Origin of the sequence: uncultured Thiohalocapsa sp., from assembly GCF_913063425.1 — a bacterium.
Classification (GTDB): Bacteria; Pseudomonadota; Gammaproteobacteria; order Chromatiales; family Chromatiaceae; genus Thiohalocapsa.
This window is the reverse complement of sequence record NZ_CAJXYK010000001.1, coordinates 1-114,236: the sequence shown is the minus strand read 5'-3', so window position 1 is coordinate 114,236 and position 114,236 is coordinate 1. Positions and strand designations below refer to the sequence as shown.

At 70.1% G+C, this 114,236-nt stretch carries 95 protein-coding genes (1 of these 95 running past the window's edge); 47 read left to right on the top strand and 48 right to left on the bottom strand.

Translation table 11 applies throughout. The annotated features are described in order from the left end of the window. The 3 genes from QZ607_RS00475 to QZ607_RS00465 all read right to left on the bottom strand — a co-directional run. On the bottom strand, positions 1 to 173 hold the start of the coding sequence (locus QZ607_RS00475) for a choice-of-anchor O protein (protein WP_295878399.1). 2,662 nt of this gene lie to the left of the window's left edge; the window shows 173 of its 2,835 coding nt (coding positions 1–173); it begins with the start codon at positions 171 to 173; its stop codon lies beyond the left edge, outside the window. Between the two features lie 755 nt (positions 174 to 928). Continuing rightward, entirely contained in the window at positions 929 to 2,383 is a 1,455-nt protein-coding gene (locus QZ607_RS00470) for a choice-of-anchor O protein (RefSeq protein WP_295878402.1), read from the bottom strand. Between the two features lie 12 nt (positions 2,384 to 2,395). Next, positions 2,396 to 5,230 (bottom strand): choice-of-anchor O protein, encoded by a 2,835-nt coding sequence (locus QZ607_RS00465; protein ID WP_295878399.1) that lies wholly within the window; start codon positions 5,228 to 5,230, stop codon positions 2,396 to 2,398. 945 nt (positions 5,231 to 6,175) lie between these two features. On the opposite strand from QZ607_RS00465, the gene QZ607_RS00460 reads away from it, so the two are divergent. From QZ607_RS00460 to QZ607_RS00445, 4 genes are all read left to right on the top strand, one after another. Continuing rightward, positions 6,176 to 8,662 (top strand): multicopper oxidase family protein, encoded by a 2,487-nt coding sequence (locus QZ607_RS00460; RefSeq protein ID WP_295878397.1) that lies wholly within the window; start codon positions 6,176 to 6,178, stop codon positions 8,660 to 8,662. A gap of 468 nt (positions 8,663 to 9,130) precedes the next feature. Next, on the top strand, positions 9,131 to 11,881 hold the full coding sequence (locus tag QZ607_RS00455; RefSeq protein WP_295878394.1) for a multicopper oxidase family protein: 2,751 nt from the start codon (positions 9,131 to 9,133) through the stop codon (positions 11,879 to 11,881). Positions 11,882 to 12,079: 198 nt separating this feature from the next. Beyond that, complete coding sequence (locus QZ607_RS00450) at positions 12,080 to 12,838, top strand: FKBP-type peptidyl-prolyl cis-trans isomerase (protein WP_295878393.1); 759 nt, start codon at positions 12,080 to 12,082, stop codon at positions 12,836 to 12,838. Positions 12,839 to 13,010: 172 nt separating this feature from the next. Continuing rightward, positions 13,011 to 14,249 carry an efflux RND transporter periplasmic adaptor subunit gene (locus QZ607_RS00445; RefSeq protein ID WP_295878390.1) on the top strand — a complete coding sequence of 413 codons (1,239 nt, stop codon included), beginning with the start codon at positions 13,011 to 13,013 and terminating at the stop codon, positions 14,247 to 14,249. A gap of 54 nt (positions 14,250 to 14,303) precedes the next feature. Here the strand turns inward: QZ607_RS00445 and QZ607_RS00440 are convergent, their stop codons facing one another. After that, positions 14,304 to 15,203, bottom strand: a complete 900-nt coding sequence (locus QZ607_RS00440) for a hypothetical protein (protein ID WP_295878387.1) — start codon at positions 15,201 to 15,203, stop codon at positions 14,304 to 14,306. A 154-nt stretch (positions 15,204 to 15,357) separates the two neighbouring features. Continuing rightward, the gene (locus tag QZ607_RS00435) at positions 15,358 to 16,305 is read right to left on the bottom strand and encodes a zinc metalloprotease HtpX (RefSeq protein WP_295878385.1); all 948 of its coding nucleotides are present in this window, start codon (positions 16,303 to 16,305) and stop codon (positions 15,358 to 15,360) included. Here QZ607_RS00435 and QZ607_RS00430 point away from each other — a divergent pair. From QZ607_RS00430 to QZ607_RS00415, 4 genes are all read left to right on the top strand, one after another. Beyond that, positions 16,304 to 16,852 (top strand): Mut7-C RNAse domain-containing protein, encoded by a 549-nt coding sequence (locus QZ607_RS00430; RefSeq protein ID WP_295878383.1) that lies wholly within the window; start codon positions 16,304 to 16,306, stop codon positions 16,850 to 16,852. The two genes, QZ607_RS00435 and QZ607_RS00430, sit on opposite strands and share 2 nt — an antisense overlap. Positions 16,853 to 17,130: 278 nt before the next feature. Beyond that, complete coding sequence (gene murF / locus QZ607_RS00425; RefSeq protein ID WP_295878380.1) at positions 17,131 to 18,489, top strand: UDP-N-acetylmuramoyl-tripeptide--D-alanyl-D-alanine ligase; 1,359 nt, start codon at positions 17,131 to 17,133, stop codon at positions 18,487 to 18,489. 18 nt (positions 18,490 to 18,507) lie between these two features. Next, positions 18,508 to 19,299 (top strand): IclR family transcriptional regulator, encoded by a 792-nt coding sequence (locus QZ607_RS00420; RefSeq protein WP_295878378.1) that lies wholly within the window; start codon positions 18,508 to 18,510, stop codon positions 19,297 to 19,299. 94 nt (positions 19,300 to 19,393) lie between these two features. Next, positions 19,394 to 19,885 carry a Uma2 family endonuclease gene (locus QZ607_RS00415; RefSeq protein WP_295878375.1) on the top strand — a complete coding sequence of 164 codons (492 nt, stop codon included), beginning with the start codon at positions 19,394 to 19,396 and terminating at the stop codon, positions 19,883 to 19,885. Between the two features lie 178 nt (positions 19,886 to 20,063). Here QZ607_RS00415 and pepN read toward each other — a convergent pair whose 3' ends face one another. Then, on the bottom strand, positions 20,064 to 22,730 hold the full coding sequence (gene pepN / locus QZ607_RS00410) for an aminopeptidase N (RefSeq protein WP_295878372.1): 2,667 nt from the start codon (positions 22,728 to 22,730) through the stop codon (positions 20,064 to 20,066). Between the two features lie 329 nt (positions 22,731 to 23,059). Here pepN and grxC point away from each other — a divergent pair, with 329 nt between their 5' ends. Together grxC and QZ607_RS00400 are read left to right on the top strand one after the other, a co-directional pair. Beyond that, a complete protein-coding gene (gene grxC, locus QZ607_RS00405; RefSeq protein WP_295878583.1) occupies positions 23,060 to 23,302 on the top strand; it encodes a glutaredoxin 3 in 243 nt (80 codons plus the stop codon). Positions 23,303 to 23,344: 42 nt separating this feature from the next. After that, positions 23,345 to 23,764, top strand: coding sequence for a S4 domain-containing protein (locus tag QZ607_RS00400; protein WP_295878369.1), 420 nt, complete (start codon positions 23,345 to 23,347; stop codon positions 23,762 to 23,764). Positions 23,765 to 23,903: 139 nt separating this feature from the next. Here the strand turns inward: QZ607_RS00400 and QZ607_RS00395 are convergent, their stop codons facing one another. After that, on the bottom strand, positions 23,904 to 25,715 hold the full coding sequence (locus tag QZ607_RS00395; protein ID WP_295878366.1) for a BCCT family transporter: 1,812 nt from the start codon (positions 25,713 to 25,715) through the stop codon (positions 23,904 to 23,906). Between the two features lie 755 nt (positions 25,716 to 26,470). Here QZ607_RS00395 and QZ607_RS00390 point away from each other — a divergent pair. The 8 genes from QZ607_RS00390 to QZ607_RS00355 all read left to right on the top strand — a co-directional run bounded on the left by QZ607_RS00390 (position 26,471) and on the right by QZ607_RS00355 (position 36,575). Beyond that, a complete protein-coding gene (locus QZ607_RS00390) occupies positions 26,471 to 28,948 on the top strand; it encodes a helix-turn-helix domain-containing protein (RefSeq protein ID WP_295878364.1) in 2,478 nt (825 codons plus the stop codon). Positions 28,949 to 29,187: 239 nt separating this feature from the next. Beyond that, entirely contained in the window at positions 29,188 to 29,433 is a 246-nt protein-coding gene (locus QZ607_RS00385) for a DUF6429 family protein (RefSeq protein WP_295878361.1), read from the top strand. Between the two features lie 281 nt (positions 29,434 to 29,714). After that, positions 29,715 to 30,395, top strand: coding sequence for a hydrogenase subunit MbhD domain-containing protein (locus tag QZ607_RS00380; RefSeq protein ID WP_295878358.1), 681 nt, complete (start codon positions 29,715 to 29,717; stop codon positions 30,393 to 30,395). Continuing rightward, complete coding sequence (locus QZ607_RS00375; protein ID WP_295878356.1) at positions 30,392 to 31,837, top strand: proton-conducting transporter membrane subunit; 1,446 nt, start codon at positions 30,392 to 30,394, stop codon at positions 31,835 to 31,837. Before QZ607_RS00380 ends, QZ607_RS00375 begins: the two co-directional genes overlap by 4 nt. Then, positions 31,834 to 33,339 carry a proton-conducting transporter membrane subunit gene (locus QZ607_RS00370; RefSeq protein ID WP_295878354.1) on the top strand — a complete coding sequence of 502 codons (1,506 nt, stop codon included), beginning with the start codon at positions 31,834 to 31,836 and terminating at the stop codon, positions 33,337 to 33,339. Before QZ607_RS00375 ends, QZ607_RS00370 begins: the two co-directional genes overlap by 4 nt. After that, positions 33,336 to 35,213 carry a complex I subunit 5 family protein gene (locus QZ607_RS00365; RefSeq protein WP_295878352.1) on the top strand — a complete coding sequence of 626 codons (1,878 nt, stop codon included), beginning with the start codon at positions 33,336 to 33,338 and terminating at the stop codon, positions 35,211 to 35,213. Before QZ607_RS00370 ends, QZ607_RS00365 begins: the two co-directional genes overlap by 4 nt. A gap of 145 nt (positions 35,214 to 35,358) precedes the next feature. After that, complete coding sequence (locus tag QZ607_RS00360; RefSeq protein ID WP_295878350.1) at positions 35,359 to 35,922, top strand: Uma2 family endonuclease; 564 nt, start codon at positions 35,359 to 35,361, stop codon at positions 35,920 to 35,922. Positions 35,923 to 36,065: 143 nt separating this feature from the next. Continuing rightward, positions 36,066 to 36,575, top strand: coding sequence for a hypothetical protein (locus QZ607_RS00355; protein WP_295878347.1), 510 nt, complete (start codon positions 36,066 to 36,068; stop codon positions 36,573 to 36,575). Between the two features lie 450 nt (positions 36,576 to 37,025). Here QZ607_RS00355 and QZ607_RS00350 read toward each other — a convergent pair whose 3' ends face one another. The 6 genes from QZ607_RS00350 to QZ607_RS00325 form a co-directional block, all read right to left on the bottom strand. Beyond that, entirely contained in the window at positions 37,026 to 37,286 is a 261-nt protein-coding gene (locus tag QZ607_RS00350; RefSeq protein WP_295878345.1) for a DUF1640 domain-containing protein, read from the bottom strand. Between the two features lie 66 nt (positions 37,287 to 37,352). Further along, positions 37,353 to 37,673, bottom strand: a complete 321-nt coding sequence (locus QZ607_RS00345) for a DUF2442 domain-containing protein (protein WP_295878344.1) — start codon at positions 37,671 to 37,673, stop codon at positions 37,353 to 37,355. Continuing rightward, positions 37,628 to 37,978, bottom strand: coding sequence for a DUF4160 domain-containing protein (locus QZ607_RS00340; protein ID WP_295878341.1), 351 nt, complete (start codon positions 37,976 to 37,978; stop codon positions 37,628 to 37,630). The genes QZ607_RS00345 and QZ607_RS00340 overlap by 46 nt, the downstream gene beginning before the upstream one ends. Further along, positions 37,975 to 38,199, bottom strand: a complete 225-nt coding sequence (locus tag QZ607_RS00335) for a hypothetical protein (RefSeq protein ID WP_295878338.1) — start codon at positions 38,197 to 38,199, stop codon at positions 37,975 to 37,977. The genes QZ607_RS00340 and QZ607_RS00335 overlap by 4 nt, the downstream gene beginning before the upstream one ends. A gap of 163 nt (positions 38,200 to 38,362) precedes the next feature. After that, a complete protein-coding gene (locus QZ607_RS00330; protein ID WP_295878336.1) occupies positions 38,363 to 41,710 on the bottom strand; it encodes an efflux RND transporter permease subunit in 3,348 nt (1,115 codons plus the stop codon). Then, positions 41,703 to 42,806, bottom strand: coding sequence for an efflux RND transporter periplasmic adaptor subunit (locus QZ607_RS00325; RefSeq protein WP_295878582.1), 1,104 nt, complete (start codon positions 42,804 to 42,806; stop codon positions 41,703 to 41,705). The genes QZ607_RS00330 and QZ607_RS00325 overlap by 8 nt, the downstream gene beginning before the upstream one ends. Before the next feature lie 386 nt (positions 42,807 to 43,192). Here QZ607_RS00325 and QZ607_RS00320 point away from each other — a divergent pair, with 386 nt between their 5' ends. The 5 genes from QZ607_RS00320 (at position 43,193) to QZ607_RS00300 (ending at position 47,563) form a co-directional block, all read left to right on the top strand. Continuing rightward, the gene (locus QZ607_RS00320) at positions 43,193 to 43,804 is read left to right on the top strand and encodes a hypothetical protein (RefSeq protein WP_295878333.1); all 612 of its coding nucleotides are present in this window, start codon (positions 43,193 to 43,195) and stop codon (positions 43,802 to 43,804) included. After that, the gene (locus QZ607_RS00315) at positions 43,798 to 44,271 is read left to right on the top strand and encodes an LEA type 2 family protein (RefSeq protein WP_295878332.1); all 474 of its coding nucleotides are present in this window, start codon (positions 43,798 to 43,800) and stop codon (positions 44,269 to 44,271) included. Before QZ607_RS00320 ends, QZ607_RS00315 begins: the two co-directional genes overlap by 7 nt. A gap of 221 nt (positions 44,272 to 44,492) precedes the next feature. Continuing rightward, positions 44,493 to 44,900 (top strand): hypothetical protein, encoded by a 408-nt coding sequence (locus QZ607_RS00310; protein ID WP_295878331.1) that lies wholly within the window; start codon positions 44,493 to 44,495, stop codon positions 44,898 to 44,900. Positions 44,901 to 44,971: 71 nt separating this feature from the next. Next, positions 44,972 to 46,210, top strand: coding sequence for a S1 RNA-binding domain-containing protein (locus QZ607_RS00305; RefSeq protein ID WP_295878329.1), 1,239 nt, complete (start codon positions 44,972 to 44,974; stop codon positions 46,208 to 46,210). Positions 46,211 to 46,564: 354 nt separating this feature from the next. Further along, positions 46,565 to 47,563: an aldolase catalytic domain-containing protein gene (locus QZ607_RS00300; RefSeq protein WP_295878327.1), complete on the top strand. Its 999-nt coding sequence runs from the start codon at positions 46,565 to 46,567 to the stop codon at positions 47,561 to 47,563. Positions 47,564 to 47,570: 7 nt separating this feature from the next. On the opposite strand, the gene QZ607_RS00295 is transcribed toward QZ607_RS00300, so the two are convergent. Next, the gene (locus QZ607_RS00295; RefSeq protein ID WP_295878325.1) at positions 47,571 to 48,629 is read right to left on the bottom strand and encodes a DUF2333 family protein; all 1,059 of its coding nucleotides are present in this window, start codon (positions 48,627 to 48,629) and stop codon (positions 47,571 to 47,573) included. 306 nt (positions 48,630 to 48,935) lie between these two features. Between QZ607_RS00295 and QZ607_RS00290 the strand changes: the two genes are divergently transcribed. Continuing rightward, positions 48,936 to 49,949: an SLAC1 anion channel family protein gene (locus QZ607_RS00290; RefSeq protein ID WP_295878322.1), complete on the top strand. Its 1,014-nt coding sequence runs from the start codon at positions 48,936 to 48,938 to the stop codon at positions 49,947 to 49,949. A gap of 65 nt (positions 49,950 to 50,014) precedes the next feature. Further along, entirely contained in the window at positions 50,015 to 50,875 is an 861-nt protein-coding gene (locus QZ607_RS00285; protein ID WP_295878319.1) for an OmpA family protein, read from the top strand. Positions 50,876 to 50,936: 61 nt separating this feature from the next. Here QZ607_RS00285 and QZ607_RS00280 read toward each other — a convergent pair whose 3' ends face one another. The 9 genes from QZ607_RS00280 to QZ607_RS00240 all read right to left on the bottom strand — a co-directional run bounded on the left by QZ607_RS00280 (position 50,937) and on the right by QZ607_RS00240 (position 60,763). Next, positions 50,937 to 51,524 (bottom strand): cyclin-dependent kinase inhibitor 3 family protein, encoded by a 588-nt coding sequence (locus QZ607_RS00280; RefSeq protein ID WP_295878318.1) that lies wholly within the window; start codon positions 51,522 to 51,524, stop codon positions 50,937 to 50,939. Between the two features lie 205 nt (positions 51,525 to 51,729). Beyond that, complete coding sequence (locus tag QZ607_RS00275; protein WP_295878316.1) at positions 51,730 to 52,527, bottom strand: alpha/beta hydrolase; 798 nt, start codon at positions 52,525 to 52,527, stop codon at positions 51,730 to 51,732. Positions 52,528 to 52,574: 47 nt separating this feature from the next. Beyond that, positions 52,575 to 53,957 carry a DEAD/DEAH box helicase gene (locus QZ607_RS00270; RefSeq protein WP_295878315.1) on the bottom strand — a complete coding sequence of 461 codons (1,383 nt, stop codon included), beginning with the start codon at positions 53,955 to 53,957 and terminating at the stop codon, positions 52,575 to 52,577. 89 nt (positions 53,958 to 54,046) lie between these two features. After that, positions 54,047 to 54,277 (bottom strand): zinc-finger domain-containing protein, encoded by a 231-nt coding sequence (locus tag QZ607_RS00265; RefSeq protein ID WP_295878310.1) that lies wholly within the window; start codon positions 54,275 to 54,277, stop codon positions 54,047 to 54,049. A gap of 287 nt (positions 54,278 to 54,564) precedes the next feature. After that, positions 54,565 to 55,485: a branched-chain amino acid transaminase gene (locus QZ607_RS00260; protein WP_295878307.1), complete on the bottom strand. Its 921-nt coding sequence runs from the start codon at positions 55,483 to 55,485 to the stop codon at positions 54,565 to 54,567. A 112-nt stretch (positions 55,486 to 55,597) separates the two neighbouring features. Beyond that, positions 55,598 to 58,534, bottom strand: coding sequence for a bifunctional [glutamate--ammonia ligase]-adenylyl-L-tyrosine phosphorylase/[glutamate--ammonia-ligase] adenylyltransferase (glnE, locus tag QZ607_RS00255; protein ID WP_295878304.1), 2,937 nt, complete (start codon positions 58,532 to 58,534; stop codon positions 55,598 to 55,600). After that, complete coding sequence (locus QZ607_RS00250) at positions 58,527 to 59,459, bottom strand: D-hexose-6-phosphate mutarotase (protein WP_295878302.1); 933 nt, start codon at positions 59,457 to 59,459, stop codon at positions 58,527 to 58,529. Before QZ607_RS00250 ends, glnE begins: the two co-directional genes overlap by 8 nt. Positions 59,460 to 59,738: 279 nt before the next feature. Further along, positions 59,739 to 60,005: a hypothetical protein gene (locus QZ607_RS00245; RefSeq protein ID WP_295878300.1), complete on the bottom strand. Its 267-nt coding sequence runs from the start codon at positions 60,003 to 60,005 to the stop codon at positions 59,739 to 59,741. A gap of 110 nt (positions 60,006 to 60,115) precedes the next feature. Next, entirely contained in the window at positions 60,116 to 60,763 is a 648-nt protein-coding gene (locus QZ607_RS00240; RefSeq protein ID WP_295878298.1) for an O-methyltransferase, read from the bottom strand. A 151-nt stretch (positions 60,764 to 60,914) separates the two neighbouring features. On the opposite strand from QZ607_RS00240, the gene QZ607_RS00235 reads away from it, so the two are divergent. Then, positions 60,915 to 61,523 (top strand): YqiA/YcfP family alpha/beta fold hydrolase, encoded by a 609-nt coding sequence (locus QZ607_RS00235; RefSeq protein ID WP_295878295.1) that lies wholly within the window; start codon positions 60,915 to 60,917, stop codon positions 61,521 to 61,523. 126 nt (positions 61,524 to 61,649) lie between these two features. Here the strand turns inward: QZ607_RS00235 and QZ607_RS00230 are convergent, their stop codons facing one another. Next, positions 61,650 to 62,819, bottom strand: a complete 1,170-nt coding sequence (locus QZ607_RS00230) for a TraB/GumN family protein (protein WP_295878581.1) — start codon at positions 62,817 to 62,819, stop codon at positions 61,650 to 61,652. Positions 62,820 to 63,129: 310 nt separating this feature from the next. Here QZ607_RS00230 and QZ607_RS00225 point away from each other — a divergent pair, with 310 nt between their 5' ends. From QZ607_RS00225 to QZ607_RS00215, 3 genes are read left to right on the top strand one after another with little or no spacing between them, the layout of a single operon-like run. Beyond that, positions 63,130 to 63,552, top strand: a complete 423-nt coding sequence (locus QZ607_RS00225; RefSeq protein ID WP_295878294.1) for a hypothetical protein — start codon at positions 63,130 to 63,132, stop codon at positions 63,550 to 63,552. A gap of 24 nt (positions 63,553 to 63,576) precedes the next feature. Then, positions 63,577 to 64,749: an AI-2E family transporter gene (locus QZ607_RS00220; protein WP_295878293.1), complete on the top strand. Its 1,173-nt coding sequence runs from the start codon at positions 63,577 to 63,579 to the stop codon at positions 64,747 to 64,749. Continuing rightward, positions 64,746 to 65,093 carry a DUF3301 domain-containing protein gene (locus QZ607_RS00215; RefSeq protein WP_295878292.1) on the top strand — a complete coding sequence of 116 codons (348 nt, stop codon included), beginning with the start codon at positions 64,746 to 64,748 and terminating at the stop codon, positions 65,091 to 65,093. The genes QZ607_RS00220 and QZ607_RS00215 overlap by 4 nt, the downstream gene beginning before the upstream one ends. 142 nt (positions 65,094 to 65,235) lie before the next feature. Here the strand turns inward: QZ607_RS00215 and QZ607_RS00210 are convergent, their stop codons facing one another. The 6 genes from QZ607_RS00210 to QZ607_RS00185 all read right to left on the bottom strand — a co-directional run bounded on the left by QZ607_RS00210 (position 65,236) and on the right by QZ607_RS00185 (position 70,434). Next, positions 65,236 to 65,646: a ClpXP protease specificity-enhancing factor gene (locus tag QZ607_RS00210; RefSeq protein WP_295878290.1), complete on the bottom strand. Its 411-nt coding sequence runs from the start codon at positions 65,644 to 65,646 to the stop codon at positions 65,236 to 65,238. Positions 65,647 to 65,702: 56 nt separating this feature from the next. Continuing rightward, the gene (locus QZ607_RS00205; protein WP_295878288.1) at positions 65,703 to 66,308 is read right to left on the bottom strand and encodes a glutathione S-transferase N-terminal domain-containing protein; all 606 of its coding nucleotides are present in this window, start codon (positions 66,306 to 66,308) and stop codon (positions 65,703 to 65,705) included. A gap of 475 nt (positions 66,309 to 66,783) precedes the next feature. Continuing rightward, entirely contained in the window at positions 66,784 to 67,521 is a 738-nt protein-coding gene (locus QZ607_RS00200; RefSeq protein WP_295878286.1) for a cytochrome c1, read from the bottom strand. Continuing rightward, a complete protein-coding gene (locus QZ607_RS00195; protein WP_295878284.1) occupies positions 67,518 to 68,789 on the bottom strand; it encodes a cytochrome b N-terminal domain-containing protein in 1,272 nt (423 codons plus the stop codon). Before QZ607_RS00195 ends, QZ607_RS00200 begins: the two co-directional genes overlap by 4 nt. Further along, entirely contained in the window at positions 68,789 to 69,382 is a 594-nt protein-coding gene (gene petA / locus QZ607_RS00190) for a ubiquinol-cytochrome c reductase iron-sulfur subunit (protein ID WP_295878282.1), read from the bottom strand. Before petA ends, QZ607_RS00195 begins: the two co-directional genes overlap by 1 nt. Positions 69,383 to 69,684: 302 nt before the next feature. Continuing rightward, positions 69,685 to 70,434, bottom strand: a complete 750-nt coding sequence (locus tag QZ607_RS00185) for a Nif3-like dinuclear metal center hexameric protein (protein ID WP_295878279.1) — start codon at positions 70,432 to 70,434, stop codon at positions 69,685 to 69,687. A 171-nt stretch (positions 70,435 to 70,605) separates the two neighbouring features. On the opposite strand from QZ607_RS00185, the gene QZ607_RS00180 reads away from it, so the two are divergent. Next, positions 70,606 to 71,757 carry a trypsin-like peptidase domain-containing protein gene (locus tag QZ607_RS00180; RefSeq protein ID WP_295878277.1) on the top strand — a complete coding sequence of 384 codons (1,152 nt, stop codon included), beginning with the start codon at positions 70,606 to 70,608 and terminating at the stop codon, positions 71,755 to 71,757. A gap of 27 nt (positions 71,758 to 71,784) precedes the next feature. Here QZ607_RS00180 and QZ607_RS00175 read toward each other — a convergent pair whose 3' ends face one another. The 6 genes from QZ607_RS00175 to QZ607_RS00150 form a co-directional block, all read right to left on the bottom strand. Beyond that, positions 71,785 to 73,674: a BatD family protein gene (locus tag QZ607_RS00175; protein ID WP_295878275.1), complete on the bottom strand. Its 1,890-nt coding sequence runs from the start codon at positions 73,672 to 73,674 to the stop codon at positions 71,785 to 71,787. Between the two features lie 34 nt (positions 73,675 to 73,708). After that, complete coding sequence (locus tag QZ607_RS00170; RefSeq protein WP_295878273.1) at positions 73,709 to 75,868, bottom strand: VWA domain-containing protein; 2,160 nt, start codon at positions 75,866 to 75,868, stop codon at positions 73,709 to 73,711. A 114-nt stretch (positions 75,869 to 75,982) separates the two neighbouring features. Next, positions 75,983 to 76,957: a VWA domain-containing protein gene (locus tag QZ607_RS00165; RefSeq protein WP_295878272.1), complete on the bottom strand. Its 975-nt coding sequence runs from the start codon at positions 76,955 to 76,957 to the stop codon at positions 75,983 to 75,985. A 5-nt stretch (positions 76,958 to 76,962) separates the two neighbouring features. Beyond that, entirely contained in the window at positions 76,963 to 77,493 is a 531-nt protein-coding gene (locus tag QZ607_RS00160; RefSeq protein ID WP_295878270.1) for a DUF4381 domain-containing protein, read from the bottom strand. Then, entirely contained in the window at positions 77,490 to 78,479 is a 990-nt protein-coding gene (locus QZ607_RS00155; protein ID WP_295878267.1) for a DUF58 domain-containing protein, read from the bottom strand. Before QZ607_RS00155 ends, QZ607_RS00160 begins: the two co-directional genes overlap by 4 nt. Before the next feature lie 95 nt (positions 78,480 to 78,574). After that, complete coding sequence (locus QZ607_RS00150) at positions 78,575 to 79,609, bottom strand: MoxR family ATPase (RefSeq protein ID WP_295878266.1); 1,035 nt, start codon at positions 79,607 to 79,609, stop codon at positions 78,575 to 78,577. Between the two features lie 494 nt (positions 79,610 to 80,103). On the opposite strand from QZ607_RS00150, the gene QZ607_RS00145 reads away from it, so the two are divergent. From QZ607_RS00145 to QZ607_RS00130, 4 genes are all read left to right on the top strand, one after another. Continuing rightward, positions 80,104 to 80,892: a biliverdin-producing heme oxygenase gene (locus QZ607_RS00145; RefSeq protein ID WP_295878265.1), complete on the top strand. Its 789-nt coding sequence runs from the start codon at positions 80,104 to 80,106 to the stop codon at positions 80,890 to 80,892. Between the two features lie 139 nt (positions 80,893 to 81,031). Then, positions 81,032 to 82,618 (top strand): GAF domain-containing protein, encoded by a 1,587-nt coding sequence (locus QZ607_RS00140; RefSeq protein WP_295878264.1) that lies wholly within the window; start codon positions 81,032 to 81,034, stop codon positions 82,616 to 82,618. Positions 82,619 to 82,713: 95 nt separating this feature from the next. Continuing rightward, positions 82,714 to 83,460: a monofunctional biosynthetic peptidoglycan transglycosylase gene (gene mtgA, locus QZ607_RS00135; RefSeq protein ID WP_295878263.1), complete on the top strand. Its 747-nt coding sequence runs from the start codon at positions 82,714 to 82,716 to the stop codon at positions 83,458 to 83,460. 32 nt (positions 83,461 to 83,492) lie between these two features. Next, positions 83,493 to 83,624 (top strand): hypothetical protein, encoded by a 132-nt coding sequence (locus tag QZ607_RS00130; protein ID WP_295878593.1) that lies wholly within the window; start codon positions 83,493 to 83,495, stop codon positions 83,622 to 83,624. 20 nt (positions 83,625 to 83,644) lie between these two features. On the opposite strand, the gene recG is transcribed toward QZ607_RS00130, so the two are convergent. Beyond that, the gene (recG, locus tag QZ607_RS00125; protein ID WP_295878262.1) at positions 83,645 to 85,789 is read right to left on the bottom strand and encodes an ATP-dependent DNA helicase RecG; all 2,145 of its coding nucleotides are present in this window, start codon (positions 85,787 to 85,789) and stop codon (positions 83,645 to 83,647) included. 88 nt (positions 85,790 to 85,877) lie between these two features. On the opposite strand from recG, the gene QZ607_RS00120 reads away from it, so the two are divergent. Next, a complete protein-coding gene (locus QZ607_RS00120) occupies positions 85,878 to 86,300 on the top strand; it encodes a secondary thiamine-phosphate synthase enzyme YjbQ (RefSeq protein WP_295878261.1) in 423 nt (140 codons plus the stop codon). Here the strand turns inward: QZ607_RS00120 and mltB are convergent. Continuing rightward, positions 86,278 to 87,504, bottom strand: coding sequence for a lytic murein transglycosylase B (gene mltB / locus QZ607_RS00115; RefSeq protein WP_295878259.1), 1,227 nt, complete (start codon positions 87,502 to 87,504; stop codon positions 86,278 to 86,280). The two genes, QZ607_RS00120 and mltB, sit on opposite strands and share 23 nt — an antisense overlap. A gap of 443 nt (positions 87,505 to 87,947) precedes the next feature. Here mltB and QZ607_RS00110 point away from each other — a divergent pair, with 443 nt between their 5' ends. Then, positions 87,948 to 88,745: a ComF family protein gene (locus QZ607_RS00110; protein WP_295878257.1), complete on the top strand. Its 798-nt coding sequence runs from the start codon at positions 87,948 to 87,950 to the stop codon at positions 88,743 to 88,745. Between the two features lie 94 nt (positions 88,746 to 88,839). Next, a complete protein-coding gene (locus tag QZ607_RS00105; protein ID WP_295878255.1) occupies positions 88,840 to 89,175 on the top strand; it encodes a hypothetical protein in 336 nt (111 codons plus the stop codon). A gap of 59 nt (positions 89,176 to 89,234) precedes the next feature. Here QZ607_RS00105 and QZ607_RS00100 read toward each other — a convergent pair whose 3' ends face one another. Further along, the gene (locus QZ607_RS00100; protein WP_295878252.1) at positions 89,235 to 89,633 is read right to left on the bottom strand and encodes a hypothetical protein; all 399 of its coding nucleotides are present in this window, start codon (positions 89,631 to 89,633) and stop codon (positions 89,235 to 89,237) included. 356 nt (positions 89,634 to 89,989) lie between these two features. Next, entirely contained in the window at positions 89,990 to 91,852 is a 1,863-nt protein-coding gene (locus QZ607_RS00095) for a phosphoenolpyruvate carboxykinase (GTP) (protein ID WP_295878250.1), read from the bottom strand. A gap of 498 nt (positions 91,853 to 92,350) precedes the next feature. Here QZ607_RS00095 and QZ607_RS00090 point away from each other — a divergent pair, with 498 nt between their 5' ends. After that, positions 92,351 to 93,961: a hypothetical protein gene (locus tag QZ607_RS00090; protein ID WP_295878246.1), complete on the top strand. Its 1,611-nt coding sequence runs from the start codon at positions 92,351 to 92,353 to the stop codon at positions 93,959 to 93,961. 83 nt (positions 93,962 to 94,044) lie between these two features. Here QZ607_RS00090 and rfbD read toward each other — a convergent pair whose 3' ends face one another. The 5 genes from rfbD to QZ607_RS00065 all read right to left on the bottom strand — a co-directional run bounded on the left by rfbD (position 94,045) and on the right by QZ607_RS00065 (position 98,446). Then, positions 94,045 to 94,959 carry a dTDP-4-dehydrorhamnose reductase gene (gene rfbD, locus QZ607_RS00085; protein WP_295878243.1) on the bottom strand — a complete coding sequence of 305 codons (915 nt, stop codon included), beginning with the start codon at positions 94,957 to 94,959 and terminating at the stop codon, positions 94,045 to 94,047. Positions 94,960 to 95,036: 77 nt separating this feature from the next. After that, positions 95,037 to 95,522 carry a single-stranded DNA-binding protein gene (ssb, locus tag QZ607_RS00080; RefSeq protein WP_295878240.1) on the bottom strand — a complete coding sequence of 162 codons (486 nt, stop codon included), beginning with the start codon at positions 95,520 to 95,522 and terminating at the stop codon, positions 95,037 to 95,039. 76 nt (positions 95,523 to 95,598) lie between these two features. Beyond that, positions 95,599 to 96,990 (bottom strand): MFS transporter, encoded by a 1,392-nt coding sequence (locus QZ607_RS00075; RefSeq protein ID WP_295878237.1) that lies wholly within the window; start codon positions 96,988 to 96,990, stop codon positions 95,599 to 95,601. A 150-nt stretch (positions 96,991 to 97,140) separates the two neighbouring features. After that, the gene (gene rnhA, locus QZ607_RS00070; RefSeq protein WP_295878235.1) at positions 97,141 to 97,578 is read right to left on the bottom strand and encodes a ribonuclease HI; all 438 of its coding nucleotides are present in this window, start codon (positions 97,576 to 97,578) and stop codon (positions 97,141 to 97,143) included. 91 nt (positions 97,579 to 97,669) lie between these two features. Continuing rightward, the gene (locus QZ607_RS00065; RefSeq protein ID WP_295878233.1) at positions 97,670 to 98,446 is read right to left on the bottom strand and encodes a methyltransferase domain-containing protein; all 777 of its coding nucleotides are present in this window, start codon (positions 98,444 to 98,446) and stop codon (positions 97,670 to 97,672) included. Positions 98,447 to 98,630: 184 nt separating this feature from the next. On the opposite strand from QZ607_RS00065, the gene QZ607_RS00060 reads away from it, so the two are divergent. Together QZ607_RS00060 and hrpB are read left to right on the top strand one after the other, a co-directional pair. Then, a complete protein-coding gene (locus QZ607_RS00060; protein WP_295878230.1) occupies positions 98,631 to 99,797 on the top strand; it encodes a transglycosylase SLT domain-containing protein in 1,167 nt (388 codons plus the stop codon). A gap of 77 nt (positions 99,798 to 99,874) precedes the next feature. Further along, entirely contained in the window at positions 99,875 to 102,427 is a 2,553-nt protein-coding gene (hrpB, locus tag QZ607_RS00055; protein ID WP_295878229.1) for an ATP-dependent helicase HrpB, read from the top strand. Between the two features lie 39 nt (positions 102,428 to 102,466). On the opposite strand, the gene QZ607_RS00050 is transcribed toward hrpB, so the two are convergent. Together QZ607_RS00050 and QZ607_RS00045 are read right to left on the bottom strand one after the other, a co-directional pair. Then, positions 102,467 to 103,714: a sensor domain-containing diguanylate cyclase gene (locus tag QZ607_RS00050; protein ID WP_295878227.1), complete on the bottom strand. Its 1,248-nt coding sequence runs from the start codon at positions 103,712 to 103,714 to the stop codon at positions 102,467 to 102,469. 133 nt (positions 103,715 to 103,847) lie between these two features. Next, positions 103,848 to 104,801 carry an ADP-ribosylglycohydrolase family protein gene (locus QZ607_RS00045; RefSeq protein WP_295878225.1) on the bottom strand — a complete coding sequence of 318 codons (954 nt, stop codon included), beginning with the start codon at positions 104,799 to 104,801 and terminating at the stop codon, positions 103,848 to 103,850. 149 nt (positions 104,802 to 104,950) lie between these two features. Between QZ607_RS00045 and QZ607_RS00040 the strand changes: the two genes are divergently transcribed. Beyond that, complete coding sequence (locus QZ607_RS00040) at positions 104,951 to 105,871, top strand: VOC family protein (protein WP_295878222.1); 921 nt, start codon at positions 104,951 to 104,953, stop codon at positions 105,869 to 105,871. Between the two features lie 16 nt (positions 105,872 to 105,887). Next, on the top strand, positions 105,888 to 106,106 hold the full coding sequence (locus QZ607_RS00035; RefSeq protein ID WP_295878219.1) for a hypothetical protein: 219 nt from the start codon (positions 105,888 to 105,890) through the stop codon (positions 106,104 to 106,106). Between the two features lie 30 nt (positions 106,107 to 106,136). Here QZ607_RS00035 and QZ607_RS00030 read toward each other — a convergent pair whose 3' ends face one another. Continuing rightward, a complete protein-coding gene (locus QZ607_RS00030; protein ID WP_295878217.1) occupies positions 106,137 to 106,850 on the bottom strand; it encodes an HAD hydrolase-like protein in 714 nt (237 codons plus the stop codon). Between QZ607_RS00030 and QZ607_RS00025 the strand changes: the two genes are divergently transcribed. The 5 genes from QZ607_RS00025 to QZ607_RS00005 all read left to right on the top strand — a co-directional run bounded on the left by QZ607_RS00025 (position 106,849) and on the right by QZ607_RS00005 (position 114,041). Beyond that, a complete protein-coding gene (locus QZ607_RS00025; protein ID WP_295878214.1) occupies positions 106,849 to 107,652 on the top strand; it encodes a TSUP family transporter in 804 nt (267 codons plus the stop codon). The genes QZ607_RS00030 and QZ607_RS00025 overlap by 2 nt on opposite strands. 173 nt (positions 107,653 to 107,825) lie before the next feature. Next, the gene (locus QZ607_RS00020) at positions 107,826 to 108,260 is read left to right on the top strand and encodes a hypothetical protein (RefSeq protein WP_295878213.1); all 435 of its coding nucleotides are present in this window, start codon (positions 107,826 to 107,828) and stop codon (positions 108,258 to 108,260) included. Between the two features lie 89 nt (positions 108,261 to 108,349). Beyond that, on the top strand, positions 108,350 to 109,666 hold the full coding sequence (locus QZ607_RS00015) for an efflux RND transporter periplasmic adaptor subunit (protein ID WP_295878212.1): 1,317 nt from the start codon (positions 108,350 to 108,352) through the stop codon (positions 109,664 to 109,666). Between the two features lie 388 nt (positions 109,667 to 110,054). After that, positions 110,055 to 113,510 carry an efflux RND transporter permease subunit gene (locus QZ607_RS00010; RefSeq protein WP_295878210.1) on the top strand — a complete coding sequence of 1,152 codons (3,456 nt, stop codon included), beginning with the start codon at positions 110,055 to 110,057 and terminating at the stop codon, positions 113,508 to 113,510. 303 nt (positions 113,511 to 113,813) lie between these two features. After that, positions 113,814 to 114,041, top strand: a complete 228-nt coding sequence (locus QZ607_RS00005) for a hypothetical protein (RefSeq protein ID WP_295878208.1) — start codon at positions 113,814 to 113,816, stop codon at positions 114,039 to 114,041. Positions 114,042 to 114,236: the final 195 nt, after the last annotated feature.

Genomic DNA, 114,236 nt, shown 5'->3' with positions numbered 1-114,236 from the left:
AAGCCCATCAGCTTGACGAAGGCGTGCTCGCCTTCCGGCTCCGGATCCTCGGTGATGCCCGGGGGGCTGGAGATTTGGCGACGCAGAATCTGGCTGTCATCGGCGAATGCCGATGCAACCATCGCCGCCGATAGCGTCGCCGATACAGCGAGCGCTAGTGCTCTGGTTGACATGGACTCCTCCTAAGGGAAGTGCAGTTTGAGGCGAACGACTCCACCACGGAGCCGCCACTCACGTTGCGTAACCAGCCGGTTTTATTGGTTGTTTCCCATGGGATCAGCACTCGCCGGGAGTCTCCGTCCGCGCTGATCCGCGCGCTCCTGGGCCATCTTCAGACGCACAACTGCCGCGCAACAGCGACGGCGCTCGCCACGTCCTGCCAAGGGCCTGCGGTCGAGGAGAAGGCGTCCTGTTGTCGATGTCTTGGCCCACCGACCTTTCGCCCTCGCCGCCCCTGAATCCCGGTGGCGCGCATGGTTCCCTTGCGTGGGTCGCGGCGGAATCGGGCGATTCCCCGTGGAGTCGCGTGGGAGATTTCCGCCGGAACCCAACGAGCGGCGTTCGGGTTTTCAAGGGGTCGCATCAGGACCACTGGTTGCTTCCCTGAGACATGGCAGGCATTGAAACCATCCTGGCGCAGAGCAGCGCAGATCAAAAAAGCGATTCTGAATCAGCCTCCTATGGTTGAGCGGATCGCTCGGGCATGGTGAGTGTGGACAACCTGCCCTCTGGGGGTTGCCCGACCCCCGCTGCCTCCCCTCACCCGGCAAAAACCGCAGGCGGGGTCAGGCATTGCCGAAGCAAGAATCAAGGTCCCTGAAGTGTGAAGTCCGGAGCACGGGTTCAGAGAAGTCGTCGGGCCGCCGCAGGGCGGCGACCCGACATTCCATTGGTTGCGGCGCCTCCCTGCGCCAGGGGTCAGGTCGTCCTAGGGGTTTTGGCCCTCCGAGCCGCCGACGTTGTCGTACGCGTCAGGTGCGATGTACTCATCCAGCCACCACACCCGGCGGAACAGCACGTCGGCGTCGACGAGCTCGCCGGTATCGTCCACGTTGAACTGCCCCCACACGCCGTAGAGGAAGTCGCCATAGGCGCTCGCCGTCACGCTCGCCTCCTCCGACAGGGCAAGCGGGAAGCCCTCCAACGAGTCGAACTCGTTGCAGAAGCCGGTCCCTTCGGCAAAGGCAACAGCGGTGTCACCGTAGGTGTTGCTCGGATAGCAGTCGGCGACGGGGTCGCTGACGCCGGTATCAATCTCACTCCACACCGTGTAGTGATCACCGAACACCTCACCCCGGCCGTAGTCGAGGTTCAGCGGCTCCGCCTCGCCGACCGCCACCGTGGTGTTGTCGCCGGTCTCGAAGACCACGAAGTTGCGCGACGGGTCACGGAGGTCGGTCGGGTCGATGGGCTCGAACACCGTCCAGCCGTCGTAGTCCAGCGGCGGCTCACCCACGCTGCCCGTGGTCGGCGAGTAGCGCGGATCGAGCGTCGTGATGCGCATGGACTTGTGCTGGGTCACATTGCGCGACTGCTCCGCATCACCTGCGCCGTAGGCGGTGCAGACATGGGAGTCCGTGGTGGAGTCCGCTCCGTCACGCCAGGTCTCGCAGGTGGTGGTGCCGCTGCCGCTGTAGCTCACCTCGTTGCTGGCCACGAAGCTGTCCGGCGTCGTGGTCCAGGTGATGCCGCCGTCGAAGGAGCGCCGCGTGTAGAGCTCGTAACGGTCGCGACCGACCGCGTTGAGCTTGAAGTTCGGCGACCAGGCGTACAGCAGGAACACGAAGTCCCCGTCCAGGAAGCCGCGGTGGGCCTTGGAGATGTCGATGGGCATGTACCAGGACCGGTCGTCCAGATTCGGACCCAGCAACGCGCTGTCGGGCTCAATGTAGCACCCGCCCGGGATGTCGCTGGGGGCCAGCACGCCGTTCTCGATTACGCCCGTCCACCCGGGGCACTCGTACCAGGTCAGCAGCTTGTCCAGCAGCTGGTTGTCCTCCGGGTCCGTCAAGGACGAGCAGAGCTGACCGAACGCCTCGTCATCCACACAGGTCATGTCCGCCGCACCCGGGCACAGCCCATCGCTGCCGCCCGACGCCTCACAGGTGTAAGGCGTGCGCGCCGACAGGTTGATGGTCGGCGCCGTGCACAGTCCCTTCGGGTAGTAGGGGTTGGTGCCGTCGGCATACAGCACTTCGCCTTCGAACACACCCCCCTCGCCGTCGTACCACTCGCACTTCATGTTCGAGACGTCGTACGGGTTGCTGGTGGCTTCACTGCCGGTCCAGTTGCTCTCGCCGATGGAGCCCGTGATCGCCAGCGCCGCCGGCGCAGCAGCGAGCAGGCCCACGGCGGCATACGCACGTAGTGATGTCGTCTTCATGGGTTTACCTCCTTACTCGCACGCAGGCGGGATGGGGCCGGTGCATTGCAGGTCAGGCAGGACCGAGGTATCCACCTCCGTCCAGGGCCCGAACGCCGCCGCCGGCACGTCCCAATCGGCCACCTGGATGGCACAAGGGATTTCTTGCCAGGTATCGGCGTTGATGTTGTACGTCACAGACGTACCACTCTCGTCCACATCCCGCGGGAAGCCGTAGAGGTCCGTGGTCACCGCGTTGCGCAGTTGCAGGCGGGTCCCCGTGCGGGTCTCCGGATCCCACTGGATGCCGTCGAAGCCGCTGACCGTCACCTGCAGCCGCCAGCCGCCGGTGGAGATCACACGCAGCGTGGCGCGCTCGACCACGGGCTGGTCTGCATCCACGTTGTCATCGATCGGGCACTCTTCAGGCGGGGTGCCACCATTCGCTGGGATGGAGACACGACGCGCCATGATGTCAGCCGGGCCACCCTGGTTGATGATGCCCTCCTTGAACAGCGGCATCGCCATCAGCGCCTCATCCTTGCTGGTCTGGAGCGCAGTGCTCAGCGGCTGCGACATCAGGCTCGCCCGACGCGCGATCTCCGTATTGATGATCCCGAAGTTGAGGTCACCGAAGTCCCACATCTGCTCGGTGCTCATCGGCGGGTACAGCGTACCGGTCCGCCAGTTCACCTCAGGCGCGTTGTACTGGGCCTGTTGGTCGACCAGGTTGTTGACCAGCGCGAAGTTGAAGTCCGCAGCGGGTTGCAACGATCCGCCGGATTCCACCTGCGAGGTCGCAGGCGAGCCCTGCGCGAAGCTGATGTAGAACTGGTTCTTGCCGATGTCGGCGCGATCGCAGTTGTCCGTCTGGTCTGCATCGGGGTCCTCGCAGCCCGAAGCCGGCACGTCTTCACCGGCCCACATCTCATCGTTGAGGAAGCCGAAGCGGCCGAGGCCCTTGTCCTCTTCGTGGATGACGATGACCCAGGCATCATCAGTGACGCCGTCGCCGTCGCTGTCACGCGGGCGCAGGTTCAGGCGCGGCCGGCTCGCGGCGGTGTTGGCCACGTTCGGCAGGTCACCCGCATCCAGTGCGCCGCTGTCGTTGGCGTCCACGACGCAGATGGGCTGCAGGTTGCCCTGCGGACCCAGCGGGATCTCAACCGTACCCACGCACTGGTCCTTGATGCCGTACGCGCCGGCCACATCCTCGAGGCAGTAGGCGGGGCTGTCCGGGCCCAACGGGAAGCTGCAGCGCGCGTTGTTCGTGAGCCGCATCGGCACCGCCATGGGCACGTAGGGCTGCGGACGACCGGTGGTGAGGATGTTGTCCGCCAGCGGCACCGGCGCGCTCAGCCCGCTCGTGGTCGGGTCGACGATGTCGAAGTCCTCCCAGTCGATGAAGCTGTACCAGATGTCGGTCTGGTTGTTGGTGGTGGCGCCGGCCCAGCCGGTGCCCGCACCCTCGCCCTCACCGGGACGCAGGCCTTCGGGGTCTTCCTGCCAGGTGATGCCGCAGCCGCCGCCGGCGACACAGGACACCTCGACACGGTTCACGTCACGCCGACCGGAGGTCAGACGCTCGGCCTGGAACCACACCATCTCGGTGGCATTCTCAGTCTCGCTGCCCTCGGGGTTCGGCCGCAGGATGCCGCGCGCCGCCCACAGGCAGTTGTAGGGCACTTCACCGACGCCGTCGTACTCGCTCGGATTGGTCGGCTCCGCCTGCTCGCGGTAGTCCACGGACGCCTGCGAGCCCGCCACACCGAACAGGTCTTCCAGGTACATGTCCGTGGTACGGTCGATGCCGAGATAGCCCGCAATGCTGTCCGCATCGCTGCTGGCACCACCGGTGTAGCCCGGGAAGCCGGAGGAGCAGAACCTGCTCTGCCAGGCCACCAGCACGCGGTTGCCCGCCACGCCGTGGAAGATGTTGATCACATCACCAGGGTACTCCGCCAGCAGCGTGCACTCGCCGTCACCGCCGGTGCCGTCGTCGCAGTTCTCCGGTGCGTCTTCGACCGGCACGGCCTCGCTCTCGTCGTCGCCGACGACGGCTGCAACGGTGCACGGAACCGCGTCGTCAGCCAGCTCGACCTCGCACTCGAACTCACCATCGCGATCGCTGCGGGTGGTGCAGACCTCTGCGCCGGTGGCAGCGTTGATGATGGTCACCTCGACACGGCCACGACGGCCGGTCTCGCCCTCGACCTCGAGCTCACCGGTGCCGTCGTCTTCAGGCTCCCACTTGGCCTCTTCGATCACGAGGCCCGCGTCGTCGGCATCGTCGTCGTCGTCGTCATCATCGTCATCGTCATCACGACTGGCGAGCAGCGCCGTCACTGGGCTGGTGGCCGCAGTCCCTTCCGCCGGCGCATGGTGGCAGTCCGGGTCCGCCGGGTCCGGAACCAGGAAGTCCGTGGTCAGCGTGAAGGAGCTCTGGTCAGCCGAATTGGACAGGTTGGTCACCTGCCAGGTCTCGCCGTCGTCCAGGCTCACGGCGCCGTAGGCCTCGCGCTTGCCATGGCCTGGGAAGCCGGATTGCGAGAAGTCATCGAAGCCGATGACCGGGCCGAAGACATAGACGCTGATCAGCGGCTTGGCGCTGACCTCCGTCTTCACCAGCACATCTTCGATGTTGTAGTACTCGACGGGCTCTACCGTGCCGTTGGCGCGCTGGGTGGGCACGAGGAAGCCCATCAGCTTGACGAAGGCGTGCTCGCCTTCCGGCTCCGGATCCTCGGTGATGCCCGGGGGGCTGGAGATTTGGCGACGCAGAATCTGGCTGTCATCGGCGAATGCCGATGCAACCATCGCCGCCGATAGCGTCGCCGATACAGCGAGCGCTAGTGCTCTGGTTGACATGGACTCCTCCTAACGAGAGTGCTCATTGATGTGTGCGGCCCCACCGCGGAGCCGACACTCGCGTTGCGTAACCATCCAGTTTTGTAAGTTTTTCCCGCTGGATCAGGCCCCGCCGGGAGGCTCCCTCCGACCTGATCCATATCACTCCAGAGCCGTTCGAACGGGCGCAGCACTGCCTCTTGACGCGTCGCTGCACCGTCCTGCCAAGGGCCTACGGGGAGGGGAAGACGCCCTGTCGTCGGTGTCCTGGCTCACCGACCTTCGCCCTCGCCGCAACACAATTCCCGGTGCGGCGCATGGTTCCCTGTGCGTGGCTGTCGATGAATCCGGCTGTTCCCGCTCAGGCGATCGGGGAATTTACGCGCAAAGCCCGTAAGCGCGTGGCGGATTACCACGAGACAGGCACTGGCTTTTGGTCTTGCCCCATCAGTCGCAACAGGGCTGTAACAGGCTCGATTGCTGGGTCAGCGCCCAGCATCATCAGTTTTAGATCAGACACTTATGGTCGACACACCGTTGGAGTCAGACAGCGGTTGGTCAGTACCTGGCACTGCCAACTGCGCCGGCACCGATCGGCAATCACCGCAAGGGGGGTGGCGGAATCGTGCAAACGCCGCTCCTGATGGACACAGGGGCGGAGTTCGTAGGACACCTTAAGAAAACCTTAAGGTGTCGGCCGATTACCGCGGCCGCACGCATGCCTTAGCGTTCTGCTCAGGTTTACGGGAATCGAAACAAGTAGCAGCGGGCGTCAGGGACAGCGCCGGCGGACGAGCCGCCGCGGCGCCGCTCGCAAGGACCGGGCGCACAGCGCGCCCACCACCTTCTGCTGTCTCCGGGTGGTGGACACCGCAGCTGCACCGTCGCCGCCATGCGCGCGGTGACGGTTCAGACGAAATTGGGCGTAATCCGACGCCCTCGAAGGGCGGAACCTGGAGGAGAACGATGCCGAGCCAACGCAAAGCCGGGGCCCTTGCGGCACCGGCGCTGACCGTGCTCCCGCTGTGCCTGGCCTGCACGAGTGTGCTGGCGCAGGCGCTGCCGGGCGGCACCCTGGACCCGACTGTCATCCCGAAATACGTGATGCCGCTGGTGATCCCGCCGGTGCTCTACGACGACGAGGGCGGCAAGGAGCCCCTGGAAGTCGAAGTGGCCCAGCGCGAGATCACCCAGCGCATGCTGCCGGAACAGGACCTGACCGGCCGCAGCCTGCCGGAGACCCCACTCTGGGCCTATGGGGACCCGGAGGAGCCCTCGACCTTCAACCATCCGGCGTACACCATCGAGGTCACCAAAGACACCACGGCCAAGGTCAAGTGGATCAACGAGCTGGTGGACCCGCGCAGTAAGCGCTACCTGGAGCACATCCTCAAGGACGTGGACGGCAACCCGCTGATCGACCAGACGCTGCACTGGGCAGCGCCGAACCAGGACTGCCTGGACGGCGTGCCGCGCACCGACTGCCGCGGCGCGTCGGCAGCGCCCTACACCGGCCCCATCCCGATGGTGATCCATGTGCACGGTGCCCATGTGGGCCCCGGCAGTGACGGCTATCCGGAGGCCTGGTGGCTGCCGGATGCGCGGAACATCGACTGCATCAACGTCGGGGGCTATCCCAGGACCGGCACCACCCGAGACGACTTCGACTGCAACGGCACCTTCTTCGAGAGCGGCGAAGGGGATGACACGGAGGACGCCCTGGGCGAGGGCTACGCGCTCGACATCTACCCCAACGACCAGCCCTCCACGACGCTGTGGTACCACGACCACACCCTCGGCATCACGCGGCTCAACGTCTATGCCGCCGGCGCCGGCTTCTGGCTGATCCGCGAGGAAGACGACGGCGAGACGGGGCTCATCAGCGGCACCCTGCCGGGCCCGGCGCCGCAGCTCGGCGAGGACCCGAACTGCATCGCCGGCATGGACGATGACGACTACGACGACGACGATCGCGACCGGGGTAAGAAGGGCGACAAGGGCAAGAAGGGCGACAAGGGCAAGAAGGGAGACAAGGAGCCGCCCAAGGGCAAGTGCGTGCGGGACAGGATCCGCGAGATTCCCATCGCGCTCCAGGACAAGTCCTTCAACGAGGACGGCACGCTGTTCTACCCCGCCGACCGCGCCTTCTTCGAGGGCCTGGGCACCGGTGACCTGTACGCCGACAACACGGACGTGAACATCCCCTTCCTGCCGGATTCCGCCTCCGACATCGCGCCCGTGTGGAACCCGGAGGCCTTCTTCAACACCATGGTGGTGAACGGCTCCGTCTGGCCGCAGCTGGAGGCGGCACCGGAGCGCTATCGCCTGCGGCTGCTCAATGCCACCAACTCGCGCTTCCTGAACCTGGCGCTGTTCATCGTGCTGGATGACGGTGCCGACGGCATCCCGGGCACCGCGGACGACACCCTGGGCGATGAGCTGGCGTTCTATCAGATCGGCGCCGAGCAGAGCCTGCTGCCCAAGGTCACCAAGGTCTGGACCGGCTGCAAGACCTGGCTGGGTCAGGGCCAGGATGCCTTCGACATCAACAATCCGCCGGCGCCGCCCGCGAGCACCGACCAGGGCTGTCCGGTGACCACCTTTGGCAACTGGGACGCGGATGACCCCGCGGAGGCCCTGCTGATCGGTCCCGCCGAGCGCGCCGACGTCATTGTGGACCTCAGCGGCCTGCCCGACGGCACCGTGGTGCGCATGGTCAACACCGCGCCGGATGCGCCCTTCGGCGGCTTCCCGGACATGGCCGCCGACCCGGGCACCACGGGGCAGGTGATGCAGTTCGTCATCGACTCGGCCCTGGCCACCCCGGGCGGTGATCCGAGCACCCCGCCCGCCGACCTGCGCCTGTCGCGCCCGGACGATGCCAAGTGGCTCGAAGTGGCGCAGGAGGCGGTGCAGACCCGCGACCTGGCGCTGCTGGAGGAGGAGTCGGCCCTGCTCTGCGTCACCATCGATGCCGTGACCGGTGCCATCGAGCTGGATCCCAACTCCCTGCCGCCGGACTGCGACCCGGACCTCGGCTCCGTGCCCTTCGGGCCCAAGGCGGCGGTGCTCGGCATCGACGGCCGCGCCGGCGGCACCGTGCAGCTGTGGGACGACCCCATCGAGCAGACCGTGGCGCTGAACACCTCGGAGAAGTGGCAGCTGTGGAACTGGTCGGCGGACGCCCACCCCATCCACATGCACCTGGTGAAGTTCCGCGTCATGAGCCGCCAGACCATCGGCGGCGACTTCGAGGGGGCGGAGCTCACGGAGTCCGGCTGGAAGGACACGGTCATCGCCTATCCGGGCGAAGTCACCACGGTGGCGGCCAAGTTCGACATCACCGGCCTCTACGTCTGGCACTGCCATATCCTGGAGCACGAGGACAACGAGATGATGGTGCCATTCTGCGTCGGCGAGCCCGGCGTGGACTGCCCCATCGAGCTGTTCTGACCCCAAGGGCCATCACCGGCCCACTGACAAGGCCGCCCTCGGGCGGCCTTTTTCTTGGCGGTGACAGCGGCTCAGCGTAGCCCTCTGCAATAGCCACCGACGCGCGAAAACCCCAGGTGCATTGGTTGTAACACCCAATAACGACTCATGTTTTGAACCGTGGCAAGTCCACGGGACAGCTTAAAACTGTCTTAAGGCATTAGCTGATTACGGCAGCCCCGGGCATGCCTTAGCGTTTCAGTCGCCTTTGTGGGGGAGCCAAGAACACCAGCGGAGCGGGGGCAAGCGGCCAGGCCCGCGCCTGACCGATCAGCTTCACGTGTGCGAGGCACACAGCGTGCTGACACTGATCGCCGTGCTTCGGCCCGCGCCGCCGATGACGACCGAGCAACAGCGGTCGGCGACAGCATCGGCACCGAGAACCGCCCGCAACCCTAGCCCGATACGGATGATACCTGGAGAAAACCTATGACGAGCCAACGCATTGCCGGGCCCCTGGGCGCACCGGCGCTGACAATGCTCCCGCTGTGTCTGGCCTGCACCAGTGTGCTTGGCGAGACGCTGCCGGGGGGCAGCCTGGACCCGAATCTGATTCCGAAGTACGTGATGCCGCTGGTGATCCCGCCGGTGCTCTACGACGACAAGGGCGGCGGCAAGCCATTGGACGTCGAAGTAGCCCAACGTCAGATCCGTCAGCGCATGCTGCCGGTCCGGGACCTGAACGGCAGACGCCTGCGCCAGACGCCGCTATGGGCCTACGGCAACCCGGACGACCCCGCGACCTTCAACCATCCGAGCTACACCATCGAGGTCACCAAGGACACCACGACCAAGGTCAAGTGGATCAACGATCTCGTTCGAGAGAACGGGCGCTACCTGCCTCACATCCTCAAGGACGCAGACGGCAACCCGCTGATCGACCAGACCCTGCACTGGGCGGCGCCGAATCAGGACTGCCTGGACGGCGTGCCGCGCACCGACTGCCGCGGTGCCTCGGCGGCGCCTTACTCCGGCCCCATCCCCATGGTGGTCCACGTGCACGGCGCCCATGTGGGGCCGGGCAGCGACGGCTACCCAGAGGCCTGGTGGCTGCCGAACGCGACGAACATCGACTGTATCAATGTCGAGGGCTATCCCAGAACACGCCGCACATCGGATGACTTTGACTGCAACGGCACCTTCTTCGAGAGCGGCGAGGGCGCCGACACCGAGCTTGCCCTCGGCGAGGGCTACGCGCTCGACATCTACCCCAACGACCAGCCCTCCACCACGCTCTGGTACCACGACCACACCCTTGGCATCACGCGGCTCAACGTCTATGCCGCCGGCGCCGGCTTCTGGCTGATCCGGGAGGAAGACGACGGCGAGACCGGGCTCCTCAGCGGCACGCTGCCGGGTCCCGCACCACAGCTTGGGGAGGACCCCAACTGCATCGGCGGCGGTGACGACAACGTGGATGCCGACAGCCCGGTGGTGGAGTCCGCGACGCTGAATCAGATCTCCACCGGCGGCCTGCGACTCAGCGTGACGGTGAGCGGGTATGACGGCATCGAGTGGGTGCAGGGCGAGAGAACCGGGACACGCCTGCAGCTGCGCAATGCAATCACCACGGACCTATACGGCTATCCGCGTGGACTGGACGAAAGCGGGACATCGGTGACCTACAATGTCAACGCAGACACCTGGCCCGAGGTGCCCTGCGCCATTCAGGCCGCGGACTGGGACGTCGAGAATCCAGCCTTCGGCCCCTGGGTGGAGGTCGATACCTCAGGCGTGCCCGGCTTCCAGTGCACCGGCCCCATTCCGCCGGAGGCCCGTTGCGTGCGCGAGAAGATCCGCGAGATTCCCATCGCGCTCCAGGACAAGTCCTTCAACGAGGACGGCACGCTGTTCTACCCCGCCGACCGCGCCTTCTTCGAGGGCCTGGGCACCGGTGACCTGTACGCCGACAACACGGACGTGAACATCCCCTTCCTGCCGGATTCCGCCTCCGACATCGCGCCCGTGTGGAACCCGGAGGCCTTCTTCAACACCATGGTGGTGAACGGCTCCGTCTGGCCGCAGCTGGAGGCGGCACCGGAGCGCTATCGCCTGCGGCTGCTCAATGCCACCAACTCGCGCTTCCTGAACCTGGCGCTGTTCATCGTGCTGGATGACGGTGCCGACGGCATCCCGGGCACCGCGGACGACACCCTGGGCGATGAGCTGGCGTTCTATCAGATCGGCGCCGAGCAGAGCCTGCTGCCCAAGGTCACCAAGGTCTGGACCGGCTGCAAGACCTGGCTGGGTCAGGGCCAGGATGCCTTCGACATCAACAATCCGCCGGCGCCGCCCGCGAGCACCGACCAGGGCTGTCCGGTGACCACCTTTGGCAACTGGGACGCGGATGACCCCGCGGAGGCCCTGCTGATCGGTCCCGCCGAGCGCGCCGACGTCATTGTGGACCTCAGCGGCCTGCCCGACGGCACCGTGGTGCGCATGGTCAACACCGCGCCGGATGCGCCCTTCGGCGGCTTCCCGGACATGGCCGCCGACCCGGGCACCACGGGGCAGGTGATGCAGTTCGTCATCGACTCGGCCCTGGCCACCCCGGGCGGTGATCCGAGCACCCCGCCCGCCGACCTGCGCCTGTCGCGCCCGGACGATGCCAAGTGGCTCGAAGTGGCGCAGGAGGCGGTGCAGACCCGCGACCTGGCGCTGCTGGAGGAGGAGTCGGCCCTGCTCTGCGTCACCATCGATGCCGTGACCGGTGCCATCGAGCTGGATCCCAACTCCCTGCCGCCGGACTGCGACCCGGACCTCGGCTCCGTGCCCTTCGGGCCCAAGGCGGCGGTGCTCGGCATCGACGGCCGCGCCGGCGGCACCGTGCAGCTGTGGGACGACCCCATCGAGCAGACCGTGGCGCTGAACACCTCGGAGAAGTGGCAGCTGTGGAACTGGTCGGCGGACGCCCACCCCATCCACATGCACCTGGTGAAGTTCCGCGTCATGAGCCGCCAGACCATCGGCGGCGACTTCGAGGGGGCGGAGCTCACGGAGTCCGGCTGGAAGGACACGGTCATCGCCTATCCGGGCGAAGTCACCACGGTGGCGGCCAAGTTCGACATCACCGGCCTCTACGTCTGGCACTGCCATATCCTGGAGCACGAGGACAACGAGATGATGGTGCCATTCTGCGTCGGCGAGCCCGGCGTGGACTGCCCCATCGAGCTGTTCTGACCCCAAGGGCCATCACCGGCCCACTGACAAGGCCGCCCTCGGGCGGCCTTTTCGGTGCTGAGGGCGAGTCGCGCGTTGCAGCCCGCACCCGTGCCGCCGCAAGGCACCAACACGCCGGACGGCCGGGGTCCGCCCCGGACCGCCGACTCCGATCATTGTTCAACAAGCCCTGCTGCCAGCAGCAACGCCATACGAGCCATGCAACTGCCACTGACCCCCATCGCCGCCGGCCTTGCCCTCGCCTGCGCCGGCGCTCTGTTCGCAGCCGCGGCCATCGCCACCGAAGAGACAGCGCCCGCCGCCGCGGACCTGAACTTCGACGACCAGACCGTCCGCATCAACTACAGCCTGGGCTACCAGATCGGCGGCGACTTCAAGCGCCAGAACGTGGAGATGGACGCCGCCGCCGTGGTCCAGGGCATCCGCGACGCCCTGGCCGATGCCGAGCCGAAAATGTCGGAAGACGCCATGCGCCAGACCCTGGTGGAGCTGAAGCAGCAGGTGGTCGCCGACCAGCGCAAGCGCGCCGTGGAGCGCGAGCTGACGCTGCTGGCGGAGGGCGAGGCCTTCCTGGAAGAGCACGCCAAGCAGCCGGGCGTGCAGATCACCGACAGCGGCCTCCAGTACGAGATCCTGGAGCCCGGCAGCGGCGCCCAGCCGGGGCCGCAAGACCAGGTGACGGTGCACTACCGCGGCACCCTCATCGACGGCCGCGAGTTCGACAGCTCCCACAAGCGCGATGCGCCGGCGACCTTCCAGCTGAACCGCGTCATCAAGGGCTGGGCCGAGGGCCTGCAGCTGATGCGCGAGGGCGGCAAGGCGAAGTTCGTGATCCCGCCCAAGATCGGCTACGGCGACCGCGGGCCGCTGGCGCACCGGGTGCTCATCTTCGAGGTGGACCTGCTCTCCGTGGACCCCGCCCCGGCCAGCACGCCGGAGGGCCTGCCCGGTGACTGAGCACAGGCGGTGGGTCGCCGCGGGGACGCCGCTCCCACAGCGCCCGCCGGTGGGAGCGGCTTTCCAGCCGCGACAGCACGCCAGCGCCGGGGCCGATGCCGTCGCGGCGGGGACGCCGCTCCCACAGTGGCTGAAGTCCTCAGCCTTGCGCCCGCGCCGGTGGGTCCCGGCCGTGCTTGCCACGGCGCTGGCCCTGACGCTGCTGACGGCCTGCGACCGGGACACACCGCAGCTCGGCAATCGCGCGGAGGCCAGCACCGTCCCGCAGGCCGCAGCCGTGGCCCCGCCGCGGCGCACCTTCGTCTGCCCCATGCACCCGCACATCGTCCAGCACGGCGAGGGCAGCTGCCCCATCTGCGGCATGGACCTGGTGGAGAAGGACCTGGACGACACGCCGGAAGAGCGCCCGGTGGTGTCCCTAACCCCAACGGTGATGCAGAACATGGGCGTGCGCACGGCGCCCGTGGTGCGGGACACCTTCTGGAAGTTCATCGAGACCCAGGGCACCGTTGTGGCGGACGACGACCGGCTCGTCCACGTGCACCCGCGCACCCCCGGCTGGATCGAGACCCTTTATGTGCGCACCGACGGCGAGCGGGTGGAGCGCAAGGACGACCTCGCCGACTACTTCTCGCCGGATGTGCTCTGGGCCCAGCGCGAGTACATCGACACCCTGGCGGTGGACGAGCTCGGCTCCTTCGGCGCCCTCGACGACCGTGGCGGCACCGACTTCCGCCGCCGCGCCAGTGTCGACATGCTCCGCTACTTCCGGGTGCCGAACATGGACATCATGGGGCTGGAGCGCAGCATGGAGCCGCGCTCCATCGTACCCATCCGCGCGCCCCAGGGCGGCGTCGTGGTGGCGCACAACGTACGCGAGGGCAGCTTCGTGACGCCGGCGACGCCGCTCTTCACCATCGTGGACATGAGCGAGGTCTGGGTCATGGTGGACCTCTACGAGCACCATCTGGCCTGGGTGGAGCCGGGGCTTGCGGCGGAGATCAGCACCCCCGCCTACCCCGGGCGCACCTGGGAGGGACGGGTGGAATTCGTCTACCCGAGCGTGCACCCGGTGACCCGCACCCTGCGGGCGCGGCTCGAGTTCCCGAATCCGGGCGAGGCGCTCAAGCTCAATATGTTCGTGGAGGTGAAGATCTACGGCGGCCCGCAGCAGGACACCCTGCTCCTGCCCCGGGATGCGGTGATCCAGACCGGCGAGCGCAGCGTGGCGGTGAAGGCGCTCGGCGACGGACGCTTCCAGCCGGTGGAGGTCACCACCGGCATGTGGCGCGCGGGCAAGGTGGAGATCCTGTCCGGCCTGGACGAGGGGGACGAGGTGGTGGTTTCCGGCCAGTTCCTGATCGACTCGGAGTCCAATCTTCAGGCGAGCCTGCGCCGGCTGGAGCACTGACCGCAGGCATCAGGTGCCGCCGGCCCCGCGGGCCTCAGTCAGCCGCGGACGGCGTCACTCCACCGCCGCGTCGTCGTCCGCCTCCGCGGCGCCCGGCGGTGGCGGCGAGGCTTCCGAGGCGGATGCCGTTGCCGGCACCTCCCGGTAGTCCCGGGTCACCCGCAGGTGGCCCTTGGGCAGCGGGTCCGTGGACACGGCCACCAGCGTCAGGCGGGTGCCCCCGTCCAGGGCGCGGCTGCGCACGGAGATGAACGCCTCGTCCGCAGTGGCGGTGGCGAGCCAGCCGAAGTCGCGCTCCCGCGCCATCTCGAAGGTGCGGGCCAGGGTGCGCAGCTCGCGCTCGGTGATGCCGAGCGCCGCCTTGCCGGCCATGCAGTGCTCGATGACGGGCGCGCCGTCGCGCAGCTCGTTGACCACGCGGCAGCGCACGCCGGCCACCGTGTCGGACTCTCCGGTGAGCGCGAACTCGGGAGCGGATGCGGCGGTCCCCCCGTCCGCCGCGGGGGTGCTGGCCTCGGCAGCGGCGGCGGCGGTTGCCGTGTCGTCCACCGCAGCGCTCGCCGGGGACTGGTCGGCTTCGGGCGTCCCGGGCTCGGCCGCGGCCGCAGCCGCGGCGTCGGCGGCGTCCTCGGCAGGGCCGCCGGTCGCCGCCGCCGGCCTGGCTGAGCGGCTGACGGGCCCGAGCCGGGGCGTCACCTCCGGCGTGAGGCGGGTCCAGGTGCGCTCGGCCTCGTTGACGCGATAGAGCGGGAAGAACTTACCCGCCTCGTACAGCCACCAGCCGTCCGGCGCGGCCGACGCCTCCACCCGCGCGAAGAAACGGGCGACGGCGATGCGCAGCGTCTGCTCTGCCGCACCGTCGCCGCCCGCGAGCCGGAAGTCCAGCGTCGCATCGGCCCGCGCCCCGGCGGCGGTCGCCAGAATCAGCATCCCGACAGCAAACGGCACTCGCATGATCGCCCCCTATCTGGTGGTGGAGCGGGACCCGCGGCCCCGGAACAATCCATCATGCCGGGCTGTGTGCACGTTGCCATCGGTGCTACCACCATTGTGCGGCTGTGTCAGCCGCCGGGCGCACGCGCCGTGACCGCGGGCGGCAGGCGGCAGTTCAGTACCAGAGTCCGGGCGGGCGCCAGCGCGGGTGCAGCGGCGGCGAGGCATAGGCCCCGGGGCGCGCATCCCCGCTCAGGGCCAGCGGGCTGCGCCGCGCCGGCACCAGCGCCAGCAGCCGGGCAATGCGGTCCTGCGTGTCCGGATGGGTGCGCAGCAGGGAGGGCTCGGGGACGCCGCGGCCCGGCATGAGAATCTGCTCCCAGTAGCGGCCCTGATAACGCTCCAGCTTGTCCAGCGCGGCGGCGAGCCCCGCCGGGTCGCCGGTGAGCTCGGCGGCGGCGAGGTCCGCCTCGTACTCGCGGTTGCGCGACAGGGCCAGCTGCACCAGGGCGCTCACCGTGGGCGCCGCGAGCAGAATGAGGAGGGCGAGCCAGGGCATGTCCGCCCCGGTCACCAGCGCCGTGGGCAGGCTCACCAGAAACAGGATTTGCCCGAACAGCCCGAAGGCGCCGGCGATGCGGCTCACCATGTCCGCGAAGGCCATGACAGCGAGGTCGCCATTGGCGACGTGGCTCACCTCGTGCGCCAGCACCCCCGCCTGCTCGCGCAGGTCCAGGCGGCGCAGCAGACCGTCGGAGACGGCGATCAGGGCATCGTCACGGCCACCGGTGGCAAAGGCGTTCATGACGCGCGACGGGATGTAATAGAGTCGGGGCACCCGGGGCAGACCGGCGCGGCGGGCGAGCTCCGCCAGAAGCGCGAACTGGCGCGGTGCTTCCGCCGGATGCAGCAGCCGGCCCGGGTAGAGCAGGGTCACCAGCCGCGGCGAGGCGGCGGGGTTGGCGAAATACAGCCCGGTCACCAACGCCAGCGCGAACACCGCCAGCGGGCCATCGCCGACGATCCAGGCGAGCAGGCCCAGGAGCGCGGCCAGGGTCGCCACCAGCAACGCGGACTGCAGCCCGTTGGCCCATTTGTGTGACTTTAAGCGTGCCTGATCCATGACCGAAGAATTGGGGGCGGCCCGCGGCGGGAACAGCGCCGCCGCCCCGACGCCGCAGCACAGGCCCAGGTTCCTGTGCGACACCCACCTCGGCAAGCTCGGCCGGCGGCTGCGGCTGCTCGGCTTCGACACCGTGCTGGCCCAGGACATCACCGGCGGACACCCGGGCGGCGCAGACGCGGGCGACGACGCCCTGGTGCGTCTGGCGCGGGTGGAGCAGCGCATCCTGCTCACCCGTGATCGCGCGCTGCTCGCCCGCCCGGACCTGTCCCAGGCCCTGGAGGTGCCCCAGGCGCCGGTGGACACCCAGCTGCGGGGGCTCCTGGAGCGCCTCGGGCTCCGGCACCTGGCCTCGCCCTTCACCCGCTGCACCTGCTGCAACACCCTCATCGAGCCCATCGACCCCGCACGCCTGCCCGACCTGCCGCCCGGCGTGCTGGCGCGCCAGGACCGCTTCTGGCGCTGCCCCGGCTGTGGGCGCAGCTATTGGGAAGGCAGCCATCACCGGCGGCTGCAGGCGCTGGTGGCGCGGCTGCTCCACCCGTAGCGCACCAATGCGCACACAACGAGACCGCCCAGGTGTACCCCGACTCCAGTCGCCCCGCGGGGACGGCGCGTCTCAGTTCGCCGCAGGCAAGCGGTGGCTCGGCCCCAAGCCTTCCGTCAACATGCCCGGCCGGCCGCGCGGTTGCGTCGCGGCGGGGACGCCGCTCCCACAGCCCGCAGCCGTCACCGAGCGGCCTTCGGCGAGAAGGCCGCCCATGCTGCTGCTATGCTCCGGAGTTGTCCGCGGTGCCCGATCCGCAGCCAGACCCCTGTGAGCCCATGACCGACCCCGCACGCTTCTGGACCCCCGCCGCCTTCGCCGAGATCACCCGAGGCCACTGGCTGGTGCCGCCCGGGGATGCCAATGCCGCCGTCACCGGCCTCGGCATCGACAGCCGCGCCCTGCACTCGGGCGAGGCCTTCGTCGCCATTGCCGGGGAGCGCTTCGACGGCCATGACTTTTTGGATCAGGTACGGGCGTCCGGGGCACGCCTGGCCATCGTGGAGCGGGATGTGACGCCGCCGGATGCCGCGGGCACGGCCGCGCTCGCGCTGCTGCGGGTGGACTCGACGATCGCCGCGCTGCAGGCTCTGGCCGTCGCCTGGCGGGATGTGCTGCGTGGGGCGGGCTGCCGTGTCGTGAGCGTCTGCGGCAGCAACGGCAAAACCACCACGCGGCACCTGATCCACCATGTGCTGAGCCACGCGGGGCTCACGGGCACCCAGAGCCCCAAGAGCTTCAACAACCACCTGGGCGTGCCGCTGACGCTGCTCGGCGCCCGGGCAGCGCATGACTTTCTGGTGGCCGAGATCGGCACCAACCACCCGGGGGAGATCGCCGAGCTCGCGGCCATCGTGCGCCCGGACATCGCCGTCCTCACCAGCATCGGCGAGGAGCACCTGGAGTTCTTCCGCGACCTCACCGGCGTGGCGCGGGAGGAATCCGCCGTGCTGGAGCACGTCGCCGACGGCGGCACGGCCATCCTGCTGACGGTCGAGCGCCTGCCGGTGGCGCTGACCCTGCCGCAGGCGCCGGCCTTCGCCATCGAGCGCTTCGACCTCGACCCGGTCACCGCCGACCTGCCCCTGCCCGGCGAGCACAACCGGCTCAACGCCTCGGCGGCCTCCGCGGTCGCCCGTCGCTTCGGCATCGCGGAGGACATCATCCGCGGCGCCTGGCCCGCCGCCGGCCATGCCCCCATGCGCGGCGAGGTGCTCCATGCCGAAGACACCAGCCGGCCCACGGTCATCAACGACGCCTACAACGCCAACCCCACCTCCATGCGCGCGGCGCTGGCGGTACTTGGTGCGTCGCCGGCGCCCCGGGTGGCGGTGCTGGGCGACATGCTGGAGCTGGGTGCCGTGACCCCTTCCGCCCACCGCGACATCGCGGCACTGGCGGCGGACACCGCCGAGCGCTGCGTGCTCATCGGCCCGCACTTTGCGGCGGCCGCAGCGCAGCTCATGCTGGACGGGCGCGCCGTCAGCGCCCACCCGGAGTGGTCCGATGCGCTGGCGGCGGAGATCGCCGCCGGGCTCGCGGCGGACGCCACCCTGCTCATCAAGGGCTCCCGCGGCATGGCGCTGGAGCGCCTGCTGCCGGCGCTGGATGCACGCTTCGGCGCCGCGGGCGCCTGACGGAAGCAGCGGACCGGCATGGCCACGGGCAGCGACGCCGGGCGCACCGGCAACCGCATCCAGGTCATCGACCGCGCCGCGGCGCTGCTGGACGCCATTGCGCGCTACTCGGAGCCGGTGAGCCTCAAGGTGCTCGGAGCCGAGACGGGCCTGCATCCGTCCACCGCCCACCGCATCCTGGCCTCACTGCTGGACAACGGCTTCGTGGAGCGTGACGCCGCCGGCCGCTATCGGCTGGGGCTGCGATTGTTGCAGCTCGGCGTGCGCCTGCACGGCGACGTGGACATGCGCGCGCTGGCCCGCCCGGTGATGGAGTCCCTGCGCGACCGCCTCGGCGAGACCATCAACCTCACCATCCGCGAGGGCGACCAGGTGGTCTACATCGATAAGGCCACCCCGAACCGCAGCATCCATGTGCAGCAGCTCATCGGCTCCCGCGCGCCGCTGCACGTGACCGCCGTGGGCAAGCTGATGCTCGCGGCGGGCGGCGAGGCGGCCATCCGTGCCTATGCCGAGCGCACCAACCTGCCCGCCTACACCCGCAACAGCCTCACCCAGGTGGAGCGCCTCATCGCCGAGTGCGTCCAGGCGCTGGAGCGGGGCTACGCGCTGGACAACCAGGAGGCCGAGATGGACGTGGGCTGCATCGGCGTGCTGCTCAAGGACGCCACCGGCCGCGTGGCGGGCGGGCTGTCGGTGTCCGCCCCCATCGAGCGCCGGCAGATGGACTGGATCCAGCCGCTGATGGACGCGGGGCGGGAGATCTCCGCGCAATTGGGGGCTGCGCCGCAGCGCCGGCAGCGGCCTTGACTGAGGCTGGTCAGCGGAGGTCGAAAGGGCGCCAGGTCCTCGATAATTCCATATACCGTCCCCGAATATCTGGTCTGCGTATTGAGGTGATCCCATGTCCATCGACAGCAAGTTTCTGCGCGCCGACGAGCTCGGCATTCGGTTGGAGATCGTCAACGGGCTTGCCATCTGGGAAGCGCAGCCGCTCTACCGGCACCAGAAGCACGTGGAGCGCATCGCGCAGACCATCGAGCCGGCCGAAGGCAACGGCGGCTGCGGCTGCGTGCACGCGCTGGATGTCTATATCCAGTTCCCGAACGGCCTGAAGCGCCCGGACATCTCGATCTTCTGTCGCGAGCCCACCGACGAGGAGCAGGACAGCGCGCTGACACTGATCCCGGAGGCGGTGGTGGAAGTGGTGAGCCCCAACTACGAAGCCAAGGACTTGGAGGTCGGCCCCCCCTTCTATCTGTCCCAGGGCGTCAAGGACGTGCTTGTCTTCGACCCGCGCACCCTCCTGGTGCTGCATGTGCGCCAGGGCAGCGCGACCCGCAGTGTCGCCCCCCAGCAGATCACCCTCGCCTGCGGCTGCCGCCTGTCCATCTAGCCCCCCAATTCCGGGGACAAAATTCCGGGGACAAATTCCGGGGACGGTAACCTTAACTGACCCAATCACAATTACTTACGTTTTCGGGGACAGTAAACTCAACTCTCGCAACCCATCCGTGCCGCGACCGATCGACCGTCACCGGGCCGCCGCCATGCCTGCGGCCCGGCGGAGCGGCTCAGTCCTGCTCCTGCCCGAGGCTCTTGGAGACGACCTCGTAGACGTCGTTGGAGAGGCCTTCCACCTCCAGGATGCGCTCCAGCTGGGCGCGCATGAGTGCCTGGCGGATCTCGTCGTAGCGACGCCAGCGGGTCATGGGATAGAGCAGGCGCGAGGCGATCTGCGGATTGAGCGGGTCCAGCTCCAGGATGCGGTCGGCGAGGAAGCGGTATCCGGCGCCGTCCGCGGCGTGGAAGCGCAACGGGTTGCCGACGGCGAAGGCGCCGATGACGGCCCGCACGCGGTTGGGGTTGGTGAGGGAGAACTTGGGATGCTCCAGCAGCCCCTCCACCCGTGCCAGGGTGTCCGGGCGGCTGCTCTGGGCCTGCAGCGCGAACCACTTGTCCAGCACCAGCGGGTCTTCGGACCAGCGCGCGAAGAAGGCGGTGAGGGCCTCCTCGCCGGCGGCGCCCACGTGCTCGGGCGCCGCGTCCACCAGGCAGCGCAGCGCGGCGATGACATCGGTCATGTTGTGCCCGGCGTCGAACTGCGCCCGGCAGCGCTCGACGAGCGCCGGCGTCGGCGCCCGCATGAGATAACCCAGCACGCAGTTGCGCAGCGCCCGGCGACCCATGGCGGCGGGTGCGAGGTCGTACTCGGCGGGCTCCTGGTTGCGCTCGAATACCGCGAGCAGGTCCTCGCGCAGCTCGGCGCCGATGGCGGCGGCGAGCCGCTCCCGGGCGCGGTGGATGCCGTCCACGTCCACCACGGTCATCTGGTCGCCCAGGTAGCTCTCGGACGGCAGGGTCAGCACCTCCGCCAGCAGGGCGCGGTCGGCGTCGGGACCGTCCTGCGCCAGCGCGCGGCGGACGGCGGCGAGGTAATCCTCCGGCACGGCCTTCTCGGGGTCGGCGATGAGGTCCAGCAGCAGGCGCACGCTCAGGCTCTGCGCCGCGTCCCAGCGGTTGAAGCCGTCGCTGTCATGGGCCATCAGGAAGGTGAGCTGCTGCTCGGTGTAGGGGTAGCGCACCATCACCGGCGCCGAGAAGCCGCGCAGCAGGGACGGCACCGGCTCGGCGTCGAGACCCACGAGCTCGAAGCGCTCCACGGACTCGCGCAGGGCGAGCATGCGGGTGCCGGGCGGGGGCGGCTCCGCCTCCCCGGCCAGCTGCACCGGCAGGTCGCGGCCGTCGGCGTCCAGCAGCCCGAGGGCGAAGGGGATCTGCAGCGGCAGCTTGGTGGACTGCCCGGGTGTGGCCGGCGTGTGCTGGCGGACCTCCAGCCGGTAGGTGCCGGTGCGCTCGTCGAAGCTGTCCGCACACTCCAGCACCGGCGTGCCGGCCTGGGAGTACCAGCGGCGGAACTGACTCAGGTCCACGTCGCCCGCCTCCTCCATGCAGGCCACGAAGTCCTCGGTGGTCACCGCCTGGCCATCGAAGCGCTCGAAATAGAGGTCCGTGCCCTTGCGGAAGCGCTCAGGCCCGAGCAGGTTGGCCTGCATGCGCACCACTTCGGCGCCCTTTTCGTACACGGTGGCGGTGTAGAAGTTGTTGATCTCGATGTAGGAGTCGGGACGCACCGGGTGTGCCATGGGCCCCGCGTCCTCCGGGAACTGGCGCGCGCGCAGCATGCGCACGTCCTCAATGCGCTTGACGCCACGGGAATTCATGTCGGCACTGAACTCCTGGTCCCGGTAGACGGTGAAGCCCTCCTTGAGGCTCAGCTGGAACCAGTCGCGGCAGGTGATGCGGTTGCCGGTCCAGTTATGGAAGTATTCGTGGGCGACGACCCCCTCGATGCCGGCGAAGTCCGCGTCCGTGGCCGTGTCCGGGCGGGCCAGGATGTACTTGGCGTTGAAGACGTTGAGGCCCTTGTTCTCCATGGCGCCCATGTTGAAGTGGCTGACCGCGACAATGTTGAACACGTTGAGATCATACTCGCGCCCGTAGCGCTCCTCGTCCCAGCGCATGGCGGCCTTGAGGGAGCGCATGGCGTGGTCGCACTTGTCGGTGTTTTCTGGCTCCACGTAGATGTTGAGCGGTACCTCCCGGCCGGAGCGGGTGGTGAAGCTGTCCGAGACGGCGGCGAGGTCCCCCGCCACCACGGCGAACAGATAGCTCGGCTTCGGGAAGGGGTCGTCCCAGTGCGCGAGCCTGCGGCCGTCGGGCAGCGTCTCTTCCCCCACCGGATTGCCGTTGGACAGCAGCACCGGAAAGCGCTCGGCGTCCGCGGCCAGCGCCACGCGGAAGCGGGCCATGACGTCCGGGCGGTCGATGAAATAGGTGATGCGCCGAAAGCCCTCCGCCTCGCACTGGGTGCAGAGCATGTCGCCGGAGACGTAGAGCCCCTCCAGCGCGGTGTTCTCCGCGGGGCGAATCAGAACCCGGGTGCGCAGCCGAAAGCGGTCCGGCACCCGGTGCACCACCAGCGCGTCCTCGCGCACGGCGTACTCCGCCGGCGGCAGGCTGCGGTCGTCGAGTGCCACCTCCAGCAGCTCCAGGTGCTCGCCGTCCAGGTGCAGGTCGCCGTCGCCGCGCTTGGCCGCCGGGTTGCGGCGGATGTCGAGCTCCGCATGCACTGCGGTCTCTTCGATGCCGAGGTCGAAGCGCAAAGCCACCTGGTCGATGAGGAACTCCGGTGGGCGATAGTCTTTGAGGTGGATGACCGGTGGCGTGGTTCGATACATGTGGGTGATGCTCTCGGCGGTTGTCGTACTGTGTCTCGCGCGGCGTGTCCGGCTGGCCTGCCGTCGGCGGCGGACCGGTGCCGGTGCGCGGGGCAAGTCTGGCGCAGCCGGCCCCCTTATGTCAGTCTTTTGGCTTGTCCGGCCGCGGCGGCGGCTTTTCAAGCGCAGGCGGTGGCCGGGCGGGCACGACAACAGCTCAGCACCAAGACACCGACGAAGCCACGAGGAGCCAGATGTACCCGAGCAGCACCCGTCCGAGCCGCCAGCAGACCGAGCAGGAAGGTGCGTCCGCCCAGGCGGACGCCCCCGCGTCCCATGCACCGGTGCGCATGTACGCCACCGCCTTCTGCCCCTATTGCGTGCGGGCACGCCGCCTGCTGGAGCGCAAGGGGGTGACCTGGGAGGAGGTCTCCGTGGACGGCGACCGCGAGCGCTTTCAGGAGATGACGCTCCGCGCCAACCGCACCACGGTGCCGCAGATCTTCATCGGCGACACCCACGTGGGCGGCTACGACGACATGGCCGCGCTGGACCGCGCCGGCAAGCTGGACCCCCTGCTCGGCCTCGACTGAGCTGCGGCATCGGCCGAGCCGGCCAGCGACTGGGGCACGACCATGGGCAATGCCACCGCGCAGACCGCCGCCGAGACGGCCGGCCAGCGTCTGGACAAGTGGCTCTGGGCCGCGCGCTTCTTCAAGACCCGCCCGCTGGCGGTGGAGGCCATCAACGGCGGCAAGGTGCAGGTGGACGGCCAGCGCGTAAAGCCCGGCCGCAGCATCCGCCCCGGCACCCGGCTGACCATCCACAAGGGCGAGCTGGAATGGCGCATCGAGGTGCAGGCCCTCTCCAAGCAGCGCCGCCCGGCCGCCGAGGCCGCCCTTCTTTACATCGAAGACGAAGCGAGCCGCGTCAAGCGCCAGGAGCAGGTGCGCGAGCGCCGGGAGGCGGGCCATGCGCCGGCACCGGAGCGGGGTCGTCCCACCAAGCGCGACCGTCGCCGCATCGGCGAATTCACCGGACGCGGGCGCGGCTGAGGCGGGTTTGGACTGAACGCCCACTGCGCCCTTGGGAGACGGGCGCACGGATCATCGCTGCTGACAAAAAAAACAACGCCCACAGGCCCGACGCGGCGTCGGGCCTGTGGGCGCTGGTGGGCAGCTGGCGGGTAGCGCGTCAGCCGGAGGGGGCAGGCTCCGTGGCCGCATCACTGGTGGTGCTCTGCACCACCGTCTCGACGGCCTCGTGGAGCTTGTGCTCGTCCTCGGCGTCAGTGACCGCCTTCTGCACGGCCGTCTCGACATAGAGCTCCTGGTTGAGCCCGATGTAGAGGGCATAGACACCCACCAGCAGCACCAGCGCGAACGGCAGGCCAGTGCTGACGGCAGCCGTCTGCAGGGTCGCGAGGCCACCGCCGATGAGCAGCACAGCCGCGACGACGCCCTCCATCACGGCCCAGAACACGCGCTGGGTCGTGGGCGAGTCGAGCTTGCCGCCGGAGGTGAGGTGGTCCACCACCAGGGAGCCCGAGTCCGAGGAGGTGACGAAGAAGATGGTCACCAGGATGATGGCGATGCCGGAGAGCACCTCCGCCACCGGGAAGTTGTCGAGCATCGCGAACATGGCCTTGGCCACATCGTCATTGACCGCCGCGGCGATGTCGGCGATGCCGCTCGCCTGCAGGTTGAGCGCCGTGCCGCCGAAGACGGACATCCAGACGAAGGACAGCAGCGTCGGAATCAGGATGACGCCGAAGATGAACTCCCGCACCGTACGGCCCTTGGAGATGCGGGCGATGAACATGCCGACGAAGGGCGACCAGGAGATCCACCAGGCCCAGTAGAACACCGTCCAGGAGCCCTGCCAGTTGCTGGCGCGGAAGGTCTCGGTCCAGAGACTCATCTCCGGCAGGATGGTCAGGTAGAAGCCGAGATTCTGCGTGAAGCCGCTCAGGATGTATACGGTCGGCCCCACCACCAGCAGGAACAGCATGAAGACGGCGGCCGTGATCATGTTGGCCTGGCTCAGGCGCTTGACGCCGGCATCCAGCCCGGCAAACACCGAGAGCGTCGCGAACCCGGTGATGACGGCGATGAGGATCACCTGCGCCTCGGTGCTGATGCCGATCCCAAACAGGTGATCGAGGCCGGCATTCACCTGCTGCACGCCGAGCCCGAGCGATGTCGCCAGGCCCACCAGGGTCGCCAGCACCGACAGGATGTCGATGAGGTTGCCCCAGAAGCCATAGATCTTGTCACCCAGCAGCGGGTAGAAGACGGAGCGGATGGTGAGCGGCAGACCGCGATTGAAGGCGAAAAACGCGAGTCCCAGCGCGACGATGGCGTAGATGGCCCAGGGGTGGATGCCCCAATGGAAGTAGGTCACGCCCATGGCGGCCTGCGCGGCCTCGGGCGTCCCCGCCTCGATGCCGTTGAACATCGGTGATGGCGTCTGGTAGTGGTACATGGGCTCGCCAACGCTCCAGAACATGAGCCCGATGCCCATACCGGCGCTCAAGAGCATGGCGTACCAGCCGAGGGTCGAGAATTCCGGCTTGGCGTCGACGCCGCCGATGCGGATGTGGCCGAACTTGCTGACTGCAAAGTAGATAGCGGCAAGGATGAAGATGTTCGATACGAGAATCAGGAACCAGCCCATGGTGCCGGTGATGAGTGACATGGCGCCGTCGAAGAAGGCACCCGCCTCGTCCTTGAACATCAGCGTCAGCAGGATGAACACGATGAGCACGAAGCTCGAGACGAAGGTGACATGTGGGTGGAGATCGAAGCCGAATCCGCTCCAGTTGTTGTCGCCGGGCTCCCGGCGCGGGGCGTCGTCCTCGTAGGAGGCCGTGGGCCTGATTTGGAGGCCGACGAACTTGTCGCGTTCCCGAATCGCCTTCTGGCGGGCTTTGCGCTCAACCTCCTTGAGCTTCTTCGCCAGCGCGCGTTTCTCCTTGGCCGTGCGCTCGTCTGTGTAATGGGTCATGGTTGTTCTCGCTGGTTATCGATGAGCTCGCAGCCCACGCCGACACGGCCTGGCGCTGCCGGCGTGGACTCCCAGGGGGGAATACCATGCCACGGAAATTGCTTCGAACCCAAACGATTGCAACCCCAGCCGCCCGGCGCCTCGGCGCTGATCGTGCACGTTCGCCCCGTCTCGACAACCGTTCCATGATGTTTCGTTCCGTAAACACCCGCCGTCACAATCGCCGGCCGCCGCCCGTCGGCAGAGCCAACAACCGCGGACCAATAACGGGGACGGCATACTTAATATCTGGTCAAGCCCTTGGGCGCGGAAGCGGTGACGGTATACGTAATATCGCGACTTGCTGGACAAGGCTGGACAAGGCTGGACGGGGAAGCCTACTCCCGGCCTGCGCGCCGCCGTCTTGACGGCTCAGCACACTGTCACCAAAAGTTGCCGCCGGCCCTTCAAGTTGAGTATACCGTCCCCGTTTCTTGCGGGATGCGAGTACCGTTGCTCGGCGTGCACGCCAGATTCAATAGACTGTCACCGTTTTTCAGTCACCGTGTTCAGAATTCAGTAAACCGTCCCCAAACGCGCGCCCCCAAACGCACGGATGTTAAGTATACTGTCACCGTTTTTTTAGTCCCTATCTCGACTCAGTGTGGGGCAATGGCCCCGACGACGGCCGCAGGCATGGTCGAGCGGACCCGAAACGTGGACAATGACGGCCGGATCGGGCCTTGAGACAGCGCACAACCGTCATGGAGGGCACCATGACTAATCCACAGATGCAGCTCGCGCGGGAGTTCGTCTGCGCCACCAACCGCAGCGTCTTTCTGACAGGCAAGGCCGGCACCGGCAAGACGACCTTTCTGCACAACCTGAAGGGCGACCTGCCCAAGCACATGATCGTCACGGCCCCCACCGGCGTGGCGGCCATCAACGCCGGCGGCGTCACCCTGCACTCCTTCTTCCAGCTCCCGTTCGGACCCTACGTGCCCGGCGGCGAGGCGGAGCGGCAGGCGGCGGCGCATCGGCTGAAGCGCGAGAAGCGCGACATCATCCGCAGCCTGGATCTGCTCGTCATCGACGAGATCAGCATGGTCCGCTGCGACCTGCTCGACGCCGTGGACTTCGTGCTGCGCCGCCACCGCGGCTCCGACCTGCCCTTCGGCGGCGTGCAGCTGCTGATGATCGGCGACCTGCACCAGCTCGCGCCCGTGGTGCCGGACAAGGACTGGGCCATTCTGCGGGATGTCTATGACTCCGGCTATTTCTTCAGCAGCCGGGCACTCGCGGCCTCCGACGTGGTGCCCATTGCGCTTCAGCACGTCTACCGGCAGTCCGACGCGGACTTCATCGCACTCCTGAACCGCGTGCGCGACAACCAGCTGGACGACGCCGCCATCGCCCAGCTCAATTCCCGCCATGTGCCGGGCTTCTCGCCCGATGCGTCTGAGGGCTGGATCACGCTCACCACCCACAATCGCAGCGCCGAGCGCATCAACGAGGCGCGGCTCGATGCCCTCGACGCCAAGCCGTTTCGGTTCACGGCCAAGCTCGACGGGGACTATCCGGCGCACAGCTATCCCACCGCCGAGACCCTGACCCTCAAGGTGGGCGCGCAGGTGATGTTCGTGCGCAACGACAGCTCGGCGGACAAGCGCTGGTTCAACGGCAAGATCGGCACCGTCACGCAGCTGTCGCGGGAGCGCATCGTCGTGCACTGCCCCGCCACCGCGAGCGAGCCGGAGGCGGAGCTCGACGTGGAGCCGGTCACCTGGGAGAACATCCAGTACAGCATCGACCAGGACACAAAAGAGATCAGCGAGGAGGTCATCGGCACCTTCACCCAGTATCCGCTGCGCCTTGCCTGGGCCATCACCATCCACAAGAGTCAGGGGCTGACCTTCGAGCGCGCCATCATCGACGCCGGCGCCGCCTTCTCCCACGGCCAGGTCTACGTGGCACTCAGCCGCTGCAAGACCTTCGAGGGCATGGTGCTGAGCAGCCCCATCCCTCGCCATGTGATCAAGACCGACCGTGCTGTGTCCCAGTACGTTGGTGCTGCGACGCGCAACCCACCGACCCGGCAACAGCTCGATGCGGCCCGCATCGCCTACCAGCAGCGCCTGCTCCGGGAATGCTGGGACTTCGACGACATCGGCAACCGGCTGCGCAGGCTCATCGGCACCCTGCGCAGCAACCACAAGGTCCTGGACCTTCACGGCGGCGACGGCATGGAGGATTTGGAGCGACACACGCTCGCCGCAGTGGTGGAAGTGGGCAGAAAGTTTCGGCGGGAGCTGGAATCCCTGTTCCGGCAAGACCAAGTCCCCGAGGAGGACGCCCATCTGCAAGCGCGCGTGCGCAAGGCGTCCGCCTATTTCGGGCGGGAGCTTCAGCAGGGACTCGGCCCCTGGCTCGACGCCTTCAGCTTCGACACCGACAACAAGACCCTGCGCAAGACCCTCAACGACGCGCTGACGGAGCTGCGCAAGGCGCTGGCCGTCAAGACCGCCGGCATCGAGCGCTGTCGGGAAGGCTTCGCCACCAACGCCTACCTCAACGCGCTCGCCAAGGCCCGCATCGACCTCGAAGCCCGCCCCCGACGGGGCAGCCCCGGCAACCGGGCACAGGCGCAGGACAACGCCGCCGATGACGCCGCCCATAACGCCGGGGGCACCGGCGTGCTGGCCGCGCTGCAACAATGGCGCAAGGCGAAGGCGGACGAGGAAGAGCGCGAGGGCATCGCCCGCTGTCGCATCCTCACCCGAGCGGTGCTGCGGCAGATCGCCGATCAGCTGCCGGACAGCCCGGAGGCCCTGGCCGCCATCAGCGGCATCGGCAAGCACAGCGTGCAGCGCTACGGCCAGGATATCCTCGACATCGTCGCCGAGCACCAGGCGGCGGCAGGAGCCAGGCAGCAGCGCAGGGCGAAGGCGCAGGAGCCGGCGGAAGACACCAAGCATGTCAGCTACCGGCTCCATCGAGACGGCCTGAGCATCCAGCAGATCGCCGAGCAGCGCGCCCTCAAGCCCACCACCATCGAGGGCCACCTCGCCCACTTCATCGGCACCGGCGAGCTCGCCGTCACCGACTTCATCGACGCCGGGAAGCTCGCCCGGATCACGGCGGCGCTGAAGGAGAACGGGACTGACACCTTCGGAGCAGCGAAGGCCGCCCTCGGCGACGACTGCTCCTACGGTGAGCTCAAGATGGTGCGGGCGCATCTGGCCCGGAAAGCGTGACGGCCGCGCCGCGTCGGCGCCGCCTCCGGCTTCTGGACCAGCTGGGCCTGCACCTTTTGGGGACCCTCTTTTTTGGGGACGGTGTATGTATCTTCCGGTCCCGACGTTGCGCAAGCCATTGTCCAGCGTACCGCCCCGCTCCGGGGCTTCAGTGTCGCAGTATCAGCCGGAGGCTACAGCGTCTCATGCCGCCACCCAGCGTACCCAATGAACTGTCGCCTTGATTCGCGCCCACGCTCATGGAATACGATCAAGACAAAGTCGATCAAGCCATTCTCGCACTGCTTTACCTGACGCTTCACGACGGGCGAAGGGCCTGGAAGACCTTCGATTGGGACGCCATGAACCGGCTTCACGAGAAGGGCTACATCACCAATCCTGTCGGCAAAGCCAAATCGGTTGTGCTCACCGACGCCGGCCTTAAGGAATCGGAAAGACGCTTCCTAGCGCTCTTCGGTCGGCAGGATGCGAAAGACCAAACCTGAGCCACACACACCCGCCGCGATCCGAGGATCTGACGTCGGCGGGGTGCACCGCCGGCTGCGAGCTCGACGGCAGCCCCCAGGTTGCCTGTGACCGCGCTGACAGGTGGCGGCCGGCTTGGCGCACCGGTAACCTCGCTCGCGCTGGCTGGCCGGGCCGGATTCCTGCGCAATCCCGGTTGCGGAGATCCGCCTGACACAGGCGGGGCAGCACCGCCGCCGACGGTGAAATGCCCCCACTTTCCCGCGCGTCCCCCAATTCTTGACTGGGAGCCCCGTTGATCATGGCCCCGATCGAAGCCTGGAGCCTGGCAGGGCTCCTGCTCCTGACGGCCGGTGTCTGCCTGTTGCACCGGCACCTGTGGCGCGCCTGCCAAGGCTTCGCGGCCTTTGCGCTGCTGATGGCACTGGCCTGGCTGCTGCTCGGGGCGCCCTGGCTGGCCCTGGCCGAAGCGCTGCTCGGGGCGCTGCTCACCGGTGGCACGCTGCTCTGGACGCTGCGCGGTCGCGGCGCGCTGCCGCGCCTGGCGCCGCTGGATGCGACACCGCGGCGAGCGCGCGCGACAGCCCCCCTGCGCTGGCTGCTGAGCCTGATCTGGCTCGGCCTGACCGGCCTCGCCGTCCTCTGGCTGCTCGGCGACAGCGCAGCGCTGCTGGCGCCGGTGTCCGTCACCACGCTGTTCTCCGGCACCGGCCTGCTGATCATGGGCTTGGGCCTCTGGTCCTTCACCACGCAGCGCCACCTGCTGCGCCGGCTGTTGGCCTTCAACCTGCTGGGCTCCGGCGTTTTCCTGCTCTTGGCCGGCCTCGCCGGGCCCGCGGCCGAGGTCCGCGGACTGATCCTGACGGGCCTGGTGGTGGCGCTGCTCGGCTCGGTCCTCGGTGCCGCCCTGTTGCTGCGCCTCCACGCCCAGGCCGGTCGCGTCACCCTGAGTATCGGCACAGACTCAGGCCCGCGTCCGTGAGCCCGGCGCCGTTCCACCTGCTCTGGCTGTTGCTCGCGCCGCCGGCCCTCGGCCTGCTGGCGGGGGTGCGCCCGCCGCGCCACGCCTTCCTGGTGCTGCTTGTTGGCCTGCCGTTGCCGCTGCTGGCGCTGTGGCTGCTGATGGGCGTCGATGCGGCGCCGCTGTCGGGCCTGCTGACGCTCGGGCCGCTGGCGCTGCACTGGCGCCTGGATGCCCTGGCTGCCCTGCTGTGGCTGTTGACGCAGCTGCTGCTGCTGGCGAGCGCGCTCTATGCCCCCGGTTATGCGCGCGCCACCCCACTCGGCGCGCGCGCCTACGCTTGGCTCTGGCCGCTGCTCGGCGGCCTGGCGCTGGGGCTCGGGCTGATCTGGATCGCGGCCGATCTCCTGCTGCTGTATGTCGGCCTGGAGCTGATGGGGCTCTGCGCCATCGGCATGATGCTGCTCCCGGGCAGCGCCGAGGCGCTCACCGCGGGCCTGCGCTATCTGCTGTTCGCGCTCGTGGGCTCGCTCACCTGGCTGCTCGGCATCGCCCTGCTGCTCGGCGCCTGGGGCCGGCTCGACCTGGCGGGGCTGGGGGCCGTCGCCCAGCCCGAGCCGGTGACCCAGATCGCCGTGGCACTGCTGGCGAGCGGGCTGCTGCTGAAGGCGGCCATCGTGCCGCTGCACAGCTGGCTCGCGCCGGTGCACGGCAGCGCCTGGACGCCGGTGAGTGCCATCCACGGTGCGCTGGTGGTCAAGGCATCCTTTTTCATTCTGCTGCTGCTGTGGCGGCTGCTGCTGCCGGAGGCCATCGCCGGCGCCTGGGCGCTCGGCATCCTCGGCAGTCTGGCGGTGCTCTGGGGTGGTGTGCAGGCCTGGCGCGCCGCCGGGCTCAAGCAGCTGGTGGCCTGGTCCACCATCGGCCAGTTGGGCTACCTGATGCTGGCCTTCCCGCTGCTGGCCGGGACCACCGCAGGCGTCGCCGGCATGGCCTGGCAGGCCACCTGGCTGCAGCTCGGCGGCCATGCGCTCGCCAAGGCCGCGATGTTTATGGCCGCGGGTAATCTGGTGCTGTCCGTCGGCGACGACCGGCTGGCGGCACTCACCGGCACCAGCCGGCTTCAGCCGCTCTCGTTGATGACCTTCGCGCTGGCGGCGGTGACCCTGATGGGCCTGCCGCCGAGCGCCGGCTTCACCGCCAAGTGGCTGTGGCTGCAGGCAGCGCTGGCCGCGGGCCAGTGGCCCTGGGTGGTGGTGCTCGTGCTGGGCACGCTGCTCACCGCCACCTATGTCTTCCGGGTGCTGCGCTGCGCCTTCGTCGAGGGCGTGCCCGAGCCGCTGCTGCACAGGCTGCCGGTGGCCATGGAGCTGATCGCACTGATACTGGCTCTCGCGGCCCTGGCGCTGGGGCTGGCGGCCGCCTGGCCGCTCGCGTTGCTGGCACCGGCGGGCGTGCCATGAGCGCCCTCGTGCCGCTGGCGACCCTGGCCAGCTCGCTGCTCACCGCGGCCGTGATCTTCGTGCTGCCGGAGGCGGCCGTGCGCACCCGCACCGTGCTCAATCTCGCCGCCGCGCTGGTCAAGCTGGTGCTGGTGATCTGGATGGCGCGGGGGTTGACCGCCGGTGCGGTCTACGCGGTCGAATTTCCCGTCGTCGAGGGCCTGCGCTTCGTGCTGCGGGTGGACGCGCTCGGGCTCACCTTCGCCGCGCTCTCCTCCCTGCTGTGGCTGTTTACAACGATCTATGCCATCGGCTACCTGGAGGACTCGCCCAATCGCCGGCGCTTCTTCGGCTTCTTCAGCCTGTGCGTCGCCAGCACCATCGGCATCAGCCTCGCCGGCAACCTGTTCACCCTGCTGGTTTTCTACGAGCTGCTGACGCTCTCCACCTATCCCATGGTGGCGCATCGCGGCACGCCCCAGGCGCTCGCCGCGGCCACCGTCTATCTGCGCTACACGCTGAGCGCAGGGCTGGTGCTGATGATCGGTATGGTTGCACTGCACGCGCTGGCCGGCGACCAGGGCTTCGGTCAGCACGAGCGCCTGGCCGCTCTCGACCCCAGCCATCACGGCCTGCTGATCGGCCTGTTCTGGGTGCTGATCCTGGGCTTCGGCGTGAAAGCGGCGCTGGTGCCGCTGCATGGCTGGCTGCCCCGGGCGATGGTGGCGCCGGCGCCGGTGAGTGCGCTGCTGCATGCGGTGGCGGTGGTCAAGGCCGGCGCCTTCGGCATCGTGCGGCTGGTCTACGATGTCTACGGCATCGGCTTCAGCGCGGCCCTGGGGGTGCTCGATGGACTGGTGGTGATCGCCGCCGTGACCATCGTCTACGGCTCCCTGCGCGCGCTGACCCAGCAGGAGCTGAAGCCCCGGCTCGCCTTCTCCACCGTCAGCCAGGTGTCCTACATCGTCCTCGGGATCGGTCTGTTCGGACCCTTGGGGACCATCGCTGCGCTCGCCCATTTGCTGCATCAGGGGCTGATGAAAGTCACCTTGTTCTTCTGCGCCGGCAATTACGCCGAAGAGCTGGGCATTCACCGCATCGACGAGCTGGACGGCGTCGGTCGGCGCATGCCGTTGAGCAGCCTGGCGTTCACCGTCGGCGCACTCGGCATGATCGGCATGCCGCCGCTGGTGGGCTTCATCACCAAGTGGACACTGGGCATGGGTGCGGTGCAGGCCGACATGCCCTGGGTCATCGCCGTGCTGGTGGCGAGCACCCTGCTCAACGCGGCCTATTTCCTGCCCATCGTCAATCGCCTCTGGTTCCGCCGTGGACCGGCCCATGGTGTCGGCAGCTGGCCGGCCGAGCGGGCGCCGAGCCGGCTGGAGACCAGCGCCTGGCTGCTGCTGCCGGCCCTGGCGACGGCGCTGCTGAGTCTGGTGGCCGGGATGCTGGCGGGCCTGCCCTTCAGCCCCTTGCAGTGGGCGACCCGGGTGGCGAATCAGAGCTACCTCGCACCATGACCGCGCCGAGCCTCCCGTCCCTGCTGTGGGCGCCCCTGCTCTTCGCCGCGTTGCTGTGGCCGCTGTTGTTGGCGCTTCGGCCACTGCTGCAGGCACTGATTGCCCCCGACCAGCCAAGGGCGCATCTGGACTGGCTTTGGATCAGCGCGCCGGCACCGGCGCTGGCGCTCGCCGTGCTGGGCCTGGACGGCCGCCTCTGGCTCGAGGCCTGGCTCTTCGGCGGGCGCTGGGAGCTGGACGGGCAGCGCCGCCTGCTGCTGACCTTCACGGCACTGCTGTGGGGGCTCGCGGGCTGGTATGCCCGCGGCTACCTCGCCGCCGAGCAGCGCCAGGCGCTGACCGGCGACCCCGACAGCCGCTCGCGCCTGCTGCGGTTTGCGCTGTTCTGGCCGCTGACCCTCTGCGGCAATCTGCTGCTGCTGGTAGCCGAGGACATCGCCAGCTTCTACCTCGGCTTCGCGCTGATGACCTTCGCGGCCTACCCTCTGGTGATCCACACTCGCAGCCGCGCGGCACGCACCGGCGGCTTGGCCTATCTGGTCATGGCCGTACTCGGCGAAGGCGTGCTCCTGGCCGGGCTGCTGTGGGCCGCCGGCACGGGCTCGGCATTCACGCTGACGGAGCTGCGCGCGACCCTGGCGACGGCCGACGCGGGCGTGTGGATGGGACTCTTGCTCTGGCTCGGCTTCGGCGTCAAGGCCGGGGTGATCGGCCTGCACCTGTGGCTGCCGTTGGCGCATCCGGTGGCGCCGACGCCCGCCAGCGCCGTGCTGAGCGGCGTCATGATCAAGGCCGGACTGGTGGGCTGGCTCAGCGCGCTGCCGCTGGGGATGCCCGGTCTCGACGGGGCCTTTCGCGGACTCGGGCTCACGATGCTCTGGGTGGGTCTGCTCGGCGCCTTCGCGGCGGCGTTGTGGGGCGTCGCGCAACGTCAGCCGAAGGCGGTGCTGGCCTATTCGAGCGTCAGCCAGATGGGCATGATCACGGCGCTGGTGGCCGTGGGGCTGTTGCAGCCGGACAGCTGGCCCGCGGTCGGCGCCCTGGTGGTGCTGTTCGCCGCCCATCATGGCCTGAGCAAGGGCGCGTTGTTTCTCGGTGTCGGCATCAGCGAGCGGGCGCCGCCCTGGCCCGCCTGGCTGCTGTGGTCGCTGCTGACGCTGCCGGCGCTGTCGCTGAGCGGCGCGCTGGGCTCCGGGCTGCTCACCAAGTGGGGCATCAAGACGACGCTGGACGGGGCCGGCGAGAAGACCATCGCGTTGTGGCTGAGCCTGGCCACCGTGGGCACCACGGCGCTGATGGTGCGGGCGCTGTGGCGCCAGTGGCTTGAGCGCGCGCCCGCCGGCGCCGCTGCTCGGCGCTCGCTTGCGCCGATGCCGATGGCCTGGGTGCTGAGCGTGCTCGCTGCCCTCGGCCTGCCGTTCTGGGCCGGCACGCTCGCGGGCACGCACACCGGCGGCCCGGGCTGGCCGCCGCTGGGCGCCCTTCCCACCCTGCTCTGGCCACTGGGGCTCGGGCTGTTGCTGTCCCTCGTCCTCGGCTGGAGCCTGCGGCGAATCGCGCCCTGGCTCAACGCGCGCCTGCCCGCCGGCGACCTCTGGTGGCCCTTGGCCGCCGCCGGGCGCGGGCTGTGGCGCCTAACCCGGCGCATGCTGCGCAGACTCGCGGCCTGGCAGGCGGCCTGGGTCGCCTGGTGGGTCGCGCGCGAGCGCGACGGCCTGGCCGGCTTGGATACGCTGACCCGCGCCGAGGGCTGGCTGCGCCGCCAGCTCGCGGTGCTGCTGCTGGCGGTGGCCGCGGGCTTGGCCGCGGTGCTGTTGCTCAGCGCCGAAAGCACGCCGCTCTGGCCCTGGCCAGGGGACTGGCCTCCGCGGTGATGTCAGGACAGCTGATGCGAGGACCGCGCCTGGGGCACCCCGGAACCCAGTGTTCCACGTAACATTGACGCGACCCGGGTTAGTTTGACGCAAGCCCGGCAGCGCGCCAGCATTGTCCATACAACCACTACTGCGAAGCACTGCGATGCACGCACGGGTACGCCCATCGCTCTACGCGCAGCTCGAAGCCCTGCCGGACGGCCTCATCGGCGAGATCCTAAACGGCCAGCTCCACACCCAACCGCGGCCGACGGGTCCGCACGCCTACGCGGCATCCATGCTCGGTGCAGATCTCGTGCAGCCCTTCGACAAGGGACGCGGCGGTCCGGGCGGCTGGTGGATCATCGACGAGCCGGAGCTGCACTTCCTGGTGGACGTCGAGGTGGACGTGCCGGACATCGCCGGCTGGCGTCGCGAGCGCATGCCCAGGCTGCCCGACGGGCACCGTTTCACCGTGGTACCGGACTGGGTCTGCGAGGTCCTCTCGCCGTCCACCGAGAGCAAGGACCGCGACATCAAGATGCCCGTCTACGCCCGCTACGGCGTCGCCCATGCCTGGCTCGTGGACCCGCGCAAACGGCAACTGGAAACCTATGAACTCGTCGACGGTATATGGCGGGAAAGCGGCCGCTTCAGCGACGCCGATGGGGTCCGCGCGGCGCCCTTCGATGCCGTGGCCCTGCCCCTCGACGATCTCTGGGTGAGCTGACAACGCCGGGTCGGCGCTGCCACCCCCCGCGCACGTCCAGCTTTTCCGGCACATTGTTCAGGGGCAACTTTTTTGGGGACAGTGTATGACCCCGCTGCCTGCATGTCCCACCGACGGCGCCGCCGCCGGGAACCGAGCCTTCGATGAGCCAGCACCAGGACTTCAAGAACCTCGTCGTCGTCAACCCGCGTGGCACCTACCGTAGCTTCCTGGACGAAGCCCTGACGGCAGCGGCGGCGGGCGACAAGCAGGGCGTCTCGCATGAGTACCTGTTAGCCGTGTTCGAGCTGCTGGTCGGCAGCCTGCCGAGCACCGGGGCCAAGCTCTGTAAGCGCCTGGGGCATCAGGGGATGCAGATCATCCCCCACACCCGCGGCGGCAGCTCCGAGCGCGGCTTCGGTGTCCGCCGGCAAGCGGAGCCGGGGCATAGCGACGCATGGCGGGCGCTGCTGGAAGCGAAGGCGCAGCGGGGGTTCACGCAAAGGCCATCGCCCGATGAGCCGCCGGCCATGCGTCGTCCACTGGCGACCAGCGAGCCGGAGGATGCGCCCAAAGCCGCGGCTCAGCCCCGCCCGACCCTCCCGGCCCGTGGCTGGGGTCTTGCCGGAGCGCTGCCGGAGTCAGTCCGAAGCCGGAGCTGTTCCCGGTCTTAAGCGGACGATGGCGGCAGCGCTTGGGTAATTTTGGTCTCCGTTCGCGTGCATCCAGCCTGGGTGGGTGCAGCAGAGAAGGGGGGTGATTGGTTCTGGTAGGTCCCGTCTGGGGGACAGGGACCCCACCACCCGCAACAGTGGGTTCCCGCAAACATCGGGCACACGTCTTCTGCCCAAAAGGTGGCCGACAATCGTCCCCGATGCCAAGTGCCCAAATGCTGATCCGCCCCTTAAGACCCCTTGATGTTGCAATGCAAGACCTGACCCTACCGGGCTTTGACCCTACCGGGCTTGACCCCGCCGGGCTGCTGACCCCGCCGGCTGCTCGCGCTCGCTGCGCAGCGCTTGCGGATTAGATGTTTGGTCCCGGCTTTGCCGATTTGGAGTCCTTAAACGCAGCGCGCTTACCGCAACGCGTCAGTGAACGCAATGCGCTTTTCTGATCCGGCCTTAGAGCAGCTTAACCAGCGCGGCGACCACGGCGGCTTGCGCGATCAGCAGGCCGGCCATCCACTTGACGATATCGGCCTTGGCTGCCTCGATACGGGTCTCGACGTCGGCGATGCGTGCATTCAAGTAGTCGCGCGTGACCAGCTCGTCGCTGGTGGCGTCGCGGAAGGCGTCAGCGAATGCCTCCGCTTGCTCGTCTGGAACGCCGGCGTTCTTAAGGGCCCGGGCAAACTTGAGGGTATCGAATGTGATCGCGCTCATGGTCGGGATCTCCTGAAAGGGCCTGCTCAGGGGGGCAGATCTTGACTGTCAGCGTTAAAGGGAGCGTTAAAGGGGGACAGACCACGTTTTCGGCGCTTCCAATTCCTCGTACATCCACGCAGGGTCCAGGTCCGCACCATTCGGCCACGTTACGACGCCGAGCTCTACCTTGGCCTGGGCAAAGACATCGGGATCCTTCAGCGCCGCATATATTCCGGGGGTCGCAGATGTGCGGACCGCCGACATATCGACGACACCTCGGCGGCCATCGTTGAAGGTCACGGCCAGGCAGTAGTTCGGCAGGATCGTTATGGCCTTAACGCGCCAGGGTGCGGCTGGCGCTACTCCAACGGCGCGATCTGTTTCGGCGGCTGCTTCGATTGACATAGGTCCCAATTCTCCATCAGTTCTTGCCGATGTTCGATGGCCCATTCGATGGTAAGCGTGAGGGCGCATTTCGGAAGATGTCCGCCGATCGGCTCCAGCGTGCGGATGTCGATGAGGGCTTCGTGCTCGCCGTACAGTGCGTGAAAGTGTGGTGGGGCGTGCTCGCGCCAACCGCTCTTCGGCAGATCGTGCGGAAGCAGTTGTCGCGCGAGGGCTTGTCCGGCTGCGGGATTGTCCTGGGCGATATAGTCTCGAATGGCGCGCAGCTTGGACCGCGCTTCCGGAGTCCAGGAAACGCGCGTCATGTAGAGGCGCCGAGCTCTGCGTCGATCTCATCTTGACTGATAAGCTGGGCAGCATCGGCCTCGCCCAGACCTTGCTGGATCGAGGCGCGCAGTGCGGCGACGTAGGCGAGCTCGCGCCAAGACGCATCTTCGGGCGAGGTGTCGATGAGCGCATGAGCGGCTTGCTTGAAGGTTTCGGCCTGCATCGTCAGTGTGGTCGTCGGGCTGGTGGTCCCGATCATTTTGAGAGTCGCACAGCGAGAATCAAGCCGGCGGGCCACGCGCACCGGCTCGCCGCTGATCTCAAGGGGAAGCGCCCGGTCTCCCGTGGGCGCCACCCCGGCTCAGCCAAGACTCCCGCGGGTGCCGGCCGGATCCCGGCACCACCCCGGGCTCAATCGAGCCTCACCCCGTCGCCGTCCTGATCCACTCCACCCGCTTGCGCATCACCCCGTAGTAGACCACCGGGATGACCACCAGCGTCAGCACGGTGGAGACGAACAGGCCGAACAGCAGGGAGACGGCCAGCCCGGAGAAGATCGGGTCGTCGAGGATGAACACCGCCCCGGCCATGGCGGCGATCGCGGTGAGCATGATGGGCTTGGCGCGGACGATGGCGGACTCGATGACCGCCTGCTCCAATGTACTGCCTTCTCGCACCTGCTGGTTGATGAAGTCCACCAGCAGGATGGAGTTGCGCACGATGATGCCGGCGAGCGCGATCATGCCGATCATGCTGGTGGCGGTGAACTGCGCGCCGAGCAGGGCGTGGCCGGGCATGATGCCGATGATGGTGAGCGGGATGGGCGCCATGATCACCAGCGGCACCAGGTAGCTGCGGAATTGGGCCACCACCAGCAGGTAGATCAGCAGCAGCCCGACGCCGTAGGCGAGCCCCATGTCGCGGAAGGTCTCATAGGTGATCTGCCATTCGCCGTCCCATTTGACGCTGAATTCGTAGGGGTTGTCCGGCTGCTGCATGTACCACTGCGGCAGGCCCAGATCGTCGGTGAGCCGGCCGGCGATGTCGAACAGGCCGTACAGCGGGCTGTCGATGGGGCCGGCCATGTCGCCGGTGACATAGACCACGGGCAGCAGGTCCTTGTGGTAGATGCTGTGGGCGCGGGTGGTCTCCACCACGTCGACGATCTCCGACAGGGGCACCAGCTGCCCGCCCCTGGAGCGGACTCTGAGGGCGAGCACCTGCTCCAGGTCGGCCTTGTCGGCGGCGTCGTATTCCACCCGGATGGGCACGGCATACTTCACATTGGCCCCGTGCAGGAAGCTCATGTCCTCGCCGTCCAGCACGGTGGCGAGCGCCTGGGCGACGCTGGCCTGCTCGACGCCCAGGCGGGCCGCCTTGGCGCGGTCCACCACCACGAGGACCTTCTCGGAGGGATATTCCACCGAGTCGTCGATGTCGACGATGTCCGTGGTCCCGGCGAAGACCTCGCGCACCTCCTTGGCAATGGCGATCTGGCCGTCGTAGTCGATGCCGTAGACCTCGGCCACCAGGGGCGAGAGCACCGGCGGGCCGGGCGGGATCTCGACGATCTTGGCGTTGCCGTCGTATTGCCGGGCGATGGCCTGGAGCGGCTCGCGCAGCCGCAGTGCGATCTTGTGGCTCTTGTCGTCACGGTGGTGCTTGTCCACCAGGTTGACCTGGATGTCGCCCAAGTGCGCGGCATCGCGCAGGTAGTATTGGCGCACCAGGCCATTGAAGTTGATGGGCGCGGCGGTGCCGGCATAGACCTGGTAGTTGGCCACCTCGGGCACGGTGCTCAGGTATTCGCCCATCTCCCCGAGCACCCGGGCGGTCTGCTCCAGGCTGGTGCCCTCAGGCATGTCGAGGACGACCTGGAATTCGCTCTTGTTGTCGAAGGGCAGCATTTTCATGATCACCACCCGGTTCACGGCGAGCAGCAGCGAGCCCGCAATGAGCAGCAGCACACCGGCGAGCAGCAGCCAGCGGTTCAGCTTGCCGCGACCGCCCACCAGGAAGGGGCCGATGAGGGTGTGGAACAGGCGCTTCAGCACATCGCTGCCGCCTTCGTCGTGATGATGGTCATGCTCGCCGCCGCCGGCCGCCGCGGCATCGTGGCGCCTGCCGAGCATGAAGTTGCTCATCCAGGGCGTGAACATAAAGGCCACCACCAGGGAGATGAGCATGCCCATGGAGGCGTTGATGGGAATGGGGCTCATGTACGGCCCCATCAGCCCGGTGACGAATGCCATGGGCAGCAGGGCTGCAATGACGGTGAAGGTGGCCAGGATGGTCGGGCTGCCCACCTCGTCCACGGCGCCCGGCATGAGCTCAAGCAGCTTCTTGCGCGGCCACAACGCCATGTGCCGGTGGATGTTCTCCACTACGACGATGGCGTCGTCCACCAGGATGCCGATGGAGAAAATCAGCGCGAACAGCGACACGCGGTTCAGCGTGAAGCCGTAGGCCCAGCTCGCAAACAGTGTCAGCGCCAGGGTGACGATGACCGCGGCGCCGACGATGACGGACTCCCGCCAGCCGATGACCAGGAGCACCAGCGCAACGACGCTGAGGGTGGCGAAGGCGAGCTTGGTGATGAGCTTCTTGGCCTTGGTGTCGGCGGTCTCGCCGTAGTTGCGCGTGATGCTGACCTCCACGCCCTCGGGGATGAAGATGCCCTGGAGCTGGTCGAAGCGCTCGACGACGCGCTCGGCGATGTCCACCGCGTTCTCGCCCTCTTTCTTGGCCACCGCGATGGTCACCCCGGGCGTCGCGCAGCCCATGGCGAGCGCGCAGTCCTTGCCCTCCTGCATGCGCGCCTGGCGCTCCGGTGCGCCCGGCCCCATGCCCATCCAGACGTAGCTCTCGGGCTCCTCCGGACCGCGCTCGATGCTGGCCACATCGCGCAGGTAGACGGGCCGCCCGCCGTGCAGGCCCACCACCAGCGCGCCGATGTCCTCGGGGTCCGTCAGGAAGGTGCCGGCCTGCACCAGCACCTCGGTGTTGTCCGCCACCACGCCGATGTCGTCGCGGATGGTGTTGCTGGCCTGAAGCGAGCGACGCAGGTCCGTGAGGTCGATGCCGTAGGCCGCCAGCGCCTGCGGGTCCAGGATGACGCGCACCACCTGCTCGGGCACGCCGACGGTGTAGACGTCACGGGTGCCCTCCACGCGCTTGATCTCCTGCTCGATGGCATGGGCCACCTTGCCGAGCTCGTAGGCACCCACGCTCTGGTCCTTCGACCAGAGCGTGGCGGTGAGGATGGGCACGTCGTCGATGCCCTTGGGCTTGATGATGGGCGGTGCCACGCCGAGGTTCGGCGGCAGCCAGTCCTCGTTGGACATGACCTTGCTGTGCAGGCGCACGATGGCATCGGTGCGGTCCTCGCCGACGCGAAACTGCACCGTCACCACGGCCATGCCGGGGCGCGAGACCGAGTAGATGTGCTTGACGCCCTTGATCTCGGAGAGCACCTGCTCGGCGGGACCGGCAATGAGATGCTCCACCTCAGTCGCCGACGCCCCGGGGAACGGGATGAACACGTCGGCAAAGGTGACGTTGATCTGCGGCTCTTCCTCCCGCGGCGTGATGAGGATGGCGAAGAGCCCGAGCAGCAGGCCGACGAGGGCCAGCAGCGGGGTGATCTCGGTGCTCTGGAATTGTGCGGCGATGCGCCCGGAGAGGCCGAGGGCGCCATGGCTCCCGCCAGTTCCTGCCACGCTGCCGCCGGCGGCCGGCGCACCGGCATCCGTGGTGCCGGACTCAGCCATCGTCATCGCTCCCCATGCCGGCCTTCGCCTTTGCCTGCGCCTTCAGCGCGACGCCCGCGGCGATGGGGTCCAGCGCCACCGTCTCCCCCGCCGTGAGCCCGGAGAGCACCACCAGCGCGCCGCCATGGTCGCGACCGACCCGGATCTGGCGGAAGTGCACGCCGCGGTCCGGGTCCAGCACATAGACACCGGTGACCTCCGAGCGGTAGACCACGGCCGCCTTGGGCACCGTCAGCTCCTCCTTCTTGCCGGTGACGATGCCCGTCTTGACGAACATGCCGGGAAAGAGGTTCTCAAGGCCCTCGGGCAGGTCGAGGCGCACCTTGAAGGTGTTGGAGCCCATGTCCGCGAAGGGGAAGACCGTGATCCGCTCCGGCTGCACCACCTCGGCCTCATCGCCGCCGTTCGGCAGGTAGACGTTCACCTCGCCCAGCTCGCGCACCGCCGGGATGACGCTCTGCGGCACGTCCACGGTCACCCGCAGCTCTTCCAGCGAGATGCCGGACATCACCGGCTGGCCCGGACTCGCGATCTCCCCGAGCTCCACGTGGCGGTTGGTGACGATGCCCGAGTACGGCGCACGGATGCGCGTGTACGCGAGCTGCTCCTGTGCCTGCTCCAGCGCCGCCTGGGCGGCGTCGAGACGCGCCTCGGCGCCGGCCAGCTCCGCCTCGGCGCGGTCCATCTCGGACTCGGAGACGTTCTTGTTGGCGTACAGCCCCTCCACCCGGGCGAACTCGTCCTCGGCGCGGGAGAGCTCCGCCGTTGCCGACTTCAGCTCCGCAGCCGCCTGGGCGACACGGGCACGGTGCTCGTTGTCGCGCAGGCGGGCGATGACCTCGCCCTTCTCCACGAAGTCGTCCACGTCGTAGAGGATCTCTTCCACCTGGCCCTGGGTCTGGGCGGAGACCGTGGTGCGGTTCACGGCCTCCACGATGCCGTCCAGGCGGTACTCCCGGGGCACGGTGAGATAGGCGACCTCGGCGCTCGGCAGCGCGCTCGGCGCAGAGCCGCCCGCATCCCCGGCGGCAAGCACCGGCGGCGCCAGCAGCGCCGCCAACAGGGGCAGGAGCCGTGTGTTGTGTTGTTGAGTCATCATGATGTCTGGCATCCAGAATAAATTAGATTTTCCTAATATACTTGTATTGCCTTGATCTATCAAATCTTTCGATGCGTGGGGTAGGTTTACGCCAGGGTTTCGGCGGGCGCCATGACGGAGCGCAGGCGCATAGTGCATCGGGGACATTGCGAAGCACCAGTGACCGCTCGCACTGCCAGGGACGACGCCGTTGCGAGGGCCAGCGCAGACAACCCACCCCCGAGCCGAATCCTCAGCACGAGGCAGGGCATCGCGCCCCGGTGCTGCACTGTGGTCGCACGCCGGCGCCGGCTGTTACGCTTGGCGCCACCTACCCCCCGCACCGCGAGCACATCGAGCCGACGCGACCCACCACGGCACTCCGTGGCTCAGGAGCAGCCCCCATGCCCACCCCGCAGCCCTGGCATACCCGCAGCACGGATGCTGTCGCAGGCGCCCTCGGCAGCGACCCGCAGGGTTTGACCAGCAACGTGCAGGAATACCGCGCCGAGCGCGCCATGGAGGCCCTGCGCCGCATGGCGGCCCCGGCGGCCCGGGTCATCCGCGACGGGCACGAGCGCATGACCACGCTGCACACGGACCGCAGCATCACGGACGGAAACACGACCATTGCCTACGCCAAGGGCGCTGCGGAGGTCATCCTCGCCGGCTGCGACCGGATGCTGACGGCGGGCGACGGCGAGCCGCGGGCGGTGGCACTCGGTGCCGGCGCCCGCACGCGCATCGAGCAGGCGGCAGTCGACCCGGCACAGCAGGCGCTGCGGGTGCTCGCGGTCGCCGAGAAACCGGGTGCCAGCAAGGCCGACGCCGAGCCCCACCTGGTTTTCCTCGGCCTGGTCGGCATGATCGACCCGCCGCGGGACGAGGCCCGCACCGCCATCGCCGACTGCGAGCACGTCGGCATCCGGCCCATCACGCGCCCGTGCACACCGTCCCCGACGTGCCTCCGCATGTCGCCGGCTGAGCCGACCGCCTCTGGAGTACAGCCATGCTGACCTGGCTCGTCATCGCCGTCGTCCTGCTGCTGGCAGCGGGATTGGTCATGCTGATCCGCCGCCTGCAACCCCCGGACGTGAAGCTTACCTCGGTGCGCCCGGATCAGCTCCGCGCCGGCGAGCAGCGCCTGCGGGTGGGCCTGAAGGTGCAGAACCCGAACCCCGTCCCGCTGCCGGTGCTCAGCATGACCTACCAGCTGTGGCTGGAGGAGCGGCCCATCGCCAGTGGCGACGCGGACCTGCGCCGGCGCGTGCCGGCCCGGGGCGAGGCGGATATGGAGGTCATGGTCACCGGCGACGCGGGCCACCTGGCCCGCACCCTGCCCAAGCTCGCACTGACGCCGCAGCCCTGGCGCTACCGGCTGGAGGGCACCGTCGCCGTGCTGCCGGCGCTGCGGGTGGGTTATCGGCATGTCGGCGAGATCGACCTCAAGGGCATGCTGCGCCTCGCCGCATCCCTGCGCTGAGGCGGCCGGGCGCCACGCAGCCGGCAGACGGACGGCACCCGCGAGCCGAAACAAGGTCTTTCCCTGATACATCTCCCAGGTTTCTACCGATCATCGGACACGGGTCAAAGCGTCACACGGAAACGCTGGCCCGCACCGCCCGGGATGGTTAGAATCCGCGGGCAATCACCGCCGTGCCGATGCAGCAGCGCCAGGCCCCTCGCCACTTCGCGCAAGCCCCGATGTCCACGCCCCACGCCAGCGCTCCGCCCGAGTCGGGTCCGGAGCAGCGCCGCCTCGTCGCCGCCTGGGTGGCCGAGCAGACTGATCGGCTCGACCCCGCCGAGCGCAACGCCCTGGACACCGCCCAGCCGGACTGGCGCGCCCGGGCGAGCCAGCTCATCGCCGAGGGACTGCTGGCCTACGTGGTGCTGGAAATGGTAGCCCCGGACCTCGCCATTGCCCGGACCACCGGCAGCCATGCCGACGGCACCAACGCCGATGCACACGAGCACAGCGACGACGCGGCCCTCGCCGAGCGCCTCATCGCCCACCTGCAAGATTTCATCGACTACCGCGACGAGCTGACCGAGCGCGGCGGTCTGCCACAGCCTGTGCCCTGCGGCCACGGGCATCACCACAGCCACTAGCGCCACTGCCCGACAGACACCGGCGCGCGGACGAGACTCAAGCCCGGCCCCCGAGACAGGCCAAGACCAGCATGACAGATGAAGGTGAGTTCGAGGCCCTGTTACGGGAGCTTGAAAAAACAGAGCAGGCCGTCGCCGAGCGGCCCAAGCCCGGCGACCGGGTGAAGGGCCGGGTGGTCGCCATCAACGACGAACAGGTGTTCGTGGACCTCGGCGGCAAGGCCGAGGGCACCATGGACATCGCCAACCTCAAGGACAAAGACGGCAACCTCAGGGTCGCGGTCGGCGAGGAGCTGGAGGCCGTGGTCGCCGGCGTCGATGCCGAGACCGGCGCCATCACCCTCGGCGGCAAGCACGGCAAGCACCTGCACGGCGCCGAGGAGCTGGAGGCCGCCTATCAGCAGGGTCTGCCGGTGGAGGGCAGCATCACCGGCACCACCAAGGGCGGGCTCGAGGTGCGTATCGCCGGGCACCGGGCCTTCTGCCCCGCTTCCCAGGCGGACATCCGCTTCGTCGAGGACCTGTCTTCCATGGTGGGACAGCACCACGCCTTCCGCATCACCAAGCTTGAGGCGGGCAAGCGCCTGAACCTGGTGGTCTCCCGCCGCGCGCTGCTGGAAGCCGAGCGCGCCGCCCAGGCCGAGGCGCTGAAGGAGCAGCTCCAGGAGGGCGCCGTGCTGAACGGCAAAGTTGTCGGTCTCAAGGACTTCGGCGCCTTCGTGGACCTGGGCGGCGTCGAGGGCATGGTGCACATCAGCGAGATGTCGCTGACCCGCATCCGCCATCCCGAAGACCTGCTGACCCTGGGCCAGGAGGTGGAAGTCCAGGTGCTGCGCATCGAAGAAACCGGCAACCCCAAGCGCCCGCAGAAGATCGCGCTGTCCATCCGCGCCCTGGCCAAGGACCCCTGGTCCGACGTCGCCGCCCGCTACGCCCCGGGCAGCCGGGTGGACGGCCGCATCACCCGCACCCAGCCCTTCGGCGCCTTCGTGGAGCTGGAGCCGGGACTGGAGGGCATGATCCACATCTCCGAGCTCGGCGCCGGCCGCCGCCTGAACCACCCGGACGAGGTGCTGAGCACCGGCCAGCAGGTCACCGCCACCGTGCTCAAGGTGGAGCCGGACCGCAAGCGCATCGGCCTGTCGCTCGCCGAAGACACCGGCGCTCCGGAGGCCCAGGACGACTACGGCCAGGAGCGCCGCGGCAAGGGCGGCGGGCGCCGCGGACGCCGCGACGAAGCCCCCGAGCCCGACGACCGCATGGGCACCTTCGGCGACTTGCTGAAGGAGCAGATGGGGCGGGATGACTGACCGCGCCGTGCCGCATTGCAACCGCGGCCGGTGAAGCCGACCCGGAGCAAGTCCGGCATCATATCTGCGGCCGGTTCGGGGTGCCGGCTTGGCCGACGGCGCGTCAGTGGCGGCGCGTGCAGCGGCTCGGCCTCGTCCAGCCCTGATGATGCCGGCGTATTGCCGACCTGACCGATCCGGATATCCGCAGAGCGAAGGCGACTGTCGGCCTTGAGGTTGACACCTAGGGCCTCGCGTGCGCTCTCAGCATCACCACAGAACTCGCAGCATCACCACACAAGCTGACCGATGCCAATGCCGGGGCCGCCGTTGCGACCCACAATGTCGGGGTTTCACACTGCGGAGAGCGGCAAGATGGCGGAGACGAAGGCTGACGACAAAGCCCCCTGGATCACCTACCGACCGGAGCTGAAGGTGCTCGACTGCACCGTGCGCGACGGCGGGCTGGTGAACGGTCACCGGTTCAGCGACGACTTCGTCCGCGCCGTCTATGACGCCTGTGTGGCGGCCGGTATCGATTACATGGAGATCGGCTACAAGAACTCGAAGCAGACCTTCCCCGTCGAGAAGTTCGGCCCCTGGCGCCACTGCGACGAGGCGGACCTGCAACGGGTGGTGGGGGATCACGACGCCGAGCGCACCGGGCTCAGGCTCGCCGCCATGGCCGATGCGGGCAAGTCCGACTGGCAGACGGACATCGTGCCCGCCGCCGACAGCCCGCTGAGCATGATCCGCGTCGCCTTCTACGCCCACCAGCTGTCGGAGGCCATCGCGATGATCCGCCACGCGGCGGAGCTGGGCTACGAGACCACGGCCAACCTGATGGCCGTCTCCAACATCACGGACGACGAGATCGACACCGTGCTGGCGGCCGTCGCCGAGAGTCCGGCCAGCACCATGGTCATCGTCGACAGCTTCGGTCACCTGTATCGCGAGCAGGTGGACCGGCTCTATCGCCGCTACGCCGGGGCACTGGAGGGCACCGGCAAGGACGTGGGCATCCACGCCCACAACAACATGCAGCTGGCCTTCGCCAACACCATCGAGGCCATCATCCTCGGCTGCAACCGGGTGGATGCCACCATGCTCGGCTTCGGCCGCGGCGCCGGTAACTGCCACACGGAGCTGCTGCTCGGCTTCCTGCGCAACCCCAAGTTCGACCTGCGTCCGGTCATCGAGGTCATCCAGAGCCACCTGGTGCCGCTGCGGCAGGAGATCGAATGGGGCCCGCTGCTGCCCTACAACATCACAGGCCAGCTGAACCAGCACCCGCGCGCCGCCATTGAGTGGCGTGAGGGCGCGCAGCGGGACGACTTCGTTGCCTTCTACGACAAGGTGGTGTCGGAGATCTGAGCCCGGATCACCCCTGCTCCATCAACAACCGCAGATCGATGACCGCGGCATTGACCCGCGCCACATAGGACGCCGCCACCATGGAATGGTTGGCGAGCAGTCCGAAGCCACCGCCGTTCAGCACCACGGGGCTGCGCATGGGCTTGATGGCGCCCTTGAGGTCATGGATGATCCGCTGCACCTGCACGCCCGCGTTCTTGTCCGCCAGCACGGGTGCGAAGTCCACGGCGATGCCGTGCATCAGGTGCAGGAAGGCCCAGCTGTAGCCGCGGGCGCAGAAGAAGACGTCATCCACCCGGGCGGGGTCGTAGACGCCAGCCGCCCCCGGGTCCAGGGGCATCCCGGCGGTGGCTAGCCCGCCGGCGGCAGGCTGCGGCACAACGGGCTCAGGGTCCAGGGTCGCACCCGCGGCAGCGCCCAGGCGCACGCCGAAGTTGCCGAGGCGCTTCTCCACCAGCCCCAGGTAATCGGCCAGGTTGTCCGCTCGCGGATAGAAGCGCGCGCGGCCCGCTGACAGGTTTGCCAAGTACGCACGCAGCGCGTCCATGCTCTCGCGGTAGGCATCTTCCGCCGCCGGCAGCACCCAGGACTTCGGGTCCATGGCGAGCTGCATGTCTGCGCGCTTCAGGTCCAGATTCTCGATGGACTGCGTCTGCGCGCGGGTGAAGTCGTCGCGCAGGGCCTGCACGGCGTCCCGCAGGGCCATCACCACGCCGCACTCCCAGCTCGGCATGTTGTCCATGATGGCGCCCGGCGGCAGCCGGTCGTTGTGCAGGAAGCCACCGGGCTTGCCGAGCAGCGTGTCGCCGATGCCGAGCACGGCGGCTGTCGTCACCACCCCGGGCAGCAACTCGCCGCCGCCGGTCTCCGCGAGTGCAGCCTGTGCCTGCTCGCTCACATCGAAGACTGGGGGCTGCCGCCCCCAGTACAGCATCAGCGCCAGATACAGCATGAGTGCGGCCGCAACGCCGGCCACAGTCCAGCGCAGCCAAGCGCGCCGGCGCGGCGGGCGGGCATACACCGCATCCGCCGCTGCCTCAAACGGGCGTGTCGAGAGATCGTTCATGGTCTTGCCTCCAGGTCCGTCGGCCTGCCGCACCCGGTCGGGCGGGCGGCGCCTTGTTGGCAAGCACATTAGCGTTTTCTAATCCTCAAGGAATTGCGCATCGGCAATCCCCTGTGCACGGCGTGGCCATCCCCCAACGCGCACAAACCGCCTGTCTGCAATCTGGCCATAAACCCACTGCCGCGCTCCGAGATTTGTCAATGCGGCCCCTGCGCGCAGCTCCCTAGACTGTTTCGCAATCGCAGCGCGGAAGCCGCCGGACAACCACGCCGACGGCCCGCCGCAGACCCGAATTCCGGAGGCAGTATGTCCACAGAACACACGCCCGCGACACAGCACGCAGGTGCCGCACCACCCACGCTCGATCTGCCGGGCAGCCGGCTGGAGCACTTCCCCGCCGCCTTCTTCGCCATGGTCATGGGCCTGGCGGGCCTCACCATCGGCTGGGAGAAGGCACAGGCCGTGCTCGGCCAGCCGTTCCCGTTCGTGCCCTGGCTCATCGGCGCGGTGACACTCCTCTTCGCCGGGCTCGCCTTGCTCTACGCCGCCAAGCTGGCGCTGCATCCGGGGGCCGTACAGGCGGAACTTCGCCACCCGGTGCGCATCAACTTCATGCCCACCATGGCCATCAGCCTGCTGCTGCTGGCCATCGTCTATCTGCACACGGCGCCGGATGCGAGCCGCTGGCTGTGGCTCGCGGGCACGGCGCTTCAGCTCGGCTTCACGCTGTTCGTGGTCAATGCCTGGATGCACCACGAGCACTTCAAGGTGCAGCACATGAACCCCGCCTGGTTCATTCCGGCGGTGGGCAATGTGCTGGTGCCGGTGGCGGGCGTACCCTTGGGTTATGAGCTGGTGTCCTGGTTCTTCTTCAGCATCGGCATCCTGCTGTGGCCGGTGCTGCTGACCATCGTTTTCTACCGCGTGCTCTTCCACCAGCCGCTGCCGGAGCGGTTGGTGCCGACGCTGTTCATCCTGGTGGCACCCCCGGCGGTGGGCTTCATCGCCTATGTGAGCCTCACGGGCGGCGTCGATGTCTTCGCCCGGATCCTGTACTTCTCCGCGCTCTTCTTCACCGTGCTGCTGGCGACGCAGGCGACGCGCTTCCTGCGCATCCGCTTCTACCTGTCCTGGTGGGCGTACTCCTTTCCGCTGGCGGCCATTGCCATCGCCAGCATGCTGATGGCGGAGCAGACGGGGCTCCCGGGCTTCCTGTACCTGGGCTTTGGCCTGCTGACCATGCTGTCCGGCATCGTGGTGCTGCTGCTGGTGCAGACGGCCCGTGCGGTGCGTGAGCGCGGCATCTGTCTGCCGGAGTGAGCCGGCGCAACCCGTTCCCGGGTCTGCCGCACCCATCCGCCCATCAGCTGAGGAGACACCAGATCATGACGCAACCGAGCCCGACAGCCGCCGCCCCGAGCCAGCGCCGCGCGGCGCTGAGGAACACCCTGGTCCTGGGCACGCTCGCCGCGCTCTTCGCCGGCGGTACCTTGCTGCTCCATGCCCTGACCCGCGGCGAAGCACAGCCGCTGCCGGCGCAGCCGACGGCAACGACGCAGCACGGCGCCGCGACGCCTGCGACGGCGACACCGAAGGACCCGGCGCCGGGCAGCACTGCCAACCCCGCGGTCACCGCCCTGGCGCGCAAGGTCGAAGCCCTGGAGACGACACTCGCGGACGCCCGCGGGCGACTGGACAGCCTCAACGAGCGCACGGCAGCCTTCGCCGAGGCCAGCGCACGCATCGACACGCTGGCCGAGCAGGTCGCCGCCGCCCGACGCACCGCGGATACTGCGGCCGCCCAGGCCGCGGCGATGGCCGAGCGTTACGGCAGCCTGACGGCGGACTATGCCCGCCTCGGCGCCCGCTTCACGCCGGCGGGCGTGCTGATTCGCCTGGACGCCACCGCGCTCGCCTTCGCCCCCGGCTCCGCCGAGCTGCCGGCGCCCGCGGCCCCGGCGCTCGCAGAGATCGCCGACTTTCTCAACCGGCATCCGCGGCAGCGCGTCCTCCTGCGCGGCCACACGGACGCCACCGGTGCGGCGGACGCGAACCTCGCGCTGTCAGAGGCGCGCGCGGCCGCCGTGCAGGATGCGCTGGTGGCGCTCGGAGTCGCCCCCGAGCGGCTGCGCAGCGAAGGCGTCGGCGCCGCCGAGCCCATCGCCGGGAACGCAAGCGCCGATGGCCGCCGCCGCAACCGCCGTGTGGACATTCTGCTCAAGACACCGAGCGCGGCGACCGGCTGAAGCTGCGACGGACTGCACGGCCGCTGCATCGTTCCCTTCGGCGGGCAGCAAACCGCGTGGCTCAGTGGCCACCGCCGGTGGCGCGGTCAAGCACATGGGCGGCTTGCGCGTGGGTCTCGATGGCACCCGGGCGCACCGCCCGCACCCGTGCAATGGCCGCCTGCGGTGAGACGCCCATCTCCGTCAACAGCCGCGCCGCCACCAGTCCGCTGCGCCCGAGCCCGCCACGGCAGTGCACCACCACCAGCTCGCCCCGCACCAGTCGCGCCTTGAGCGCGGCGGCCGACTGCGGCCAGGCTCGCTCGAAGCGTGCATCCGGCACGTCCACATCGCGGATGGGCAGGTGCAGGAAGGCCATGCCCCGGGACCGCACGGCATCCGGCAGCGCCGGCACTGCGAGCAGCGTCAGCTCATGTGGCTCCAGCAGACAGACCAGGGCCCGGGTGCCCGCGGCGTGCAGCGCATCCAGGTCCGTGTCCAGGTCCCGCCACCAGCCGCCGCCGCTCCCATGGGGATCGCGCTTGCCCGGACAGAAAGTAAGTCCGATGCGCCCTCCACTCGGCAGGGCGACCGCATCGATGCGGATGGGATCGGTGTCGCTGGTGCGCATGTCGCAGGACTGGGGCCTGGGGCCTGGGGCCTGGGGCATGGCGCCTGGGGTCGGCGGCGCCGGTGGGTGCGCCGGGATCGCCACGGTTGCCCGCCACTGCGCACAGCGGTGGCGGGCGACCCGAGACGCAGCTCGGACCCATGGTTAAGGTTACCGTCCCCGTGTTATCGTCCCCGTGTTATCGGACCGACTTGAAATCAGTATACCGTCCCCGTTTTCTGTGCCCGTTTTTTGCTGGCGGGCGTCAGGTGGCGGCGGCGGGCTTGGGGTAGAGCCAGCCGAGCATGCCCTCGGGGCGGAAGGGCCGCCAGACCTGCGCGGGCTGTGCGAGGCGGTCCGCCACTGCGTACAGGGTGAGCGGGTGGACACCCAGGCCGAGGTGGCTCGACTCCACCTCGATGCTCTCGGCGCGCGGGCCGGCGGGCTCCAGGCTCTGATGCCAGGGCACGATACCGTCGGTGCGGCTGTAGATGCTGGTGGCGGGGACGGGCAGCGGGCCGTGCAGGGCGTCGAGCCCCGGGGGCAGGCCCATGGTATCGCCGGTGAGGCGCTCGTAGGTGCGCCAGAGGTCCACCGGCCGCGGCTCTGCGCCGATGGGGGTGCCGACGCAAATCACCTGTCGGACCTCGGCGGGCGCCGCCAGCGCCAATGCCCGAGCGTAGAGGCCGCCGAGGCTCCAGCCCACCAGGCTGACCGTTCGGCTCTGGCCTTCGGCGAGCTCGGCGAGCCGCCGGCGGCAGGCGTCGAACACGCCGGCGCGCGGGCCGAGGTTCACCCCCTGTCCCCAGGCGGATACGGCATAGCCGCGGCCGGACAGAAAGGTCCGCAGCGGCAGGGTGTTGAGGTCGCTGCCGAACATGAGCGGCAGCACCAGCACCGGGTGGCCGTCGCCCTTGGGCGCTGTGTTGAGGAGCGGCTGGGCGGCGATGCCGGCGCCGAGCTCCCAGGGGGCGCGGGCCTCCAGCGCCAGCCGCAGCGGTGCGGTGAGCTGGTGCAGGAGCCCGTCGGCGGAACGCTTACCTGAGTCGAAGCTGTGCGTCATTGGCTGTGGTCTCCTGCGGCATGCGGCGACGGCGAGCGCGGGCCGCCTCAAGGCCGCCGCTTGGGCGGCTCGAAGCCCGCCTCGACGCCCTGTCCCGGCACGGCCTTGGCGGACGGCTGGCGGCGCTTGCCGATGTTCTTGCGGTCGCGCTCGCGCAGCTTGGGCTTCGCGGCGGCCTTGCCCTTGGGCTTGGCGGCGGTGGCATGGTGCTTCCTGCCGGCCGCTGTCTTTTTGGCGGGCTTGCGCCGCCTGGGCGCGCCCTGGAAGCGGGCCTCCAGCCCCGGCAGCACCCGGCTCTCAAGCTCCAGGCCCAGGTAGCGGCCGATGCCCTCCATGCGGTTCCATTCGGGCGCACTCACCAGGCTCATCGTGAGCCCGCGGCGCCCGGCGCGACCGGTGCGGCCGCTGCGGTGCAGATAGTCGTCGCCGCTGCGGGGCACGTCCAGGTTCACCACCAGCTCCACGCCGGGCACGTCGAGCCCGCGGGCGGCGACATCGCTCGCCACCAGCACCGCCACGCTGCCGTCGCGGAACAGGCCCATGACGCGCTTGCGCTCGCGCTGGTCCAGCTCCCCGTGCAGCACGGCGCAGCGGATGTCGAGGTCCGCGAGCCGCGCCGCCGCCTGCTCGGCGCCGGCACGGGTGTTGGTGAACACCAGGGCGCGGTCGTAGTCCGCCTCCGACAGCAGCCGGTGCAGCAGCCGCGCCTTGTGTGCTGCGTCATCGCCCAGGATCACCTGATGGTCGATGTCCGGGTGCGCGTTGCGGTGATGGTCGAGCGTGATGCTGAGCGGCTCCCGCAGCAGGTGCTGCGCCATCTCCGGCACGCCGCGACGGTGCAGGGTCGCGGAGAACAGCATGGACTGCCGGGTCGCAGGCGCCTGGTCGATGATGGCGAGTACGTCCTCGACGAGCCCCATGTCGAGCATGCGGTCCGCCTCGTCCAGCACCAGGAAGGCGAGGTCGGTGAGGTCCGCCTCCCCCGTCTCCAGGTGCTCGCGTATCCGTCCCGGCGTGGCGATGAGGATCTCCGGGTTGCGCCGCAGCGCATTCACCTGGTGGTTGCGCGGGTCGCCGCCGACGATGGCGGCGGCCGTAAGCCGCGTGTAACTGCCGACGGCGTGGAAATGATCCAGCACCTGATAGGCCAGCTCCCGCGTCGGCACCAGCACCAGCGCCCGGGTGCCGGCCCGCGGCGCCGGCGACTCCAGCAGCCGCTGCATGACGGGCAGCAGAAAGGCCGCCGTCTTGCCGGAGCCGGTGGCCGCGGCGGCCATCAGATCCCGACCCTCCAGCGCCGCCGGGATCACCGCCGCCTGCACCGGCGTCGGCGCCGCGAAGCCCGCCTTGGCGATGCCGCGCTGCAGCGGCTCGGCCAGGTCGAGCGACGCGAAGTCGTTGGTCTCAGCGGCGGAGGCTTCGGTAGTCATTGTCTGCTGAGTTTCGCGGAGCGAGTGTCGAGGCGAGAGGCAGCCAGCGCTCAGCCCCTCGATCCTCGTAACTGTCCGCTAGTCACTGGTCACTGGTCACTCAACTTATACCTCGCCCCACAATAAGGACAGGTCGCCTCGTGCTTGGGATCATCCTCGATGGGCAGATAGACCCGCGGGTGCATGTTCCAGACCTCGGCGTCCGGCATGGGGCAGGACAGCGGCAGGTCCTTGCGGGTGACGGTGCGCACCGTCGGCTCGGCGGCCGCCGGCGGCGGCGGCGCGGGCTCGGGCGTGCGGTCACGTCTCGACTTCAGCATGGGTCGGGCTCCTTGACGGTGTACAGCAATGTTGTTGGGAGGCGGATGCCCGTCACCGGAGGCTCATGGCCGATTCGGCAGCGCTGCAGAGCGCCCGGGGCTCAGCAATGCTTCCAGAACACCTCAGACGTTGCCGCAGCAGCGTGGACCAGCGAAGCACATCCACCGCAGGCATGAACCGTTATCCACGGTCTCCGTGATCCTGGCGGTGCCACGAAGGCCGGCGCACATACCGGGCAGGCCCTGCTCCGGCCGTGGCGCGGGCTCCGTAAGCCGGCGCTGCCGGGTCAGACCGGTGTCAGCCAGTGCAGGTGCTCAGGGCTGCGCCCGTGCACCACGTCGAAGTATTTGGTCTGCAGGCGCTCGGTGACAGGCCCCCGGGTGCCGCTGCCGATGGCACGGCCGTCCACCTCGCGGATGGGGGTCACCTCAGCGGCGGTGCCGGTGAAGAAGGCCTCGTCGGCGATGTAGACCTCGTCCCGGGTGATGCGCTTTTCGACCACGTCCAGGCCCATCTCCGCCGCCAGTGTCATGACGGTCTTGCGGGTGATGCCGTCCAGCGCCGAGGTGAGGTCCGGCGTGTAGAGCACGCCGTCGCGGACGATGAACACATTCTCGCCGCTGCCCTCCATGACATAGCCCTCTGCGTCCAGCAGCAGCGCCTCGTCGTAGCCGTCGCGCAGCGCCTCCTGCAGGGCCATCATGGAGTTCATGTAGTTACCGTTGGCCTTGGCCCGGCACATGGTGATGTTCACGTGGTGGCGGGTGAAGGACGACACCTTGATGCGGATGCCGTGCTTGATGCTCTCCTCGCCCAGGTAGCTGCCCCAGTGCCAGGCGGCGACGATGCAGTGCACCGCCAGGTTGTCTGCGCGCAGGCCCATGCCCTCCGGTCCGTAGTAGAACATGGGCCGGATATACGCGGATTCGAGCCCGTTCTCGCGCACGGCAGCGCGCTGGGCTGCGTTCAGCGTCGCCTGGTCATAGGGCAGGCGCATGCCCAGGATGTGGGCGGAGTTGAAGAGCCGCCTGGTGTGGTCTTCCAGGCGGAATATGGCCGGGCCGCGCTCGGTGGCGTAGGCGCGGACACCCTCGAACACGCCCATGCCATAGTGCAGCGTGTGGGTGAGCACATGCGTCTTGGCCTCACGCCAGTCCACCAGCTCGCCGTCGTGCCAGATCACGCCGTCGCGGTCGGCCATCGTCATAGTTTGTTACTCCTGCAAGATAAGATCCGTGCCCGCGCACGGGTCGCGGCGCACGCGTCGCACGGCCGGGACCGGGAACGCCGACCCGGGTCGGCCCGCGGCCACGCCGGCTTCAGTCCTCCATCACCGCCTGCCAGAGCCGGGTCACGGCCTCACGCTCGTGCCGCAGCTCCGTGTCCGCCACCAGACCGGGGGAGTCTTGAAGGGCATTGCGGTGGTAGGCCGCGCGCAGGGCCTTGTAGGCGTCGGTGAGCTCCTGTGCCGCGTGGCCGGGCAACAGCGCGAGCCGGTCGAGCGTCTCCAGCAGGCGTACGTTGTCGGTCCAGACCGTGAGCTCCTGGTACTCCGCCGCCCAGCGCAGCACCGAATATTGAACAATGAACTCGATGTCGGCAATACCACCAGCGCCCTGCTTGAGATCGAAGCGCCCGGGGGCGTCCGACTCTCCGCGGCGGCTCTTGTCGAGGCTCGCCCGCATCTTGGCACGCATGTCCCGCACCCGGCTGCGCAGCTCATCCGGCTCCCGCGGCAGCCGCAGGATCTCTGCGCGGATCTCCCGGAAGCGCTCGGCGAGCCTGGCATCGCCGGCCACCGGGCGCGCACGCACCAGGGCCTGGTGCTCCCAGGTCCAGGCCTCGTTGCGCTGATAGCCCGCGAAGGAGGCCAGGGTGCGCGCGATCATGCCCTTGTCGCCGTCCGGGCGCAGGCGGGCGTCGATCTCGTAGAGCACACCGGAGTAGGTCGGCGTGGTCATGATATGGATGATGCGCTGGGCCAGGCGCACGTAGAACTGGCTGCCGCTGACGCTGCGCTGATCGTCCGCCGTGGGCGTGGTGGCCTCCTGCGACAGCGCCTCGTCATAGAGAAACACCAGGTCCAGGTCGGAGTTGTAGCCGAGCTCGATGCCGCCGAGCTTGCCGTAGCCCAGCACCAGCATGCCGGGATGGGTCAGCTCGGTGCCGGGCGGCAGGCCGTGGCGCCGGCTGAGATCGCAGAAGGCGATGGCGAGGCTGCGCTCCGTGGCCACCTCGGCGATCTCCGTCAGGTAGTCGCTCACCACCATGAGCGGGATCATACCGGTGATGTCCGCCGCCGCGGTGCGCAGCTTGTTGCCCTGCACGAACTGGCGCAGGCGCTCCATGCGCTGCTCCAGGTCGTCCTCGCCGACGGTGCCGAGCAGCAGGTCCAGCTCCTGCTCCAGATCCGCGCGCCGCAGGGGCTCGTAGAGCCGACGCGGGTCCAGGAGCTCGTCCAGCAGCAGCGGCTGCTTCGCCGTGCGCTCGGCAAACCAGGGGCTCTTGGCGCTCAGTGTCACCAGCTGGCGCAGCACGTCCGGGTGCTCCGCGAGCAGCGCCAGATAGGCCGTGCGCCCGAGCACCGACTCCAGCACCCGCAGCACCCGCGGCAGGGCCAGGTCCGGGTCGCCGCACTCGGCGACGGTGGCGAGCAGCGCCGGCACCACGTGGTCCAGGCGCTCGGCGGCCCGGGCGCTGAGGCCGCGGCGCACGGCGGCGTCGCGGAAGTGCGCCAGGGCCGCCGCTGCGTCCGCGGGCGCCTGGAAGCCGTGCTCCCCGAGCAGCCGCTCCGCCTCGGGCGGGTCCGGCTGCCGGCTCCACAGCGACGCGAGCGCATGCTCACCGCCGCCGGGCTCGGCGAAAATGGCCTCGAAGCAGCGCTGCACCCGCCCGCGGTGGGCCTCGAGCACGGCGGCGAAGGCCGGCCAGTCCTCGAAGCCCATGCTGCGCGCGAGCCGCTGCCGGGCCTCGGGCTTCTCGGGCAGCCTGTGGGTCTGGCGGTCCTGCCAGGCCTGAAGGCGGTTCTCGGTGAGCCTGAGGAAGCGATAGGCGGAGGTCAGCGCCGCCACGTCGATGGCGCTCAGCAGGCCCTTCTCGCCGAGGCGCTTCAGCACCGGCTGGATGGGGCGGATGCGCAGGTCCGGGTCACGGCCGCCGCGGATCAGCTGGAAGGACTGACCGATGAACTCGATCTCGCGGATGCCGCCGGGGCCGAGCTTGATGTCGTGCTCCATACCCTTGCGCTTGAGCTCGCGGGCGATCATGACCTTGAGCGAGCGCAGGGACTCGATGGCGCCGAAGTCCAGATAACGCCGGTAGACGAAGGGCCGCAGCATCGCCGTCAAGGCCGCCGCCGGGCCCGGCGGCCCCGCCACCACCCGCGCCTTGGTCATGGCGTAACGCTCCCATTCCCGGGCCTGGGCGTGGTAGTAGCCCTCCAGGGCATCGAAGCTCATGGCGAGCGGCCCGGCGCTGCCGAAGGGCCGCAGCCGGGTGTCCACGCGGAACACGAAGCCGTCCACCGTCACCTGGTCCAGGGCCTGCACCAGGCGCTGACCGAGCCGGGTGAAGAACTGCTCGTTGGTGAGGGGGCGGGGGCCGCCGCGGGTCTCGCCGGTGTGCGGGAAGGCGAAGATCAGGTCGATATCGGAGCTCATGTTGAGCTCGCGGGCGCCGAGCTTACCCATGCCGAGCACCAGCAGGCGCTGGCGGCGACCCTGCGCATCCTCGGGCACGCCGAGCTCGGCCTCGGTCCAGGCGGTGAGCAGGTCCAGCGCCCGCTGCACGCAGGTGTCCGCCAGCGCCGAGAGGCTTTCCAGCGTCTCGTCCAGGCTCGCCCAACCGGCGAGGTCGCGCCAGACGATGCGCAGCATCTGTGTGCGGCGGAAGCGGCGCAGGGACCGGGCCAGGCCGGGCTCGTCAGGGACATCCGGAAAGAGCGGCTCCAGCGCCTTGGCGAGCAGGCCGTCCAGCTCGCCGTCGGCGGGCGCATTGGTCAGCGCCGCGTCGGCAATGAGCCGGGCAAGCGTCTCCGGCGAGCGCGCCGCGGTGAGGGCCGCAAACTCGCTGCCGGCCCAGACCTGCTGCCGGGCGGCGCGGAAGTCCGGGTCGTCCGGCACTGCGAAGTCATGCGCCTTGGCCCACTCGCACCACTGCACCCAGTGCCGCTCCGCCGGCGTATCGGCGTCCGCAGGGCTGTCTGCATCCGCCGGGCGCATCTCGGCACCGCGGCCCTGGCCGGGGGCGTCAGTCATGCAGGATGCCGTAACGGCTCGCCAGCCGATGGCTGGCACCGGGGGCGATGGTGACGGCGTCCGCGGCGGCGTTGGTGGTCTCGACACAGAGCATACGCAAGTACTCCTCGTCGCCGAAGTCTCCCATCTGCCGGGACTGCTCGATCCAGGGGTTCCAGACCACGGCGGAAGCGCTGCCATCACGGTCGATCTGGATCTGCCGGCCGAGCGCCGGGTCGTCGATGACCAGTCGCTCCGTGGTGTCGAGGTAGATACGGTTCACCGGCCCGTCGAAATTGATGGGGCCGGACTGCTTGATGCGCACATCCACCTGCCCCGGCGCCGCGGGCTCGGCGCGGGCAACCTTGTCGATGTACTCGTGGCCGGCCAGGCCCAGCACCTGCGCGCGGCGTACGTCGCCGACCCTGAAATAGGTGTGCAGCGCCTGGGTGATGGTCACCGGCGCATCGCCCGTGTTGCGGGTGATGAGCGCGACGCCGAGCGTGGCGCCGACGGTCACCTCCACTTCCAGCGCGAAGGCGTGCGGCCAGAGCGCGCGGCTCGCCTCGTCGTCACGACAGCCGAGCCGCAGCCGCGTGGCGCCGTCCACCATGGACTCGGTGGCGAGCAGCCGCCAATTCCGCGCGCGCACGAAGCCGTGGTCCGGCCGGCCCCTGCCCTCCGGGTCCGGCCCGAACCAGGGCCAGCACACCGGAATGCCGCCCTTGATGGCCTTGCCGGGCTGGAAATGGGCATGCTCGCTGACGAAAAGCAGGTCGTGCGCCTGCGTCTCCGGCCGGTAGGAGAGCACCTGCCCGGCGTAGGCGGAGACCTCCGCGCGGGCGTGCTCGTTGTCGATGCAGATCAGCGGGAAGCCGCCTTTGCCGGCGCAGATGCTGAGCACACCGGCAATGCCGAATTCCTCGTTCGCCTGGGCGATGTCCATGGGGACTCCTGAACGGCCGCTGCGGCCGGTTGGTGGTGAGCCATTGCCGGAGAAGATTGGGGCGGGCGCCGGCGACGCGAGCCGCGACGAACGCCCCGCCAGTATACCCGCAACAATCGTGGAAAACGCCGGGCGCGACAGCGGGAACTGGTCCACCACCGGCCACAACACGAGGCCCTACCGGGTACGCCGACTTCAGTCGGCTCACGCGGAAAGGCGGACTTCAGGCCACCGCCGACGAATGATCAGAGCGCTGGATAAGGCCCCGGGAGCGCGGACTCAGGCCTCCAGCTCCCCGGATGAGCTGCTGCTGTTGGACTGCAGCATGCGCGCGAAGCGCTCCGGGTCGTGCTTGACGATATGGACGTACTCGTCCAGCAGCGACGGCCAGTTGCGACCGCCGTGGGTGCGGATCTTGTCGAGCGCCACCAGCAGGAGCTTGGTGGCGGCACGCAGCTCGCGGTCGTCGCCACCGCCGTAGTGGGCGGTGAGCTCGCGGTGGAGCTGCTCCACGCGCTCGGTGGGGCTCGGTTGCTTGGCGGGCATGGCGGCAGACCTCGGGCTGGAGCGGAATCACCGGCAGTATACCGAGCCGCCCGCCGGGCGCAGGCTCTCCACGGCGGCCTGCGCGTCTGCCCTGTCGCCGAAGCCCCGCTTCAGCCCTTGAGCGCCAGCAGCAGCCCGTCGCGGATGGGCAGGATGCTGCCGCTCCAGTGCGGGCTGTCCGCGATCTGCCGGGTGAAGCGGCGGATGGCCGCAGTGTCGGGGTCGGTGGCCGCAGGGTCCAGGACGCGGTTGCCCCAGAGCATGTTGTCGACGATGAGCACCCCGCCCGGGCGCAGCCGCCGCTCGATGACGGGCAGCGAATCCGGATAGCCCTCCTTGTCGATGTCGCTGAAGATGAGATCGAAGCTCCCGGACTGCGCCGCAAGCGCGGCCACAGCTTCCCCCACATGAAAGCGCACCTGCGGCGCCAGCCCGAGGGCCGTCAGGTGGCGCTGCGCCTGCTCGGACAGCGTCTGCTCCCAGACGGTGTGATGCACCTCGCCGCCGCTGCCGTGGGTCTCTGTGACGGCGCGGGCGAACCAGGCGGTGGAATAGCCGAAGCCCGAGCCCAGCTCGAAGATGCGTCGGGCGCCCAGCATGCGCGCCACCACGTAGCACAGCTGCCCGCAGGCGGGGCCGATGATGGGGAAGCCCTCGGCGGCGGCCAGCGCCTCCATGGCGCGCAGCTCCGCCGGGCGGTCCGGCACCAGCTCGTCGAGATAGGACTGGAGCAGCGGCGGCAGCACGGTGTCGGGCATGGGGACGGCCTCGGGTGCGGACGACAAGCGTCCAGGATAACGGCGAGATTGCGGGGCCAGGGTGCAGATCAAGGTCCGGCGGTCATCCGCTGCTCGCTGCCTGTACAATGCTGCACTGCACCAACCCGGACCCCATGACCGCCCCGACACCATGCTCGTCTACCTGCACGGCCTGAACAGCTCCGGCAGATCCGACAAGGCGAACCGCCTGCGCGAGGCCCTGGCCCCGCTGCCCGTGCTGGCGCCGGACTATGCCCCGCACCAGCCGCACCAGGCGGTGGCGCAGCTCACGCAAGTGCTGGAGGAGGTGGCGGCGGACAGCGGCCCGCCGGTGCTTGTGGGCAGCTCCATGGGCGGCTTCTACGGGCGCTGGCTCATCACCCGGGTGCCCTGCGCGCACCTGTTCATGATCAACCCCGCCCTGCGCCCCTGGGCACAGCTGCGCGGACACCTGGGCGAGCAGGTGACGGCCGCCGGCGAGCGCTACCTGCTGACGCGAGAGCTGGTGGAGCAGACCCGTGACTACACGCCCGCCCGCCCCTGCGCCGACCTGCCGGCACCCACCACCCTGCTGCTGGACCTGGACGACGAGATCATCGACACCCGCGCAGCGGCGGCGCTCTACCGTGGCTGCGCGCGGGTGCTGGCCTTCCCGGGCGGCGACCATGCATTCCAGCACCTGGACGAGGTGCTGGACGTGATTCGGGAGGCCGTCGCGCCTGCCGGGGTTGAGCAGCCGGTTGCTGCGGCACGCACCTAGTGCAGTTCTGCGAAAAATCCGATGTCATGCGATCACTCGCCGCCGGCGGACTGACGTCCACCTGCCCCAGGGTGCCGACTGAAGTCGGCGTACCCGGGGCGGCCTCGCCACTTCCGCATTGCAGCACTAGCCCGCGCCCATGATCCGCCCGACAATGCGAAAGCCCGCGACATAGGTGCCGATGGCGGAGCCCAGGCTCGCGAGGATGAATACCAGCAGCACCCGGGAGACGCGGTTGCGCCACCAGCCGCGCACGGTGGTGACGTCGTCGCGCAGGGCGCCGAAGTCGCCGACGCTTGGGCGGCGCAGCATGAGCTCTGCGGCGCCGGTGACCATACCGGCGCCGATGGTGGGGTTGAGGGAGGTGAGCGGCGCCGCGCAGAAGGCCACCAGGACGGTGAGCGGATGGGCGGCGGCGATGGCGGCACCGAGGGCCGAGAGCCCGCCGTTGATGAGCACCCAGTCCCAGACCAGGTTCCAGCCGAGCTCCGGGCTGCGGGTGAAGCCGTAGGCAAAGACACCCAGCACCGCCGCCACCACCACCCAGGGCAGCGCCCGCCACAGCCGGGAGGGCGGCGGCACCTGGTTGAGGGTGGCGATGGTCTCGGCGGGGTCGGTGGCGGCCGCCGCCGGCGCCGTCAGCTGCCCGGCCACGCCGGCGAGATGGCCGGCGCCGAGTACCGCGAGCACCCGGCGATGGCCCTGAGCGCTGAGCTCCTGGCGCAGCCGCGCGGCCATGTAGCGGTCGCGCTCGGTGATGAGGGGCTCGAACAGGTCCGCGCGGTCTTCGGCGAACTCCGCGAAGGTGGTCTCCAGCACATCACCCTGCTTCAGGCGCTCGATCTCCTCTTCGCTCACGGACTCCCGGGAGAGCATGCCCGCCAGCAGGCCGGTGAACAGGTTGAGGCGCTTCCACCAGCCGAGATTGGCCGCCGCACGCCGCAGGGTAACGCCGATGTCCCGGTCCACCAGCAGCACCGGCAGACCGCGCTCGTGGGCGAGCTGGATGGCGGCGCGCTGCTCGGCGCCGGGCTCGATGCCGAACTGGTCCGCGAGCCGCTGCTGATAGGCAGCGAGCGCCAGGCTGGCGGCCACCACATAGACCCGCTGCTCGCGCACCACGGCGAACAGGTCCATGCGGTTCAGGCGGTCCGGGTCCGTCAGGGACTCGAAACGGCTCTCGCAGAGCTCCACGGCGACAGCATCGAAGGCGGGCTCCGCACCCTCGCCGCCGAGCAGCGCACGCACTTCCGCGACACTGGCGTGGGAGACATGCGCGGTGCCGAGCAGGCGCACCTCGGCGGCGCCGACCTGAACCGTGGTGGCGGGCTCCTGCGGCGTTGCGGCCCCTTGGGTCTCAACGGGGGTCTGAACGGGGGTCTGAACGGGGGCCTGCTGGGGAACGTCCTGGGGGCTGGGCACGGCGACTGGGGAAGCGTTCGGCACAAAGCCGCCATGATAGCGCAGCCGCCGCACCCCCGAGCGCTTGCACGGCATTGGCCGCCGCCGGGCCGGCGTTTATGATGCGCCGATACGCAAGCGCCGCACCCGCCCTCCGCACCCCCCGGCCGGCCACCCAACGCGTCATCCGATCGCATCATCCGCCATGCCCAGCCCGCCCCGAGTCGCCAAGCCCGCGCCCCTGCCGGCGCTGATGCTCGCCGCCGTCATCGCCCTGCCCGGCTGCGCCACGGTGGAGCGGGACCGCCAGGCAAGCGCGCTCCAGTACAGCACCAACGCGTACCGCGAGGCCATACGCTGGGGTTATTGGCGGGCGGCGGCGGAGCTGCTGCACCCGGACGCGCAGGAGGACCTGGATCTCGCCGCATTCGAGAACATCCGTGTCACGGGCATCGAGCTGGTCGGCCCCGCCGCCATCACCCCCGAGAACACCGCGGCCCGGCTGGTGCAGATCGACTATGTGCTGGAGGACGAGCAGCGTGTGAAGCGCCTCCTGGACCGGCAGGACTGGCGCTGGGACGACACGCGCAAGGCCTGGCTGCTGCACAGCGGGCTGCCGGCCTTCTGAACCCCCGCCGGGGTCGAAGTGGTGATGGACGGCTCGCAGCAAATCGGCTTCACGCCGGCGGCGCGGTTTCTGCTGGTGGCGGGCGCCTTCGTGGTGGTGGTGGCGGGCCTCAAGGCCGCCTCCAACCTGGTGACGCCGTTCCTGCTCGCGGTGTTCATTGCCGTGCTGGTGGTGCCGCCGCTTCAGTACATGCGCAGCCACGGCCTGCCCGGCTGGGCGGCGATGCTGGTGGTGGTGGCGGTGCTGCTGGGCGCCGGCGGCGCCATTGTGGCGCTGTTCAGCGGGTCGCTCAGCGCCTTCAACGCAAGCCTGCCGGACTACCAGGAGCGCCTGAAGGGCCTGACCGGAGAGCTGGACACCTGGCTCGACACCATAGGCGTCCATGTATCGCGGCAGACGCTCAACTCCATCATCGACCCGACGCGCATCTTCGGCATGGCTACGGAAGTGATCCGCGGCCTCGGCGGCGTGCTCACCAACGCCTTCCTGATCCTGCTGACGGTGATCTTCATCCTGTTCGAGGCCAACAGCCTGCCGAGCAAGCTGCGCGCGGCCATGCGCGCGCCGGAGGCATCCCTCACGCACCTGCACGAGGTGATGCACACCATCAACCGCTACATGTTCCTGAAGTTCTGCACCAGCCTGCTCACGGGCCTGCTGCTGTGGGCCTGGCTCAGGTATCTGGGCGTGGATTTCCCGGCCATGTGGGGCATGCTCGCCTTCCTGCTCAACTTCGTGCCCACCATCGGCTCCATCATCGCCGGCATACCACCGGTGATGCTGGCGCTGATCCAGCTCGGCATCAATGACGCACTGCTGGTGACTGCAGGCTACATGCTGGTGAACATCGGCATCGGCAACTTCCTGGAGCCGCGCATCATGGGTCAGGGGCTGGGGCTCTCCACGCTGGTGGTGTTCCTGTCCCTGATCTTCTGGGGCTGGGTGTTAGGCCCCGCCGGCATGTTCCTGTCGGTGCCGCTGACGATGGCGCTCAAGATCGCACTCGGCGCCAACCACCAGACCTATCCCATCGCCGTGATGCTCGGCCCCGCCGACGAGGCGCGCGCGCTGACCGCCGCCGGGCGCGACCGCTCCTTGCCGCTGACGCCGCCGGCACACAGCGGCGGCGGCGAGCTGGGCGAGCAGCGCTCCCAGCCGCAGGACCGTCCCGCAGAGACCTTACCCCACCGCCCATGAGCCTCACCATCGACAGCCTGGGCGCGCTGCTCATCGTGCTGCTGGCCGGCTGGTTGTGGCTCACCACGCTGCGGGCGCGGGAGCTGGCGCTTGCCCATGCGCGCCGGGCCTGCGAGCACGCGGGGGTGCAGTTGCTGGACCAGGCCGTCGCGCTGCGCGCTGTGGGGGTGCGCTGGACGGCGCAGGGGCTGCGCATTCGGCGGCATTATCGCTTCGAGCTCAGTGCCGATGGGGTGGAGCGGCGCTTTGGGCAGGTGGTGCTGCTCGGGCTGCGGCTGGAGGCGCTCCAGCTGGATACCGGCGCAGCGCAGCCAGGCGCCTATGACGAGACCGACGCAGGATAGGGTTGGTCATTCGCTCCCGCCCAGGGCGGATAGCGGTGTCGCACAGCGGCGTCGCATACCTGGGCCGCACAGCGGGGCTGGAGATGGCGCGCGCTGGACGCCGCGAGGCAGGATACCGGGCAACAGGGGGCGACCAGGCGGCCTATTTGACCACCCGGAGCGTGGGTCTCGGCGGCTTGCCGCCGTCCTTGTCCCCGCCGTCCGTCGCCTGGTCATCCCCGTCGCCGCCCTCCGCATCCATCGGCTCCTCCTCCGGGAACAGCATGCCCTGGCCGTTTTCGCGCGCGAACAGGCCGAGCACCGCCTGGGGAGCCAGCTCGATGGCGAAGGGCTGGCCGCCGAAGCGCGCGGAGAAACGGATCTGCTCATTGCCCATGTGCAGCCCGTGCACGGCCTGCGGTGCGACGTTCAGGACGATCCGACCGTCGTCGGCGAACTCCATGGGCACGATGGCGGACGGGTGCTCCGCATCCACCATCAGATGCGGCGTCATGCCATTGTCGATGATCCAGTCGTAGATGGCGCGGATCAGATACGGGCGGTTCGAGGTCATGGCGGTCACCGGAAGTGCGGTGATGACAGGACTGCAGAGCAGACGACGGGCGGCCTTCAGGCGAGATCGGCGACCATCTCGCGCTCGGCGTCCGACAGGCTGCGCCGGAACGAGGGCCACTCGAAAATGCGCGTGCTGTACTCGGTGACGGCGACGGCGGCAGCCGGCAGGTCCACACCCAGCGCCGGCAGACGCCACAGCAGGGGCGCGACACAGCAGTCCACCAACGAGAACTCGTCGCTCATGAAGAACGGGCTGGCGCCGAAGATGGGCGCGGATGCGGTAAGGCTGTCGCGAAGCTCCGTGCGGGCCTGGGCCGCCGTTTCCTCGTCACCGAGGCTGATGCGGCCCATCAGGGAATACCAGTCGCGATCGACGCGATACATGAAAAGCCGCGCACTGGCCCGGCCCACCGGGTCCACGGGCAGCAGCGGCGGATGCGGAAAACGCTCGTCGAGGTACTCCATGATGATCTGAGACTCGTACAGGCTCAGGTCCCGATCCACCAGCGTCGGCACGGTGCCGTAGGGATTCGCCTCCAGCACCGGTGCGGGCAGGTCCTGGGCATCCACATCGACAATGTCGATGCTGATCTTCTTTTCCGCCAACACCATGCGCACGCGGTGGCAGTAAGGGCATTTCGGATCGGAGAAGAGCGTCATCACACCACAACTCTCGGCAACCGCCGGCATGGCACGTCGCTGCGGCGGCCACCTGGGTGCCGGCGGCCCAGGGGCGTGTGTCCTGCGGAAGCGTGCCGCCGCGGCGCGCTCGTGACGGCGGCGGGGATCGGCGTCCGGAGGCTAAGCATACACCGAATTACCCTGGATCATTTTGCCGCGACGAGCGCCCAAGGCCACCATCTCGCGTGACCTGAACAGCCTGCGCGGTTCCAAAGGAACCTCTGCCAACCAACCAAGAGCGCCCGCATCGCCCGGCAATGGATGCCGCACGACGCGGGCGCTGTTGGCCTGTCGGTGACGGTGCCAGGGGCTGCTCACCCAGGAAAGCACCGCCAATCGGCCGAGCCGGTCTGCCGAGGCGGTCAGGCGTGCCGAGTCAGCCGGACCGGGATGACCGCATCGGACTGACTGAACGGCGCTGAGGGCCGTCCGGTGAGGGTCCGGCCCCTCGGGCTCAGTGCACGTCCTTCCAGAACTCCTTCTTCAGGTAGAACGCCAGCAGGAACATCAGTCCCAGGAACAACAGCACATACAGCCCCAGGTTGCGGCGCTCCAGCTTATAGGGCTCGCCGACGTAGGTGAGGAAGTTGGTGATGTCCCGGACCATGGTGTCGTATTCCTTCACCGTGAGCTCGCCGGGCTCCACCAGCTCCACATCGATGACGTGCGGCTCGCCGCCTCCGCCGTGGTGCTCAGCGTAGACAGGCTTCTGGACACCCTGGAGATTGATCAGCGCGTGCGGCATGCCGACCTTGGGAAACACCAGGTTGTTGACGCCGTAGGGCCGCGAATCGTCCACGTAGTACGATTTCAGGTAGGTGTAGACCCAGTCCGGACTGCGCCAGCGTGTCACCAGGGTCAGGTCCGGGATCTCCGTCCCAAACCACTTCTCGCCGTCGGCCGGCCGCAGCGCGTTGGTCATCATGTCCCCGGGCTTGGCGTCACCGAAGATCAGATTCTCGCGCAGCTCGTCCTCGGGGATGCCGAGATCCTTCGCCATGCGGTTGTAGCGCATGTACTTCAGCGAATGGCAGCCCTGGCAGTAGTTGGCATAGTACTTGGCACCACGCTGCAGCGACGCCTTGTCCTTCAGGTCGATGTCGGCGTCTTCCAGCTCCGGCCCATGGCCGCCGGCGGCCCCGGCGGTGAACGGCAGCAGCAGCAGGACGCCCGCGATCAGAAGCTTTTTCATGTGGTCACCCTCTCCGGCACGGGCTTGGTCTTCTCGAGCTTGGTGTAAATCGGCATCAGCAGGAAGAAGGCGAAGTACACGACGGTGAAGATCTGCGACAGCAGCGTGTACAGTTCCGACGCCGGCTGCAGGCCCAGATAGGCGAGCACCACGAAGGACACGACGAAGGCAGCAAGGAAGAGCTTCGACAGGATGCCCTTGTAGCGGATGGAGCGCACCGGGCTGCGGTCCAGCCAGGGCAGCAGGAACATGATCAGGATCGCGCCGAACATGACCACCACACCGGGGAACTGCGAGCCGCCGATGGGGGGCACCGCGCGCAGCATCGCGTAGTAAGGCGTGAAGTACCAGACCGGCGCAATGTGCTCGGGTGTCTTCAGCGGATCGGCCGGCTGGAAGTTGGGCGCCTCAAGGAAAAGTCCGCCGAGATCCGGCGCGTAGAACACCACCAGCGAGAAGATGGCCGCGAACACCACCAGCCCGACGATGTCCTTCACCGTGTAGTAGGGGTGGAAGGGAATACCGTCCGCCGGTGCCGTATCGCTCCACTTGTTGCCTTTCGGGCCTTTCTTGATTTCGATTCCGTCCGGGTTGGTGGAGCCCACCGTGTGCAGCGCCACGATGTGCAGAAACACCAGCGCTGCGAGGATGAACGGGATCACGAAGTGGAAGGCAAAGAACCGGTTCAGGGTGGTGTCCGAGATGACATAATCGCCACGGACCCAGGTGGACAGGTCCTCCCCGACACCGGGCACGGCGGCGAAGAGGTTCACGATAACCTGCGCACCCCAGTAGGACATCTGACCCCAGGGCAGCAGATAGCCGAAGAAGGCCGTGGCCATCATGGCAAGGTAGATCACCACGCCGATGATCCAGAGCAGCTCACGCGGCTTTTGGTAGGAGCCCCACATGAGCCCGCGGAACATGTGCAGATACACCAGGATGAAGAAGAACGACGCCCCGGTGGAGTGCATGTAACGGATCAGCCAGCCCCAGTTGACGTCGCGCATGATGTACTCCACCGATGCGAACGCTTCTTCTGCTGACGGCTTGTAGGACATGGCCAGCCACAGACCGGTGACGATCTGAAGCACCAGCACCACCAGTGCCAGCGAGCCGAAGAAGGACCAGAAGCCCATGTTCTTCGGCGCATAGTATTGGGCGAGGTGGTCGTTCCAGACCGCCATCACCGGGAAACGCTTGTCGAGCCAGCCGAGGAAGCCCCCCGGGGCCTGGCCGGCAGCGGTTGCCGTGGTTTCTGCGCTCATCAGGCCGCTCCTTCATCCTCGCCGACGAGGATGGTGTTCTCGTTGACGTATTGGTGTTTCGGGATCACCAGGTTGGTCGGTGCCGGCACGCCCTTGTACACGCGCCCCGCGAGGTCGAACTTCGAGCCGTGGCAGGGGCAGAACCAGCCACCCTTCCAGTCGGCGCCGAGATCGTCCGGTGCGAACTCGGGCCGGTAGGTGGGCGAGCAGCCCAGATGGGTGCAGATGCCGATGGCAACGAAGTACTCGGGCTTGATGGAGCGCGTCGGGTTGGCGCAGTAAGGCGGTTGTTGCGGAACCTCGGAGCCCGGGTCCACCAACTTGGGATCCAGCGTCGACAGCGCCTCCAGCATCTTGTCCGTGCGACGGACGATCCAGATCGGCTGCCCGCGGTATTTGACGCGCAACAGGGCGCCCGGTTCCAGCTTGCTCACGTCCGCCTGCACCGGGGCGCCGGCGGCGCGCGCCTTGGCGCTCGGGTTCATCGAAGAGATGAAGGGCACGGCGACGAAGCCCACCCCCACGGCGCCCACGGCACTCGTCGCGGTGACGAGCACGCGTCTGCGCTTTTGATCCACGCCTTCTGCGTTCATTGTCTGGTCGACCCCCGCTGGGCCCGATGCCTGCCGAGCGCCGGCGCGAAGATGCCGGAGCAGCTAAGACCTCGGGCGGTCAAAAGAAAATCAGAATATCGGAAAGCTCTTCTCGGCGAATCGCACATTGTCCGTGATCGATCCGCACCGGGTCAAGGATAACCCTTATGCCGGGCGGCGCCGACACCGCCGCCGGCACTGTCCCTCCCGCACCCCGGTCAAGAGACCCCCATTGCACGAAAAAGTGCACCCCGCGACGACGACAATGCGCAAAAACCGCTGATTCCAAGGGTGAAACGACATCAGGCAGGATTGTCGATGTCGATGAAGCGGTGCATGAGCCCGAAGCGCTCCGCGAGGTGCTCGCCCAGCGCCTGGACGCCGTAGCGCTCCGTGGCATGATGGCCCGCCGCGATGTAATCCACGCCGAGCTCGCGGGCCTGGTGCACCGTGGGCTCCGACACCTCGCCGCTCAGATACAGGTCCACGCCGAGCGCCGCCGCCTGCTCGATGAAGCGTTGTGCCGCACCCGTGCACCAGGCGATGCGCTGCACCGGGCGGCCCACGGCGGGCACGTGCAGCGGCGTGCGCCCAAGCCGCGTCGCCACCTGGGCCGCCACCGCCTCCCCCGGCAGGGGCGCCGGCAGCTCGCCCGTCCAGATGAGCCCGTCGGCGCTCGCGGGTGCGGCCCCGTGGATGCCCAGCACCGCCGCCAGGCGACGGTTATTGCCGAGCTCCGCGTGGATGTCCAGCGGCAGGTGATACGCGAGCAGCGCCAGCCCGCCCTGCACCGCCGCCCGCACGCGCCGGCCGTGCATGCCCACCAGCCGCGGGTCCTCGCCCTTCCAGAACCAACCGTGATGCACCAGCAGCGCATCGGCGTCGTCGGCGACGGCGGCCTCGATGAGTGCCAGGCTCGCGGTGACGCCGGTCACCAGCCGGCGCACCGGCCGTGCGCCCGCGAGCTGGAGGCCGTTGGGGCAGTAGTCGCTGATGCTGTCAGCGGCGAGCAGCTGGTCGCACCAGCGGCTGATCTCGGTGATGTCCGTCATGTCCCCGGGGTACTGTGCCGTTGTTCCGGATTGCCCTGCGCCCGCGCGCCGACCCGACCAGGCCCAGCGCGAGCGCGGGCGGCGACCCTGCGCGCAGGACCGGTCGCGCCAAAGGGCCGCCGGGCGCGCGCCGCGATGCGGTCGCCGCGTGCGCATGCTAGCTTAACGGCCATGACCCATGGGCTCAAAATGCTCGCGACCGCCGCCCTCGGCTTCGGTGCCGGTGCGGCGGCCGTCGCCACCGTGCTGGTGCTGTACGGCCCGGGACGACCGGCCGCACCGGCGCCGCTCGCCAGCGCCGGCGTCGCCTCCTACGCAGATGCCGTGGAGCGCGCCGCGCCGTCGGTACTGCGGGTGTTCGGCCAGCGCTATGCCCCTCCCGGGAGCAAGCCCGGTGTCGAGCCCGGGACGGTGCCGGCGCCACCGGCAACCGGTGCCGCCCCGGGCTTGAGCCGCGGCTCTGCGGTGGTGGTGTCTGACGACGGCCTGCTGGTGACCAGCGCACACCTGGTGACGCAGACGGACGCCATCGGCGTGCAGCTGCCGGACCGGCGCATCCTGGATGCCGAGCTGCTCGGCATCGACACACCCACGGACCTCGCCGTGCTGCGCATCGCCGAATCCGCCGGCCCCGCCATCGCAGTGGGCGACCCGGCGGCGCTGCGTGCGGGGGACGTGGTGCTCGCCATCGGCAATCCCTTCGGCCTCGACCAGACCGCGAGCCTCGGCATCGTCAGCGCCCTGGGCCGCTCGCACCTGGGCCTCACCGAGATCGAGGGCTTCATCCAGACCGACGCCGCCATCAATCCCGGCAATTCCGGCGGCGCGCTCATCGACACCCAGGGCCGCCTGGTGGGCATCAATGCCGCCATCATGTCCGACAGCGGCTATTCGGAGGGCGTGGCCTTCGCCATCCCCGCAGACCGCGTCATGCGCGTGGTGGCCGACATCACCGCCAACGGGCGAGTCCGGCGCGGCTGGATCGGCATCGGCGGGCGCACCCTGGACGCGGCGCTCGCGCAGCGCTTCGGTCTGCGCGCGCCGCAGGGCGTCTTCGTCACCCGCGTGGTCCCGGGCAGTCCGGCGGCGACGGCGGGCCTGCGCGCGGGCGATGTCATCGTTGCCGCCGGCGGCCGAGCCGTGACCGATTCCCCGGCCCTACGGGAGGCCGTCATCGCCGCCGGTGCGGGACGGGAGCTGAGCCTTGCCGTCTGGCGGGGCAGCGAGCAGCTCAGCACCCGCGTGCAGACGGCGCTGCGCCCGGGCGGCGCAGAGCGGGTGGCGACCCGGGAGTGCCTCGATACGGCCGGCGACGGCTGCTGACAGGGCAGCGGGTATGATTACAACCCCTCAGCCGCGCTGCGGATAGAGCGGCGCCAGCGGCTCATCCCCCCGCCCGGACCCAGGCGGCTTGCTGCGCGCCGTCAGGACCGGGAGCACCTGCTCCGCGAAGGCCGCACCCTGCCAGCTCCCGCCGCCAGGGCCGTAGAGGCTCGCCTCCAGGCCAAGCACGGCCGAGGCCGCCTGCGCCCCGGTGGCGGAGCCATCCGCGGCGAGCCGGGCGGCGACGCCGCCCAGGCTCGTCGGCGCCGCCGGCCCCCAGTATCGGCGCGCCAGCGCCAGCACCGCAGTCGCCGCACCGCGGGGATCGTTCGCCGCAGAGGCCGCGCGCAGATCAGTGGCGGCGCGCCCACCGCCGGGCCGGGGGATGCTCACCGACGGCTTGGTGTGCGCTCCGGCAGCGCGCGGACGCCAGCGCCACGCCCGGGGCAGGCGATGGCGCAGACGCCACAGCAGCAGCGCACCGCCGACCACCAGCGCCGCCAGCAGCAGCCAGCCCACGGGCCGGCGGGTCTCGGCGAGCCGGTTGGGGACGGATGGCGCCGGCGCCGGTGCGCCTGCGTCGCCGGCTGGTGCGGCGGCGGAGCCCGTCTCCTCCGGCGCCGCTGCATCCACGCCCGGAGCACGGCCTGGCTGCGACGCGCCGGCGGTGCCGGCAGCCGGTGCATCGGCACCCGCAGGCCCCGCCACCTGAAACCGCCGCGCCGGGACCACTGTGACCCGCTCGCGGCCCGCGTCCACATCCCACCAGCGGACGCGGATCTCCGGGAAGGTCAGGCTGCCGCCGGCGGTGGGCATGACCGTGACCTGTTGGCGACTCAAACCGAAAAGCTGCTCGCCGTCCGTACGCGTCTCGGCCTCCACCTGGTCCGCATACACGCGCACCCCCGCCGGCGCCGGGACCTCGATCTCGGGGATCTGCGAGCCCGCAAGCCCGGTGGCGGTCACGGTGAGCGTGCGGGTTGCGGGCTCGCCCCGGGCGAGCTCGGGCGGATCGCGCTCCCAGGAGTCGGCAATGTCAAGCGCCCGGGCCGGCAGCCACCAGCGCCCGCTGAAGGCGTCCGGCTGCGGCTGCACCTCGAGGGTCACAGCCCCGGAGCGGGCGCGCACCGGCTCGCCGCGCTCGAACAGACCCGAGCTGAAGCGCTCGAACACCGGGTCCCGGAACAGCTGGGCCAGGCGGTCGTCGCCGAAGGGCCGGTCGTCGCCCCCGCGCAGCTCACCGGAGAACGTGGCCGGCTCGATGCGCAGCGCCCCACTGCGCTCCGGGCTCAGACTGAAGCGCCGCTCGATGACCTGATAACGGCGGCTGTTGCGCCTGGTGCTGAACTGTACGTCCTCACCGAGGCGCTCCAGCACGGCGCCGTCGGGACGCGGCGTCGTCAGGTCACCGCCGCGCAGCGGCAGCGCGCTGTAGAGCCGCACCGTGAGAGGCACCTGCTGCTGTACGTACACGGGGCCATCGCCGCCGCCCACCTCCAGCTCCAGAAAGACATCGTCGCCCGGGGCGCCGGTTGGGCCCTGGGGCAGCGCCGTGACTTGCAGGCGCAACGGCTGGGTCCGCTCTTGGCCAACGGTGAAGGGCGGCACCTCAATGGCGCCGGCGCGCTTCGGCGCCAGCGTCACCTGCCAGGTGCGCATGGCACTCTGGCGTCCGTTGATGAGCTCGATGCGGCTGCCGCTGCTGGTGCCGAGCACCTCGAAGTCCGCGTCCAGCACACCGAGGTCCGGCTGCCCGCCGCCGAGCCCGTCGCTTTCGATGGTCAGGGTGACGGTGTCGCCCGTGTGCACCTCTGTGCGGTCGAAGCGTGCCCGCACCTCCGCCGCCGCTGCGGCGGACCAGAGCAGCACGGCCACCAGCACCGCCGCCAGCCAGGCCCGCTGCCTGCTCGCGATCATGTCATCACCTCCAGCCTGCCCGCGAGTGGACCAGTCACCAGGGGTCCTCCGCCATCCCACCCTGGTTGCTGCCGGCCCGCATGCGGTACTGATACAGAAACTTGCGCCGCAGCAGCCCCGCCGGGTCGTCCGGAATGCGGCGCAGCCATTGGTCCGCCGCCTGCCGGGCCTCGAGCTGTGCCGGGTCGGGTGCACTGCCGCCGGCGGCGCTCGCCGGGGCGTCGTCATCCGTCTCGCCGCCGCCCGCTGCACCGGCCGCACCACTGCTTGCATCGGCAGCATCCGCAGCGCCGCCCGCCTCGGTGCGAGCGGCGTCGGCCTCGGTGCGAGCGGCGTCGGCCTCGGTCCGATAGTCCTCTGCGGCCCGCTCCTCGCCGGCGCGGCGCTCGTCGCCGGCGCCCGGCTGCGGCGCATCGCCCTGATCGCCGTCTCCCGCCGGCTGCTGTGCGCTCCCGGCCTGCTGGTCAGCGGCGTCCGCACCCGCCTGGGATGGCGCCTGCGCGCCGTCATCGGACCCGGCTTCACCGTCCTCGGATGCGGTCTGCTCCTCGCCGGCGCCGGCGCCGCTGGACTCGGCCGCGTCGCCGGTGCGCTCGCTGCCGTCGTCACCGCGCTCACCCGCCTGGGCTGCACCGGCATCGCCGCCGCTGCCGCCGCCCTCGCCCGCGTCGGCCTGGGACTGGGCATCACCGCCGGATTGGCCTTCCGAGCCGTCCTGGCTCTGGCCGTCTGCATCGGCGTCCTGCGGCTGCTCCTGCTGCCGGTCCTGCTCGCGCTGCTGGTCGCGCTGCTGCAGGGCCTCCAGCACCCGCTCGCGGTTGTAGACGGCATCATCCATGCCGGGCACGCGCGCAAGGGCGGCATCGTAGGCGGCCACCGCATCTTCCAGGCGCCCGGCCCGGGCCAGGGCATTGCCGCGGTTGTAGTGCGCCTCGGCATCGTCCGCCGCCGCATAGGTCTCGGCGGCGGCCTCGAAGTCGCCCAGGCGGTAGCGGGCGGCGCCGCCGCGGGACGGGTCTTGGGCGAGCTCGGCGGCACGGGCGTAATCGCCGCGGCTGAGCGCGCCCGCCGCCTGCTGGTCGCGGCGCTGCCAGAGCGAGCGCCAACGCTCGCCCCAGCCGGGCGCCGCCGGCTCCGCAGCTTCGCGCATGTCCGCGCTGCCGGCCTGTGCCAGCACCGGGGCCGGGGGGACGAGACCCAGGCTCAGCGCGAGCAGCGCCGGTGTCAACAGCCAGCCCCGGCGGAAGCCCAGCGCCGCCAGCGGCAGCAGAGCCAGCGTCACCCAGGGGCCGAGCTCCTTCCAGACATCGGCCTGCATCGGGTCCTCGTCGTCGCGCACCCGCCCGCTCTCGTCCCGGGCCAGCGCCGCGCGCAGGTCGCTGTCATCCACCGCGATGCGGGCATAGTCGCCGCCGCCGTGGCGGGCGAGGGAGCGCAGCTTGCCTTCCGGCAGCTCCGCGATAACGGCACCGCGGGAGGTGCGCACGCCGGGCACCGCGGCGCCCTCGGGCGTGCCGACGCCGATCACCGCGAGCCGATGCCGGGCCCGGCGCAGGTCGGCGGCGGCGGCACGGGCGCGGGCACCGCCTTCGTCGTCGGTGAGGAGCACGACCTCGCCGTCCTGCACACCGGCCTGACGCAGCAGCCGCAGCGCCTCCTGGATGCCGAGGTCCGGGCGGCTGCCGGCCGCCGGCATGATCTCGGGCGACAGCGCCGGCAGCATATTGCGGATGGTCTCGGCGTCGTCCGTGAGCGGAGCGACGGCGAAGGCGTCCCCGGCGAAGACCACCAGCCCAACCTGGCCGTTGCGGCTGCGGCGCAGGATGTCCTCCACCTTGAAGCGGGCGCGCTCCAGGCGGTTCGGCGCCAGGTCCTCGGCCAGCATGGACTGGGAGAGGTCCAGCGCCACCACCCGCGCCGCCGCGTCCCGGAAGGCAGGCACCGGCACGCGCTCGAAGGTGGGGTTGGCCAGTGCCACCACCGCCACCAGCCAGCCGACCCCGAGCAGCACCAGCGGCCAGCGCTTCGGCCGGCCCTCGGCGCCCACCGTGAGCGCCGCCAGCAGATGCGGCTCCACCACGCGGCGCCAGGCCCCGGCACCGCCGCGGCTGCGGGACAGGTCCGCCAGCAGCAGCGCAAGCGGCAGCAGGGCCAGAAGCCAGCCGGGGCTCAGAAAGTGGAAATCAGCCGGCATGGGCACCTCCGGCGGCGGCCGGCTGCGCGCTGGGCGGCGGGGCTGGGAACGGCCCGGTAATGGATGGCGGGCGCATGGACAGGGGGCACATGAACAGGCGGCGCGTTGGCACCATCAGCCGAGCCTCCCGGCGAGACCGGCGCGGCCCGCCGCCGCCAGCGCACTCAGCACCAGCGCAGCGGCCAGGGGCCAGGCGTAGAGCTCGTCCACCGGTCGGAAGGTGGCCTGATCCGAGGCCACCGGCTCCAGCTCGTCCAGCATGGCGTAGATGGCCTGGAGCTCCCCCACGTCCCGGGCGCGGAAGTAGCGCCCGCCCGTGGTCTCGGCGATGGCCTTCAGCGTGCCCTCGTCCAGCGGGTTGCGGCCCAGGGTGAGCCCATAGGCGCTGCGCGGGTCGCCGCCGACGCCGATGGTGTGGATGCGCACCTCGGCCGCCGCCGCCAGCTCCGCGGCCTTGAGCGGGCGGATGGTGCCGGCGGTGTTGGCGCCGTCGGTGAGCAGGATCAGCACCCGCTCGTCGGTGTCGGCATCGCGCAGGCGCTTGACGGCGAGCCCGATGGCATCGCCGATGGCCGTCTCACGGCCGGCGAGGCCGACGGCGGCCTCGAACAACAGGGTACGGGCCGTGTCGCGGTCGAAGGTGAGCGGCGTCTGCACATAGGCCTGCTGCCCGAACAGGATGAGACCCACGCGGTCGCCCTCGCGGCGCTCCATGAAGTCCCCGGCCACGGCCTTCACCGCCGTCAGCCGGTCCACGATGCGCCCGCCGATGACCATGTCCTCCTCGCGCATGGAGCCGGAGATGTCCACCGCGAGCATCAGGTCACGCCCCGCCAGCGGCAGGGCCACCGGCTCGCCGATCCATTGCGGGCGCGCCGCCGCCAGCACCAGCAGCGCCCAGGCCAGGAGCCCCAGCAGCGCAGGCCAGCGCGCCGGCGGCAGGCCGGGGCGCTCGCCCTCCGCCAGCGCCGCGTAGAAGGGCACCCGCAGGGCGCCGCCGCCGGCCGCCGCCCGCGGCAGCAGCCGGCGCACCAGCCAGGGCAGCGGCAGCAGCACCAGCACCCAGAGATGTGCGAGCGTGAGATCCATACGGGTCAAAGATTCTGTCGCAGCCAGCGGCGCGCAAGGGCCAGCAGGGCCGGGGCATCGCAGTCCTGCCGCGGGGCATAGGCGCCGTCGGCGAGGACGCGGCCGGGCCCATCGGCAAAGCCGCCGGCGCCGCCGGTACGGTCGAGGAAGGCGAGCCAGTCAGCGCCCGTCAGGGCCGCCACCTCAGCGCGGGGGAAGCGACTCAGGGCCGCGCGCTTCAGCAGCGCGGACACCGCCGCCACCAGCGCGGGTCCGCACTCCGCACCCCGCATGCCATCGAGCTCGGCAAGGACGCGCTCGCGCCGCCGCCGGCGCCGCCAGGCCCGGGCCAGACGCAGCAGGGCCGGCGCCAGTGCCGCCAGCAGCAGCAGGCCCAGCAGCCACCAGCCGGGCGCAGGCGGCCAGCCGGGGGGCGCGCCGGGCATGTGGATGTCGCGCAGGTGCAGCTGCTCCGGCGCCCCCAGGGCCGGATGCGCCGGCGGCAGCGCCCCGGCGCCGGTCTGGGTGGTGCCCTGTGGGTCTGTGGGGGTGGTCATGCCGCGGGCACGGCCTGCGCCTGTGGCTGCCCGGACGCCGCCGTACCCGGGCGCGCCCGCAGCAGCTCTGTGAGGGTGGCCATGGGGTCGGCGTCGGTCATGCAGCGCACCAGGGGCACGCCGTTGGCGTCCATGAGCTGCGCCACCTCGGCCTGGCGGGACGCGAAGTGACTGCGCCAGCGCTTGCGCTCGCGCACATCGGCGGCATCGAAGAGGCCGCGGCGGCGGCCGTCGCTGATGCCGTAACGCCCGGGGGGCGGCGGCGCCAGCTCCAGCGCATCCAGGAGCTGGACCGCCAGCAGGTCATTGTTCCGGGCCAGGTTGGCGAGGTGCCGTCCCGTGTCCGCATCCAGGCGATAGAAGTCCGAGAGCAGGAACACCAGGCTGCCGGGCCGGGCCACCCGGCGCAGGCGCACCAGGGCGTCGCCGAGGCCGCTGTGCGGCTCGGTGGCCGCCGCGTCCACCAGCTGCATGCGCCGCCGCGGGTCACCGGCATCCACCAAGGCTCGGATCAGGCGCATCTGGCCACGGCGCCCGCCACGGGGCGAGAGCTCCGTGTGGCCGCCGTTGAAGAGCAGCGCCCCCACCCGGTCACCGCGGGCCACAGCGGACCAGCCGATGAGCGCCGCGAGCCGGGCCGCCTGCACCGACTTGAACACGCCCCGGCTCGCAAAGAACATGCTCGGGCCGAAGTCCACCAGCAGCACCACCGGGCGCTCGCGCTCCTCGTCGAAGACCTTGACGTGCGGATCCCCGGCGCGCGCGGTGATGCGCCAGTCCATGTTGCGGATGTCGTCGCCGGCCTGGTAATGGCGGGACTCCCGGTAGTCCATGCCGCGACCGCGAAAGCGCGAGCGATGGGCGCCGGCGAGGGCCGCGCGGGAGGTGGTGGCGCGCTTGAGCTTGAGGCGCTCGGCCCGGGCACGCAGGCCGATCAGGGCCTCGGCATCGACCCGGATGGCGGGATTGTCGATGGATTCAGTCATGGCTTCGGTGGACAGCGTTACCGGCAGAGCGGTGCGAGGCGCGCATGCCCCGGCCCAGCGCCCGTCAGCCGGACCCGCCCTTCAAGCTTCACCCTTCAAACCGCCGGCACCTGCCGGATCAGCTCGGCGACGAAGGCGTCGGTGCTGACGCCCTCCGCCTCGGCGGCATAGCTCAGCAGCACGCGGTGGCGCAGCACGTCGTAGGCCACGGCGTGCACGTCCTCCGGGGTCACGTAGTCGGCACCGCGCAGCCAGGCATGGGCACGGGCGCAGCGGTCCAGCGCAATGGTGGCGCGCGGGCTCGCGCCATAGTCCACCAGCCGCGCCAGCTCGGCGTCGTAGGGTGCCGGGTCCCGGGTGGCCAGCACCAGCTGGATCAAATACTCCTCCAGCTGCTCGGCCATGTGCAGGTCCATGACGGCATCGCGGGCGGCGTTGATCTGCGCATGCTCGATGCGGGGCGCCGTGTCCGTTGCGGGCCGATGCAGGCGTCCGCGTGCCTCGGCCCGGGCGATGTCGAGGATGCTGCGCTCGGAGGCCGGGTCCGGATAGTCCACCCGCACGTGCATCAGAAACCGATCCAGCTGCGCCTCGGGCAGCGGATAGGTGCCCTCCTGCTCGATGGGGTTCTGCGTGGCCATCACCAGGAAGGGCGAGGGCAGCTGGTAGGTGCGCCCGCCGACGGTGATCTGGCGCTCGCCCATGGCCTCCAGCAGCGCCGACTGCACCTTGGCCGGGGCGCGGTTCACCTCGTCCGCGAGCACCAGGTTGTGAAACAGCGGGCCGGGCTGAAACTGGAAGCCGCCGGTCTCCGCCCGGTATACATCGGTGCCGGTGAGATCGCCCGGCAGCAGGTCCGGCGTGAACTGCACGCGCTGGAAATTGCCCTCGATACGCGCCGCGAGCTCTTTCACGGCCGTGGTTTTGGCAAGCCCCGGGGCGCCCTCCACCAGCAGGTGGCCATCGGCGAGCAGGGCGATCAGCAGGCGCTCGATGAGCGCATCCTGCCCGACAATGCGCCCGCGCAGGTCCGAGCGCAGGCGGGCGAAGGCGGCCTGATCCCTGCTCGGCGCGGTGCTGCCCTCAGGCGCCGCCTGGGCGGCTGCGGGCTCGGGATTCGGCTGCGACATTCAGTACGCTCCTTAAGTGCATGTGTCTGCCTGCGGGTGCGACGCCGGCGGCGCGCGACCCCTTATCGCGCGACGCCCGAGTCTGCCATGGGTTGGCTTAACCCCGGGCTGCCTGCGCCTTACCAAGCTGTAATCCGCGACAGCAGCAGACCGGCGGGCGGCGGGCTGTGGCGGGCCTGAGCGCGCGGCCTTAGGATTGCCGCCCACGCCCCGGGGCGCTCTGCGTGCGGACGCCGCCGCCGCTATACTGGTGGCTCTGCTACGCAGCCACGCCGGCTCCGCCGCCGCTTCATCCTTATCTCGATGCGCACCTTCACTGCCTTCACCAGTCTGTCGCTGCACGGACGCCGGTCACGGCGCAGTGACGGTGACGGGCGGCGAGTGCGCGCGCGGGCCGCCGCGAAGCGGTTATGGGGGCGGCCGGGCGGTCTGCCCACAGGGCATTGGCCCCGCGCCTGCTCTGTCGTCGGCCGGCAGGCTCTGGCGTCGTGCTGATGCCCCCCGCAACGGCCCATGCCGGGCGCCGCGTCGAAGCGCGGGCGGCGGACGGCCCGCCGGCCCTGATGCGCCGACTGCGCGAGCACACCGCAGCGGTGCACGCGGCCACCGAGGCCCTGCCCCTGATGCACAGGTTGCTGTCGGCATACCCCAGCGGCGAGGACTACCGGTGCTATCTGCACGCCTTGCACGGCGTCTACGCAGCGCTTGAGCCCGCACTCTACGCCGCCGTGCCGCAGCGGCTCCGCAGCGAGCTTGGCATCGCCCCCAAACTGCCCGCGCTGCTCCAGGACCTGCAGGCGCTGCACGTCGCCGACCCGCACCCAGCGGGCGCCGCCGCCATCGGCAGCATGCCGAAGCCCGACCGCTGCGCGCGTGTCCACCCGCTGCTGAAGGCTGCGGAGCCGCGGCGCACGGCATCGGCCCTGGGCGGACTCTATGTGCTGGAGGGGTCCACGCTCGGCGGGCAGCTCATCGCGCGGCGGCTCAAGCACAACCGGCGCGCAAGCTCGGGCAGCGGCCCGGACGGGCCAAGTCCCACACCGCCCGCGCTGCCGACGGCCTTCCTTGAATTCCGCAACCGGCATGCGGCCGGTGACTGGCGCCGCTTCGGCAGCGTCCTGTCCGCCTGGGCGGCAGCACGCCCCGGCACCGAGCAGGCCATGCTGGACGGCGCGCTCGGCACCTTCGAGAGCGTCCACGCCGCGCTCGCCGACGCCGGCACCGCGGCGGGGCCCGGGGCGGGGCCGGGCCGGGCGAGCACCGATGCATCGGCGCTGCCATGAGCGGGCTTGCGGCAAGGCCGTCGAGCGCGCCGGCAGCCCCGGCCCCATGGCGACGCCGCCGCGCGCGGCCTTGCCCTGCGTGCGCCGTGCCTGCACCTGACCCCCATCCATCGGCACCAGCGACCTGCCCCGAGCACGGATGACGAATCTGGACCCTGGCTTCATCGACGCGTGCGAGCGCGAGGCCCTGCACCGCATCGGCGCCATTCAGCCCTACGGCACACTGCTGGGCGGGCGCATCGGCGACGCCAGCATCCGCTGCGCCGGCGCGGACCTTGCCGACTGGCTCGACGTGCCCGTCCACCGCGCCCTCGACAGACCGCTGCTGGACGTGCTGCGCGGCGGCGGTGGCCCAGGCCCCGGCGAGAGGCCTCTGGACCCGGATCACTCCGGTCTGCTCAAAGCGGCCATCGACAGCACCCCTGCGCAGCGGCGCGGTCATGCCGAGAAGCTGATGCTGGTGGACCTGGCCACGGGACCTCAGGGCCCGCTGGACGCCATCCTGTCCCGCACCGCGGAGAACTGGCTGCTGGAGCTGGAGCCGGCCCTGCCGAGCGCCCAGCAGCAGCATGCCCTGCGCCCGGTGCCGCACGCCCTGTACCGCATGCCTCACACCGCGCGCGAGTGGGAAGCCCATTGCCGGCTCCTGGCGGAGCAGATGCGCAAGCTGAGCGGCTTTGACCGCGTCATGGTCTACCGCTTCCTGCCGGACGGCTGCGGCGAGGTCATCGCCGAGGCCGCCGAGCCTGGGCTCGCGCCCTATCTTGGCCTCCGCTACCCGGCGTCGGACATCCCGCAGATCGCGCGCGACCTCTACCGGGCCAACCGCCACCGACAGATCCCCGACGTGGACGCCGCGCCCGTGCCCATCGTCGCCGCCCCTGGGTACGAACCGGACCTGACCCTGTCCGACCTGCGGGCCGTGTCGCCGGTGCACATCGAGTACCTGCACAACATGGAGGTCACGGCGTCGCTGTCGTTCTCGGTGGTGCTGAATGGAGCGCTCTGGGGCCTCATCGCCTGCCATCACAACGAGCCGCGTGCGGTGCCGCTGCAGCTGCGCGAGCGCTGTGCGGATCTGGTGCAGGTGTTCACCCTCGGCGTCTCCGGCTATCAGACCAACCAGCGCCTCGCCGCGGTGAGCGACAGCGACCGCGACATCGCCCGGCTCGCCGCCGGCATCGCCGCCTTCGAGACCGGCGCCGACCGCGACTTCCACGTCGGCGATGCCCTGCTCAAGCTGGTGCAGGCGGATGGTGCCGTGCTCGCGGATGCCCAGGGCTCCGAGCTCATCACCGTCGGCCGCACCCCCGCACCCGCGGAGGTCCGGGCGCTGCTCGGGTGGCTCGAGCGCGAGCACCCGGAGCCCGTGTTCGCCACCGACGCGCTGCCGGCGTCCTACCCGCCGGCGGGCGTCTATCAGCGCGAGGCGAGCGGCCTGCTTGCGGTGCGTGTGGGCGCCTATCGCGACGGCGAGCGCGTGGAGCGCTGCTTCGTCTGGTTCCGCCCGGAGCAGCCGCAGACGGTCTACTGGGCGGGCGATCCGCGCAAGAGCACCCTCTTCAACAGCCAGAGCGAGACGCTCTCGCCGCGGAGCTCCTTCGCCGCCTGGCTGGAGACGAAGACCGGCCATGCGGAGCCCTGGAGCGACACCGTGCTGCTGAGTGCCAAGAAGTTCCGCAGCCTGCTGCTGCGACAGGTGAACGCGGACCTGCTGCGGGAGTGAGACCGGTATGGCCGGCCGTCGGGCGGGCGGCAGGCCTGTGACCACCGCACACCCCTGACCCCTTGCGTCCTGAAGCAGCCAGTCCAAACGCAACCTTGGCCAAGAAGCGATCCAGTGGGCGCCGCCGGTTGGCTGTGGTGCTGAAAGCGCTTGCCGCTGCACTGGGCCTGCTGGTGCTGTTGTCCGTGCTGAGCGTCGGCCTGCTGCGCTGGCTGGACCCGCCCACCTCCGCCTTCATGCTCCGCCACTGGATCGCCGCGACCTGGGCCGACGCACCCAGGCCCCGCCTCTATCACGAATGGGTGGACAGCGACGCCATTGCGCCTGCCATGGCGCTGGCCGCCGTCGCCGCCGAGGACCAGCGCTTTCCAGAGCATGTCGGCTTCGATCTGGTACAGCTCAAGCAGGCGTGGGCCGACTACCAGGCGGGGGGGCGCCTGCGCGGGGCCAGCACCATCAGCCAGCAGACGGCCAAGAACCTGTTCCTGTGGCCGGGGCGGGACCCGCTGCGCAAGGCGGCGGAGGCCTGGCTCACGCTGCTCATCGAGGCCCTGTGGCCGAAGGAGCGCATCCTCACCGTCTATCTCAATATCGCCCAGTTCGGCCCGGACACCTTCGGCGTCGGCGCGGCGTCCTGGCGCTTCTTCGACCGGCCCGCAGTGGCCCTGAGCGACGGCCAGGCGGCCCGCCTCGCCGCCGTGCTGCCGAACCCCGAGGTCTACCGCGCCGAAGCGCCCTCGGCTTACGTGCAGCGCCGCACCCGCTGGATCGAGCGGCAGATGCGCCAGCTGGGTGGGGTCGGCTACCTGGAAGGCGTCTGGCCGCAGGCGGCGGCGCGTTGACCCGGGCGGCTTAGGCCGTCCAGCGTATCCACATGCGCGCACTGCCCAATAGAACGACAAGGGAAGCCGTCAGGCTCAAGACCCTCGACGATCTGCTCCTCTGCACGGAGGAGCGGGTCGAGCTCATCGGCGGCGAGATTCTGCGCCGGCCGGTGACTCAGTAAGTCGCGGCGCTCCGCCGGGCTCACACGTGCCCATAGTCCTCCCGGTCGCCGAGCCAGCGGTGGATCAGAGCCGTGACCCGCGCGCGGCCGTCGGGGGAGGCGTCTGCCAGCAGGCGGTCGGCGCCCTGCTGGGCGGCGCGCACCAGGTCCTTGTCGCGCAGCGGGTCCGCGAGCCGGAATGCGGCCATGCCCGCCTGGCGGGTGCCGAGCACCTCGCCCGCCCCGCGCATGCGCAGGTCCGCATCCGCAATGGCGAAGCCGCTCGTCTCCCGGCGCAGGATGTCCAGGCGCTCCCGGGCCGCCGCCGTGAGTGGGGCGTGGTAGAGCAGCAGGCAATAGCTCTCCACTGAGCCGCGCCCCACCCGCCCGCGCAGCTGGTGCAGCTGGGCCAGCCCGAGCCGCTCCGGGTTCTCGATGATCATCAGGCTCGCGTTGGGCACGTCCACGCCCACCTCGATGACCGTGGTGGCCACCAGCAGGTCCAGCTCCCCGGCGGCGAAGGCGGCCATGACGGGCTCCCGCTCGCCGGCCTTGACCCGCCCGTGCACCAGGCCGATGCGTAAGCCCCCCAGGCGCTCGCGTAGGTCCGCCGCCGCGTCCTCAGCGGCCTGGGCCTGCAGGGCCTCGGACTCCTCCACCAGGGTGCACACCCAGTAGGCCTGACGGCCGGCGGCGCAGGCCTTGCGCACGCGCTCGATCACCTCGTCCCGGCGGCTGTCCGGCACCGCAACGGTCTTGATGGGGGTGCGCCCGGGGGGCAGCTCGTCGATGACCGACAGATCCAGGTCCGCATAGACGGCCATGGCCAGGGAGCGCGGAATGGGTGTCGCGGTCATGATGAGCTGGTGCGGCAGTCGCCCCTGCTCGGCACCCTTCTCGCGCAGGGCCATGCGCTGGTGCACGCCGAAGCGGTGCTGCTCGTCGATGATGACGAGCCCCAGCGCCGCGAAGGTCACGTCCTGCTGGAAGAGCGCGTGGGTGCCGACGATGACCCGCGCCTCGCCGGCGGCGATGCGCGCCAGCACCTGGGCGCGCTCGGCCCCCTTGTGCCGGCCGGACAGCCAGGCGATGTCGAGCCCGAGGGGCCCAAGCCAGCCCGCCAGGCTTTTGCGATGCTGCTCGGCGAGGAGCTCCGTCGGCGCCATCAGCGCCACCTGGCGGTCGCATTCCACGGCCTGAAGGGCCGCCAGCGCGGCGACGACGGTCTTGCCGGAGCCGACATCGCCCTGCAGCAGCCGCATCATGGGCCGGGTGCCGGCGAGATCCCGGGCAATCTCGTCCACCACCCGGCGCTGGGCCGCGGTGAGCGCGAAGGGCAGCCCTGCCAGGAGCCGCCCGCGCAGGGCGCCGTCGCCGGCCAGGCCCACGGCCGCCAGGTGGCGGCGCTCCGCGCGCAGACGCCGCAGGGCCAGCTGGTGCGCCAGCATCTCGTCGAAGGCGAGCCGCAGGCAGGCGGGATGGCTGCGCTCCACCAGCGCCTGCACCTGGGCCCGGAGCTGGGTCTGCATTGGGGCCTGCATTGGAGCATCCGCCGGCGGGCGATGCACGGTCTGGATGGCCTCATGCAGCGGCGGCAGACCCAGCGGCTCGGCGATGACCGCCGGCACCAGGTCCGCCAGCGCCTGTGGATGCGCCGCCAGCAGCGCCAGCGCCTGATCCGTCAGCCCCCGCCAGGTGATCTGCTGCATGCCCTCGGTGGACGGGTAGATGGGCGTGAGCGGCACATCCACGGCGGCGCCCCCAGCGGAGCCATCGGCAGCATCGGCCGGCTGATACTGCACCTCCGGGTGCACCATCTCCAGGGTTTGCGGCCCCTGCCGCACCTCGCCGAAGCAGCGCAGGCGCGCGCCGATGCGCATCCCGTCCATCTGCGCGCGGGAGAAATGGAAAAAGCGCAGCATGAGCCCGCCGCCGGCGGCATCCCGCAGCCAGACCTTGAGCGAGCGCCGCCGCCCGTGGGCGATCTGGGCGTCTTCGACGACACCCTCCACCAGCGCCTCGTCGCCGTCGCGCAGCTCGGCGAGGGCGCGCAGCCGGGAGCGATCCTGATAACGGGCAGGCAGGTGAAACAGCAGGTCCGCCGCCGTGTGGATACCGAGCTTGTGCAGGCGCTCGGCGAGCTTGGGGCCGACCCGCTTGAGCGCGGTGACCGGGATCTGATCCAATCCCTGAGCATTCAATCCCGCCTCAGGCGGCGCCGCCGCGCTGCCGGCGGAGGGTACACTCGGGTGACGATCGGATGGAGGCGCAGGCATGCAGACGAGTCAACAGCGGTTCGAGGTGGCCACCCGCGGTCGCGGCACCACCAACATCACCAACCGGGTGCAGGAGGCGGTGCAGGCGAGCGGCATCCGCACCGGACTCTGTCACGTCTTCGTGCAGCACACCAGCGCGTCGCTGATGCTGTGCGAGAACGCCGACCCCACCGTGCGGCGTGACCTGGAGGCCTTTCTGGCCCGGCTGGTGCCGGACGGCGACCCGCTCTTCCGCCACACCGCCGAGGGCGACGACGACATGCCCGCCCATGTGCGGTCCATTCTCACCCAGATGGACCTGACCCTGCCGGTGGCGGACGGCCGCTGTGCGCTCGGCACCTGGCAAGGCGTGTTCCTGTACGAGCACCGCACCGACGCCCAGCGCCGGCAGGTGCTGGTCACGGTGCAGGGCAAGACCTGAGGCCAGACCCCGCCGTGACCCTGGTCCGCCGCGCAGGGGTCAGCCGCGCAGGCGACGTCGTCAGCCGGCGGGGCCCGGTGCCGCCTGGGCGCCGGGCTCCACCACATAGCGCGCGCTGCCGCCGTGCCGGGGCTTTCAACGCCTGCGCCAGCTGGTGCACGGTCATGGCGTAGTAGGTGCTCCTGTTGTACTTGGTGATGGTCTGGAAGTTGTCGAGGCCGATCCAGTACTCATAGCCGCCGGCGGCATCGAGCCGCAACAGGCTCACCTGTTTGTCATCCGGCAGCGCCAGCGACGGGCGCACGCCGCGGGCGGTCAGGTCGCGCACCCGGTAGCGGCTCTTGAAGCCCACGTCCATGGACTCCGGCAGCCCAGCCCCGCCCGTGGCCTGCACCGTCACCGGCTCCCCGGACCTCCAGCCGTGCTGCTGGAAGTAATGCGCGACGCTGCCGATGGCGTCCTCCTTGTCCCAGAGGTCCCGGCGGCCGTTGCCGTCGAAGTCCACGGCGTATTTGAGGTAGCTCGATGGCATGAACTGCCCGTAGCCCATGGCCCCGGCGAAGGAGCCCACGGGCTGGAAGGGGTCGAAGCCTTCCTGCCGGGCCATCACCAGGTAGTTCTCCAGCTCGTCGGTGAAATACTCGGCCCGGCGCGGATAATCGAAGGCCAGCGTCGCCAGGGCATCGATGATGCGGTGCTTGCCCATGTAGCCGCCCCATTTGGTCTCGATGCCGATGATGGCGACGATGTACTCGGGTGGGACGCCGTATTTGCGCGAGGCGCGCTCCAGCTCCGCGGCATGCTGGCTCCAGAAGGCCGTGCCGCGGCTCAGCATGGCCGGCGTGATATGCCGGGCGCGGTAGCGGGTCCAGGCGCCGTTGGGACCGGGCGACGGTCGCCACTGGCGGTTCATGTACTCGATGATCCAGTCATCCGGGCGCACCCGCGAGAAGATGCCCACCAGCTCCGCACGGGTATAGCCCTTGGCCTGCATGCGGTCAATGAAGCGCTCCACGTCGCCGCGGCCGGCATAGGGGCCGCTGGTGAGCCTGGGTGAGCTGCTGAAGCGCACGGGCGCCTGCGCCGCCGACCCATGGGCGCTGGCGAGCCTGGCCTGCGGCGCGTCGGCGGTTGGGTTGGAGCCGCAGGCGGCGAGCGGCAGCAGCAACAGGATGGTGATGATCCGAAACGGCGACGGACGCATTGATTCCCCCGGCATTGATTCCCCCGGGCCGGCTGCTGGCGCCGGCTTATGTCATTGATCGGCGGGTTGGATGTTAACGGGAAACCGAGGCGCTGTCCCGCCGGCGCGCGCCGCCGCGCCACGCATGGACGGACGCCGGGGCAACGGCCTGGGCACGGCATCAGGGGCGCACCCAGCGGCAATCAGCATCAGTCGGTGCGGCCGGGGGCCATCACAGGAGCTTGACCGGGGCAGCGATGGCCAGGACCTGGCCGAACATGAGCGGCACCAGCCACTTGAGCAGATCGAATCGGCGATGAGCCGTGAGCGCGCCCGCTCGTCCGGCGCGGCATTGAGCTGCTCGTAGAGATCGATGACCGAGGACATATTTCAATCCTGCCGGGGAAACCGGGTCGTGGCAACCGACGGCATCGCCGCGGCTTCGCGCACTGGAGCAATGGACGATGATGGACAGCAGTAACGGGCAACACGCGCGCGCGAGCACCTGCCGCGAGCGCGCATCGAAGTCCCGGGGCGTATGGGCACTCGCCCGCGCCCTGCTGGACCTGCCCTTCCCGCCCACCTGCATCCTCTGCGGCGCGGCGGCGGAGACCGGCCGCGACCTCTGCGCCGGCTGCGCTGCGGAGCTGCCGCGGCTCGGCCTCGCCTGCGTGCGCTGTGCCCTGCCGCTGCCGGCGGCGGCCGTGACCGGTTCGTCCGACGACAGCGATGGACCGCTCTGCGGCGGCTGCCGGCGCAAGCCGCCGCCCTTCCTGCGTGCCCATGCGGCCTTTCGCTACGAGCAGCCCCTGCCGGCGCTGGTGGCGGGCTTCAAGTTCAACGGCCGGCTCAACACGCTGCGGCTCATGGGGCAGCTGCTGGCGGACGCGCTGGTCGGCGCGGCGGTGGACACCCCGCAGACCATCATTCCGGTGCCGCTGCACACCCACCGGCTGCGACAACGCGGTTATGATCAGGCCCTGGAGCTGGCGCGGATCGTCGGCCGGCGCCTGGAGGTGCCGGTGGCCACCGCCGCCTGCGTGCGCACGCGCGCAACGCCGCCGCAGACCTCGCTCGAGGGCAAGGCCCGGCAGCAGAACCTGCGCGGGGCCTTCCGCACCACCGCAGACCTCACCGGCGCCCATGTGGCGCTGCTGGACGACGTGGTGACCACCACCAGCACCGTCGCCGAGGTGGCCCGCACCCTGCGCCGTGCCGGGGCCGCACGGGTCGATGTCTGGTGTCTGGCGCGCACGCCCTGAGCCGCCCCCGGGCATGCCGGTCCGCGGCTCCCAAGTAAGACGGCACGATGCCGAGGCCTGAATACCACGCGACGACAGGAGCCGAGCGCGAGCGATGAAGTTCACCCAACTCCCGGTCGGCAGCCGCTTCCTCTGGCAGGGCGAGCGCTACGCCAAGACGGGCCCGATGACGGCCCATGCCGCGGACGGCAGTCAGAAGCTCATTCCACGCAGTGCCCGCGTCGAGCCCGCGGACGCCGCCGACGGCCACCACAACGCCGCGGGCGGTGCGGCACTGCCGCGCGCCGATGTGTTGACAGCACTGGCGGCACTCACCGACAGCCTGCGCGAGCACGCCGACACCCTGGAGGGACCGCAGCGCTCGGCGCTCGGGAGCCGCATCGACCTGGCTGAGCGGGACTTTCGGCGGGCGCTGGGACTGCCTGACTGAGGGCTTGGGGGTAAGCGCTGGGGGCTGGGGGCTGGGGACCGCGGCGCCGGCCCCACCGGTCAGCGTACCGGCGGCGCGGAGCGGTCCTCGGCCCAGTCCACCACCCAGCCCTGGCCCTCGCGGCGCAGGTGCACGTGCATGTAGTCGGCGAGATCCCAGAGCCCGTGCCTGCCGTAGGCTGCCGGTGTCAGGAACCACACCAGCGCCTGCGTCGCCTCCAGATCCACCACATGCACCTGCTCCGGCACCCAGGTGGCGAGATCGCCGTCACCCGCGAGCACGTGCGCGGTCATGGCGGCGGCGAGATCCGGGCTGAAGCCCTGGCGGAAGTGCGCATAGACCGCATCACGGGTGCGGAACGCGCCGGGGTCCTCCCAGAAGGCGGCCTCCAGACCGAAGGCGAAGCGAACGGCCTCGATGACCGCCTGCACCGACTCCGAACCAGGGTCCCGGGACATGGCGGCGTGGTCCTGCCCCGTCGCAAGGGCCGCGGCCGTACACAGGCACAGCAGGGCGCACCATCGTGCAAGCCATCCGTGGCGGACGACGGAAAAGGGGCTCGGTGGCATGTCCTGCATGCAGGCGCGCGGTCGCCGCGCAAGGGCCGGGAAGCCGGCAGTATAGCGGCCATCAGCGGGGGCATCAGCGGGGGCAGCAGCGACGCCCGCCGCCCCGAACTGCCGATGGTCGGTCAGGACCGGCCCCGCCGCCGCAGCCGGCGGCGGGACTTGGGCGGGAAGCTGTGGGCTTCAGCCGGCTGGACTGGGCCCGCGCCTTTGCACCGACTGAAGTCGGGCAGCGGGAGCCGGCGGGATCAGGCCGCCACCGCCCGGGACAGATCCCACACCGGCGGCGAGTGATAGAGCCTGGCCAGCTGGAGCTCCCGCTCCAGCTCCATCTCGTGCGGCAGGTGGTCGCCGAAGCGGGTCAACAGCTCTTCCTGCTCGACGGTTTCCTGGCGCGCCACTTCCTTGTCGATGTTCATGATGGCGAAGAACTTGTCCTTGGAGAAGCTCAGCCCCTCCCAGTGCAGGTCGTCCCAGCCGGGCAGCCAGCCGAGCGGGCTCTCGATGGCGGAGACGCGGCCCTCGCAACGGTCCACCACCCATTTCAGCACCCGCATGTTCTCGCCGAAGCCGGGCCAGACGAACTTGCCGTGCTCATCCTTGCGGAACCAGTTGACGCGGAAGATGCGCGGCGGCGTGGCCACGTGCTGCCGGCCGATGCGCAGCCAGTGCTTCCAGTAGTCGGCCATGTTGTAGCCGCAGAAGGGCAGCATGGCCATGGGGTCGCGGCGCATGGCCGCCTGGCCGATGCTGGCGGCGGTGGCCTCGGAGCCCATGGTGGCGGCCATGTAGACGCCGTGCTCCCAGTTGTAGCTTTGGAACGCCAGCGGGAAGTTCTTGCTCACGCGCCCGCCGAACAGGAAGGCGCTGATGGGCACGCCCTGGGGGTTCTCCCACTCCGGGTCGATGGACGGGCATTGGCTGGCGGGGGCCGTGAAGCGGGCGTTGGGATGCGCCGCCGGCCGGCCGCTGCCGGGGGTCCAGTCTTTGCCCTGCCAGTCGATCAGGTGCTCCGGCGGCTCGTCCGTGAGGCCCTCCCACCAGATATCGCCGTCATCCGTGAGCGCGCAGTTGGTGTAGATGCAGTTGGCGTGCAGCGAGGCGACCGCGTTGGGATTGGATCTTTCGTTGGTGCCGGGGGCGACGCCGAAGAAGCCGTATTCCGGGTTGATGGCGTAGAACTTGCCGTCTTCGGGGTTCGGCTTGATCCAGGCGATGTCGTCGCCGACGGTGGTGACTTCCCAGCCCTCGAAGCCCTTGGGCGGGATCAGCATGGCGAAGTTGGTCTTGCCGCAGGCGCTCGGAAAGGCGCCGGCCACATAGTGCTTCCTGCCCTCCGGAGATTTCACCCCCAGGATCAGCATGTGCTCGGCGAGCCAGCCCTCATCCCGCGCCATCACGGAGGCGATGCGCAGCGCGAAGCACTTCTTGCCCAGCAGCGCATTGCCGCCGTAGCCGCTGCCGTAGGACCAGATCTCCCGCGTCTCCGGGAAGTGGGTGATGTACTTGTCCTCGACATTGCCGGCACAGGGCCAGGGCACGTCCTGCTCGCCCGGGGCAAGCGGTGCACCAACGCTGTGCATGCAGGGCACGAAGTCGCCCGCCTCGCCCAGCGCGTCCAGCACCGGCTGGCCCATGCGGGTCATGATGCGCTGGTTGATCACCACGTAGGGCGAGTCCGTGATCTCCACGCCGATCTGCGCAATGGGCGAGCCGATGGGGCCCATGCTGAAGGGGATGACGTACAGGGTACGCCCGCGCATGCAGCCGTCGAAGCGCTCGCGCAGAATGGCACGCATCTTCGCGGGGTCCATCCAGTTATTGGTGGGGCCTGCGTCCTCCTCGTCCTCGGAGCAGATGAAGGTGCGATTCTCCACGCGGGCCACGTCGCTCGGGTGCGAGCGCGCGAGGTAGCTGTTGGGCCGCTTGTCCGGGTTGAGCCTGATGAAGGCGCCGGATTGCACCATCTCATCGCACAGGCGGTCATACTCGGCCTGGGTCCCGTCGCACCAGTAGATGCGCTCCGGCCGGCACAGCCGGGCCATATCATCGACCCAGTCGAGGAGCTTGCGGTTACCGGTGCGGCGCGCACCGTCATGGGTGGTGGTCATGGTCTAATCTCCGCTGCGGCAATGAAGCCGGGGCCGGCAGTGTTGCTTCAGGGTTCCGCCGAGGTTACCGGGATGCGGTTCACAGCGCCGGACAACCGGCGCCTTGCGTGATCCGCCGCAACAATCGATGCTGACATCCGCGCCATCCCGGCCATTCCCGGATGCCCGCGGCGGAAACTGCTGACGCAGGTAATGCAAACTCCGCGCCATGGCCCGGTGTGAGATTTATGGGACCATTCGCAGGTCTGCGCAAGCGCTGCGCAATCAAGCCTTTGACAGCCGTCGATCAGCTTCCAGCCAAGCACCATGCCGATCCCAGCAGCACCTACCCGGCCCCCGTCGCGACTGCGCGCCGGCCACCGCGACCACGCGCCTGGCTGGCCCACTCGCGCGGCCGTCGCCGTTTCGCCGACTTCAGTCGGCAGCCCGGGAAAGGCGGACTCCACTCCGCCGCCGGCAGCCGATGCTTGGCCTCGGGCGCTCGGCCGCGTTGTCCTGGTGTGCTGCCTGCTGCTGGCGGCGCCGGCGACAGCCGCGCCGCTGCTGCCGCCGCAGCCGGTCAATGCCGCCGTCAGCTGGCAGAACACGCTGCTGCGCTTCCAGGCCCATGCCGCCCGCCGCGCCCGCGACTACGAGCGCACCCAGGACATCCGCGCCGATCAGCTTCTGGTGCTGCTGGACGTGGCGGAGCGCACGGACTACAGCCTGGGGCAGCTGCTCGCCACCGGCGAGCACGAGAGCGCCCACACCTGGAACGACTTCGTGCGCCCGCCGCTGGGCGGCGACCGGCTCGGCTCGGCGGCGGGGGTCTGGCAGTTCCAGCCCCGGACCTTCGAACGGATCATCCATCATTACGGCGATGAGCTGCTGGCAACCACCGCCGCCGACCCGAGCGCGGGCCGCCGCCGGCTGGACCTGGGCTTCGGCCCCTTCTGCGACAGCCATGTGCGGCTCATCATCCGCGACACCATGGCCGGCCTGCGCGGCCCGGACGACACAGAGCTCAGGCTCCTGCGCCACAACTTCACCATCCTGGCGCTCGCCAAAGTCCTGCTGAGCAGGGACTCGGGGGCGAGCGACCCGGTGGAGGACTATCTGTTTCACTTCCTGGGCGCAGCCGAGGGTCGCCGCGTCCTGACCCTGGCCCGGGGCGACGCGCGACATACCCGCACCGTGAAGCCGCCGCCGCAGCCCGACGCGCCGCCTGCGGTCGCCGCAACGGGCCGCCTACGCGACAGCCTCCCAGGCCGGCCCGCGCTCCTGCTGGAGCTTGCACCCCGGGGCTACACCTCCGCCCTGCCGAGCCTGCCCAGGCCCGGCGCGCGCGCCGCCGATGCCATGCTGCGGGCGCCGGGGCAGGCGGCGCCGGCGGTCGCGTCGCCGCAGTGGCCGGCACCGCACGGCTATGCGCATGACTCCCCCGTGGTCACGGGCAACACCGGCATGTTCTACCGCGACGGTGCGAGCCGCAGCGATCCCTACACCTGGGCCGAGTTCCTGAGCCACCTGGAGCGGCGGGTGAAGGCCGACCGCCAGCCGGAGCTCGTCCGGGCCAAGTACGGCGTCGGCTTCGAGCTTGCGGGCGGCGATATGCCGCGCTGGCGCTTCGAGTCCGGCACGGCAGGCGGGCGAGCGCAGCCCACCCTCACCCTGCGCCGCGCCGACGGCGGCGAGGTCGCACTGCCGAAGGCCCGGCTCACCGCACCGCTGGATCAACGCGAGACACAGGACTATCAACGCCGGCTCGCCACACTGATCAAGCTGGAGCAGGCGGCCCCCAAAGCGGTGCTGAGCGATGCGGCGGCGCGCGCGCTCTGGCGCCTCGGCCTGCTCGCGCCGTCCGCGGACGGCGACCCCGCCACCCAGGCACCGGACGCCGCCGACCCCCTCGCGCACTTCGGCACCGACATGGGACCTGGCTTCGGCACCGTGGTGCACACGGATCATCCGGCGGTGCGGCAGGCCCTGTACGACTTCCGCGCGCTGGTCGGCAAGGCAGCGCCCGCGGACCCGGCGCACACCGACCTGCTGCTGCCGGCGGAGCGGGTGGCGCTGGAGGTCTACGGCGCGCGCATCGAGCGCCTGCTGGCGGGCGCGCCGGCTGACTGACGCGGGCAGCCCGTACCGCCGGGCGTCCAGTCGGCGCGCTCTCCCGGTCAGGCACGCGACGGCGGGCATGCGCCGCTGCCGACTCAGACGCGCGGTGCCGTCTGCTCCGACAGGTCCTCGAGACAGAGCGCCAACGACTGATGCCAGTCGGGCAGCTTGAGGCCGAAGGTCGCCCGGAACTTGGTGGTGTCCAGCACCGAATAGGCGGGCCGGCGCGCGGGCGCCGGATACTCGCTGGTGGGAATGGGGATGAGGGCACAGTCGTTGCCCGTCGCTTCGCGGATGGCGCTGGCGAAGCCGAACCAGGACACCGCCCCCCCGCCGGTGACATGGTAGAGGCCCCGTACCTGCTTGATGTCCACCGCATGCGTGAACACCGCGTGCAGGACCTGTGCGGTCACCTCCGCCAGCATCCGGCTCCAGGTGGGGGTGCCCACCTGGTCGTCCACGATGCGCAGCTCCGTGCGCTCTCGGAACAGGTTGAGCATGGTGAGCAGGAAGTTGCGCCCGCGCACACCGTAGACCCAGGCCGTGCGCAGCACCAGGGCATCGGCGGGGGAGTCCAGCAGCGCCAGCTCCCCGGCGCGCTTGGTCTGGCCGTAGACGCTCATGGGCGCGGGCTCGTCGTCCTCGCGGTAGGGGTGATCGGTGTCGCCCGAGAAGACGAAGTCCGTGGAGTAGTGCACCACCGGGATGCCGGCGCCGGCGCAGAGCTCGGCGAGCACGTGCACCGCGTCCGCGTTGATGGCGCGGGCCAGCTCGGACTCGCTCTCGGCCTTATCCACGGCCGTGTAGGCCGCGGCATTCACCACCGCATCCGGCGCCGTCGCGTTGAACACCTTGCGGATGGACGCGGCGTCCACCAGGTCGACGGCCGGCCCGCCGTGCCCGCCCAGGGAGGCGGGGATCACCTGCCCCACCGGCGCCAGCGTCCGCCGCAGCTCCCACCCCACCTGACCGTCGGAACCGATGAGGAGGATGCGGGGGAGGTCGGACATGGGGTGGTCGCTGCGTGCTCAGGTGGTGGGTGCGATTGGGCGCGATCCGCGGGCGCCGGGCGATGCGGGTCGAGCGCTCAGAAGGGAATGTCGTCGTCGAACCCGGAATCCCCCGGGAAGCCGCCCTCGGGGGGAGCGCCGCCGCCGGCGGGCTCCGGTGCGCGCTCCTGCTGCTGTGGGGCGGTGCCCGTGCCGTAGGTCGGCCCCTGGCCGCCGCCACCGCCGCCGCGGCTGTCGAGAAACTGCATTTGGTCGGCGATAATGTCGGTGCTCCAACGGTCCTGACCTTGCTGATCCTGCCATTTCCTGGTCCGCAGCTTGCCTTCGATGTAGACCTTGGAGCCCTTGCGCAGGTATTGGCCGGCAATCTCACCGAGTCGCGCGAACAGGGTGATGCGGTGCCATTCGGTCCGCTCCTGGAGCTCACCCGTGTTCTTGTCCTTCCAGGACTCACCCGTCGCGACACGGATGTTGGTCACGGCGCTGCCATTGGCGGTGTAGCGAACCTCTGGATCGGCACCTAGGTTGCCGATAATGATGACCTTGTTGACGCCGCTGGCCATGCGAGCCTCCCAATTACCCTGTAGTACGTGTCGGTCTCAGATCGGCAGCCGAACAGCTTGATGCCTGCGGGAAGCGTCAGCTTCCCGCAGCGACAGCACTCAATCTTGCCCAATCGATTCGCCGATTGTCCACTTTCAGATGCGCCACGCCCTCGTCCACGGCGATGACGGCCTCCTCCACCCCGGGCACCGCCAGCAGGCGCTCGCGCAGCGCCGGCAGCGCCGCGGCGGGCAGCGCCCCGAGCGGCAGCAGATGGGTCGCCAGCTGCCCGGGCGGGCGCAGTGTCCAGGCCACCGCGAGCCACACCAGCGCGGCGCCGGCGCCCACCAGATAGACGGCCCCGGGCCCGAAGCGCTCGTGCGCCAGCCCGCCGAGCACGCCGCCGAGAAAGGCGCCGGTGAACTGGGCGCTCGCGAACACCCCCATGGCCGTGCCCTTGGCGCCGGCGCCCGCGGCCTTGGACACCAGCGACGGCAGCACCGCCTCCAGCAGATTGAACACGGTGAACATCACCGTCAGCAGCAGCGCCAGCAGCCACAGGCTCGACGGCGCCAGCGCGAAGCCGAGCAGCGCCGCCGCCAGCGCCGCCGCCGAGCCCAGCAGCACCCCGCGAGCCCGTCCGGCGCGCTCGGCGGCGATGATGAAGGGCACCATCAGCACAATCGCGGCCAGCACCACGGGCAGGTAGACCTGCCAGTGGTCGGCGGCCGGCAGCCCCGCCTCGGCCAGGGACAGGGGCAGCACCACGAACAGGCTCACCATGGTCAGGTGCAGCAGGAAGATGCCTGCATCGAGGCGCAGCAGGGTGGTGTCCGCCAGCACCCCGCCCAGCTGGCCGGGCACGGGCTCGGCGTCGCGATGGGTCGCGGAGCGGGCCGGCGCCGGCACCACCCGGGCCAGCAACAGCATGCCGAGCAGCGCAAAGGCGCCGGTGAGCCAGAAGATGCCGGACACGCCGATGAGCTCGCCCAGCACCGGCCCCAGCACCAGGGCCGCGGCGAAAGACAGCGCCACACTGATGCCGATGGCGGCCATGGCGCGGGTGCGCACCGTCTCACGGGTCAGATCCGCCGTGAGCGCGATGATGGCCGCCGCCACCGCGCCGCTGCCCTGAAGCGCCCGGCCGATAATGACCCAGTGGATGGAGTCGGCGACGGCGGCGATGACGCTGCCCAGCGCAAAGAGCACGAGCCCGGCGTAGATCACGGGCTTGCGGCCGATGCGATCGGACAACAGGCCGAAGGGGATCTGCAGGAGCGCCTGGGTGAGCCCGTAGGCGCCAATGGCGAGCCCCACCAGCAGCGGCGTCGCGCCGGCGAGGTCGTGCGCGTAGAGCGCGAACACCGGCAGGATCATGAAGAGCCCGAGCATCCGCAGCGCGAAGATGCCCGCGAGCCCGGCGGCGGCGCGCCGCTCCAGGGCAGTCAGCGGCGGGATCTCGGCACGGCCGGGGGCGGATCTGGACAAGTCGGAAACCTCTGCTGACGTGAGACGGACGGAGCCTGCGGGGCGCCGGCAGCGGCCGGCCGCCGCACAGCGATGCCCGAGCGGCCGGCTATGGTATCAGCTCCGCAGACCCCCGCCAGACGCCGCCGCAGTCCCGGCTGCCGCGGCGGATCAGCGCTGTGCCGAACGGCGCTTCGGGATGCCCTTGTTGGCCAGGCGGTCGGCGCGCTCGTTGTCGGGATGGCCGCTGTGGCCCTTGATCCAGCGCCAACGAACCTGGTGGCGGGCCAGCGCCCTGTCGAGCCGTGTCCACAGGTCCTGATTCTTGACGGGCCTGCGCTCGCGGGTCTGCCAGCCGTTGCGCTTCCAGCGCGGCATCCAGCGCTCCACGCCGTCCTGTACGTAGCGCGAGTCCACGTGTATCACCACCGACGCCGGCCGCGTCAGCGCCTCCAGGGCCTGGATGACGGCCATGAGCTCCATGCGGTTGTTGGTGGTCTCGGCCTCGCCGCCGCAGAGCTCCTTTTCGTGCGCGCCCCAGCGCAACAGGGCACCCCAGCCGCCGGGACCCGGGTTGCCCTTGCAGGCACCGTCCGTGTAGATCTCCACGGGCGCCGATGCAGCCCCGGCTGTCTTGGCGTCAGCCGACTGCGTCTCAGCCCCGCCGCGCCGCGCCCCTCCGCCCTGAGCCCCAATCCGCTCAGCCATCGCGCGCGCGCCTCACCGTGGGCTCCGCCGGGCGCCCGGGCAGCAGCGCCGGCGGCGTGGTCCAGGCCGGCCGCAGCGGCGTGCGCGCAGGGACGCGCTTCACCGCCCGCACCGCGAACACGCCGCCCAGCACCGGCCACCACTGTGCTCCCGTTGTCTCCAGCCAGTCGAGCCGCGGCGACTGCGCCCGGCCCAGCGGCGGGCGAAACACCAGCATCTCCCGGGTCTCCTGCGTGAAGCCCAGCAGGCGCAGCCAGTCGCCGATGCGAAAGGGCGTCAGCTGCGCCCCGCACCAGGGCACGCGGCGCCGACCGCCGCGGCGCGGCCACCAGCGCGTGAGCCCCCAGGTGCTGAGCGGATTGAAGCAGAACAGGATCAGGCGCCCTTCCGGAATGAGCACCCGCTCCACCTCGCGCAGCACGTCCGGGGCCTCGGCGATGAAGTCCAGGGTGTGCGGCAGCACCACGGCGTCCACGCTCGCGGACTCGATCGGCAGCGCCTGCGGCAGCGCGCGGATGCCGGCGCCGTCGGCGACGCCGGCATCCACGCCCTCCCCCAGCACCACGCGCTGGCGGATGCGGCAGGTGGCGATGGCGTCGGCGAACTGCTCCTGCGCGCCGAGCTGCACCAGGTAGTGGCCGAAGCTGTCGGCCAGGAGGCGCTCCAGACAGACCGCCTCCGCATGGGCGACGTAGCGCCCGAGTGGGGTCCGATACCAATGGCCGAGCGTGGTCAGCGGGTCGGCTGGGTGCCTCGGACAGAACCTCATGTGGCAGACCCGGACGCCGTCGGACTTGGGAAGCTCGGCAGCATGGGCCGCCGCCGACGGGCGACGACCGGCGCTGTGCCGTGGTTTTTGGGCATGGCAATACTCAGGGAAATCCCGTATCCTATGGATCGCCTAAAAACAATGACTAACAACACCAACCTCTCACGCCGATCACGTATTCGCCATGCTGCCACTGAAACCGAATCCGATCGACGCCGGGCAGTCTGAGCCCGCCGCACCCGGGCAACGCGCCATCCACCGGCACAGCGCCCGCCCGGCCCGCGGCCCTGCTCATCCCCGCCGTCGCACGCTCGCGCCTGTGCTGCTGTTGCTGGTGCCGGCCCTGGCCTGCCTGCTGCCGGGCTGCGCGTCCAGTCCAGAGGGCGGGCCGGCCCGGGGTGTCGAGTCACGCTCGGTGTCCGCCCTGGAGTACGGCTATGTGCGCCCGGCCGCGGATGTCACGGTGATGGGCCGCGGCGGCCGCACCGCCGCCTACAATGGCGACGATCTCTGGGAGCGCATCCGCCGCGGGCCGAGTCTCGGCATCAGTCACCACCCGCGGGTGGAGCGCGCGGTGCGGCGCATGGCCAGCAATCCCGCCTATCTTACCGACCTCAACCGCCGCGCGCGTCCCTACCTGCATCTGATCGTCGAGGAGCTGGAGCGCGCCCGGATGCCCACGGCCCTGGCCCTGCTGCCGGAGGTGGAAAGCCGCTACAACCCCCGCGCCGTGTCGCCGAAGAGCGCCTCCGGCATGTGGCAGTTCATGCCCTACACCGGCCGCGAGATGGGGCTCCTGCAAACCGGCGCCTACGACGGCCGCAACGATGTGCTGGCCTCCACCCGCGGCGCCATCCGCTACCTGAAGCAGCTCTATGACGAGATGGGCGGCGACTGGGCCCTGGCGCTGGCCTCCTACAACTGCGGCCCGGGCTGCGTGCGGCGGGCCATGCGCACCCACGGCTCCCGGGACTTCTGGGCGCTGCACGCCCTGCCCGCAGAGACCGAGAACTACGTGCCCAAGCTGCTGGCCGTGCTGGCCCTGGTGGAGCAGCCGGAGCGCTACGGCATGCGCCTGCCGAAGCTGCCGAACGGCCCGGCGCTGGAGGTAGTGTACGCCAGCCGCAGTATTCACCTGCACGAGGCGGCGCGCCACGCCGGCGTCTCGACGCAGACGCTGAAGGACCTGAACCCGGGCCTCAAGCTCGGCCGCACGCCCACGCATGGCCCACACCGGCTGCTGGTGCCCGTGGGCAATGGCGACAAGCTGCGCCGGGCATTGGCCAAGGCCGGCAAGCTCGGCGGGCCGAGTGTCGCCGACGGGCGCCGGAGCCGCCCCGGAGACAGCTGATCGGCGCGTTTCTGCGGCGGCTGCGGTGCCGTCGGCCCGGCCGGGCAGTGTCGGGCGCCGGCACCTGATCCGGGCCGATGTCTCCCGCGAAGCAACCGCTGCCCATCGACCCGGTACTGCCGGCGCTGCACGCGGCCCTCGCCGCCGGGCATGCGGTGCTCACCGCCCCCACCGGCTCCGGCAAGACCACGCGCGTGCCACCCGCGCTGCTGGACGCGACCTGGCTCAGCGAGCCGGCCATCCTGATGCTGGAGCCGCGGCGCCCCGCCGCACGCATGGCCGCGGCGCACATGGCCGCGGTGCGCGGCGAGTCCGTGGGCGACACCATCGGCTTTCAGGTGCGCTTCGAGCGGCGCATCGGCCCCGCAACCCGCATTCAGGTGGTCACGGAGGGCATCCTCACCCGCCGCATCCAGGCGGACCCGGAGCTCGCCGGCATCGGGCTCCTGATCTTCGACGAATTCCACGAGCGCAGCCTGCAGGCCGACCTGGGCCTTGCGCTGGCGCTGGACGCCGCGGCGCTGCGCGAGGACCTGCGCATCCTGGTGATGTCCGCGACGCTGGATGCCGGCGGCCTTGCAGCGCTGCTCGGAGGCGCCGCCGGCCCGGTGCCCGTGATCCGGGGCACAGGACGCAGCCATCCCGTGAGCATCCGGCACCTGGAGCGCACCCCCCGGGACAGCATCGCCGCCATGGCGCCCGCCGTCCGCTCCGCGCTCAGGGAGCATCCGGGCGACGTGCTGTGCTTTCTGCCCGGCGTCGGCGAGATCAACCGGGTCGCCGCGGACCTGAGCGACCCGCCGGGCGTGGAGGTCTTGCCGCTGCACGGCAGCCTCTCCCTCGCCGAGCAGGAGCGGGCGCTGCGCCCTGCACCTGATGCAGCACCGGGTGGCCTGCGCCGGGTGGTGCTGGCCACGGACCTCGCCGAGACCTCCCTCACCATCGAGGGCATCGGCGTGGTGGTGGATTCGGGCCTCACCCGCAAGCCGCGCTTCGAGCCCGGCCCCGGCATGACGCGGCTGGTGACCCAGCCCATCGCCCAGGCCTCCGCCGAGCAGCGGGCCGGGCGCGCCGGGCGGCTCGGCCCCGGCCACTGCATTCGGCTGTGGACGGAGGCCGAGCACCGCCGCCGTCCCGCACAGCGCCCGGCGGAGATCCTGGATGCCGACCTGGCGCCACTGGTGCTGGAGCTGGCCCTCTGGGGCGTGTCAGACCCCAATGACCTGTGCTGGCTGGACCCGCCGCCGGCGGCGGCCTGGGCGCACGGCGCCGGCCTGCTGAAGCAGCTGGGCGCACTCGATGGCAGCGGCACCATCACCCCCCTCGGGCGGCGCATGGCGGCGCTGCCGACCCACCCCAGGCTCGCGGCCATGCTTTGCCGCGCACCGCGCAGTGCGCGAGCACTCGCGTGCGACCTCGCGGCCCTGCTCTCGGAGCGTGACCCCTGGCGCGGCGGCGATGCCCTGCCGCGGCCCGTGGACCTCGCACCGCGGCTGGCGGCACTGGCGGCCCATCGGGACAAGGCGCGGCAGACGCAGGCCACCGCCGGCTTTGACGGCCGCCGGCTCGCGGCGGTGGACCGGGCGGCGGCCCAGCTCGGGCGCCTGGTGACGGACCCGGCCAAGTCCCAGTCCGGGACCATCGATGCGGCCACCTCCGCCGCCGCCCTTCTGGCCCTGGCCTACCCGGACCGCATCGCGCAGAACCGCGGTCGCGACGGGCGCTTCCTGCTCAGCAATGCCGCCGGCGCGGCACTGCCGCCGGATGATCCGCTGGCCGCCGCGGACTACCTGGTGATCGCCGACCTGGACGCCGCCAGCGGCGACCACCGCATCCGCGCCGCGCTGCCCATCGAGCGCACCGAGATCGACACGCTGTTCGCGCACGCCATCGACGCCGGTGAGCGGCTGGACTGGGACCCGGCCCGCGCGGCGGTCAGCGCCCGCCGCGAGACCCGCCTCGGCGCCCTGGTGCTGGCCTCCCAGCCCACCACCATCACCGACAGCGAAAGGGCGCTGGACCTGCTGCTCGCCGCGGTGACGCGGGACCTGACGACGCACCTGAGCTGGACCCCGGCGGCGCGCCAGCTCCAGGCCCGGGCGGCACTGGCCAGGCGGCTGGAGCCGGACGGCGACTGGCCGGACCTGTCCGACAGCGCCCTCGCCGCCGACCCGGCGGCCTGGCTGCGCCCCTGGCTCATGGGCAAGACGCGCCTCGCCGACGCCCGCGCCCTGGACCTGGTCGAGGTGCTGCGCGGCCTGCTCGGCTGGGAGCGCGCCCGGCGCCTGGACGTACTGGCGCCGCTCAGGCTGGCAACGCCCGCCGGTACCGAGCGCCCCATCGACTACACAGACGCCTCCGGCGAGCCCGTGCTCAGGGCGCCCATGCAGGAGCTCTTCGGCGCCGCCGACACCCCGGACATCTGGCACGGCCGCCAGCCGCTCACCCTGCACCTGCTCTCCCCGGCCGGTCGGCCGCTGCAGGTGACCCGCGACCTCGCGGGCTTTTGGCGCGGCGCCTACGCAGAGGTCCGCAAAGAGATGCGCGGGCGCTATCCCAAGCACCACTGGCCCGAGGACCCGGCGGCGTCACCGGCGGTCAGGGGTGGGCTCAAGCGGCATCTTCGATGACGGTACGACGCCAGCTCGCCGGCAGGGCCTGCGCCGCCGCTACTGTGCTGCACCCTGCGTCTGCGCCAGCTGCGCACAGAGCCCGGGCGGCAGCCCACCCTGGGTCGGCGGATCGGCATCGATGATGCGGTTGCGACCGGTGCGCTTGGCCTGATACAGGGCTTGGTCGGCCCGCTGCAGCAGCGCCACCAGGGTCTCGCCCCGGCGGTGCTCGGCGACGCCGCCGCTCAGGGTGACGGCGATGTCGTGCCCCTCCCAGTGCACCGCGTGCCGCTGCGCCACGATGCGCAGGCGCTCGGCGAGGCGCAGGGTCTCGCCGGGCCTGCTGTGCGGGTGGAAGAGGGCCAGCTCCTCGCCGCCCAGGCGCACGGCGATGTCCGTCTCCCCGCACTGGGCGCGGATGAGGGCACCCAGCTCCGCAAGCACCCGGTCGCCGGCGAAGTGACCGTGACGGTCGTTCACCTGCTTGAACAGGTCCACGTCCAGGATGACGACGCCGAAGGCCGCGGCCGGGTCCTGGTTGTGGCGGGCCACCAGGCGCGGCAGCGTCTCGTTCATGTACATGCGGCTGTAGAGCCCGGTCAGCGGGTCGCGGATGGCCGCTTCCACCACCCGGCGCTGATACAGCTCGCGCAGCAGCAGCAGCAGCCCCGCCGCCACCGCGAGCAGCCCGAGCAGCAGCCCGAGCAGGGCATGCAGCCGGACGGTGTGGCCGAAGTCCGCCAGGGGCGTCAGCACCGCGATGCGCCAGCCGATCTCCGGCAGGGTCTCCGTCACGGCGAGATAACGGCCACCTTCCGGGAACGCCAGCAGCCGCGCGCCCGGCCCGAGCCGTTGCAGCGGCTCGGCATCGAGGGGGTCGAGCCGCCTATCGGCATAGGCCCGGCTGCGCGCCAGCTCGACGCGGGTGTCGGCGGCGAGCGGCGCCAGGCTGCGGAAGCGCCACGCAGGCTCGGAGCTCGCAAAGATCACCCCGTGCGCGTCCGCCACCAGCATCTCCGACCCGGTGGCACCCGGTCGGCTGCGGCGCCGCTCGCGGCCGCCGGCGGCCAGGGCGTCCTGCAGCGCCTCGAGGCTCAGCTTGACGGCGATGACCCCAAGCAGGACCCCATCCTTGGTCACGGGCCGCGCGAGATAGTAGCCGAGCTCGCCGGAGGTGAGCCCGATGCCGACGAACCGCCCGGTCTCGCCGGCGAGTGCTGCCTGGAAGTAGGGCCGACGTGCATAGTTCTGGCCGATGAAGCTGTCGGTATCGGCCCAGTTGCTGGCCGCGATGACCGGTGACACCGCGTCAGCCCATCGTTGACTCCCGCGCCCTGTGATTCCGTGGCACAGGTCTGAGTGCTTTCCCTTACGCCAAGTATAGAAGCTCGTCGGCCTGACCAGACGCCGCGTTGGCTGCGGACCGCGACCCGCGGCCTCAGCGAGCGGCGGCCGCACCCAGTCGGTCGGCGAAGTCGAGGATTATCTCCCGCAGCGCAACCTGCTCCCGCCACGGCGCCGGAACGCCCTCCACCCCGTAATGGGCACCGGCGAGCTGGCCGTAGACGGCCCCGGTTGTATCAGCGTCGTCGCCCAGGTTGACGGCCGCGAGCGCGCCCTGCGCGAAGTCGTCGGTGGTCGCAAAGGCCCAGAGGGCCGCCTCCAGCGCGTCCACCACATAGCCGGTGCCGCGGATGGCGGGCGGGTGCTTGATGCGGTACGAGCCCGCGGCAACGGCATCCACCTCCGGGCACAGGGGCTGGGCGTCCCACAAGCCCGCCACGGGGCTGAAGCGCGGCGTCAGCAGCCGCGCCTTGGGCTCACCCTGAAGCGCGCCGGCGATGAGCCCGGCCATGTACCGGCAGGCATCGATGCAGGTGCGCGCGGCATGGGTGGTGCGGGACATGTCGGCGGCGCGGGCGATGGCCGCCGCGGGCTGTGCCGCCCAGCGCATGGGCACGGGCGCCAGGCGCATGAGGCTGCCGTTGCCGGCGCTGCGGGGGTGGTCACTGCCGGCCATGGGGTCGCCGGTGTGCTCGAAGCGCGCCAGCGCGGCACTTACGGTGTTGCCGATGTCGAAGCAGCGGCCGGTGCTGCTGAGGCGCCCCGCATCCCGCCAGCGCAGGTAGCGCTGCATCTGGTCCGCCGCATCGAAGCCGCCCCGCTCGATCAGGCTTTCCGCCAGGCAGAGCGCCATGGCGGTGTCGTCCGTCCACTGCCCGGGGGCGAGCCGGAAGGGGCCGCCGCCGACCATGTCCGTGAGCGGCGCGAAGCTGCCGGGCGCCTTGAACTCCAACGTCGTGCCCAGCGCATCGCCGGCGGCGAGGCCGAGCAGGCAGCCGCGGAAGCGAGTGGGGGCGAAGGGTGCCGGCCGGGCAGTCTCGATCGTCATGCGCTGCCTCCAAATCTTTGCAACAGGCTGTCCACAAAACGCAGCCGCAGACCATAGCGCGCCGCCGGCGCCGATGACAGCCGCGCGCTCGACTGGTACAACCGTGCAGCCGAGACAGCACCCGAAACCTGTACGGAGACCCCCACGCAATGTCCCCTGCCAAAACCCCTGGCGCAGGCGTGCGCCTTGCCGTCCTTGCCGCCGCGGCCCTCGTCGGCCTGCTCGGCCTCGCCGGCTGCACCAGCGTCGACCCAGCGCGCTTTCCACCCATCGATGGCGCAGGCGCCGTGCGGCTGCCCGGCAAGGTGGTCTGGCACGATCTGCTGACGGAAGACCCGGTCGCCGCCAAGCGCTTCTACGGCGGGCTGTTCGGCTGGAGCTTCCGCGACGTGGACCTGGGCGCCGGGCAGACCTACACGGTCATCGAGCATGGCGGGCGCGGCATCGGCGGCCTCGTGGACGGCCGCGGCATCCGCGCCGACGTCAATGTGTCGCGCTGGATACCGGTGCTGTCGGTGACGGACCTGGAGGCCGCCGTGGCGAGCCTGCGCGCCGCCGGTGGCCAGGTCTTCCAGGCGCCCGTGGACATCCCCCAGCGCGGACGGGTCGCGGTGGTGGCGGACCCGCAGGGCGCCGTGCTGACGCTGCTCCAGGCCCGTGCCGGTGACCCGCCGGACCGCCGGCCGGACGACGGCGACTGGCTCTGGAACGAGATCTGGAGCTCGGACGCGGACGCTTCCCTCGCCTTCTACCGGCAGCTGGTGCCGGCGTACGCGCCCGGTGCGGCGACCCCGGGCGGCTACCGCTACCTGTCCGCCGAGGGCAAGCCCCGGGTGGGCGTCCGCCCCAAGCCGGTGGACGGCATCAAAGATACCTGGATGGCCTATGTGCGCGTGGCGGACCCGAACACCATCGCCGCCGCCGCCGAGCGCCTGGGGGGCGCGGTGCTGGTGGCGCCGCGGGAGAATCCCCTGGGCGGCGCCGTAGCCATGCTGAACGACCCCACGGGCGCGGGCTTCCTGGTGCAGAGCTGGGACCCGGCCTGGACAACCGACACCGCTGCCCCCTGAGTACAGGAGATACCAGATGACGAACAGCTTACGACCGAGCCGCGGGCCGCGTCGCGGCGGCCACATCGGGCTGCGGCGGCTGCGTCCCGCGCTGATGGCCGCCGCCTGCCTGCTCTGCGTGTCGCTCGCCGGTTGCCGCGGCGGCATCTACGGCAGTGTCGGCATCGCCGGCCCCAGTGTCGATCTGGGGCCGGTCAGGGTGAACACCGGCGTGCACCTGGGGCGCTGGCTTTGAGCCGATCCAACGTCGCCCGGCTTTGATCGCTCAAGACCCCAGGGCCGGTCTGGTTGCGGCCAGCCGCGCCGGAATCTCCCGCACAGTGTCAAACAGCAGATCCGGCCGCTCCCGCCGCAGCGCCAAGGGCCGGTTGTAGCCCCAGGCGACGCAGCCGGCGGCGATGCCGGCGGCGCGGGCGGCGTGGATATCGCGGATCTCGTCGCCGATGTAGATGGCCTCCGCCGCGCTGACACCGGCGCGCTTCAGCATCCGGCGCAGCCTTGCCCCTTTGCCATGGATGGACACGCCCGCCTCCAGGTGGTGTACGCGGCGCAGCGCCGCGGGTCCGAGCACGGCGCGGACGTTGGCCGCGGTGTTGGACGTGGCGATGCCGAGCTCGCAGCCGGCGCCCTCAAGCTCGGCGAGCAGGGAGTCTACGCCGGCGAAGGGGTGGATGCGGTGGATGTCCGCACTCATCCGGCGGCGCAGGTCCCGGGCCACCAGCGGCGCCTTCCAGCCCGGCACCCGCAGATGGCGTAGGATTTCGACCGCGCCGGCATGACGCAGCCGCTCCGCATCCGCAGCGGCCACCGGGCGGAAGCGCCAGCGCGCGGCCACGTCGTTCAGCACCTCTGCAAACCACGGAAAGCTGTCCGCCAGGGTGCCGTCGAAGTCGAAGATCACGAGCCGCCAGCGCAGTGCCGCCGGGGGCTCGCGCAGCTCCGTACCCATCCGTTCGTCAGTCGGTTTCATCAAAGCCATGGACATGCTGGAGCTCGCGCTCGTGTTGTTCGCCATTGCGCTGGTGGCCGGCGGCATCGATGCCATGGCCGGCGGCGGCGGCCTGCTGACGGTGCCGGCGCTGCTGTGGGCCGGCGTGACGCCGGTGCAGGCGCTCGCCACCAACAAGGCGCAGTCGGTGTTCGGCTCCTTCGCCGCGACGGCGCGCTTCGTGCGCGCGGGGGCCATCGATCTGCGCGGGGCGGCCCTCGCCGTGGGCTGCACCTTCGTCGGAGCCGCCGCCGGCGCGCTGGCGGTGCAGGTGCTGGCGGCCGACCTGCTCGCGGGGCTGGTGCCCGTGCTGCTCATCGGCTTTGCGCTGTACTTCCTGTTCTCGCCGCGGGTGTCGGACCTGGACTCGCGCCGGCGCATCGGCGACGCCACCTTCGCGCTCACCGTCGGTGCCGGTGTCGGCTTCTACGACGGCTTCTTCGGCCCCGGCACCGGGACCTTCTTTGCGATGGGTTTTGTCGCGCTGCTGGGTTACAACCTGCGGCGCGCCACGGCCCATGCCAAGCTCCTCAATTTCACCAGCAACCTGGCGGCGCTGCTCCTGTTCATCGCCGGCGGCCAGGTGGTGTGGGCGCTGGCGCTGTCCATGGCCGTCGGGCAATTCATCGGCGGCTGGCTCGGCGCCCACCTGGTGCTGCGCCACGGCGCCCGGCTGGTGCGCCCGGTGCTGGTGGCGATGTCGCTGGCGGTGTCGGCCCATTTGCTGTGGGAGCAGTACGCGGCGTCGGATGCTGCCGGACCCGCCGTGCAGGTGGGCAGGGTGGCGGAGTGATGCCCCGCTCCGGGAACCGCAGCCTTGTCGCGATGGCTGCGGCAGCGGCGGCACGCCGATAAGGTCGCGGCAGGAATGCCGCTCCCACAAGGACACCACCGGGCGCGGTGCAATCCGCTTTCTTGGGAGGGCGGACACTTGCACTGCACGCGATCGGCATTCACATTCGCGCCATGGGCAAGAACCGCAGACATCTCGTCGCTGTGGCCTGCGTACTGCTGCTGAATCTACAGCTGTTCGCGGCGAATGCGCTCGGCTGCGTCCATCAGGCGCAGGCGGATGGGGCGCAGGCGAATGAGGCGCAGGCGAACGGAGCGGCGCCCACCACGGCGGCCTGCCCCCATCTCACGGGCTTCCTGAGCCAGGCGACATCGGGACATGCAGCGTCTGTCACGCCCGCCGGCAGCGACACGCCCGACGGCGTAACCGCCGAGCCCTGCCAAAAATGCAACCTGGGCAAGGTTGCCGGCGGCTGGCACCTGGTGACCGCCCAAGTCCCGGAGGTCGCGCGCTCGGAGCGGCTTGTGCCGCACGCGCGCCTCGTGTCACGCCTCACCACCCCCAACCCGGACGGCCTGCTGCGGCCGCCGCGGCACTTCTCCGGCTGATGGAGCCGGGCGGCCACTGCGCCGCCCACCGTTGGACCCTGCCCCGGCGCACACCAACCCGCCGGGCGCTGCACCGGAGACCGACCACCATGTCCTGCAACCCCGGGCGCCGCAGTGGCGCCGTCGTACGGGCCTGCGCGCTCGCCCTGATACCACTCCTGCCGCTGGCACTCATCGGCTGCGAGGAGACCGGGCAGCCGAGCGAGAGCCTGGCCGAGGCCGCCGACGACACGGCGCTTGAGCACGCCGCCAAGCACATGGACCCCAAGTACGTGTGCCCCATGCATCCGAACATCGTCAAGGACGAGCCCGGGTCCTGCCCCATCTGCGGCATGGACCTGGTGGAGAAGATGATGGACCCGATGACCGGCAAACGCCCGGAAGTGGCGCTCACGCCGGCCGTCATCCAGACCCTCGGCGTGCGCACCACCAAGGCCGAGCGGGGCACGCTGTGGAAGTACATCAAGACGGTCGGCCGCATCGAGTATGACGAGACCCGGCTCGCCCACGTGCATCCCCGCGCCGACGGCTGGATCGAGTCTCTGAGCCTGCGCGCCGAGGGCCAGCCCGTGCGGGCGGGCCAGCAGCTGGCGGAGCTCTATGCGCCGGACATCCTCTCCGCCCAGGTGGACTTCCTGCTCGCGCAGGACAGGTCCGGCGCCCAGCGGCGCGTGAGCGAGGACAAGGCACGCAACATCCTGCGGCTGCTGGACGTGCCGGACGACATCATCCGCGAAATCGAGCGTACCGGCGAGCCGCGCAACCGCGTCCCGGTGCGTGCGCCCATCGACGGCATCGTCACGCAGATGACCGCCCGCGACGGCATGTACGTCACCGAAGCCAGCGAGATGTTCAGCATCGCGGACCTGGCGCAGGTCTGGGTCATGGTGGACATCTACGAGCACCAGATCGACTGGCTGCGCGAAGGGCTCGCCGCCGAGATGACGGTCCCCGCCCGCCCGGGGCGCACCTGGGAGGGCAAGGTGGACTACCTGTATCCGGAGCTCGACCCCGATACCCGGACCCTCAAGGTGCGCCTGGTCTTCGACAACCCGGACCTCGCGCTCAAGCCCAACATGTTCGCCGACGTGGTCATCTACGGCGGCCCCAAGCGCGATGTGCTGAAGGTACCCAGCCAGGCCCTGATCGTCACCGGCGAGCGCGAGAGCGTGGTGCTGGCGCTGGGCGGCGGCCGTTTCCAGCCGGTGGACGTGGTGACGGGCATGCAGCGCGGCGAGGAGGTGGAGATTCTCTCCGGCCTGGAGCCCGGCGATGAGGTGGTCGTCTCCGGGCAATTCCTGATCGACTCGGAGTCCAACCTCCAGGCAAGCTTCATGCGGATGGCGGAGCCTGAGGCGGAGCGCGAGGGCGACGGCGAGCGTGGGGGGCAGGCACATGTGCACTGATCGCATCGGACAGTGCGCGGTGCCCGGAGTCGGTACCGGCGCTGGCCTTCGAGAAGGCGCGGCGCCAATGCGCGGCATCCCTGCCGCGACGATGCCGCGCGCGGTGCCGGCGGCGTCGCGGCCGGAGGCTGCTCCCACAGCGGGCTCCGGCCTGTGGGAGCGCCATCCCTGCCGCGATACACCCAGCGCAGGCGGTGCCGGCATCGAGGTCACTGACCGCGCAGCCCCCCATGGACAACAGGTTCCTCGCCCCCGCCAAAGCGGCCGATGCGGCGCTGATCGTCGCCGGCGATCCGCACCTCACCGGCCTGCATCCCTGGCGGGCATCCCCATCCTGCCACCGACGGCGTGTCTCGTCGGTGTGCCCTGACAAGGGGCCGTCCGAGCCATGAGCCACGTCATCCTCTGGTCCATCAGAAACCGCTTCCTGGTCCTCATCGCCGCCGTGCTGTTGACGGGCTGGGGCATCGTCGCGCTCAAGAGCACGCCGCTGGACGCCATCCCGGACCTGTCGGACGTGCAGGTGATCATCAAGACCGGCTTTCCGGGGCAGTCGCCGCGGGTGGTGGAGGAGCAGGTCACCTACCCGATCACCACCACCATGCTGTCGGTGCCGGGCGCCAAGGCGGTGCGCGGCTACAGCTTCTTCGGCGACTCCTATGTCTACGTCATCTTCGAGGACGGCACGGATCTGTACTGGGCCCGCTCCCGGGTGCTGGAGTACCTGAACCAGGCCGCCTCGGACCTGCCGGACGGCGTCCAGCCCAGGCTCGGCCCGGACGCCACCGGTGTCGGCTGGGTCTACAGCTATGCGCTGGTGGACCGCACCGGCGGGCACGACCTCGCCCAGCTCACCAGCCTTCAGGACTGGTTTCTGAAGTTCGAGCTGCAGACGGTCCCCGGCGTGTCGGAGGTGGCCACCGTCGGCGGCATGGTGCGCCAGTATCAGATCGTCGCGGACCCGGAGAAGCTCCGCGGCTACGGCATCCCGCTGGAGCGGCTCATCACCGCGGTGCAGAACGCCAACCGGGAAGTGGGCGGCTCGGTGCTGGAGCTCGCGGAGGCCGAGTACATGGTCCGCACCCGGGGCTATCTCACGTCCATCGAGGACATCGAGCTGATCCCGGTGCACACCACCCCGGACGGCACCCCGGTGCTGCTGCGGGACGTGGCGCGGGTGCAGATCGGCCCGGAGATGCGCCGCGGCATCGCGGACCTCGACGGCGAGGGGGAGATCACCGGCGGCATCATCGTCATGCGCTCCGGCGAGAACGCGCTCGCCACCATCGATGCGGTGAAGCAGCGCATCGACGAGCTGCGCCCGAGCCTGCCGGACGGGGTGGAGATCGTGGAGACCTATGACCGCTCCCAGCTCATCCTGGACAGCGTCGACAACCTCAAGACCAAGCTCGTCGAGGAGTTCATCGTCGTCGCCCTGGTGTGCGTGGCCTTCCTGTTCCACATCCGCTCGTCCCTGGTGGTGATCATCACCCTGCCGCTGGGCATCCTCATCGCCTTCATCGTTATGCAGGCGCAGGGCATCAACGCCAACATCATGTCCTTGGGCGGCATCGCCATTGCCATCGGTGCGATGGTGGACGCGGCCATCGTCATGATCGAGAATGCCCACAAGCACCTGGAGCGCTGGGAGGCCGAGCACGGCGAGCGCCCGCGGGGGGAGGCGCACTGGCGGGTCATCGGCGACGCGGCGGTGGAAGTCGGGCCGGCGCTGTTCTTCTCCTTGCTCATCATCACGCTCAGCTTCCTGCCGGTGTTCACGCTGCAGGCCCAGGAAGGCCGGCTGTTCCGCCCGCTGGCCTTCACCAAGACCTATGCCATGGCCGCCGCCGCCGGGCTCGCCGTGACCCTGGTGCCGGTGCTCATGGGCTATCTGGTGCGCGGGCGCATTCCGGCCGAGCACAGGAACCCGCTGAACCGCTTCCTGATCTGGCTCTACCGGCCCTTCCTGCGCGCGGTGCTGCGGCTGCCACGCACCACCATCGTCGTCTCCATCCTGGTGATGGCAAGCATGCTGATTCCGCTGGCGGGTGTCAGCGGGCTGCTGGCGCCGCTCAAGTGGCCGTTCCAGGCGGCGGGCGCCGTGTCGTCACTGGTGGCCCAACCGGGCGCAGGCGCCGGCACGGGCGACACCGCACAAGCGGGTGGGCAAGGCGGCGGCGCCATCGAGGTCATCGAGGGCTGGCAGGCGGGGCTCGCCGATGCCTGGCGGGAGACCTTCCGCGGCGTGCCTGTCCTGGAGCACTGGCACCGGGGGCTCGGCTCCGAGTTCATGCCGGACCTCTACGAGGGCGACCTGATGTACATGCCCACCACGCTGCCGGGGCTGTCCATCGGCAAGGCGCAGGAGCTGTTGCAGCAGACCGACCGGCTCATCGCCAGCCTGCCGGAGGTGGCGCGGGTGTTCGGCAAGATCGGCCGCGCGGACACGGCCACGGACCCGGCGCCGCTGACCATGATCGAGACCGTGATCCAGCTCAAGCCCGAGTCCGAATGGCGCCCCGGCATGACCGTGGACAAGCTCATCGACGAGCTGGACGCCACCGTGGACCTGCCGGGCGTCACCAACGCCTGGGTGATGCCCATCAAGACCCGCATCGACATGCTCGCCACCGGCATCAAGACGCCGGTGGGGGTCAAGATCGCCGGGCCGGACCTGGACGTCATCGAGCGCATCGGCGAGGACGTGGAGCGCGCCGTGCAGCAGGTGGCGGGCACCACCTCCGCCTTCTCGGAGCGCGTCGCCGGCGGGCGCTATGTGGAGATCCGCCCGGACCGCCTGGCGGCAGCCCGTGTGGGCCTCAACGTCAGCGACATCAACAGCCTGGTGGCCGCGGCCATCGGCGGCATCAACGTGAGCCGCACCGTGGAGGGGCTGGAGCGCTATCCCATCAACGTCCGCTTCCCCCGGGAGCAGCGCGACGACGTGCAGAAGCTCCGGGAGCTGCCCATCGTCACCCCCACCGGCGCCCAGGTGCCGCTGGCCCAGGTGGCGGAGGTGGAGATCGTGGACGGCGCGCCCATGCTGAAGAGCGAGAACGCGCGCCTCAACGGCTGGACCTTCGTGGACATCCGCGACCGGGACCTCGGCAGCTGGATCGCAGAGGCCCGTCAGGTGGTGCGTGAAGAGGTGGACCTGCCACCCGGCTATTCGCTCACCTGGTCCGGGCAGTACGAGTACATGGCCCGCGCCCAGGAGCGCCTGAATCAGGTCGTCCCGCTGACGCTCGCCATCATCTTCGTGCTGCTCTACATGACCTTCCGCAGCACCACCGAGGCGCTGATGGTGATGCTCTCCCTGCCCTTCTCTCTGGTGGGCGGCTTCTGGCTGGTGTACCTGCTGGGCTACAACCTGTCCATCGCCGTCGCCGTCGGCTTCATCGCGCTCGCCGGCGTCGCCGCCGAGTTCGGCGTGGTCATGCTGGTGTACCTGGACAACGCCCTCAAGCAGTGGTCCCGCGAGGGGCGGCTTGCGACCCGCGACGACCTCAAGGCCGCCATCGAAGAAGGCGCCGTGCTGCGCATCCGCCCCAAGGCCATGACCGTCGCCACCATCTTCGCCGGCCTCCTGCCCATCATGCTGCTGGGCGGCGTCGGCTCCGAGGTCATGCAGCCCATCGCCGCACCCATGGTGGGCGGCATGATCACCGCCCCGCTGCTGAGCCTGTTCGTGCTGCCGGCCATCTATCTGCTCTGGCGCCAGCGCGCACTCAGGCATGGAGAGTCGCCGGCGCCACTGCCGGCGGACACCGCCGAGCCGGCCCCCGGCAGCTCCCCGGCCAGCTCCCCGACCGCGCCGGGCACCCCCTCCCCCGCCTCCGGCTGAGCGCGGCGCCCACTTGGGGCACGGCCTGCCGCCACCGCCCTGGGTGCGCCGCCCTGGGGTCGCCGCCCTGGGGGCGCCGACTTCCAGTCGGCCCACCCTCGGGGGCGCCGACTTCCAGTCGGCCCACCCCTGGGGGCGTCGACACATCAATAACAACCACCGTGAAAGTTGCGACACTCACACACACAATCACCCAGTCTCAAAAGAGCAACACGGTGCGGATGTCGCGTGACCCAAGCTCTCTCGGAACGGCCCTGCTGACATCAACGCATCATGGTGCGAGGTGTGATGATGCGAACGACCTTGGATATTGACGACGATGTGCTCGCAGCCGCGAAGGAGCGCGCGCGGCTGCGGCAGATCTCCGCCGGACAGATGGTCTCCGAACTGCTCCGCCAAGCGCTTTCCGGGAGCGCAGGGCAGGACGAGGCGAAGCAACGCGGGGTGGCTGGCTTTCGGCCTTTCGATGCGCGCGGCGTCATCGTCACGAACGACGATATCGATGCCCTGAGAGATCGCGAAGGGGTCTGATGCGAGCACTCATAACGAGCAGCGACCAGCGCCTCCGGAGCTTCGGCAACAAGACCGGCATACTGTCCACGGCGATGGGCTCGGAACATCAGTACACTGTCCCCCATACGCGGCTCACCCCAACCCATCCACCGGGCTGCGCACCGGCAGCACCCCCGGGCGATTCATCACATGGGTGTAGATCATGGTCGTGGA

Excerpts from the sequence above, each read along its gene's own strand:
- QZ607_RS00110 (WP_295878257.1), top strand. The coding sequence starts at position 87,948 with ATGATGGACAGCAGTAACGGGCAACACGCGCGCGCGAGCACCTGCCGC.
- QZ607_RS00165 (WP_295878272.1), bottom strand. The coding sequence starts at position 76,957 with ATGGATCTCACGCTCGCACATCTCTGGGTGCTGGTGCTGCTGCCGCTG.
- QZ607_RS00180 (WP_295878277.1), top strand. The coding sequence starts at position 70,606 with ATGACCCATGGGCTCAAAATGCTCGCGACCGCCGCCCTCGGCTTCGGT.
- QZ607_RS00030 (WP_295878217.1), bottom strand. The coding sequence starts at position 106,850 with ATGGCTTTGATGAAACCGACTGACGAACGGATGGGTACGGAGCTGCGC.
- QZ607_RS00300 (WP_295878327.1), top strand. The coding sequence starts at position 46,565 with ATGGCGGAGACGAAGGCTGACGACAAAGCCCCCTGGATCACCTACCGA.
- QZ607_RS00205 (WP_295878288.1), bottom strand. The coding sequence starts at position 66,308 with ATGACGCTCTTCTCCGATCCGAAATGCCCTTACTGCCACCGCGTGCGC.
- QZ607_RS00010 (WP_295878210.1), top strand. The coding sequence starts at position 110,055 with ATGAGCCACGTCATCCTCTGGTCCATCAGAAACCGCTTCCTGGTCCTC.
- QZ607_RS00355 (WP_295878347.1), top strand. The coding sequence starts at position 36,066 with ATGAGCCAGCACCAGGACTTCAAGAACCTCGTCGTCGTCAACCCGCGT.
- QZ607_RS00035 (WP_295878219.1), top strand. The coding sequence starts at position 105,888 with ATGACGAACAGCTTACGACCGAGCCGCGGGCCGCGTCGCGGCGGCCAC.
- QZ607_RS00105 (WP_295878255.1), top strand. The coding sequence starts at position 88,840 with ATGAAGTTCACCCAACTCCCGGTCGGCAGCCGCTTCCTCTGGCAGGGC.
- petA (WP_295878282.1), bottom strand. The coding sequence starts at position 69,382 with ATGAACGCAGAAGGCGTGGATCAAAAGCGCAGACGCGTGCTCGTCACC.
- QZ607_RS00350 (WP_295878345.1), bottom strand. The coding sequence starts at position 37,286 with ATGAGCGCGATCACATTCGATACCCTCAAGTTTGCCCGGGCCCTTAAG.
- QZ607_RS00345 (WP_295878344.1), bottom strand. The coding sequence starts at position 37,673 with ATGTCAATCGAAGCAGCCGCCGAAACAGATCGCGCCGTTGGAGTAGCG.
- QZ607_RS00200 (WP_295878286.1), bottom strand. The coding sequence starts at position 67,521 with ATGAAAAAGCTTCTGATCGCGGGCGTCCTGCTGCTGCTGCCGTTCACC.
- ssb (WP_295878240.1), bottom strand. The coding sequence starts at position 95,522 with ATGGCCAGCGGCGTCAACAAGGTCATCATTATCGGCAACCTAGGTGCC.
- QZ607_RS00435 (WP_295878385.1), bottom strand. The coding sequence starts at position 16,305 with ATGGATCAGGCACGCTTAAAGTCACACAAATGGGCCAACGGGCTGCAG.
- QZ607_RS00130 (WP_295878593.1), top strand. The coding sequence starts at position 83,493 with ATGCGCGCACTGCCCAATAGAACGACAAGGGAAGCCGTCAGGCTCAAG.
- QZ607_RS00140 (WP_295878264.1), top strand. The coding sequence starts at position 81,032 with ATGACGAATCTGGACCCTGGCTTCATCGACGCGTGCGAGCGCGAGGCC.
- QZ607_RS00120 (WP_295878261.1), top strand. The coding sequence starts at position 85,878 with ATGCAGACGAGTCAACAGCGGTTCGAGGTGGCCACCCGCGGTCGCGGC.
- QZ607_RS00440 (WP_295878387.1), bottom strand. The coding sequence starts at position 15,203 with ATGCGAGTGCCGTTTGCTGTCGGGATGCTGATTCTGGCGACCGCCGCC.
- QZ607_RS00270 (WP_295878315.1), bottom strand. The coding sequence starts at position 53,957 with ATGACTACCGAAGCCTCCGCCGCTGAGACCAACGACTTCGCGTCGCTC.
- hrpB (WP_295878229.1), top strand. The coding sequence starts at position 99,875 with ATGTCTCCCGCGAAGCAACCGCTGCCCATCGACCCGGTACTGCCGGCG.
- QZ607_RS00240 (WP_295878298.1), bottom strand. The coding sequence starts at position 60,763 with ATGCCCGACACCGTGCTGCCGCCGCTGCTCCAGTCCTATCTCGACGAG.
- pepN (WP_295878372.1), bottom strand. The coding sequence starts at position 22,730 with ATGTATCGAACCACGCCACCGGTCATCCACCTCAAAGACTATCGCCCA.
- QZ607_RS00370 (WP_295878354.1), top strand. The coding sequence starts at position 31,834 with ATGAGCGCCCTCGTGCCGCTGGCGACCCTGGCCAGCTCGCTGCTCACC.
- QZ607_RS00185 (WP_295878279.1), bottom strand. The coding sequence starts at position 70,434 with ATGACGGACATCACCGAGATCAGCCGCTGGTGCGACCAGCTGCTCGCC.
- QZ607_RS00210 (WP_295878290.1), bottom strand. The coding sequence starts at position 65,646 with ATGACCTCGAACCGCCCGTATCTGATCCGCGCCATCTACGACTGGATC.
- QZ607_RS00290 (WP_295878322.1), top strand. The coding sequence starts at position 48,936 with ATGTCCACAGAACACACGCCCGCGACACAGCACGCAGGTGCCGCACCA.
- grxC (WP_295878583.1), top strand. The coding sequence starts at position 23,060 with ATGTACGCCACCGCCTTCTGCCCCTATTGCGTGCGGGCACGCCGCCTG.
- QZ607_RS00470 (WP_295878402.1), bottom strand. The coding sequence starts at position 2,383 with ATGAAGACGACATCACTACGTGCGTATGCCGCCGTGGGCCTGCTCGCT.
- murF (WP_295878380.1), top strand. The coding sequence starts at position 17,131 with ATGACCGACCCCGCACGCTTCTGGACCCCCGCCGCCTTCGCCGAGATC.
- QZ607_RS00015 (WP_295878212.1), top strand. The coding sequence starts at position 108,350 with ATGTCCTGCAACCCCGGGCGCCGCAGTGGCGCCGTCGTACGGGCCTGC.
- QZ607_RS00150 (WP_295878266.1), bottom strand. The coding sequence starts at position 79,609 with ATGTCGCAGCCGAATCCCGAGCCCGCAGCCGCCCAGGCGGCGCCTGAG.
- QZ607_RS00310 (WP_295878331.1), top strand. The coding sequence starts at position 44,493 with ATGTCCACGCCCCACGCCAGCGCTCCGCCCGAGTCGGGTCCGGAGCAG.
- QZ607_RS00360 (WP_295878350.1), top strand. The coding sequence starts at position 35,359 with ATGCACGCACGGGTACGCCCATCGCTCTACGCGCAGCTCGAAGCCCTG.
- QZ607_RS00455 (WP_295878394.1), top strand. The coding sequence starts at position 9,131 with ATGACGAGCCAACGCATTGCCGGGCCCCTGGGCGCACCGGCGCTGACA.
- QZ607_RS00215 (WP_295878292.1), top strand. The coding sequence starts at position 64,746 with ATGAGCCTCACCATCGACAGCCTGGGCGCGCTGCTCATCGTGCTGCTG.
- QZ607_RS00395 (WP_295878366.1), bottom strand. The coding sequence starts at position 25,715 with ATGACCCATTACACAGACGAGCGCACGGCCAAGGAGAAACGCGCGCTG.
- QZ607_RS00420 (WP_295878378.1), top strand. The coding sequence starts at position 18,508 with ATGGCCACGGGCAGCGACGCCGGGCGCACCGGCAACCGCATCCAGGTC.
- QZ607_RS00245 (WP_295878300.1), bottom strand. The coding sequence starts at position 60,005 with ATGCCCGCCAAGCAACCGAGCCCCACCGAGCGCGTGGAGCAGCTCCAC.
- QZ607_RS00465 (WP_295878399.1), bottom strand. The coding sequence starts at position 5,230 with ATGTCAACCAGAGCACTAGCGCTCGCTGTATCGGCGACGCTATCGGCG.
- QZ607_RS00320 (WP_295878333.1), top strand. The coding sequence starts at position 43,193 with ATGCCCACCCCGCAGCCCTGGCATACCCGCAGCACGGATGCTGTCGCA.
- QZ607_RS00365 (WP_295878352.1), top strand. The coding sequence starts at position 33,336 with ATGACCGCGCCGAGCCTCCCGTCCCTGCTGTGGGCGCCCCTGCTCTTC.
- QZ607_RS00235 (WP_295878295.1), top strand. The coding sequence starts at position 60,915 with ATGCTCGTCTACCTGCACGGCCTGAACAGCTCCGGCAGATCCGACAAG.
- QZ607_RS00170 (WP_295878273.1), bottom strand. The coding sequence starts at position 75,868 with ATGCCGGCTGATTTCCACTTTCTGAGCCCCGGCTGGCTTCTGGCCCTG.
- QZ607_RS00145 (WP_295878265.1), top strand. The coding sequence starts at position 80,104 with ATGCCCCCCGCAACGGCCCATGCCGGGCGCCGCGTCGAAGCGCGGGCG.
- QZ607_RS00260 (WP_295878307.1), bottom strand. The coding sequence starts at position 55,485 with ATGACGATGGCCGACCGCGACGGCGTGATCTGGCACGACGGCGAGCTG.
- QZ607_RS00295 (WP_295878325.1), bottom strand. The coding sequence starts at position 48,629 with ATGAACGATCTCTCGACACGCCCGTTTGAGGCAGCGGCGGATGCGGTG.
- QZ607_RS00175 (WP_295878275.1), bottom strand. The coding sequence starts at position 73,674 with ATGATCGCGAGCAGGCAGCGGGCCTGGCTGGCGGCGGTGCTGGTGGCC.
- QZ607_RS00380 (WP_295878358.1), top strand. The coding sequence starts at position 29,715 with ATGGCCCCGATCGAAGCCTGGAGCCTGGCAGGGCTCCTGCTCCTGACG.
- QZ607_RS00275 (WP_295878316.1), bottom strand. The coding sequence starts at position 52,527 with ATGACGCACAGCTTCGACTCAGGTAAGCGTTCCGCCGACGGGCTCCTG.
- QZ607_RS00460 (WP_295878397.1), top strand. The coding sequence starts at position 6,176 with ATGCCGAGCCAACGCAAAGCCGGGGCCCTTGCGGCACCGGCGCTGACC.
- QZ607_RS00430 (WP_295878383.1), top strand. The coding sequence starts at position 16,304 with ATGACCGAAGAATTGGGGGCGGCCCGCGGCGGGAACAGCGCCGCCGCC.
- mltB (WP_295878259.1), bottom strand. The coding sequence starts at position 87,504 with ATGCGTCCGTCGCCGTTTCGGATCATCACCATCCTGTTGCTGCTGCCG.
- QZ607_RS00095 (WP_295878250.1), bottom strand. The coding sequence starts at position 91,852 with ATGACCACCACCCATGACGGTGCGCGCCGCACCGGTAACCGCAAGCTC.
- QZ607_RS00335 (WP_295878338.1), bottom strand. The coding sequence starts at position 38,199 with ATGATCGGGACCACCAGCCCGACGACCACACTGACGATGCAGGCCGAA.
- QZ607_RS00305 (WP_295878329.1), top strand. The coding sequence starts at position 44,972 with ATGACAGATGAAGGTGAGTTCGAGGCCCTGTTACGGGAGCTTGAAAAA.
- QZ607_RS00400 (WP_295878369.1), top strand. The coding sequence starts at position 23,345 with ATGGGCAATGCCACCGCGCAGACCGCCGCCGAGACGGCCGGCCAGCGT.
- QZ607_RS00155 (WP_295878267.1), bottom strand. The coding sequence starts at position 78,479 with ATGACTGAATCCATCGACAATCCCGCCATCCGGGTCGATGCCGAGGCC.
- QZ607_RS00390 (WP_295878364.1), top strand. The coding sequence starts at position 26,471 with ATGACTAATCCACAGATGCAGCTCGCGCGGGAGTTCGTCTGCGCCACC.
- QZ607_RS00330 (WP_295878336.1), bottom strand. The coding sequence starts at position 41,710 with ATGGCTGAGTCCGGCACCACGGATGCCGGTGCGCCGGCCGCCGGCGGC.
- glnE (WP_295878304.1), bottom strand. The coding sequence starts at position 58,534 with ATGACTGACGCCCCCGGCCAGGGCCGCGGTGCCGAGATGCGCCCGGCG.
- QZ607_RS00265 (WP_295878310.1), bottom strand. The coding sequence starts at position 54,277 with ATGCTGAAGTCGAGACGTGACCGCACGCCCGAGCCCGCGCCGCCGCCG.
- QZ607_RS00065 (WP_295878233.1), bottom strand. The coding sequence starts at position 98,446 with ATGAGGTTCTGTCCGAGGCACCCAGCCGACCCGCTGACCACGCTCGGC.
- QZ607_RS00385 (WP_295878361.1), top strand. The coding sequence starts at position 29,188 with ATGGAATACGATCAAGACAAAGTCGATCAAGCCATTCTCGCACTGCTT.
- QZ607_RS00025 (WP_295878214.1), top strand. The coding sequence starts at position 106,849 with ATGGACATGCTGGAGCTCGCGCTCGTGTTGTTCGCCATTGCGCTGGTG.
- QZ607_RS00060 (WP_295878230.1), top strand. The coding sequence starts at position 98,631 with ATGCTGCCACTGAAACCGAATCCGATCGACGCCGGGCAGTCTGAGCCC.
- QZ607_RS00250 (WP_295878302.1), bottom strand. The coding sequence starts at position 59,459 with ATGGACATCGCCCAGGCGAACGAGGAATTCGGCATTGCCGGTGTGCTC.
- QZ607_RS00045 (WP_295878225.1), bottom strand. The coding sequence starts at position 104,801 with ATGACGATCGAGACTGCCCGGCCGGCACCCTTCGCCCCCACTCGCTTC.
- QZ607_RS00160 (WP_295878270.1), bottom strand. The coding sequence starts at position 77,493 with ATGACCACCCCCACAGACCCACAGGGCACCACCCAGACCGGCGCCGGG.
- QZ607_RS00315 (WP_295878332.1), top strand. The coding sequence starts at position 43,798 with ATGCTGACCTGGCTCGTCATCGCCGTCGTCCTGCTGCTGGCAGCGGGA.
- QZ607_RS00450 (WP_295878393.1), top strand. The coding sequence starts at position 12,080 with ATGCAACTGCCACTGACCCCCATCGCCGCCGGCCTTGCCCTCGCCTGC.
- QZ607_RS00280 (WP_295878318.1), bottom strand. The coding sequence starts at position 51,524 with ATGCCCCAGGCCCCAGGCCCCAGGCCCCAGTCCTGCGACATGCGCACC.
- QZ607_RS00195 (WP_295878284.1), bottom strand. The coding sequence starts at position 68,789 with ATGAGCGCAGAAACCACGGCAACCGCTGCCGGCCAGGCCCCGGGGGGC.
- QZ607_RS00225 (WP_295878294.1), top strand. The coding sequence starts at position 63,130 with ATGCCCAGCCCGCCCCGAGTCGCCAAGCCCGCGCCCCTGCCGGCGCTG.
- QZ607_RS00100 (WP_295878252.1), bottom strand. The coding sequence starts at position 89,633 with ATGTCCCGGGACCCTGGTTCGGAGTCGGTGCAGGCGGTCATCGAGGCC.
- QZ607_RS00020 (WP_295878213.1), top strand. The coding sequence starts at position 107,826 with ATGGGCAAGAACCGCAGACATCTCGTCGCTGTGGCCTGCGTACTGCTG.
- QZ607_RS00415 (WP_295878375.1), top strand. The coding sequence starts at position 19,394 with ATGTCCATCGACAGCAAGTTTCTGCGCGCCGACGAGCTCGGCATTCGG.
- QZ607_RS00220 (WP_295878293.1), top strand. The coding sequence starts at position 63,577 with ATGGACGGCTCGCAGCAAATCGGCTTCACGCCGGCGGCGCGGTTTCTG.
- QZ607_RS00340 (WP_295878341.1), bottom strand. The coding sequence starts at position 37,978 with ATGACGCGCGTTTCCTGGACTCCGGAAGCGCGGTCCAAGCTGCGCGCC.
- rfbD (WP_295878243.1), bottom strand. The coding sequence starts at position 94,959 with ATGTCCGACCTCCCCCGCATCCTCCTCATCGGTTCCGACGGTCAGGTG.
- QZ607_RS00040 (WP_295878222.1), top strand. The coding sequence starts at position 104,951 with ATGTCCCCTGCCAAAACCCCTGGCGCAGGCGTGCGCCTTGCCGTCCTT.
- QZ607_RS00325 (WP_295878582.1), bottom strand. The coding sequence starts at position 42,806 with ATGACTCAACAACACAACACACGGCTCCTGCCCCTGTTGGCGGCGCTG.
- QZ607_RS00285 (WP_295878319.1), top strand. The coding sequence starts at position 50,015 with ATGACGCAACCGAGCCCGACAGCCGCCGCCCCGAGCCAGCGCCGCGCG.